Source organism: Brevundimonas sp. SL130, assembly GCF_026625805.1.
Classification (GTDB): domain Bacteria; phylum Pseudomonadota; class Alphaproteobacteria; order Caulobacterales; family Caulobacteraceae; genus Brevundimonas.
Map to the genome: position 1 here is coordinate 1 of NZ_CP113064.1, position 113415 is coordinate 113415.

The 113415-nt window shown below is 65.6% G+C and carries 100 protein-coding genes, 2 tRNA genes, 6 pseudogenes and 1 riboswitch (1 of these 109 only partly in view); of the genes and pseudogenes, 44 read left to right on the forward strand and 64 right to left on the reverse strand.

Features of this window, described 5'->3' with window-relative positions:
- The 4 genes from rfbA (OU998_RS00005) to rfbC (OU998_RS00020) form a co-directional block, all read right to left on the reverse strand.
- Window positions 1–800: glucose-1-phosphate thymidylyltransferase RfbA (rfbA, locus tag OU998_RS00005; protein WP_267514811.1), on the reverse strand; the 800-nt coding region annotated here is incomplete at its 3' end.
- Window positions 797–1699, reverse strand: coding sequence for a dTDP-4-dehydrorhamnose reductase (gene rfbD, locus OU998_RS00010; RefSeq protein WP_267514812.1), 903 nt, complete (start codon window positions 1697–1699; stop codon window positions 797–799). The genes rfbA (OU998_RS00005) and rfbD (OU998_RS00010), both read right to left, overlap by 4 nt.
- Window positions 1692–2747, reverse strand: coding sequence for a dTDP-glucose 4,6-dehydratase (gene rfbB / locus OU998_RS00015; protein WP_267514813.1), 1056 nt, complete (start codon window positions 2745–2747; stop codon window positions 1692–1694). Before rfbB (OU998_RS00015) ends, rfbD (OU998_RS00010) begins: the two co-directional genes overlap by 8 nt.
- Window positions 2748–2773: 26 nt before the next feature.
- The gene (gene rfbC / locus OU998_RS00020) at window positions 2774–3325 is read right to left on the reverse strand and encodes a dTDP-4-dehydrorhamnose 3,5-epimerase (RefSeq protein ID WP_267514814.1); all 552 of its coding nucleotides are present in this window, start codon (window positions 3323–3325) and stop codon (window positions 2774–2776) included.
- A 324-nt stretch (window positions 3326–3649) separates the two neighbouring features.
- Here rfbC (OU998_RS00020) and OU998_RS00025 point away from each other — a divergent pair, with 324 nt between their 5' ends.
- Window positions 3650–4609: an IS5 family transposase gene (locus OU998_RS00025; RefSeq protein ID WP_267514815.1), complete on the forward strand. Its 960-nt coding sequence runs from the start codon at window positions 3650–3652 to the stop codon at window positions 4607–4609.
- 73 nt (window positions 4610–4682) lie between these two features.
- Here the strand turns inward: OU998_RS00025 and OU998_RS00030 are convergent, their stop codons facing one another.
- Complete coding sequence (locus tag OU998_RS00030; protein WP_267514816.1) at window positions 4683–4835, reverse strand: hypothetical protein; 153 nt, start codon at window positions 4833–4835, stop codon at window positions 4683–4685.
- Between the two features lie 456 nt (window positions 4836–5291).
- Between OU998_RS00030 and OU998_RS00035 the strand changes: the two genes are divergently transcribed.
- Complete coding sequence (locus OU998_RS00035) at window positions 5292–6614, forward strand: UDP-glucose dehydrogenase family protein (RefSeq protein WP_267514817.1); 1323 nt, start codon at window positions 5292–5294, stop codon at window positions 6612–6614.
- Window positions 6615–6642: 28 nt separating this feature from the next.
- Here the strand turns inward: OU998_RS00035 and OU998_RS00040 are convergent, their stop codons facing one another.
- Genes OU998_RS00040 through OU998_RS00055 form a run of 4 tightly spaced genes read right to left on the reverse strand, consistent with a single transcriptional unit; the run spans window position 6643 to window position 11013 of the window.
- Complete coding sequence (locus tag OU998_RS00040) at window positions 6643–7557, reverse strand: glycosyltransferase family 2 protein (RefSeq protein ID WP_267514818.1); 915 nt, start codon at window positions 7555–7557, stop codon at window positions 6643–6645.
- Between the two features lie 16 nt (window positions 7558–7573).
- The gene (locus tag OU998_RS00045) at window positions 7574–8662 is read right to left on the reverse strand and encodes a polysaccharide pyruvyl transferase family protein (RefSeq protein ID WP_267514819.1); all 1089 of its coding nucleotides are present in this window, start codon (window positions 8660–8662) and stop codon (window positions 7574–7576) included.
- Complete coding sequence (locus OU998_RS00050) at window positions 8659–10137, reverse strand: oligosaccharide flippase family protein (RefSeq protein ID WP_324287970.1); 1479 nt, start codon at window positions 10135–10137, stop codon at window positions 8659–8661. Before OU998_RS00050 ends, OU998_RS00045 begins: the two co-directional genes overlap by 4 nt.
- A gap of 18 nt (window positions 10138–10155) precedes the next feature.
- The gene (locus tag OU998_RS00055; protein WP_267514821.1) at window positions 10156–11013 is read right to left on the reverse strand and encodes a glycosyltransferase family 2 protein; all 858 of its coding nucleotides are present in this window, start codon (window positions 11011–11013) and stop codon (window positions 10156–10158) included.
- Window positions 11014–11211: 198 nt separating this feature from the next.
- Between OU998_RS00055 and OU998_RS00060 the strand changes: the two genes are divergently transcribed.
- Together OU998_RS00060 and OU998_RS00065 are read left to right on the forward strand one after the other, a co-directional pair.
- Window positions 11212–12432, forward strand: coding sequence for a hypothetical protein (locus OU998_RS00060; RefSeq protein ID WP_267514822.1), 1221 nt, complete (start codon window positions 11212–11214; stop codon window positions 12430–12432).
- Window positions 12416–13468 carry an acyltransferase family protein gene (locus OU998_RS00065; protein WP_267514823.1) on the forward strand — a complete coding sequence of 351 codons (1053 nt, stop codon included), beginning with the start codon at window positions 12416–12418 and terminating at the stop codon, window positions 13466–13468. Before OU998_RS00060 ends, OU998_RS00065 begins: the two co-directional genes overlap by 17 nt.
- Before the next feature lie 2 nt (window positions 13469–13470).
- Here the strand turns inward: OU998_RS00065 and OU998_RS00070 are convergent, their stop codons facing one another.
- From OU998_RS00070 to rfbC (OU998_RS00095), 6 genes are read right to left on the reverse strand one after another with little or no spacing between them, the layout of a single operon-like run.
- Window positions 13471–14316: a glycosyltransferase family 2 protein gene (locus tag OU998_RS00070; RefSeq protein WP_267514824.1), complete on the reverse strand. Its 846-nt coding sequence runs from the start codon at window positions 14314–14316 to the stop codon at window positions 13471–13473.
- Between the two features lie 25 nt (window positions 14317–14341).
- A complete protein-coding gene (locus OU998_RS00075; RefSeq protein ID WP_267514825.1) occupies window positions 14342–15349 on the reverse strand; it encodes a glycosyltransferase family 4 protein in 1008 nt (335 codons plus the stop codon).
- Between the two features lie 7 nt (window positions 15350–15356).
- Entirely contained in the window at window positions 15357–16250 is an 894-nt protein-coding gene (gene rfbA, locus OU998_RS00080) for a glucose-1-phosphate thymidylyltransferase RfbA (RefSeq protein WP_267514826.1), read from the reverse strand.
- Window positions 16247–17149 (reverse strand): dTDP-4-dehydrorhamnose reductase, encoded by a 903-nt coding sequence (rfbD, locus tag OU998_RS00085; RefSeq protein ID WP_267514812.1) that lies wholly within the window; start codon window positions 17147–17149, stop codon window positions 16247–16249. The genes rfbA (OU998_RS00080) and rfbD (OU998_RS00085) overlap by 4 nt, the downstream gene beginning before the upstream one ends.
- Window positions 17142–18197 carry a dTDP-glucose 4,6-dehydratase gene (gene rfbB, locus OU998_RS00090; protein ID WP_267514813.1) on the reverse strand — a complete coding sequence of 352 codons (1056 nt, stop codon included), beginning with the start codon at window positions 18195–18197 and terminating at the stop codon, window positions 17142–17144. The genes rfbD (OU998_RS00085) and rfbB (OU998_RS00090) overlap by 8 nt, the downstream gene beginning before the upstream one ends.
- A gap of 26 nt (window positions 18198–18223) precedes the next feature.
- Window positions 18224–18814, reverse strand: coding sequence for a dTDP-4-dehydrorhamnose 3,5-epimerase (gene rfbC / locus OU998_RS00095; protein ID WP_267514827.1), 591 nt, complete (start codon window positions 18812–18814; stop codon window positions 18224–18226).
- Window positions 18815–19697: 883 nt separating this feature from the next.
- Here rfbC (OU998_RS00095) and OU998_RS00100 point away from each other — a divergent pair.
- A protein-coding gene (locus OU998_RS00100; RefSeq protein WP_267513427.1) for an IS630 family transposase occupies window positions 19698–20640 on the forward strand; the annotation gives its coding sequence in 2 pieces (ribosomal slippage) (window positions 19698–20033 and window positions 20035–20640; 942 coding nt in all).
- Between the two features lie 162 nt (window positions 20641–20802).
- On the opposite strand, the pseudogene OU998_RS00105 reads toward OU998_RS00100, so the two are convergent.
- From OU998_RS00105 to OU998_RS00115, 3 genes and pseudogenes are all read right to left on the reverse strand, one after another.
- Window positions 20803–21960: pseudogene (locus tag OU998_RS00105) on the reverse strand (IS3 family transposase).
- Window positions 21961–22034: 74 nt separating this feature from the next.
- Window positions 22035–22370 (reverse strand): annotated as a pseudogene (locus OU998_RS00110) (IS5 family transposase); the annotation flags it as partial.
- An 81-nt stretch (window positions 22371–22451) separates the two neighbouring features.
- On the reverse strand, window positions 22452–23417 hold the full coding sequence (locus OU998_RS00115) for an IS481 family transposase (RefSeq protein WP_267514828.1): 966 nt from the start codon (window positions 23415–23417) through the stop codon (window positions 22452–22454).
- A gap of 65 nt (window positions 23418–23482) precedes the next feature.
- Between OU998_RS00115 and OU998_RS00120 the strand changes: the two genes are divergently transcribed.
- Together OU998_RS00120 and OU998_RS00125 are read left to right on the forward strand one after the other, a co-directional pair.
- Window positions 23483–23752, forward strand: coding sequence for a hypothetical protein (locus OU998_RS00120; RefSeq protein ID WP_267514829.1), 270 nt, complete (start codon window positions 23483–23485; stop codon window positions 23750–23752).
- Window positions 23736–24773, forward strand: coding sequence for a tyrosine-type recombinase/integrase (locus OU998_RS00125; protein WP_267514830.1), 1038 nt, complete (start codon window positions 23736–23738; stop codon window positions 24771–24773). The genes OU998_RS00120 and OU998_RS00125 overlap by 17 nt, the downstream gene beginning before the upstream one ends.
- A 26-nt stretch (window positions 24774–24799) precedes the next feature.
- Here OU998_RS00125 and OU998_RS00130 read toward each other — a convergent pair.
- Window positions 24800–24876, reverse strand: a tRNA-Arg gene (locus OU998_RS00130).
- A gap of 147 nt (window positions 24877–25023) precedes the next feature.
- Here OU998_RS00130 and OU998_RS00135 point away from each other — a divergent pair.
- Window positions 25024–26763 (forward strand): gamma-glutamyltransferase family protein, encoded by a 1740-nt coding sequence (locus OU998_RS00135; RefSeq protein WP_267514831.1) that lies wholly within the window; start codon window positions 25024–25026, stop codon window positions 26761–26763.
- Window positions 26764–26787: 24 nt separating this feature from the next.
- Here OU998_RS00135 and OU998_RS00140 read toward each other — a convergent pair whose 3' ends face one another.
- Window positions 26788–27651, reverse strand: coding sequence for a lipid A-modifier LpxR family protein (locus OU998_RS00140; RefSeq protein ID WP_267514832.1), 864 nt, complete (start codon window positions 27649–27651; stop codon window positions 26788–26790).
- Window positions 27652–27823: 172 nt separating this feature from the next.
- A complete protein-coding gene (locus tag OU998_RS00145; protein WP_267514833.1) occupies window positions 27824–29713 on the reverse strand; it encodes a ribonucleoside-diphosphate reductase subunit alpha in 1890 nt (629 codons plus the stop codon).
- 337 nt (window positions 29714–30050) lie between these two features.
- Between OU998_RS00145 and OU998_RS00150 the strand changes: the two genes are divergently transcribed.
- The 6 genes and pseudogenes from OU998_RS00150 to OU998_RS00170 all read left to right on the forward strand — a co-directional run bounded on the left by OU998_RS00150 (window position 30051) and on the right by OU998_RS00170 (window position 35468).
- Window positions 30051–30785, forward strand: coding sequence for a phosphatase PAP2 family protein (locus OU998_RS00150; RefSeq protein WP_267514834.1), 735 nt, complete (start codon window positions 30051–30053; stop codon window positions 30783–30785).
- A gap of 86 nt (window positions 30786–30871) precedes the next feature.
- A pseudogene (locus OU998_RS16975) lies at window positions 30872–31381 on the forward strand (4-hydroxybutyrate--acetyl-CoA CoA transferase); the annotation flags it as partial.
- 442 nt (window positions 31382–31823) lie between these two features.
- Window positions 31824–32198 (forward strand): acetyl-CoA hydrolase/transferase C-terminal domain-containing protein, encoded by a 375-nt coding sequence (locus OU998_RS16980; protein WP_324287993.1) that lies wholly within the window; start codon window positions 31824–31826, stop codon window positions 32196–32198.
- Between the two features lie 71 nt (window positions 32199–32269).
- Window positions 32270–32412, forward strand: a riboswitch (yybP-ykoY riboswitch).
- Between the two features lie 70 nt (window positions 32413–32482).
- Window positions 32483–33046, forward strand: a complete 564-nt coding sequence (locus OU998_RS00160) for a TMEM165/GDT1 family protein (RefSeq protein WP_267514835.1) — start codon at window positions 32483–32485, stop codon at window positions 33044–33046.
- Window positions 33047–33096: 50 nt separating this feature from the next.
- The gene (locus OU998_RS00165; RefSeq protein WP_267514836.1) at window positions 33097–34431 is read left to right on the forward strand and encodes a PQQ-dependent sugar dehydrogenase; all 1335 of its coding nucleotides are present in this window, start codon (window positions 33097–33099) and stop codon (window positions 34429–34431) included.
- 90 nt (window positions 34432–34521) lie between these two features.
- Window positions 34522–35468 (forward strand): IS630 family transposase gene (locus tag OU998_RS00170; RefSeq protein WP_267514837.1). Its coding sequence is split into 2 segments (ribosomal slippage): window positions 34522–34858 and window positions 34858–35468, totalling 948 coding nucleotides; the frame shifts between segments, so codons are not numbered across the junction.
- A 29-nt stretch (window positions 35469–35497) separates the two neighbouring features.
- Here OU998_RS00170 and OU998_RS00175 read toward each other — a convergent pair.
- Together OU998_RS00175 and OU998_RS00180 are read right to left on the reverse strand one after the other, a co-directional pair.
- Entirely contained in the window at window positions 35498–36079 is a 582-nt protein-coding gene (locus OU998_RS00175) for an NUDIX domain-containing protein (RefSeq protein WP_267514838.1), read from the reverse strand.
- A 23-nt stretch (window positions 36080–36102) separates the two neighbouring features.
- Window positions 36103–37341, reverse strand: a complete 1239-nt coding sequence (locus OU998_RS00180; protein ID WP_267514839.1) for an argininosuccinate synthase — start codon at window positions 37339–37341, stop codon at window positions 36103–36105.
- Window positions 37342–37778: 437 nt separating this feature from the next.
- Here OU998_RS00180 and OU998_RS17020 point away from each other — a divergent pair.
- A pseudogene (locus tag OU998_RS17020) lies at window positions 37779–40385 on the forward strand (insulinase family protein); the annotation flags it as partial.
- A gap of 126 nt (window positions 40386–40511) precedes the next feature.
- Here OU998_RS17020 and OU998_RS00195 read toward each other — a convergent pair.
- The 5 genes from OU998_RS00195 to rpmH form a co-directional block, all read right to left on the reverse strand.
- Complete coding sequence (locus OU998_RS00195) at window positions 40512–41447, reverse strand: IS110 family transposase (protein WP_267514702.1); 936 nt, start codon at window positions 41445–41447, stop codon at window positions 40512–40514.
- Window positions 41448–41737: 290 nt separating this feature from the next.
- On the reverse strand, window positions 41738–42391 hold the full coding sequence (yihA, locus tag OU998_RS00200) for a ribosome biogenesis GTP-binding protein YihA/YsxC (RefSeq protein WP_267514841.1): 654 nt from the start codon (window positions 42389–42391) through the stop codon (window positions 41738–41740).
- Entirely contained in the window at window positions 42388–44187 is a 1800-nt protein-coding gene (yidC, locus tag OU998_RS00205; RefSeq protein ID WP_267514842.1) for a membrane protein insertase YidC, read from the reverse strand. The genes yihA and yidC overlap by 4 nt, the downstream gene beginning before the upstream one ends.
- Window positions 44184–44588, reverse strand: a complete 405-nt coding sequence (gene rnpA, locus OU998_RS00210; RefSeq protein ID WP_267514843.1) for a ribonuclease P protein component — start codon at window positions 44586–44588, stop codon at window positions 44184–44186. Before rnpA ends, yidC begins: the two co-directional genes overlap by 4 nt.
- A 28-nt stretch (window positions 44589–44616) precedes the next feature.
- On the reverse strand, window positions 44617–44751 hold the full coding sequence (gene rpmH, locus OU998_RS00215; RefSeq protein WP_003164000.1) for a 50S ribosomal protein L34: 135 nt from the start codon (window positions 44749–44751) through the stop codon (window positions 44617–44619).
- A 126-nt stretch (window positions 44752–44877) separates the two neighbouring features.
- Here rpmH and OU998_RS00220 point away from each other — a divergent pair, with 126 nt between their 5' ends.
- A complete protein-coding gene (locus OU998_RS00220; RefSeq protein ID WP_267514844.1) occupies window positions 44878–45627 on the forward strand; it encodes a TVP38/TMEM64 family protein in 750 nt (249 codons plus the stop codon).
- On the forward strand, window positions 45624–47096 hold the full coding sequence (locus tag OU998_RS00225) for a sensor histidine kinase (RefSeq protein ID WP_267514845.1): 1473 nt from the start codon (window positions 45624–45626) through the stop codon (window positions 47094–47096). The genes OU998_RS00220 and OU998_RS00225 overlap by 4 nt, the downstream gene beginning before the upstream one ends.
- Window positions 47097–47099: 3 nt before the next feature.
- Here the strand turns inward: OU998_RS00225 and OU998_RS00230 are convergent, their stop codons facing one another.
- From OU998_RS00230 to OU998_RS00240, 3 genes are all read right to left on the reverse strand, one after another.
- Window positions 47100–47363, reverse strand: a complete 264-nt coding sequence (locus OU998_RS00230) for a hypothetical protein (RefSeq protein ID WP_267514846.1) — start codon at window positions 47361–47363, stop codon at window positions 47100–47102.
- A 124-nt stretch (window positions 47364–47487) separates the two neighbouring features.
- Entirely contained in the window at window positions 47488–48537 is a 1050-nt protein-coding gene (locus tag OU998_RS00235; protein WP_267514847.1) for a ribonucleotide-diphosphate reductase subunit beta, read from the reverse strand.
- A 244-nt stretch (window positions 48538–48781) separates the two neighbouring features.
- Entirely contained in the window at window positions 48782–49363 is a 582-nt protein-coding gene (locus OU998_RS00240) for a hypothetical protein (protein WP_267514848.1), read from the reverse strand.
- 1848 nt (window positions 49364–51211) lie between these two features.
- On the opposite strand from OU998_RS00240, the gene OU998_RS00245 reads away from it, so the two are divergent.
- Entirely contained in the window at window positions 51212–53587 is a 2376-nt protein-coding gene (locus tag OU998_RS00245) for a TonB-dependent receptor plug domain-containing protein (protein ID WP_267514849.1), read from the forward strand.
- 36 nt (window positions 53588–53623) lie between these two features.
- Here the strand turns inward: OU998_RS00245 and OU998_RS00250 are convergent, their stop codons facing one another.
- Window positions 53624–55744, reverse strand: coding sequence for a response regulator (locus OU998_RS00250; protein ID WP_267514850.1), 2121 nt, complete (start codon window positions 55742–55744; stop codon window positions 53624–53626).
- Window positions 55745–55920: 176 nt separating this feature from the next.
- Between OU998_RS00250 and OU998_RS00255 the strand changes: the two genes are divergently transcribed.
- From OU998_RS00255 to OU998_RS00270, 4 genes are all read left to right on the forward strand, one after another.
- Window positions 55921–56349 carry a translation initiation factor IF-2 gene (locus OU998_RS00255; RefSeq protein WP_267514851.1) on the forward strand — a complete coding sequence of 143 codons (429 nt, stop codon included), beginning with the start codon at window positions 55921–55923 and terminating at the stop codon, window positions 56347–56349.
- A 74-nt stretch (window positions 56350–56423) separates the two neighbouring features.
- Entirely contained in the window at window positions 56424–57005 is a 582-nt protein-coding gene (locus OU998_RS00260) for a hypothetical protein (protein ID WP_267514852.1), read from the forward strand.
- Window positions 57006–57621: 616 nt separating this feature from the next.
- The gene (locus OU998_RS00265) at window positions 57622–58272 is read left to right on the forward strand and encodes a LysE family translocator (protein ID WP_267514853.1); all 651 of its coding nucleotides are present in this window, start codon (window positions 57622–57624) and stop codon (window positions 58270–58272) included.
- A gap of 99 nt (window positions 58273–58371) precedes the next feature.
- On the forward strand, window positions 58372–58938 hold the full coding sequence (locus tag OU998_RS00270) for a CC0125/CC1285 family lipoprotein (protein ID WP_267514854.1): 567 nt from the start codon (window positions 58372–58374) through the stop codon (window positions 58936–58938).
- A 123-nt stretch (window positions 58939–59061) separates the two neighbouring features.
- Here the strand turns inward: OU998_RS00270 and infB are convergent, their stop codons facing one another.
- From infB to OU998_RS00315, 9 genes are all read right to left on the reverse strand, one after another.
- On the reverse strand, window positions 59062–62151 hold the full coding sequence (gene infB, locus OU998_RS00275) for a translation initiation factor IF-2 (RefSeq protein ID WP_267514855.1): 3090 nt from the start codon (window positions 62149–62151) through the stop codon (window positions 59062–59064).
- A gap of 105 nt (window positions 62152–62256) precedes the next feature.
- Window positions 62257–62931: an RNA-binding protein gene (locus tag OU998_RS00280; protein ID WP_267514856.1), complete on the reverse strand. Its 675-nt coding sequence runs from the start codon at window positions 62929–62931 to the stop codon at window positions 62257–62259.
- Window positions 62932–62949: 18 nt separating this feature from the next.
- Entirely contained in the window at window positions 62950–64713 is a 1764-nt protein-coding gene (gene nusA, locus OU998_RS00285; RefSeq protein WP_267514857.1) for a transcription termination factor NusA, read from the reverse strand.
- Complete coding sequence (rimP, locus tag OU998_RS00290) at window positions 64713–65324, reverse strand: ribosome maturation factor RimP (RefSeq protein WP_267514858.1); 612 nt, start codon at window positions 65322–65324, stop codon at window positions 64713–64715. Before rimP ends, nusA begins: the two co-directional genes overlap by 1 nt.
- Before the next feature lie 134 nt (window positions 65325–65458).
- Entirely contained in the window at window positions 65459–65737 is a 279-nt protein-coding gene (locus OU998_RS00295; protein WP_267514859.1) for a BrnA antitoxin family protein, read from the reverse strand.
- A gap of 58 nt (window positions 65738–65795) precedes the next feature.
- Entirely contained in the window at window positions 65796–66299 is a 504-nt protein-coding gene (locus tag OU998_RS00300) for a DUF1993 domain-containing protein (RefSeq protein WP_267514860.1), read from the reverse strand.
- A gap of 83 nt (window positions 66300–66382) precedes the next feature.
- Window positions 66383–68365 carry a methyl-accepting chemotaxis protein gene (locus OU998_RS00305; protein ID WP_267514861.1) on the reverse strand — a complete coding sequence of 661 codons (1983 nt, stop codon included), beginning with the start codon at window positions 68363–68365 and terminating at the stop codon, window positions 66383–66385.
- A 238-nt stretch (window positions 68366–68603) separates the two neighbouring features.
- Complete coding sequence (gene trmB / locus OU998_RS00310) at window positions 68604–69305, reverse strand: tRNA (guanosine(46)-N7)-methyltransferase TrmB (protein ID WP_267514862.1); 702 nt, start codon at window positions 69303–69305, stop codon at window positions 68604–68606.
- A gap of 114 nt (window positions 69306–69419) precedes the next feature.
- Window positions 69420–69782, reverse strand: coding sequence for an endonuclease domain-containing protein (locus tag OU998_RS00315; protein ID WP_267514863.1), 363 nt, complete (start codon window positions 69780–69782; stop codon window positions 69420–69422).
- Window positions 69783–69972: 190 nt separating this feature from the next.
- On the opposite strand from OU998_RS00315, the gene OU998_RS00320 reads away from it, so the two are divergent.
- Together OU998_RS00320 and OU998_RS00325 are read left to right on the forward strand one after the other, a co-directional pair.
- A complete protein-coding gene (locus OU998_RS00320; protein ID WP_267514864.1) occupies window positions 69973–71445 on the forward strand; it encodes an amidohydrolase in 1473 nt (490 codons plus the stop codon).
- Entirely contained in the window at window positions 71445–72785 is a 1341-nt protein-coding gene (locus tag OU998_RS00325) for an amidohydrolase family protein (RefSeq protein ID WP_267514865.1), read from the forward strand. The genes OU998_RS00320 and OU998_RS00325 overlap by 1 nt, the downstream gene beginning before the upstream one ends.
- 62 nt (window positions 72786–72847) lie before the next feature.
- On the opposite strand, the gene OU998_RS00330 is transcribed toward OU998_RS00325, so the two are convergent.
- The gene (locus OU998_RS00330; protein WP_267514866.1) at window positions 72848–74254 is read right to left on the reverse strand and encodes a coniferyl aldehyde dehydrogenase; all 1407 of its coding nucleotides are present in this window, start codon (window positions 74252–74254) and stop codon (window positions 72848–72850) included.
- Window positions 74255–74480: 226 nt separating this feature from the next.
- On the opposite strand from OU998_RS00330, the gene OU998_RS00335 reads away from it, so the two are divergent.
- The 5 genes from OU998_RS00335 (at window position 74481) to arfB (ending at window position 77722) form a co-directional block, all read left to right on the forward strand.
- Complete coding sequence (locus tag OU998_RS00335; protein WP_267514867.1) at window positions 74481–74666, forward strand: hypothetical protein; 186 nt, start codon at window positions 74481–74483, stop codon at window positions 74664–74666.
- A 31-nt stretch (window positions 74667–74697) separates the two neighbouring features.
- Window positions 74698–75186 (forward strand): hypothetical protein, encoded by a 489-nt coding sequence (locus OU998_RS00340; RefSeq protein WP_267514868.1) that lies wholly within the window; start codon window positions 74698–74700, stop codon window positions 75184–75186.
- A 289-nt stretch (window positions 75187–75475) separates the two neighbouring features.
- On the forward strand, window positions 75476–76759 hold the full coding sequence (locus OU998_RS00345) for a S41 family peptidase (protein WP_267514869.1): 1284 nt from the start codon (window positions 75476–75478) through the stop codon (window positions 76757–76759).
- A gap of 103 nt (window positions 76760–76862) precedes the next feature.
- The gene (locus tag OU998_RS00350; RefSeq protein WP_267514870.1) at window positions 76863–77321 is read left to right on the forward strand and encodes a YaiI/YqxD family protein; all 459 of its coding nucleotides are present in this window, start codon (window positions 76863–76865) and stop codon (window positions 77319–77321) included.
- Window positions 77318–77722, forward strand: a complete 405-nt coding sequence (gene arfB / locus OU998_RS00355; protein WP_267514871.1) for an alternative ribosome rescue aminoacyl-tRNA hydrolase ArfB — start codon at window positions 77318–77320, stop codon at window positions 77720–77722. Before OU998_RS00350 ends, arfB begins: the two co-directional genes overlap by 4 nt.
- Before the next feature lie 24 nt (window positions 77723–77746).
- Here arfB and OU998_RS00360 read toward each other — a convergent pair whose 3' ends face one another.
- The 5 genes from OU998_RS00360 to OU998_RS00380 form a co-directional block, all read right to left on the reverse strand.
- Window positions 77747–78559: a hypothetical protein gene (locus OU998_RS00360; RefSeq protein ID WP_267514872.1), complete on the reverse strand. Its 813-nt coding sequence runs from the start codon at window positions 78557–78559 to the stop codon at window positions 77747–77749.
- 98 nt (window positions 78560–78657) lie between these two features.
- Window positions 78658–79125: a hypothetical protein gene (locus OU998_RS00365; RefSeq protein ID WP_267514873.1), complete on the reverse strand. Its 468-nt coding sequence runs from the start codon at window positions 79123–79125 to the stop codon at window positions 78658–78660.
- Between the two features lie 13 nt (window positions 79126–79138).
- A complete protein-coding gene (ubiB, locus tag OU998_RS00370) occupies window positions 79139–80716 on the reverse strand; it encodes a 2-polyprenylphenol 6-hydroxylase (RefSeq protein WP_267514874.1) in 1578 nt (525 codons plus the stop codon).
- Complete coding sequence (locus OU998_RS00375; protein ID WP_267514875.1) at window positions 80704–81492, reverse strand: class I SAM-dependent methyltransferase; 789 nt, start codon at window positions 81490–81492, stop codon at window positions 80704–80706. The genes ubiB and OU998_RS00375 overlap by 13 nt, the downstream gene beginning before the upstream one ends.
- 9 nt (window positions 81493–81501) lie before the next feature.
- Complete coding sequence (locus OU998_RS00380) at window positions 81502–82233, reverse strand: Crp/Fnr family transcriptional regulator (RefSeq protein ID WP_267514876.1); 732 nt, start codon at window positions 82231–82233, stop codon at window positions 81502–81504.
- Between the two features lie 169 nt (window positions 82234–82402).
- On the opposite strand from OU998_RS00380, the gene OU998_RS00385 reads away from it, so the two are divergent.
- The 6 genes from OU998_RS00385 to OU998_RS00410 all read left to right on the forward strand — a co-directional run bounded on the left by OU998_RS00385 (window position 82403) and on the right by OU998_RS00410 (window position 88739).
- Window positions 82403–82714 carry a 4a-hydroxytetrahydrobiopterin dehydratase gene (locus OU998_RS00385; RefSeq protein ID WP_267514877.1) on the forward strand — a complete coding sequence of 104 codons (312 nt, stop codon included), beginning with the start codon at window positions 82403–82405 and terminating at the stop codon, window positions 82712–82714.
- Window positions 82714–83514, forward strand: coding sequence for an SDR family oxidoreductase (locus tag OU998_RS00390; protein ID WP_267514878.1), 801 nt, complete (start codon window positions 82714–82716; stop codon window positions 83512–83514). The genes OU998_RS00385 and OU998_RS00390 overlap by 1 nt, the downstream gene beginning before the upstream one ends.
- A gap of 165 nt (window positions 83515–83679) precedes the next feature.
- Window positions 83680–83756, forward strand: a tRNA-Arg gene (locus OU998_RS00395).
- A gap of 258 nt (window positions 83757–84014) precedes the next feature.
- Window positions 84015–85130 (forward strand): hypothetical protein, encoded by a 1116-nt coding sequence (locus OU998_RS00400; protein ID WP_267514879.1) that lies wholly within the window; start codon window positions 84015–84017, stop codon window positions 85128–85130.
- Window positions 85127–86104, forward strand: coding sequence for a class I SAM-dependent methyltransferase (locus OU998_RS00405; protein WP_267514880.1), 978 nt, complete (start codon window positions 85127–85129; stop codon window positions 86102–86104). Before OU998_RS00400 ends, OU998_RS00405 begins: the two co-directional genes overlap by 4 nt.
- Before the next feature lie 193 nt (window positions 86105–86297).
- Entirely contained in the window at window positions 86298–88739 is a 2442-nt protein-coding gene (locus OU998_RS00410; RefSeq protein WP_267514881.1) for an HAD family hydrolase, read from the forward strand.
- Window positions 88740–88793: 54 nt separating this feature from the next.
- Here the strand turns inward: OU998_RS00410 and OU998_RS00415 are convergent, their stop codons facing one another.
- From OU998_RS00415 to OU998_RS00430, 4 genes are all read right to left on the reverse strand, one after another.
- Window positions 88794–89993 carry an alkaline phosphatase gene (locus tag OU998_RS00415; RefSeq protein WP_267514882.1) on the reverse strand — a complete coding sequence of 400 codons (1200 nt, stop codon included), beginning with the start codon at window positions 89991–89993 and terminating at the stop codon, window positions 88794–88796.
- Between the two features lie 109 nt (window positions 89994–90102).
- Window positions 90103–90399 carry a DUF167 domain-containing protein gene (locus OU998_RS00420; protein ID WP_267514883.1) on the reverse strand — a complete coding sequence of 99 codons (297 nt, stop codon included), beginning with the start codon at window positions 90397–90399 and terminating at the stop codon, window positions 90103–90105.
- A 102-nt stretch (window positions 90400–90501) separates the two neighbouring features.
- Entirely contained in the window at window positions 90502–91431 is a 930-nt protein-coding gene (locus OU998_RS00425; protein WP_267514884.1) for an electron transfer flavoprotein subunit alpha/FixB family protein, read from the reverse strand.
- A 1-nt stretch (window position 91432) separates the two neighbouring features.
- Complete coding sequence (locus OU998_RS00430; protein ID WP_267514885.1) at window positions 91433–92197, reverse strand: electron transfer flavoprotein subunit beta/FixA family protein; 765 nt, start codon at window positions 92195–92197, stop codon at window positions 91433–91435.
- A gap of 115 nt (window positions 92198–92312) precedes the next feature.
- Here OU998_RS00430 and OU998_RS00435 point away from each other — a divergent pair, with 115 nt between their 5' ends.
- Together OU998_RS00435 and OU998_RS00440 are read left to right on the forward strand one after the other, a co-directional pair.
- On the forward strand, window positions 92313–92657 hold the full coding sequence (locus tag OU998_RS00435) for a hypothetical protein (protein ID WP_267514886.1): 345 nt from the start codon (window positions 92313–92315) through the stop codon (window positions 92655–92657).
- Between the two features lie 546 nt (window positions 92658–93203).
- A complete protein-coding gene (locus tag OU998_RS00440) occupies window positions 93204–94751 on the forward strand; it encodes a S41 family peptidase (RefSeq protein WP_267514887.1) in 1548 nt (515 codons plus the stop codon).
- A gap of 372 nt (window positions 94752–95123) precedes the next feature.
- Here OU998_RS00440 and OU998_RS00445 read toward each other — a convergent pair whose 3' ends face one another.
- Both OU998_RS00445 and OU998_RS00450 read right to left on the reverse strand, forming a co-directional pair.
- Window positions 95124–95696, reverse strand: coding sequence for a cob(I)yrinic acid a,c-diamide adenosyltransferase (locus tag OU998_RS00445; protein WP_267514888.1), 573 nt, complete (start codon window positions 95694–95696; stop codon window positions 95124–95126).
- A gap of 3 nt (window positions 95697–95699) precedes the next feature.
- Window positions 95700–95903, reverse strand: a complete 204-nt coding sequence (locus OU998_RS00450; protein WP_267514889.1) for a twin transmembrane helix small protein — start codon at window positions 95901–95903, stop codon at window positions 95700–95702.
- Between the two features lie 101 nt (window positions 95904–96004).
- On the opposite strand from OU998_RS00450, the gene OU998_RS00455 reads away from it, so the two are divergent.
- Window positions 96005–97159, forward strand: a complete 1155-nt coding sequence (locus OU998_RS00455; protein ID WP_267514890.1) for a hypothetical protein — start codon at window positions 96005–96007, stop codon at window positions 97157–97159.
- Window position 97160: 1 nt separating this feature from the next.
- Here OU998_RS00455 and OU998_RS00460 read toward each other — a convergent pair whose 3' ends face one another.
- The 4 genes and pseudogenes from OU998_RS00460 to OU998_RS00470 all read right to left on the reverse strand — a co-directional run bounded on the left by OU998_RS00460 (window position 97161) and on the right by OU998_RS00470 (window position 100741).
- Window positions 97161–97781: a hypothetical protein gene (locus OU998_RS00460; protein WP_267514891.1), complete on the reverse strand. Its 621-nt coding sequence runs from the start codon at window positions 97779–97781 to the stop codon at window positions 97161–97163.
- Between the two features lie 21 nt (window positions 97782–97802).
- Window positions 97803–98042, reverse strand: a pseudogene (locus OU998_RS16990) (DNA-packaging protein); the annotation flags it as partial.
- A gap of 95 nt (window positions 98043–98137) precedes the next feature.
- Window positions 98138–99250: pseudogene (locus OU998_RS00465) on the reverse strand (terminase large subunit domain-containing protein); the annotation flags it as partial.
- A gap of 516 nt (window positions 99251–99766) precedes the next feature.
- A complete protein-coding gene (locus OU998_RS00470) occupies window positions 99767–100741 on the reverse strand; it encodes a hypothetical protein (RefSeq protein WP_267514893.1) in 975 nt (324 codons plus the stop codon).
- A gap of 132 nt (window positions 100742–100873) precedes the next feature.
- Here OU998_RS00470 and OU998_RS00475 point away from each other — a divergent pair, with 132 nt between their 5' ends.
- Window positions 100874–102130 carry an AAA family ATPase gene (locus tag OU998_RS00475; protein ID WP_267514894.1) on the forward strand — a complete coding sequence of 419 codons (1257 nt, stop codon included), beginning with the start codon at window positions 100874–100876 and terminating at the stop codon, window positions 102128–102130.
- Between the two features lie 88 nt (window positions 102131–102218).
- Here the strand turns inward: OU998_RS00475 and polA are convergent, their stop codons facing one another.
- The 4 genes from polA to OU998_RS00495 all read right to left on the reverse strand — a co-directional run bounded on the left by polA (window position 102219) and on the right by OU998_RS00495 (window position 106563).
- Window positions 102219–105131 (reverse strand): DNA polymerase I, encoded by a 2913-nt coding sequence (gene polA, locus OU998_RS00480; protein WP_267514895.1) that lies wholly within the window; start codon window positions 105129–105131, stop codon window positions 102219–102221.
- Window positions 105132–105169: 38 nt separating this feature from the next.
- Complete coding sequence (locus OU998_RS00485) at window positions 105170–105796, reverse strand: DUF6655 family protein (protein ID WP_267514896.1); 627 nt, start codon at window positions 105794–105796, stop codon at window positions 105170–105172.
- A complete protein-coding gene (locus OU998_RS00490) occupies window positions 105796–106236 on the reverse strand; it encodes a VOC family protein (RefSeq protein WP_267514897.1) in 441 nt (146 codons plus the stop codon). The genes OU998_RS00485 and OU998_RS00490 overlap by 1 nt, the downstream gene beginning before the upstream one ends.
- 87 nt (window positions 106237–106323) lie before the next feature.
- Window positions 106324–106563 carry a zinc-finger domain-containing protein gene (locus OU998_RS00495; RefSeq protein ID WP_267514898.1) on the reverse strand — a complete coding sequence of 80 codons (240 nt, stop codon included), beginning with the start codon at window positions 106561–106563 and terminating at the stop codon, window positions 106324–106326.
- A gap of 108 nt (window positions 106564–106671) precedes the next feature.
- Here OU998_RS00495 and OU998_RS00500 point away from each other — a divergent pair, with 108 nt between their 5' ends.
- The gene (locus tag OU998_RS00500; protein ID WP_267514899.1) at window positions 106672–107646 is read left to right on the forward strand and encodes an ABC transporter ATP-binding protein; all 975 of its coding nucleotides are present in this window, start codon (window positions 106672–106674) and stop codon (window positions 107644–107646) included.
- On the opposite strand, the gene OU998_RS00505 is transcribed toward OU998_RS00500, so the two are convergent.
- The 3 genes from OU998_RS00505 to OU998_RS00515 form a co-directional block, all read right to left on the reverse strand.
- Window positions 107643–108524 carry an alpha/beta fold hydrolase gene (locus tag OU998_RS00505; protein ID WP_267514900.1) on the reverse strand — a complete coding sequence of 294 codons (882 nt, stop codon included), beginning with the start codon at window positions 108522–108524 and terminating at the stop codon, window positions 107643–107645. The genes OU998_RS00500 and OU998_RS00505 overlap by 4 nt on opposite strands.
- 62 nt (window positions 108525–108586) lie before the next feature.
- The gene (locus tag OU998_RS00510; protein ID WP_267514901.1) at window positions 108587–109096 is read right to left on the reverse strand and encodes a D-glycero-alpha-D-manno-heptose-1,7-bisphosphate 7-phosphatase; all 510 of its coding nucleotides are present in this window, start codon (window positions 109094–109096) and stop codon (window positions 108587–108589) included.
- Window positions 109093–110181, reverse strand: a complete 1089-nt coding sequence (locus OU998_RS00515) for an AGE family epimerase/isomerase (RefSeq protein ID WP_267514902.1) — start codon at window positions 110179–110181, stop codon at window positions 109093–109095. The genes OU998_RS00510 and OU998_RS00515 overlap by 4 nt, the downstream gene beginning before the upstream one ends.
- Before the next feature lie 173 nt (window positions 110182–110354).
- Here OU998_RS00515 and OU998_RS00520 point away from each other — a divergent pair, with 173 nt between their 5' ends.
- The 4 genes from OU998_RS00520 to rbfA form a co-directional block, all read left to right on the forward strand.
- Complete coding sequence (locus OU998_RS00520; protein ID WP_267514903.1) at window positions 110355–111518, forward strand: DegT/DnrJ/EryC1/StrS family aminotransferase; 1164 nt, start codon at window positions 110355–110357, stop codon at window positions 111516–111518.
- A 151-nt stretch (window positions 111519–111669) separates the two neighbouring features.
- Window positions 111670–112602 carry a Gfo/Idh/MocA family protein gene (locus OU998_RS00525; protein WP_267514904.1) on the forward strand — a complete coding sequence of 311 codons (933 nt, stop codon included), beginning with the start codon at window positions 111670–111672 and terminating at the stop codon, window positions 112600–112602.
- A 47-nt stretch (window positions 112603–112649) separates the two neighbouring features.
- A complete protein-coding gene (locus OU998_RS00530) occupies window positions 112650–113159 on the forward strand; it encodes a hypothetical protein (RefSeq protein ID WP_267514905.1) in 510 nt (169 codons plus the stop codon).
- A gap of 123 nt (window positions 113160–113282) precedes the next feature.
- On the forward strand, window positions 113283–113415 hold the 5' portion of the coding sequence (gene rbfA / locus OU998_RS00535; protein ID WP_267514906.1) for a 30S ribosome-binding factor RbfA. 338 nt of this gene lie beyond the right edge of the window; the window shows 133 of its 471 coding nt (coding positions 1–133); its start codon is at window positions 113283–113285; its stop codon lies off the right edge, out of view.

Consider the following 113415-nt stretch of genomic DNA (forward strand, 5'->3'; position numbering starts at 1 on the left):
TCGAGCTTGGCGGCATCGATGAAGCCCTTCTGGAAAGCCACCTCTTCAGGGCAGGCGATCTTGAAGCCCTGGCGCTTTTCGAGCACGCGCACGAACTCAGCCGCCTCGATCAGGCTGTCCGGTGTCCCGGTGTCCAGCCAGGCGTAGCCCCGGCCCATGATCTCGACCGACAGCTTGCCGCGCTCCAGATAGATGCGGTTGACGTCGGTGATCTCCAGTTCGCCGCGGGCGGAGGGCTTCAGGTCGCGAGCGATCTCCACGACGTCCTTGTCGTAGAAGTACAGGCCGGTGACGGCCCAGCTCGACTGGGGCTGGGCCGGCTTCTCCTCGATCGACAGGGCGCGCATGTCCTGGTCGAAGGCGACCACGCCGTACCGTTCCGGATCATTGACGTGATAGGCGAACACCGTCGCCCCCTCGGGCCGGCTCATGGCGCTGGTGAACAGGTCGGTGATGCCGTGGCCGTAGTAGATGTTGTCGCCCAGGATCAGGGCCGACGGATTGTCGCCCACGAAGTCCGCGCCGATGACGTAGGCCTGGGCCAGGCCGTCGGGGCTGGGCTGGACCGCGTACTGGATCTCCATGCCCCACTGCGAACCGTCGCCCAGCAGGGCCTGGAAGCTGGGCACATCGCGCGGGGTGGAGATGATCAGCACCTCACGGATGCCGGCCAGCATCAGGGTCGACAGCGGATAATAGATCATCGGCTTGTCGTAGACCGGCATCAGCTGCTTCGAAGTGACCAGGGTCATCGGATGCAGGCGGGTGCCCGATCCTCCGGCCAGGATGATGCCCTTCATGGGTGGGTCCTTTCGGCGTGGAGTTCGTGGACGATCTCGGCGACGGCGGCCTGCCAGGGGCGGGGCGCAATCCCGTAGTCTCGGGTCAATTTCTCGGTCGACAGGCGTGAGTTCGACGGGCGCTTGGCCGGGGTCGGGTACTGGGACGCGGGGATGGCCTCGACCGAGGCGGACGGACCACCTGCGGCGGCGCTGAGGGCGAAGATCTCGCTCGCCAGTCCGGCCCAGGTGGTCTCGCCGGCGTTGACGAACTGATAGACGCCGGTCGGGGCGTCCGCGTCGGCGATCATCTTGAGCGTGATGGTCTTGAGCGTTTGGGCGATGTCGCGCGCCGAGGTCGGGCAGCCGTGCTGGTCGCCCACCACCCGCAGGGCCGGCCGGTCGGCGGCGAGCCGCAGCATGGTCTTGAGGAAGTTGGCGCGGTGGACGCTCAGCACCCAGGCCGTCCTCAGCACGACCGAGCGCGGATTGCCGGCGCGCACCGCCAGTTCGCCCGCCAGTTTGGAGGCGCCATAGACGCCTAGCGGCCCGACCGGATCGGTCTCGACATAGAAACCGTCCTTGGACCCGTCGAACACATAGTCGGTCGAGACCTGGATCAGCGGGATGCCAGCTTCGCGCGTCGCGTCGGCCAGAACCGCCGGCCCCATGGCGTTGGCGGCGAAGGCGGCGGCGACCTCCGTCTCGGCCTTGTCCACCGCCGTATGGGCGCCGGAGTTGATCACGGCGGCGAAGGGGGTGGCGGCGAAGGCGGCCCGGACCGAGGCGGCGTCGCCCAGGTCCAGCTCGGCCCGCGTCGGGGCGTGCAACACGACGCCCTCGGGCCAGGCGGCGGCCTGGAGCTCCAGTCCCACCTGACCGGCCCCGCCCGTGATCAGGATGTGGACGGGATCAGCCATTGGCCACGCCCAGGCGCTGGGTCGAATAGCGGGCGTCCAGAATGTCCTGCCACCAGGACTGGTTCTCCAGATACCAGGTCACCGTCTGTTCAATGCCCTGTTCGAAGGTCACCGACGGGGTCCAGTCCAGGTCGGAACGGATCTTGGAGGCGTCGATGGCGTAGCGATGGTCGTGGCCCGGCCGGTCGGTCACATAGGTGATCTGGTCGGCGTAATGCCCCTCGGCCTTGGGCCGCAACCGGTCCAGGATCGAACAGATGGCGGTGACCACCTCAATGTTCTTCTTCTCGGCATTGCCCCCGACGTTGTAGGTCTCGCCGGGCGTGCCGGTCTCGAACACGGCCTGAAGCGCGCGGGCATGGTCGTCGACGAACAGCCAGTCGCGCACATTCGATCCGTCGCCATAGACCGGCAGGGGCTCGCCGTTCAGGGCCCGGATGATGATCAGCGGGATCAACTTTTCGGGGAAGTGATAAGGGCCGTAGTTGTTGGAGCAGTTGGTCACCAGCACCGGCAAGCCATAGGTATGGCCCCAGGCCCGCACCAGATGGTCCGACCCCGCCTTGGACGCCGAATAGGGCGAGCGGGGATCATAGGGGGTGGTCTCGGTGAAGAAGCCGTCCTCGCCCAGCGAGCCGAACACTTCGTCGGTCGAGATATGGTGGAAGCGGAAGTTTTCTTTGGCGACGTCATCCAGCCCGCGCCAGTAGCCCAGGGTCTGGTTCAGCATGACGAAGGTGCCGACCATATTGGTCTGGATGAACTCGCCCGGCCCGTCGATCGACCGATCGACATGGCTCTCAGCCGCCAGGTGGGCGACCACGTCAGGCTTGAACTCCCGCAGGGCCTTGGACACGGCCTCGGCGTCGCAGATGTCAGCCTGGACGAAGGAATAGCGGTTTCTGGAGGCCACCGGTTCAAGCGAGCTCAGCACGCCCGCATAGGTCAGCTTGTCATAGACCAGGACCTCATGGTCCGTATGCTCGATCAGCCGCCGCACCAGGGCCGAGCCGATGAAACCGGCGCCGCCGGTGACCAGGATACGCATCGGTTGTCTCTCAGTCAGGGTTCAGGTCAGAGCGTAGGCAGGGGTTCGAGCGGCCGGCCATCATACTCGAACGGGCTGTCGAATTCGGCCAGGGTCGGCAGGACCTTATCCTTGTCGGACAGGACCGCGCCAGTTTCCGGGAGGGGCCAGTCGATACCGATGGTGGAGTCGTTCCAGACGATGCCGCCGTCGCAGTCCGGGGCATAGACGTCGGTCACCTTGTAGGCGACCTCGACGTCCGGCTCGAGGGTGATGAAGGCGTGGGCGAAACCGACCGGCACGAACAACTGCTCGCCGCCCTCGGCGGTCAGCTTGGCCGCCACATGGTGGCCATAGGTCGGCGATCCCCGCCGGATATCCACCGCATAGTCCATGATCGATCCGCGCACGCACCGCACCAGCTTGGCCTGGGCATGCGGCGGCCGCTGATAGTGAAGCCCCCGGACCGTGCCCTCAAAGGCCGAGAATGACTGGTTGTCCTGCACAAACCGCGCGTCGATGCCCGCCGCCAGCGCAGAAGCCTCCGAATAGGTCTCCATGAACCAGCCACGCGCGTCGCCAAAACGGCGAGGACGCATTAGAATCGAAAGCGCAGCCAATTTGGTCCGTTCCCCTTGAACAACGATCTCATTTCTAGTCGTGAACTAGAGCGTCTAGCAAGGACCTCACGCCAGGCCAACCACTACAGGTTCATCGAGAAGCTGATGCCACAAACCCATGACAAACAGTTTCTTGATATGCTCCTGAGAATTTCCTCCAAGCGGAGCTAGCCTCAAGACTCATTGATATGAGGCATTGTATCTGAATTCAGGCTCCTGAGGCGTCTGGATATGAGCGACCCGTATTGGGACCGTTGCATTATTCGCGGATCGTGATTCCCTGTTCTCGACGGAGGGATTACGATGTCGGTGAAGCGGACGGGCCAGTTGGGATTTGGCGAGGTTGGGCTGGCTCGGCGTAGTGGCAGCGCGGCCCTGGAGCGGGTGTCGGCTCTGGTCGATTGGACCGGGTTCGAGCGAACGCTGGCGGGTCTTCGCGAGGAGGGGCCGGGCCGACCCGGCTATCGGCCTCTGCTGTTGTTCAAGGCCCTGCTTCTTCAGGCCTGGTATGGGCTGTCGGACGCCGAGCTGGAGTTCCGGCTGGGCGACAGCCTGGCGTTCGGGCGGTTCGTCGGGCTGAGCCTGGAGGACGAGGTTCCCGACCACACGACCCTGTGCCGGTTCCGTAACCGGCTGGTGCGGGATCGGCTGCTGGAGCGTCTGTTCGCAGAGCTGGATGGTCAGTTGGAGGGTGCGGGCGTGGTCCTCAAGCAGGGCACGATGCTGGACGCCACCCTGATCGAGACGCAGGCCGCAGGACGGCGCGGCCCCGGCGAGGCCAGGGTCGATCCCGACGCCGCCTACGCCCGCCGCTCTGGCAAGCCGGGCTCGACCCACGGCTACAAGGCCCACGTCGGCGTCGATCAGGGCTCGGGCCTGATCCGGTCGATCCTGACCACTCCGGCCAACGTCAACGACACCACTCCCGCCGACGCTCTGGTCCGGGGCGATGAGAGGGCCGTGCTGGGCGATGCGGCCTATCACACCCATGCTCGGCAGGCCGCGCTCAAGGCTCAGGGCATCAAGCCGCGCCTGATGCGACGGCCCAACAAACATCCCCCGACACTGCCGCCCCGTCTGGCCCGGCTCAACCGCCTGATCGCTCGCCGGCGCGCCGCCGTGGAGACCACCTTCGCCACCTGGAAGCGCCGCATGGGCCTGACCGGCATCCGCTACATCGGCCTGACCAAGGCGTCCGGCCAGATGCTGATGGTCGCCATGGCCTTTAATCTGCGCCGCTGGGCCGCCCTGCAACCCGCCTGACCAAGCCCGGAATCCGTCCAAAACCCGCCGAGCCGACCCGAAACAACCCAATCTCACCAGCATGAGCGCTGCCTTATCGCGCCAAGCCAAAAGCGGGACCGTAACGCAATGGTCCCGAAACGGCGTAGAGGTGCATCTCGCCAGCGACGTGCGAAAACAGCGCGAACGTCACGCCGATAAAGCGAAGACAGTCCAGCATGTAGATGCGTGACAGCGCAGTGTTCATGTCTATATCCCCTCGATTTTTGACGTAGCAGATGCGGAGCTAAAAGCTACATCAGAGATCGGCGCCCCATCGCCTCCCATTATCTGTGCCACATGATAGGCGATGTAGGCGGGCGTTTGACACACGCGGGCATGGCTTGATGAGGATAAAGCCGCGAACTCGGGGCGCTGCTGGATTAATGCTCCGCAGCAGAGACCACGGTGACCCAGGCTCACATTCCGTCTCAGAACACCACCTTCGGCGGTCGAGCGAACCTTGTAGATTTCAGCCTCGCATGGTGCACAAGCAGACTCATTACGCCGGACCAAATCCCGCCCCCAATTCGCAGGCCGGGAACCTTCTGATTCAGCCTTGTCGCCTCATGATTGAAAGAAGCGAGCCTTCCCACATTCACGACCATTGCCATGCTGCGTCGCAACAAGATATGACACAGTCTAGCCACCTGGGGACTTTTAAATGCGCGTAGCGATGATCGGAACCGGCTATGTCGGCTTGGTGTCTGGCGCCTGTTTCGCCGACTTCGGCCATATGGTCACCTGCATCGACAAAGATCCGTCGAAGATCGAGCGGCTGGAGAAGGGTGAGATCCCGATCTTCGAACCTGGCCTGGACGATCTGGTCGCGACCAACGTAAAGGAAGGCCGCCTATTCTTCACGCTCGAGGGCGCCGAAGCGATCCGTAACGCCGACGCCGTCTTCATCGCCGTCGGCACGCCGACCCGTCGTGGCGACGGTCATGCGGACCTCTCCTACGTCTATGCGGCGGCCGAAGAAATCGCCGGTCTCATCGAAGGCTTCACCGTGGTGGTGACAAAGTCCACCGTGCCCGTCGGCACCGGCGACGAGGTCGAGGCCATCATTCGCAAAGCCAATCCGAACGCCGACTTCGCCGTCGTTTCCAATCCCGAATTCCTGCGCGAAGGCGCGGCCATCGGCGACTTCAAACGCCCTGACCGGGTGGTGATCGGCGTAAACGATGTCGACGGCGATGCCGGTTCGCGCGCCAAGGCGGTCATGAGCGAACTCTATCGTCCGCTGAACCTGAACGAGAGCCCGCTTCAGTTCGTTGGCCGCCGCACCTCGGAACTGATCAAATACGCCGCCAACGCCTTCCTGGCGATGAAGATCACCTTCATCAACGAGATGGCGGACTTGTGCGAAGCCGTCGGCGCTGACGTGCAGCAGGTCGCGCGCGGCATCGGCCTGGACAAGCGGATCGGGTCCAAGTTCCTGCACGCCGGCCCCGGCTACGGGGGCTCCTGCTTCCCCAAGGACACCATCGCCCTGGTCCGCACAGCTCAGCAGTACAAGTCGCCCGTGCGCCTGATCGAGACCACGGTCGAGGTCAACGACGCGCGCAAGAAGGCCATGGCCGGGCGAGTCGAGACCGCCTTGGGCGAGAGCGTCGCCGGCAAGACCGTCGCCCTGCTGGGCCTGACCTTCAAGCCCAATACCGACGACATGCGCGACGCCCCCTCGCTGGACATCGCCCTCGCCCTTATCGCCGCTGGCGCAAAAGTTCAGGCCTTCGATCCGGAAGGCATGCACGAGGCGGCAAAACTGCTGCCTGGCGTGGAGATGAAGGCCAACGCCTATGAGGCCGTGACGGGCGCGGACGCCGCGGTCATCATCACCGAGTGGGATCAGTTCCGCGCGCTGGATCTGGATCGGGTCAAGGCGGCAATGAACCAAGCCGTGCTGATCGACCTCAGAAACGTGTACCGCGACCACGAAATGGCGCGACGCGGGTTCAAATATTCCGGTATCGGCCGGGGATAATCTGGAGGTTCACCCCTCCAGATTTCTTTCAGGCTCGCCGAAATTTCCGGATAACCCGCTTTAGGGGCTGAGTGACGGGCGGCGGAAGCAGTTCGAGGCTCGCACGAAGCAGGCGCCGAGGCTCGACGACACCGTTTCCTATCGCCTTCAGGATAAGGCCGGCCGCACCCCAAAAATCACGGCCCGCGATTCTAGGAACAATTACGTCGAGGCCGATAATCGAACGGTGGCGCGCGGTCAGAATATCCCCAGCCCAATCCATCCAGTCCAAAGTCGCGCTGACATTGGCATTTCGCGAGACACTCTCGCTGTCCGACATACGGTACAGTACAAGCGGAAGGTCAATATAGACGAAATGCATACCTTCCCGCTCGGCCCGCAAGACAAAATCCCAATCCTGGTGCCGCCGAAGTCGTTCGTCGAATAGGATCGAGACGGCAGTCTGTTTGTACATATACAGAGAGGAGGTCTGCACCGCCTGTCCCTCCGCAATCATATAATCGGCCAGAGGCTCTCCATTCCTAAGAGGGCGAAGGTTCCAGTACGGACGCCCCGCGTCGCCTCCGAAAAACTCCAAGTTTGAGTAGCAGATCGCATCCCGTGCATTCTCTATCGCCCGTGACTGAAGCTCCAGTTTGTCGGCGCGCCATAGATCATCCGAGTCCAGAAGGGCGACCCAGTCCCCCTTAGCAGCAAGGATCCCGGCATTCCGAGCCGCTCCGCCCCCCATGTTTTTCGGCTGTGATATCAGCACCACGCGTGAATCACTGTAGGCTCGCACACGTTCGACAGTAGCATCGGTCGAACAATCGTCGACAACAATGACTTCTATGGGCGCAAGAGTTTGATCAAGCGCCGTCTTGATGGCGTCAACGATTGTGTCCTGCCGGTTAAAAGTCGGAATGACGACTGAAATTCTAGCATCCACAACTCGGCCCTTCATTTAAGTAATATAACACTCAGAGATCAAGAAGAAGTCTGTCTACCGATTCGATCTCTTTTCGAGCGCGTTTCACCGCAGCCTCCAACTCCGCCCCACGGTTCACATTATTGTGGCAAAGCGCGGCGATCTCGACGCTGGAAAGACCGGACACCTGAATGCTGACGTCAGCATAATTCACGGCATCCATGTGCCTACCAATCTTGCTCTCGCTATGTTCGCTTATGCACAAGGGTGGTGCGCCTTCTGTCATGGCGACGATGAGCACATGCAATCTGTCACTCAAAACCAATGCTGTCTGGCGATAGATTTCTCGCAGATTGTTCTCATGCCGGCGGGGATTTTGCCCGTCCCAAGGCAGCTGATCCGCTCCCAGAGCATCCGCAAGCCAGTCCGAACGGGGCTGGTCGCGAACCACTTGGGTAACGACATAGGGCTTCAAGCCCGCAGCGGCGCAGAACATCTTAACGCCGTCGATCCACTCCGCCGAAGGCAGGGGGCGATCCACTCTCTGCGATATCACGAACAGGTTGCGCGCATCATTCGCTGTCATAGCGACCCGCTCGGGACCAATGTCGGCAAATCCCCAGTCCGGCATTACGGACCCAATGCCGAAAGTGTCGCGAGAAATCGGATCACGCCACCTCACGGGCTCGTGGAACATCAGCGTCGTGCGGAAGGCCAAGTTATAGATCAGCCCCCACACACCGGAGTGAGGCGACCGAATGCCCGTTCCAAATCTAACGACCCTACCTTTCCTGCGACGAACTCCGAAAAGATTTGGCATAAGCAATATCTGTTGTTTCACGAGACCCGGAGTCAGATCAACTTCTCCAGGATTGTCGGCGACAAGCACGCGTCCACGCCGACTTGCCACGTCAAGCGCCGCTCTCCAATCTTCGAGGCCCGTATAGACCACATCGGACGCGCCAAGCATGAGCCCCTCGACAAAACCGGGGGAATTCTCACCTAGCAAAACATTGATTGGTCCAAGCGGGCGCAAGGCGTCGAGAAATCTACGACGCAAAACAATGTCGCCTATATTGTCATCCTGACCACTAGAAACAGCGAATACTGCTGAAAAACTTTGCTCGGACGAAGACATCATAGAGTGCAAATCTTCCTAAGAAAAAACTTAGCCTTTTTGAATTGACCAGGGAAAGCTACTGGAAACTCGAGGACAAAATATATCATCGCTGCAACCAGGGACATTATAAACGTCTCGACCCAAGTCGCGCGCGGAAAAATCATGCGCCCGACAAACCATACGGCCACTATAGGAATCTGCATGAGCAGAAGGCGCGCAACCGCCTTTATCGCAGCCCCCCACACATTTCCGATGAGCCGATCCAGCAGAACCTGGCGCACAACATTGTTGATCAACCTGGTCACAGCGGTGGCGATCGCCACACCGACAAGCCCCCCCATTGTCGCTCCCAAGATCATCCCCGGAATCAGGAGAGCAAAGATCGACCCTGCGAGAAGAGCAAGGTCCACACCTGGACGGCCGAGCGCCTTATAGAGCGTCGACGTGTTTCCACCCGCAGCCAGCACCATGGCTGAAAGCGCCAGCCATTGCATAACGGCACCCATTTCACTCCACTCCGGACCAATGAAATGAACGGCCAGTTGGGGACCAAAACAGATCAAGGCCGTCATGACTGGAAAAATTATACGACAGTTCCAAACAAGCGCAGAGATCAATGCCTGCCTTAAATATGACAAATCATACTTATTTATAGAATAGTGAACAAATGTAACCCTGTTTGTTATTGACGTAAGAGCCTGTCTAATAGTGTCCGTCACGTAAACGGCAAGCGAATACAGGCCTGCGTCGCCCGCTCCGATCAAACGCCCCACGATAAAGACGCCGGAGTTGGCGCTCAGCGCGATGATGAGATCATTCGCCAAGACGAAACTACTGAAGCCGAAAATTTCCTTCAAATGAGCTCGCTCGAGCGCCAGCCGAAACGACCATCCCGCCGTCATGGTCAACCCGACCGCGACGATAAGCGCAGAAACCACCGCCTGACAGACGACGACCCATGGCCCCGGATGAATCAACAAAACGACCAGCGCCGCCAGGACCGCCGTCACGGCGCATACGATCTTATTGATCGCCACGGCACGGAAACGGCGTGCACGAAACAACATCGCGGACGAGACGGTCGTAAAGGCGGATGGCAGAAGATTGACCGCCAGCACCATCAACAGGGGGGCCAAAGCCGGCTCATTATAGAATCGCGCCGCCAGCGGGGCCACCACAAAGGCTGTCACAGCAGCCATACAGACGGAGATGATCAGCGATGCGGTAAAGGTCGTATTGACCAGCTTGGGCGTCACCCGCGCTTCGTCCTTCTGGATAAGCGTCGCTGTAAGTCCGAAATCACTGGCCACCTGCAACACCGCGATCACAGACAGAGCAATAGCGGCCACACCGAAATCATGCGGAGCCAGAACACGCGCAATGACCAGGCGAAACGCGAACGCGAGCCCTGCCGATAGGAAGATGTCCAGAGCCGTCCATATGGCATCTCGCCTGATCGACACGGCTACCCTTTCTGTCGTCGCTGCACTTTTCACCAAGCCCGTTGAACGGATTTAAAGCGGGTCCATGAAACCGCGTAGACGGTTCACGGCCGTAATCGTTCTATACTTCGCCAACGGAAGCTGCCCCTTCAACATGGCAACTCCAATGCCGACAGCCGGTCTCGCGACCATGTAGCCGACAAACCAGGGCGGAAAGCGATGAAGACGCAGCACGCGCCCGACCCCGCGGTTATACTTCCGCCCCCGCGAGTAGGCGCCCTCGTCATAAACGGCCAGGGGCTCGGGATGAAACACGCGGAATGTCGGATCGTATACAGCACGAGCACCGGTCGCGAGAGCCCGCAGAAGAAGATCGGTCTCCTCGCCAGCCCCCCAGGGCGTCGATCCGCCGACCCCCAGGGTTTCGTCAAATCCGCCCAAAGGCTTGAACACGCTTGTGCGGTAGTAGGTCGTGTAGCTGGTCTGTGACGTCCAGACGCTTCGCTTGTCGACAACCACCCGCTCCGTCCCCCACCGTCCCTGCGACGGCACGCCGGCTTCGGACATGCTGGCGCCGGTGAATACGCCGAGGTCCGCGTCCTTCTCGAACTCGGCGACGGCCCGCGCGATAGTGTCGTCAGGGTACCAGCAATCGTCATCAGGGAAGGCGACGATATCGCCGCTGATCAGATCGTGGACCACGTTGCGCGCGCACGAAAGCCCTCTCGCCTCCCGGTGGAAATAGGTGAGCGGCAAGCGGGTCGCATAGCGCTCGACCACGTCGCGTGTCAGGTCGTCTCGGCTTTGATCGACAACGAAGATCTGGTCCGCGCGAACGGTCTGGCGTTCGAGCGTCTGAAAAAGATGTTCCAGTTGAGTCGGCCTATTCATCGTCGCAACGACGAGGGATATGCTAAGTTTTTTCATCATCACTCGGAAATCAAGCCTCCCCACAACTTCGACATGCGCTTATCGTGCCTTGACTAGGGCTCACACTCTAGAAAATCCTCCGGACATTATGTGCCTAAAGGAGCATGTACACAAACGATCTACGAACGGCCTACGAACGATCTTGCACTCAGCCGGAGCCTCGCATAGCATTTAAACGCTCCCACTCAGGAACCACCCATGCCACATTATCAACTGGTGTCGAGCGTGCACGCACTACCCCCCGCTCAAAAATATTCATCATCGTTTGCGTGGGTCCACCTTCTATTTCTATTCGGACTGATCTGCGCTTCCCTTCAGTTCGTTCAGATCGGCCCGGCCAAACCAATTCAAATTTGGCTCATATGCGCGATCAGCGCCTTAGCTTTCTCGAAAAAAATTTCAGTCTCCCTCAGTGAGGCTTATGCATTTGCGATATTTTTCCTAGTGTCCTCCGCCGCAACGTTTTTCCAAGACTTTGGAAGAATCAAAGAAACCGATCAATTAGTAAAATTTCTCTTCATATATCCAGGATTTTACGTCGTTGGGAAAAGCCTCGGAAAGATTTACTACAATAAAAACCTCCCTTATGGATTTCTGTTTCTATTTATATTTCTCGGAATTCAATTCGTCATACAACAGGTTCAGCCACCTATAATATATCAGACATTGAGTTTTGGCCAAGGAGCCCTACACGGTACATTTAGGGAGAGAAACTGGATATCTGTATTCTTTTTTGGCTTCAGCTACATTCTTTGGATTAAAAATAAAAGCACTAGTAACACAGCGTTATTTATAGCCCTGACTATTTCGGTCACTCTTTTGTCAGGATCGAAATCAATGATGGTGGCCGCCGGAATTGCATTCTTAGCTCACGCGAAGCTTCCCGTTTGGGCGAGGTCAGCAGTCATAATCGTCGGAATCATGCTGTACATTTATTTGTTTTCCGATTCCCTATCAGGAGATAAGCTTGAAGTTCGACTTAAAACAGAACGAGGTTTAGCCTATGAGCAATCTATACTATTAATTTCGGACAACATATTGGGATATGGTTTCGGTTTTGTTGAGTATCATTTCTCAAATATATCCACAATCATACGAGGATTGGGGTTAGGCACGAACTCTGTATTTTCATCACCTATTGATCTTATGATTATAGCTGGATTTACGGGGCTTGCCTTTTGGATGGTATTTTTCCTCGGCATCGGCTTGGGATCAACAAAGTGGGTCGCCCCTGTTGCGGCCTGGTCTGTGATTAATCCACTACATCAATCGGAAACTGTATACTTGCTGCTAGGCATCCTTACGGCACTCTCATTGGCAGAAAGAAATCAAGCCAAGCGAGCTAAGGCCAAGAAAATGTCCTTGCGACGCCCCATCGCTCCTATCAGCGGCCAAACAAAAAATGACAACCATACCTAAAAAAACAAACCTCACAGCTATAAAGACAATACTAGCCATTTTTGTCTTTACATCTCACGCGCACATTCTTGCCGGGATCGACTACTTGGATTTCTTGAACTCAATTGATATTGAAACAAGAGTTCAGAGTTTTTTTGTCATAAGCGGTTTTTTTGTTTTCCTAAGCTACGACAATCGGAAATCCGTAAAACAATTTTTACGCCGTCGCTTCGAGCGACTTTACCCGCCTTATGCGGTAGCAGTCATATTCTGCACGTTAATTGGCATTGCCTTCACAACTGCCCATAGAGATTTCCAGCTCTACCAGGACGCAGGAAAATACCTCATAGCAAACATAACGACATTAAATTTTATCCACCCGTCAATACTTGGCGCATTCGCAGATAACAAAATATCTGCGATAAATGGCGCACTATGGACGATGAAGATAGAATTTATGTTCTACCTTTCAGTACCCTTGATATATTTAATGGGAAAAAAAATTGGTCACATTCGCTCCCTTGTATTACTCTTAATTGCATCCGCAATTTACGCGTACATATGTTCGTACTTATATATCTCTACAGAAAATGAATTATTCACGCTGCTTCGAAGACAATTACCTGGGCAAATTCAATTTTTCGCGGCCGGCGCGATTCTATACAGACTAATGATAGGCGAAAATTTTGAATACGTGAAAGGCGATATTGCGTTAATAATCGTTGCATCAGTATGCACCATAGTGACATTAAATAAACTCCCGGTGATTTACCCCATATCTCTATCGATAGCAGTTGTTGGGCTTATTTTTTCAAAATCGCTCGGGTCATGGAATAAGTTTGGCGACCTATCCTTCGGAATATACCTATACCACTTCCCAATCATACAGTCGTTTGTACAATTTGGGTGGTTTGAAAAAAATCCAACTATAGGACTAGCGGCAGCTGGTGCCTCTACATTGGCGGCAGCCCTTTTATCCTGCCACTTCGTTGAAAATTCGCCTTGGAAAATTATAAACCCGTCAAAGCAGAAGATGGGAAAAATAACGAACGCATAGCTTTACCACCCCCCTCTTCGTTGAGCATGGATCACTCGGTTTATTCCTGGCGGACGAAGGAAAGGCAGGGCGAACTTCTTCCTGAACCGCAAAAGACTGTGCATGTGCGCCCGTCCGGCCCGACTCAAAGGGCTTGCCGCGCTTGACCTTTGATGGTCGTGCACGAGCTGCGCGCCAGGGGCGCACACCACGCGATAACCTGCTCGCCAAACCCGGGCACACAGATCCACATCCTCCATATAGAGGAAATAGGCCTCATCCATGCCCCCAACCTCTTCGTAGACCGCGCGCGGGATCAAAAACCCCGTCCCCATGACCCACTCAGCATCGAACGGCTCGCTCGAAACCCACGCGCTACGCATCAGGTGCCGATCAACCACCCTGGTGAACGGCCACACAGTTCCAACACCCAATCGTCGAGCCACGATATCAAGCACGCTGTAGAAACGGCGCGAAGAATACTGACGAGTATGATCGGGATAAACCAAATCCAATCCTAAAAGCCCAATCTTTGGATCTGCTTCAATGAGCGCCAAAGCGGGGGTGACGCTGTCCATCTCGAAATAAGTGTCGGGGTTCAAAATCAATAGGACGTCGCCGTCGCTCTCTCGAACTCCAATGTTCACCCCCGCCCCAAAGCCCGCATTAGTGTCAGAAGCGACAAGCGATATATTCGGCAGAGCCTGAGAAATCACAGCAACTGAGTCGTCGGGGCTAAGGTTATCGACCACGGTGATTTGCTGAGACGTAGCGATGCCATGCTGAATAATTGATTCAACACAACGGATCGTCAGATCCGCCGTACGGTAGTTGACGATGACGACGCCTAATTGCTTATCGCGGCTCATGTCGCCCGCCTCGGTTGAATCCACATCATGACTTGACCCCGCTGACGATATTCCACACATCCGCCGCGCTCCGATTCCAATCGAAATCTTCAAGCCTCTTAAGGCCAGCGACCGACAATCGCCCCCTCAACTCCGTATCTGTCACAATCCGATCCAGTCCATGTGCGATCGCTTCGACATTGAGTGGATCCACCAAAACCGCCGCCTCTCCTGCTACTTCCGGCATGGCGGATACGTTGGACGTGAGCACCGGCGTTTCCGACGCCATCCCCTCTATGATGGGAAGCCCGAACCCTTCGTATAGAGACACATAGGCTATCGCTTCCGCCGCTCGATACAAAGCCGGCACATCGGCCTGCTCAATGAAACCGAGTGCATGGACTTTGTCTGCGACCCCCAGTTCTAGCGCCAAGGCGTCCACTTCGGGGTTGGGACGCCCCGTCATCGCGAGGTGAACACCCATATTGGGCAGAGCGGAGATCGCGTACGCCCTGATCAAGCGCTGCAAATTCTTGTATGATCTATGGTTACCCGGATAGAGAACAAACGGATAACCGAGATCCAACGCCCTTCTATTTGCTGCAAACGCTGGATCCGAGCCGTTGTGTACCGTGTGAACGAGAGATGGATCCATCCCAGACCATTCGAGAAACTCACAACGCGTGAATTCAGACACACAGATAACGGCCTTCATACGCTTATACAGCGGACGAAATACCGTTTGATAATATAACTTCTTGGCAGGTCCATAATAGTGCAGATGTGTCAAATCGTGAACGGTCACAACCGATGGAATATTACACCATGCCGGCGGAACAAAACCCGCACTCCAGAACACGTCGCCCGTATTTTGCTTAGCCGCAGCAACAGAGAGACGGATCGGAGATAATGGACTTCCGATAGAGCCTTGAATGTCTAGAGCGTAAATATCGACGTTGTTTGGTTTTCTGCTAACCACTGCGTCCATGACAAGACCAATACCGGTCGCCGCCGGCCAGCGCATATCCGAAACGACGGTTGTATGGTTCGACACGGTATGCCTACGGCCGCTGAGACGAGGGCGCGCACTGCCGGAGCACCACGTCTTTCAGATAAGCGCCATATGTGCTCTTTCCGAGCTTGGCCGCGAGTTCTTCGAGCTTGGCGGCATCGATGAAGCCCTTCTGGAAAGCCACCTCTTCAGGGCAGGCGATCTTGAAGCCCTGGCGCTTTTCGAGCACGCGCACGAACTCAGCCGCCTCGATCAGGCTGTCCGGTGTCCCGGTGTCCAACCAGGCGTAGCCCCGGCCCATGATCTCAACCGACAGCTTGCCGCGCTCCAGGTAGATGCGGTTGACGTCGGTGATCTCCAGCTCGCCGCGGGCCGACGGCTTCAGGTCGCGAGCGATTTCGACCACGTCCTTGTCGTAGAAGTACAGGCCCGTAACGGCCCAGTTCGACTGGGGCTGGGCCGGCTTCTCCTCGATCGACAGGGCGCGCATGTCCTGGCCGAAGGCGACCACGCCGTACCGTTCCGGATCGTTGACATGATAGGCGAAGACCGTCGCCCCCTCGGGCCGGCTCATGGCCGAGGTGAAAAGAGCGGTGATGCCGTGGCCGTAGTAGATGTTGTCGCCCAGGATCAGGGCCGACGGATTGTCGCCCACGAAGTCCGCGCCGATGACGTAGGCCTGGGCCAGGCCGTCGGGGCTGGGCTGGACCGCGTACTGGATCTCCATGCCCCACTGCGAACCGTCGCCCAGCAGGGCCTGGAAGCTGGGCACATCGCGCGGGGTGGAGATGATCAGCACCTCACGGATGCCGGCCAGCATCAGGGTCGACAGCGGATAATAGATCATCGGCTTGTCGTAGACCGGCATCAGCTGCTTCGAAGTGACCAGGGTCATCGGATGCAGGCGGGTGCCCGATCCTCCGGCCAGGATGATGCCCTTCATGGGTGGGTCCTTTCGGCGTGGAGTTCGTGGACGATCTCGGCGACGGCGGCCTGCCAGGGGCGGGGCGCAATCCCGTAGTCTCGGGTCAATTTCTCGGTCGACAGGCGTGAGTTCGACGGGCGCTTGGCCGGGGTCGGGTACTGGGACGCGGGGATGGCCTCGACCGAGGCGGACGGACCACCTGCGGCGGCGCTGAGGGCGAAGATCTCGCTCGCCAGTCCGGCCCAGGTGGTCTCGCCGGCGTTGACGAACTGATAGACGCCGGTCGGGGCGTCCGCGTCGGCGATCATCTTGAGCGTGATGGTCTTGAGCGTTTGGGCGATGTCGCGCGCCGAGGTCGGGCAGCCGTGCTGGTCGCCCACCACCCGCAGGGCCGGCCGGTCGGCGGCGAGCCGCAGCATGGTCTTGAGGAAGTTGGCGCGGTGGACGCTCAGCACCCAGGCCGTCCTCAGCACGACCGAGCGCGGATTGCCGGCGCGCACCGCCAGTTCGCCCGCCAGTTTGGAGGCGCCATAGACGCCTAGCGGCCCGACCGGATCGGTCTCGACATAGAAACCGTCCTTGGACCCGTCGAACACATAGTCGGTCGAGACCTGGATCAGCGGGATGCCAGCTTCGCGCGTCGCGTCGGCCAGAACCGCCGGCCCCATGGCGTTGGCGGCGAAGGCGGCGGCGACCTCCGTCTCGGCCTTGTCCACCGCCGTATGGGCGCCGGAGTTGATCACGGCGGCGAAGGGGGTGGCGGCGAAGGCGGCCCGGACCGAGGCGGCGTCGCCCAGGTCCAGCTCGGCCCGCGTCGGGGCGTGCAACACGACGCCCTCGGGCCAGGCGGCGGCCTGGAGCTCCAGTCCCACCTGACCGGCCCCGCCCGTGATCAGGATGTGGACGGGATCAGCCATTGGCCACGCCCAGGCGCTGGGTCGAATAGCGGGCGTCCAGAATGTCCTGCCACCAGGACTGGTTCTCCAGATACCAGGTCACCGTCTGTTCAATGCCCTGTTCGAAGGTCACCGACGGGGTCCAGTCCAGGTCGGAACGAATCTTGGAGGCGTCGATGGCGTAGCGATGGTCGTGGCCCGGCCGGTCGGTCACATAGGTGATCTGGTCGGCGTAATGCCCCTCGGCCTTGGGCCGCAACCGGTCCAGGATCGAACAGATGGCGGTGACCACCTCAATGTTCTTCTTCTCGGCATTGCCCCCGACGTTGTAGGTCTCGCCGGGCGTGCCGGTCTCGAACACGGCCTGAAGCGCGCGGGCATGGTCGTCGACGAACAGCCAGTCGCGCACATTCGATCCGTCGCCATAGACCGGCAGGGGCTCGCCGTTCAGGGCCCGGATGATGATCAGCGGGATCAACTTTTCGGGGAAGTGATAAGGGCCGTAGTTGTTGGAGCAGTTGGTCACCAGCACCGGCAAGCCATAGGTATGGCCCCAGGCCCGCACCAGATGGTCCGACCCCGCCTTGGACGCCGAATAGGGCGAGCGGGGATCATAGGGGGTGGTCTCGGTGAAGAAGCCGTCCTCGCCCAGCGAGCCGAACACTTCGTCGGTCGAGATATGGTGGAAGCGGAAGTTTTCTTTGGCGACGTCATCCAGCCCGCGCCAGTAGCCCAGGGTCTGGTTCAGCATGACGAAGGTGCCGACCATATTGGTCTGGATGAACTCGCCCGGCCCGTCGATCGACCGATCGACATGGCTCTCAGCCGCCAGGTGGGCGACCACGTCAGGCTTGAACTCCCGCAGGGCCTTGGACACGGCCTCGGCGTCGCAGATGTCAGCCTGGACGAAGGAATAGCGGTTTCTGGAGGCCACCGGTTCAAGCGAGCTCAGCACGCCCGCATAGGTCAGCTTGTCATAGACCAGGACCTCATGGTCCGTATGCTCGATCAGCCGCCGCACCAGGGCCGAGCCGATGAAACCGGCGCCGCCGGTGACCAGGATACGCATCGGTTGTCTCTCAGTCAGGGTTCAGGTCAGAGCGTAGGCAGGGGTTCGAGCGGCCGGCCATCATACTCGAACGGGCTGTCGAATTCGGCCAGGGTCGGCAGGACCTTATCCTTGTCGGACAGGACCGCGCCAGTTTCCGGGAGGGGCCAGTCGATACCGATGGTGGAGTCGTTCCAGACGATGCCGCCGTCGCAGTCCGGGGCATAGACGTCGGTCACCTTGTAGGCGACCTCGACGTCCGGCTCGAGGGTGATGAAGGCGTGGGCGAAACCGACCGGCACGAACAACTGCTCGCCGCCCTCGGCGGTCAGCTTGGCCGCCACATGGTGGCCATAGGTCGGCGATCCCCGCCGGATATCCACCGCATAGTCCATGATCGATCCGCGCACGCACCGCACCAGCTTGGCCTGGGCATGCGGCGGCCGCTGATAGTGAAGCCCCCGGACCGTGCCCTCAAAGGCCGAGAATGACTGGTTGTCCTGCACAAACCGCGCGTCGATGCCCGCCGCCAGCGCAGAAGCCTCCGAATAGGTCTCCATGAACCAGCCACGCGCGTCGCCAAAACGGCGAGGGCGGAGCAAGGTCACGCCGCAACCTCGGTCACCCGACACAATCATCTGAAAGCCCCCTGATGTCTTAGACACCGCGATCTGCATAGCACCGATCACGATTCATCCTCCAGCGTTTTGCTGCGCTGCACAAACAATCTCCAGGAGCGCCGAGTAAAATTCAGTTCAGCACGGCAGCGGCCGGATGGAACGAAGCGCCGTATCCATGATCGCGTCCCCCAGAACGGTTCGGTTAGAAGCAAACGGGGCAGAGTTTCCGCGATTGCTGATGATCGAGCGCTTTTCGCTGGCCCGCTTGGCGCATTCTGGGCGCCGCATGCGCGGTCCAGGACGTTATCCAGACCGTTTGGCCGCGCGCAGTGGACACATTTCGATCAGTGCCGGAGCATGGTGCCGAAATCCTAGAGACAGCATGCCCGAAATGGGCCGCAAGGCCCTCACGAAGCGGGGAGACGGTTGGCCGTAAGCCATGTGGCTCACGTCCTAGAGGCGACGCCCTTCCCTCCTTCGCCCCTCATCGTCGTTCCTTGATGAGGGGCGTTCAACTTGAGACGTGGTCGCGCCGACACGAACCAGCGGTTCGAAATGAGCCACATTCTCTCGGCCGAAAGGCCGCCCCGAGAGGCGTCGAGCGCCCTACCGCGTGCCGAATAAACCCAGATCGTTATGCTCGGAGCGCCTGGTCGGCGCGCTCTGTGAAACAGCCCTAAGGCTGGCACACACTACGCACACCTGCGATTTGCCGTAAGTCGTTGTTTCGCAAAGTGAAACATTCCCCCCTTGGGTGACTCGTCGCACACTTTTTGACTTAAATAATATTTTCAATAATTTAGGCTGGGTGACTAGAGCATGGCTCGCTTTGACGGAATCGGGATTCCCAAGTTTGCGGTGATCTGATTCAACATTCGTGCTGGATGGGAGGCCAGCCCGGATGACGGCTCCTTATTCGATGGATCTTCGTGAGCGAGCGTTGGCGCGTAAGGCGGAGGGCGAGACACACCGGGAGATCGCGGCGGCGCTTCGGATCAGTCCGTCTTGCGTGTCCAAGTGGACGAAGCGAGTTGGAGAGACAGGTTCGGTGGCGCCGGGCCAGGTCGGCGGCCACAAGCCTCGCACGCTATCAGGAGACTGCGCCGAATGGCTGCGCACCCGCATCGCCTCAGGGCCGTTCACGCTCAGAGGACTGACGGCCGAACTTGCCGCGCGCGGGATCAAGACCGGCCCGCGAGCGGTGTGGGTGTTCGTGCACGCTGAAGGACTGAGCTTCAAAAAAAACACTGCTGCCTGAGGAGCAGGCCCGGCCTGACGTCGCGCGCCGCCGCGCACGCTGGAAGGCGCATCAGGGGCGGATCGACCCGTCGCGACTGGTGTTCCTGGATGAGACCTGGGTCAAGACCAACATGGCGCCCTTGCGCGGCTGGGGGCCGAGGGGGCGACGCTTGAAGGGCCACTCGCCCTTCGGTCACTGGAAAACCCTGACCTTCATCGCCGCCCTGCGCCATGACCGGATCGACGCGCCCTGGGTTATCGATGGTCCGATCAACGGCGCGATCTTCCTCGTCTACATCGAGAAAATACTGGCGCCGACCCTGTCGCCTGGCGACGTCGTCGTCCTCGACAACCTCGGCAGTCACAAGGGCAAGGCCGCCCGCGCCGCTGTCAGGGCCAAGGGCGCACACATGATCTTCCTGCCCCCTTACTCCCCCGACCTGAACCCCATCGAACAGGTCTTCGCCAAGCTCAAACACCTCATGCGCAACGCCCAGCCCAGAACCTTTGAAGCCACATGGCGAAAGGCCGGAGAGATCATCAATCTCTTCAGCCCCGCCGAATGTGCGAACTACCTCGTCAACTCAGGATACGGTTCCGTGTGAAGGAAGCACGCTCTAGTCACACGCTCTTGGACAGTCCCCAAAAAAACTGACTGTGAACTTCTCGAATTTCCCCCACCTGACGTGACCCCCGTTTCTCATCCAGCGATAACGAGAGTCCTTTGGTGATCTGAACTGGGGTTTGTGGTGTTGGCAAGAGGCCGGTCAGCGCAGCCTCCAACCCGCGCAGCGGACCGGCCGATCTGTCCGTTGAGCGCATCTGCGTAAGCCTGCGGCGTAAGCCTGCGGCGTCAGCCATCCCAGCTTCGAGTGCGGCCGGGTTTCGTTGTAGTCGCGCCGCCAAGTTTCGAGCACCGAACGGGCGTGCGATAGTGATCGGAACAGCGTTTCGTTCAGCAGTTCGTCACGCAGGCGGCCGTTGAAGCTCTCGTTGAAGCCGTTCTGCTGAGGCTTGCCTGGCGCGATGTAATGCCAGCCGACGCCGGCCTCGTCCGCCCAGGCCAGAATGGCGTTGGACGTATATTCCGTGCCGTTGTGGCTGCGCCGACCTTCGGTTCGCTGGTGATCGTGTCCGGGCGTCCCCGCCGCAGGATGATGGCGTCCAACTCGCGCGCCACCCGTCGCCCTGACAGCGAGGTGTCGGCGACGAGCCCGAGGCATTCGCGGGTGCAGTTGTCGATCACCGTCAGGATGCGGAAGCGCCGCCCATCGGTCATCTGATCGGAGACGAAGTCCAGCGACCAGCGCTGGTTGGCGACCAGGGGAATCTCCAGTGGACGCCGGGCGCCCATGGCGCGTTTGCGCCCGCCGCGCCGGCGCACCGTCAGCTTCTCCTCGCGATAGATCCGCTGGACCCGCTTCTTGTTGACCGCATGCCCCTCGCGCCGAAGCAGGACGTGCAGGCGACGATAACCGAACCGCCGACGCTCCTGAGCCAGAGCCTTCAGCCGATCGCGCAGGACGCCGTCGTCGTCCGGGCGTGTCGCCTGGTAGCGCACGCTCGTCCGATCCACGCCCAGCACCCGGCAGGCCCGCCGCTCGCTCATCTCGTAGGCCGACTGCAGGTGCGCCGCCGCCTCTCGATGCGCAGCGGGCGTCACCACTTTTTCCCAGCAGATCCTTCAGCGCGACGTTGTCCAGCATCGAGTCCGCCAGCATACGCTTCAGCTTGGCGTTCTCCTCTTCCAGCGCCTTCAGACGCCGGGCCTCCGACACGTCCATGCCGCCATACTTGGCTTTCCACTTGTAGAAGGTCGGCGAGCTCAGCCCGTGCTTCCTGCACAGATCCGCCACCGGAACACCGGCCTCCTGCTCGCGCAGGATCCCGATGATCTGTTCTTCCGTGAACCGTGATCTCTTCATTCTGTCCGTCCTCTCGAGGGGCGGACTCTAGCTATTCCTGGAGGAGTTTCAGGGGGTCACGTCACCGCCCAGAGGCCCCGGCCGGTCGTCGCCTGCTGGTGAGCTCGCACCAGGGTCGAGTCCAACATCAGATACTGGTTGTCCCGATCCTCGACGAGATCGGCGAAGACCTTCTCCCACACCCCCGCCGCCGCCCATCGGCTGAAGCGTTTGTGCGCCGTCTTCCATTTGCCGTAGCGCTCAGGGAGGTCCTGCCAGTGGGCGCCGGACCGCAGCACCCAGAGCACCCAGAGCACCCCGTTCACGAACAGCCGGTTGTCGGACCCCGTCCGACCGGGATCCGACGCCTTGCCCGGCAGCAAAGGCGCGATCCGGGACCACTGCGCCTCATCCAGTTCGTAACGCTTCACGCCCATCACAGACCTCCGCCAAAGCGGAGACCTATGAATCACGCATCAGGCAGCGTGTGAATCCCTGAATGTCGATTGGACCTAGGTGTTTGGTCCCAGGCTTTGATGGATCGGATTGATCCTGAATCGGTCGGGCTCTTTTGTCCAGATTTTGCAGATGAACTCGAAGGGCGTGAGGCCCTTGAGGGTCTTGAGGCGTCGGCCGTAGTTGTAGGCGTCGATGAAGAGGTTGAGGTGGGCTTCGAGTTGCTGGTGGCTGTCGTAGTGGTAGCGTTTGACGGTGGCTTCCTTGATGGTCCGGTTCATCCGTTCGACCTGACCGTTGGTCCAGGGATGCTTCACTTTCGTGAGCCGGTGCTCGATGCCGTGTTCTTGGCAGCGCATGTCGAACATGTGCGTCATGAAGCGTGCGGTCGGACCTTCAGCGTAGCGCGGCGGGAAGGTGAACTGGATGCCGTTGTCGGTCAGCACCGTGTGGATCTTGTACGGGATCGCCTCGATCACCCTTTCCAGGAATGCGGACGCCGAAGTTCTCCCGGTCTTGCTGACCAGTTGAACGACGGTGAATTTGCTCGTGCGATCAATGGCGACATAGAGGTAGAGCTTGCCTTCGGCGGTTTGCACCTCGGCAATGTCGATGTGGACGTAGCCGATCGGATAGGCCTTGAACTTCTTCTTGGCGGGCGTGTCGCCCTCCACTTCCGGCAGCCTGGATATGCCGTGACGGGCCAGGCAGCGATGCAGTGAAGACCGTGTCAGATGCGGGATCGTGGCCTGCAATGCATAGAGGCAGTCGTCCAGCGGCAGCAGCGTATGCCGGCGAAAGGCGACGATGATCGCCTCGTCCTCGAGCGACAGCACGGTCGATCTGGGCGCGGTCGGCCCCGTCGGCAAGTCGGCGACCGAGGTCCGATTCTTCCACTTGGCGACGGTCTTCTGGTTGATCCCATGGCGCTTGGCCAGAGCCCTCAGGCTCTCTTGACTATGCTGTATCGCTCGACGGACTGCCTCTGTCGTGCGGGCGCTTGCGTGGAGTACCTGGCCCATAGCGCTTCCTTCCATCCAGCGGAAAAGATTGCACCATCAAAGCCTGGGACCAAACAACCCTAGGGATGCCCAAACCTCGATTTGAACTGCCCGCGAACATTACCCGCCGCGGCCTCACCCTGGCTCAGGCGGCGGAGTTGGCTGGCCTCAGCGAAGGTCGTTTCGCCGTGGCCCGCGCCAAAGGCGAATACCCCAAGCCCACCCTCCCCGGCGGCCGGATAGACCGCGTCCTGCTGGAAAAGACGATGGACCGGTTGAGCGGCATCGTCTCCGCTGAGGAAGAACAGGACCCCCTGGCCGCCTGGGAGCGCAAGCGCCATGCGCGTCAAGCTTAAGGGCGTCAACACCGTCAAGAAGCGGCTCAGCGATGGCAGCGTCGCCCGCTATCATTATTTCCGCGCCACCGGCGCCAAGCTGGAGGGCGAGCCGGGGACGCCGGAGTTTCTGGCCTCCTATGCACGGGCCGAACAGCAGATTCGCGACGGCAACACGCGCGGCTTCATTGCCGGCCTGGTGCGCGACTACATGAGGTCGCCGGAGTTTCGCACCCAGCTCGCGCAGACCACCCAGCGAGAATACAAGCGCAAGCTCTGGGCCATCGAGGAAGAGTTCGGCGACATGCCGGTCGCGGCGCTGAACAATCCCCGCGTCCGCGCGCCCTTCATGGAATGGCGCAACCGGGTCGCCGAGGAGTCGGGTCTGCGTGAGGCGGACTACCGCCTGTCCGTCACGTCCGCGATGTTGAGCTGGGCCGTGCAAAACGGCCAGATCGACATGAACTACATCAAGGGCTTCAAGCGCCTCTACCGCTCGGACCGGGCGGATGTGATCTGGCAAGCCGCCGACATAGAGGCCTTCATGGCGAACGCGCCGCTGGAGATGCAACGCGCCCTGATCCTGGCCCTCCACACCGGCCTCCGGCAGGGCGACATCCTGAAACTGTGCTGGACCAATTACGACGGCGAGAGCCTGACGCTTAGCATCGGCAAGAACGGACGCGGCGGCGTCAAAGCGCGCCCGGTCGCCATTCCCTGCACCCAGTCCCTGCGGACCATGCTGGACGGGATGGAGCGCACCCAGGCGGTAATCCTGACGACGACGACGGGCCGCCCCTACACCAAGCGCCATTTCGGGAGCCAGTGGCGGCAAGCGATGAAGGCGGCGGGGATGGAGGGTTCGCCGCTGCACTTCCATGACCTGCGCGGCACGGCGATCACCATGCTGGCCGAGGCCGGGTGCAGCATCCCCCAGATCGTCTCCATCGCCCGCTTCGAGAACGCCTCGGCAACCAATTCTGCAAACCGGCTGCAAACCGCCGCGCCAAAACGCGCCAGCGGCCATTCACCCCAAGGATGAACCGTAATGATTTCAATGAGAAGAGATGGCGCACCCGGAGCGATTCGAACGCCCGACCCCCAGATTCGTAGTCTGGTGCTCTATCCAGCTGAGCTACGGGTGCGGCTGCCTTGCGGCGAGGGCGGGTCTTTAGCTGTAGAAATCGGCGGGCGCAAGCGGGGGAGTGCAGTTTATGCGCGGCGGGCGGTTGGCGCGGGGGCCGGGAGGGCCTAGGTCGGGAGGCGACGCCCTCCCTCGTCCGGACCACGCCATGTATTTTCCACGCCGTCGCCTCGCCGCCCTGCTCATTCCGGTCCTGATCGCCGGGTGCCAGACCGGCTCCTTATCGGGGCGAAGCGGGGCAGAGGCGATCCCGCGAACTCAGACACAGGCGGCGGCCCCTGCGCGCGGGCCCTTCGTGGCGGCGGCCAATCCGCTGGCGGTCGAGGCGGGGATGAAGGTGCTGCGGCGCGGTGGCTCGGCGGTGGATGCGGCGGTCGCCGTGCAGGCGGTGCTGGGCCTGGTGGAGCCGCAGTCGTCGGGCCTGGGCGGCGGGGCCTTCCTGATGAGCTATGAGGCGGCCACGGGGCATGTGACGGCCTATGACGGCCGCGAGACGGCGCCGGCCTCGGCCACGCCGGAGCTGTTTTACGAGAACGGCAAGCCGTTGAGCTTCGTCGACGCCCTGCTGTCGGGACGGTCGACCGGGGCGCCGGGCGCGGTGGCCATGCTGGCCATGGCGCAGAAGGATCACGGCAAACTGGCGTGGCGTGATCTGTTCGGCGAGGCCGAGCGGCTGGCGCGGGACGGTTTCGAGGTCAGCCCGCGCCTGGCCGGCATGATCAACGGCCCCGTGCCCCAGACCCGCAGCCGCTGGGCCCAGGCCTATTTCACCCGGCCGGACGGCGGGCGCTATCAGGCCGGCGACGTCCTGAAGAACCCAGCCTACGCCCGGACAGTGGCGGCCCTGGCCGACGAAGGCCCCGGCCTATTCTACGGCGGTCGTATCGGTGACGAGATCGCCCGGACAGTGGCCGAGGGGCCGCGTCCCGGCGGCCTGACGACGGCGGACATCGCCGCCTATCGGCCCTTGCGCCGCGACGCCCTGTGCCGACCCTATAGGATCTATGTCGTCTGCGTGCCCCCGCCGCCGTCCAGCGGCGTGGCCCTGTTGCAGTTTCTGGAGATGGCCGAACAGACCCCGGACCTTCAGAAGGGGCCCGACAGCCCGGCGGCCTGGGTTGCCTTCGGCCGGTTGCAGCGTCTGATGTACGCCGATCGGGACCGCTATGTCGGGGATGCGGACTTTGTCGGGGTGCCGGTCGCCGGCCTGCTGGATCCGGACTATGTCGCGTCGCGAGCGGCCCTGGCGGCGAGCCTGAACGGTCCTGCGACGGCCGGCGCGCCCACGGGCTCGCCCCCGCGCGGCGAGGACCAGACGGCCGAGCCGGGCGGCACCTCGCACATGGTCATCATCGACGCCGAGGGGAACGCCGTCAGCATGACGACCACGGTCGAGAGCATTTTCGGCAACGGCCGGATGGTCGAGGGCTTCTTCCTGAACAACCAGCTGACCGACTTCTCCTTCACGCCGCTGGAGGACGGCCATCCGGCGGCCAATGCGGTGGCGGCGGGCAAGCGGCCACGCTCGTCGATGACGCCGGTGCTGATCCTGGATCGTGAGGGGCGTCTGGTGGGCGCCATCGGCTCGCCGGGCGGGTCCAGCATCCTGGCCTATGTGGCCAAGGCCCTGGTCGGGATCATCGATTGGGATCTGCCGGTGCAGACGGCGATCGCCCTGCCCAATCTGGTGGTGCGCGGCGATATGGTGGGGGCGGACACCGCCCGGATCGCACCGGACATCAGCCAAGCCCTGGCGAGCGCCGGGATCGGCCTGCGGCCCAATGCGACCGAGACCTCGGGCCTGCACGGGGCGATGTGGCGCGACGGTCGGTGGGACGGCGGCGCGGATCCAAGGCGAGAGGGCGTGGCGGTGTCGGAGGTTCAATGACGGCCGGCGCCGCGGCCATGCGGATCAGCGGCGGGGTTTGATCGACAGCTGGAAGGCGATCAGGCCTTCATCCACGTCGGTGTCCAGGCCGTTCATGCCGCGCAGGCCCTTGCCGGCGTCGATCTCGCGATAGACCAGACCGACCGAGGTCTGGACGTCGCCCCGGCGATAGGCCACGCCGACCGAGGCGTCGCCGAGGAAGCCGCCGCGATCCTGGGTATAGCCGGAGCGGGCGTAGTCGCCGTCGCGGGTGCGGGCGAAATTATAGCCCACCGCCCGACCGGAACCGGCGGCGTACAGATACCACCGGGGGCGTTCGCCGAAGCGCGCGCCGCCGTCAGGCGCGAGACGATCCAGGCCCTCGCCGATCTTCAGCGTGGCGCCGGCCTCGGCCGATCCACCGTCGCTGCCGACGCCGAAGCCGGCGTGCGGGGTCAGGCTGACTTCCAGGCCGGACGCGGTATGCCTCACCGCACCGCGGAAGCCGCGAACATAGCGGAAATCATAACCCTCGGCCTCCAGCTCGGCCCGGTCGACCGGCGTGACCGGCAGGGGCGAGCCGTCGGCGCGACGCAGCCGCCCGGCGGTTTCCAGAGTGACACGATCGGTAAAGGCGTTGCGGTCGATCCAGATGTCGTTGCGGCTGGTGGCGGCCAAACCCTGGGTCTCAGCCGGCCGCAGGGGCGCGCTGATTTCGATTTCGGATCCAAACCGGGCGTCGGGAGCGACGCGGAAACCACCCGGCTCATTGAGGCGCGCGGTCAAAGTCTGAGGTGTTTCAGGGGCTTCGTCGAAGGCGTTCGGCACCGTCGCCTGGGCGCGCGCGTCGGCGACGCCGGCTGTCGCCAGGACGATCCCTACTCCAACGCTCCACACCACAACACGCATTCGGTCTCCCACCGTCCGCTGATCTCCAGCTTGCACCAGGTACAACCAGACTCCAACAGACATTTTCACGACACTGTTTCGTCCCTTTTGAAACGACGGCGCCACGCGGGGGTTCCAGACGTGAAAAAGGGCCCCGCTGAGCGGAGCCCTTTAAGGTCTGACATCCGACCGCCTATTGGCAGGCGAGGCACTCGTCGTAGTCAGTCTTGGGGATCGAGAAGAGGTCGGGCTGGTTCGGATCGATGACCGCCTCCACCTTGTCCTCGGCGCCGGCGAAGGCGGCGCGCTGCACCGACTTGGAGCGCAGATAATACAGCGACTTCACGCCGCGTTCCCAGGCGGACCAGTGCAGCATGTGCAGGTCCCATTTGTTGACGTCGCCGGGGATGAACAGGTTCAGCGATTGCGCCTGGCAGATTTCCGGCGCGCGGTCGGCGGCCAGTTCCACCACCCAGCGCTGGTCCAGTTCGAAGGCGGTCTTGTAGATGCCCTTCTCGTCCTCGTTCAGGGCGTCCAGGTGCTGGACCGAGCCCTCGTGTTCGAGGATCGAGTTCCAGACCGACTCGGTGTTGATCCCCTTCTCGTCGAGCAGACGCTCCAGATAGGGGTTCTTGACCGCGAACGAGCCCGACAGGGTCTTGTGGGTGTAGATATTGGCCGGGATCGGCTCGATGCCCGCCGAGGTGCCGCCGCAAATGATCGAGATCGAGGCGGTCGGGGCGATGGCCAGCTTGTGGCTGAACCGCTCCATCACGCCGCGTTCGGCGGCGTCCAGGCAAGGGCCCTTTTCTTCAGCCAGGACGCGGCTGGCCTTGTCGGCCTCGCGACGCAGGTGCTTGAACAGGCGCATGTTCCACGACTTGGCCATGGCGCTTTCGAAGGCGACGCCCTGGCCTTGCAGGAAGGAGTGGAAGCCCATCAGGCCCAGACCGACCGAACGTTCGCGCTTGGCCGAATAGACGGCGGCCTTCATTTCCTCCGGGGCGCGGCGGATGAAGTCCTCCAGCACATTGTCCAGGAAGCGCATGATGTCTTCGATGAACTTGGGCTCTTCGCGCCACTCCAGGAAGGTCTCGGCATTGACCGACGACAGGCAGCAGACGGCGGTCCGGTCCACGCCCAGGTGATCGCGGCCGGTGTGCAGCATGATTTCGGCGCACAGGTTCGACTGTTTGACCTTCAGGCCCAGCTCACGCTGGTGCGGCGCCATCTGGCGGTTCACCGTGTCGGAGAAGATCATATAGGGCTCGCCGGTCTGCATCCGGATGTCGAGCAGCTTGGTCCACAGCGAGCGGGCGTCGACGGTCTTGATGACCGCACCGTCCTTGGGCGACTTCAGGTCGAAGCTGTCGCCGGCCTTCACCGCCTCCATGAATTCGTCGGTGACGTTGACGCCGTGGTGCAGGTTCAGGGACTTGCGATTGAAGTCGCCCGAAGGTTTGCGGATCTCGAGGAACTCCTCGATCTCGGGATGGTGGATGTCCAGATAGACGGCGGCCGAGCCGCGGCGCAGCGAGCCCTGGCTGATCGCCAGGGTCAGGCTGTCCATCACGCGGATGAAGGGGATGATGCCCGAGGTCTTGCCCGCGCCCTTGACCTTCTCGCCGATGGAGCGGACGCCGCCCCAGTAGGTGCCGATGCCGCCGCCGTTCGAGGCCAGGGCCACGTTCTCGTTCCAGACGCTCTGGATGCCGTCCAGGCTGTCGCCGACCGCGTTCAGGAAGCAGGAGATCGGCAGGCCGCGATCCGCGCCGCCGTTCGACAGGACCGGGGTCGCCGGCATGAACCACAGGCGGCTCATATAGTCGTACAGACGCTGGGCATGATCGGCGTCGTCCGAGAAGGCGGTCGAGACGCGGGCGAACATGTCCTGGTAGCTCTCGCCCGCCAGCAGGTAGCGGTCTTCCAGGGTCTTCTTGCCGAAGTCGGTCAGCAGGGCGTCGCGCGAACGATCCACCTGGACCGATTTCACGACAGTCAGATGCGGCTTCTCAGGGGTCGCGTTCGTCACAACACCTTGGAATTCCGTCGTCTTCAAAGCCTCGCCGCCAGCCATGGTCATCTGCGTCCTGAACAATAAACAGCCTAGAGCCACCTGCGTCGCAACCACATCATCTAGTGGCTTCAACGCTCCCCGAGCCCACATATAGGGCGCACATGCCTAATAACCCGTCAACGTCTTGACGCTCGCTTTGTCGGCGAATCGGTCGGACAAGTCGTCCACGCCTGGGGAAAATCCAGCGAGCAAGCCAGCGAACCCATCGGGAGCCTTCGCAGCTGCAGTATCACGAACGCGTGATCGGAACCTCAGTCGAGCGTGGCCGTTTCGGCGCCCCATGGCTGTTTTAAATATCCGTCCCGTTTTGATACGCATCCTGACAATCGCGCGCACGGAGATCGTGGCTTTGACGGCGCTTTTCGTCACCGCCATCAGCGTCACGAGCTTCATCGAGATCGCCGACGCCATGACCGAGGCCGACGGCCAGGCCTTCGATCATCAAGTGCTGGCCCTGCTGCGCCCCTATGCCGACGATCCCGGCCGCCCCTGGGGGCCGGGGTGGCTGAAGGAGGCGGCGGCCGACATCACCTCCCTGGGCGGTATAGCGGTGCTGGGCCTGTTCGCCCTGATCGTCATCGTCTTCCTGCTGAGTCAGAGGAAATGGCTGTCGTCCCTGCTGCTGGCCCTGGGCCTGGCGGGCGGGGTGATGCTGAGCGAAGGGCTGAAGGCGGTGTTCGAGCGCGAGCGCCCGCCCCAGCTCATGCAGGCGGTCGAAACCACCAACGCCAGCTTCCCCTCCGGCCACGCCCTGCTGGCGACCGTCTTCTATCTGAGCGTCGCCGTCATGCTGACGCGGGCCTTTCCGCGTCCAGGGTTCAAGATCTTTGTCCTGGGCGTCGGCATGGTCATGGCCCTGCTGGTCGGGCTGACCCGCATCTATCTGGGGGCGCACTGGGCGACGGACGTCTTCGCCGGCTGGGCTGCGGGCTCGGCCTGGGCCATGGCCCTGTGGCTGGCGGCCTATGGGATCGCGCGCTGGCAGAAGCGTCGCCGCGCGCCCCTACAGGACGAGCCGTCGCCGATCGAGCCCGAAACGCCAGAGCCCCCGAGCATAGACGATCCGACCAAAGTCTAGACCCGTCCTCGCGTTGGACGCAGGGTAGTCTGCCCTACGACGCCGCCTCGATCTGAACAGGGCGGCGCGCAGACGGGAGAGACGCCATGGACCATGCCGCCCTCTATGCCGAACGGCTGAAGACCCCGGACCAGGCCGCCGCCCTGATCGTATCGGGCGCCAAGGTGGCCATGGGCCTGGGCGTGTCGCAACCCCCGGCCCTGCTGAAGGCCCTGGCCGAACGGGCCGAGCGGGGCGAGGTCGAGGATGTGAACCTCTATTATCTGCTCTCCACCTCGATCGCCGGCGACACCGTGCTGCGCTATGAGCTGATGGACCGGATCCGGCCGTGGAGCCTGTTCCACAGCGCCGTCGAACGCCGGCTGGAGCAACGCGCCTTCGAAGAAGGGCGGCCCAATCCGGTCCAGTTCATCCCGACCGGCTTCCAGCAGTCGCCCCGGCTGCTGTGCGACGAGGTCGGGGTGGATGCGCTGGTCTGCACCGTCTCGCCGATGGACGCCGACGGATTCTTTTCCTTCGGGACCAATACCGACTACGCCAAGCCGGTGTCGGAGACGGCCCGGACCATCGTGGTCGAGGTCAATCCGCACATGCCGCGCGTGTTTGGCGACTGCACCGTCCATGTGTCCAGGGTCGCGGGGATCGTCGAACACGCCGCCCCGCTGCTGGTCGTGCCCAGGGCCGAGCCCCAGCCGGCCGACCTCGCCATCGGTCGGCTGGGGATCATCGCCGGTCTGGTCGAGGACGGGGCGACGCTGCAAATGGGGATCGGCGCCCTGCCCAACGCCGTCTGCGACGCCTTGAAGCACCACCGCGACCTGGGGGTCCATACCGAGATGCTGACGCCGGGCCTGGTCGAGCTGATGCAGGCCGGGGTGGCCAATCACGCCCGCAAGACCCTGCACCCTGGCGTCGGGGTCTTCGCCTTCTCGATGGGCGACCAGAACACCTATGACTTCCTGGACGGCAATCGCGGGCTTGAGGCCCCGTCCGGTCTCTTATGTGAACGATCCGGCGGTGATCGCGCGCAACGCCAAGATGGTCTCGGTCAACGCCACGCTTCAGATCGACCTGAGCGGCGCCTGTTGTTCGGAGTTCCTGAACGGGCGCCAGTTCACCGCCTCGGGCGGACAGCTGGACTTTGTGCGCGGCGCCTATGGGTCCGAAGGCGGCAAGTCGATCATCGCCTGCCATGCGACGGCGGCCAAGGGGACCTGTTCGCGCATCGTCGCCCGGCTGGACGGCCCGGTCACCACGCCCCGCAACGACGTCCACATCATCGTCACCGAGCACGGCTGGACGAACCTGAAGGGCAAATCGACCCGCGAGCGGGCGCGTGCCCTGATCGCCCTGGCCGCGCCCCAGTTCCGCGACGAACTGACGGCGGAGGCGGGACGGCAGGGATTGATCTGACCCCAGCCCTTCTGACCCCAAGCTTGCGAGTCGTTATCGACTTTTCATTTCCGACGTCGCGGCCTAAACCCCGCATCGTCATCGGGGAGTAGCCGCCCGCAACGATTAGCGGGGCTCGCGTCAACATACTTCCTCTCCCGGAGAGGATGGTGCGGGAACGGTCCAGGTCATTTGTGATCCGGATCACGGCAAGACCGGCGGCTTTCGCAGGGATGTCCACGCGGGGCCCGGCTGCGAACGCCACAGGTCCGTCCGCCGAGGCTCCCGCGCACACAGGTTCCTTCTTGGAAGCCTTTCTGATCTCGACCGGCCTGGTCTCCATCGCGGAGATCGGGGACAAGACGATGTTGCTGTCCATCGTGATGGCGGCGACCTGGCGACGACCGACGCCCATCATCCTGGGCATTCTCGCCGCCACCCTGCTGAACCACGCCTTTGCGGCCCTGGCCGGCACGGTGCTGGCCCATTTCATCACCGGCGAATGGATGCGCTGGATCGTCGGCGTCGCCTTCCTGGGCTTCGCCGCCTGGGCCCTGATCCCCGATACGCTGGACGAGCAGAAGGGCGAGGTTCAGCGCGGCTTCTGGGCCATCTTCTGGACCACCGCCTCGGCCTTCTTCCTGATCGAGATGGGCGACAAGACCCAGGTCGCCACCGCCATGCTGGCCGCCCGGTTCGAGAACCTGCCCCTGGTCGTGGCCGGATCGACCCTGGGCATGATGCTGGTCAACGGGCCCGCCGTCCTGCTGGGGGAAAAGGCGGCGAAGACCTTGCCGCTGAAATGGATCCGCCTGGCCGCCGCCGTCGGCTTTGCGGGCACAGGGTTGTGGATTCTGTTCGCGCCGTAAGCCCTGTCCCGGCCCTCGCCATCCGCCCGGCCGGGCCTTACCAAGGACGGATGCGCCTTCCGCTTCGATCCCTCATCTCGCTGGCTGTCCTCACACTGATGGGGCCGCTGGGCTTGCCGGCCAGCGCAAAGCCGGCCGCGCCCGCCTATGCCGTGGACGGCGACTGCGGCGGTCGGCCCGCGACCACGGTGCGGATGGCGCCCGGCTACTGTCTGGGTCTGGTCTGGCAGGGAGCAGGCGCCGACGGACCGCGCATGCCGCGCGGCCTTATGACCCTGTCCGGCGGCGACTGGCTGGTCACCGATCTGGGCGGGTGGGAGCCGGGACGCGGCGCGGTCTGGCGGCTGTCGTTCGATACCGACGGCGCGGCGCGCTGGCGACGACTGGCCCAGGGGCTCAGCATGCCCCACACGGTGGCGCGGGGACCGGACGGACGGATCTATGTGTCCGAGATGAACCGCATCCTGACGCTGGACCCGGACGCGGCCGACCCGTCCGCGACGGTGCGGACCGTGATCGGCGACCTGCCGGACAACCGGCTGCACGACAATCGCCACCCCCTGTCCAGTTTCGTCTTCGACGGCGACGGCGCCCTGCTGGTCAATGTGGGGGCGCCCAGCGACCGGTGTCTGGACGTTCGGGGTCGGCCACGCACCGACGGCTCAGGCGGATGCGCCGACAGCGTCGAAACGGCCCAGGTGCGACGCCACGCCTATCTGGGCGACGGTCGGTGGGCGCAGGACAGCACGGTCTTCGCCTCGGGCCTGCGCAACTCCATCGCCCTGGTGCGGCATCCGTCGGGCACGATCCTGCAAGGCGAGAACTCGGTCGATCTGACCAAGCCCGACCATCCCTATGACGAGATCAATGTCCTGCGTCAGGGCGGCCATTACGGCTGGCCCTATTGTGTGGACCTGACCACGCCCCTGCCCGGTTGGAGCGCAGGCCAGGCGCGGTGTGGCCAGAGGGACAAGCCGGTCGCCCTGCTGCCGCCGCACGCCGCGCCGCTGGACCTGATCTATTACGAAGGGGCGATGTTCCCCGAACTGCGCGGCCGGCTGCTGATGAGCTGGCACGGCTATCGTCGCGCGGGCGGTCGGATCGTGGCGGCCGAGACGGACGCGCAAGGCCGGCCCCTGACCGACATCGGCGGACGCTACGCCATCTATCCGCGCGGCTCCCTGCCCTATCCGGCCGGTGCGCCCAGCGTGCGCGGCAAGGTGCTGACGCCGGGCTGGGACAGGGTGGCGGGCCGACAGCCGCGCGGCGCGCCGGTGGTCATGGCGGTCGCCGCCGACGGGTCGATCTGGGTGGCGGACGATCGCAACCGGGCCATCCTGAGGATCGCCCAGTCAGAGGTGGCCCAGTCAGAGGTCGCTCACTAGAGCATTTGGCGACCTGATTGAATCGTTTGGGATTCCCAAGGGGTCCGGGTTCTGATTCAACCTTCGTGCTGGAGGCGGAGGCCAGCATGAATGAGCAAGGCGCTATCGGTAGATTTGCGTGATCGTGTGATCGCGGCGATTGAGGGCGGGATGTCGTGCCGTCAGGCGGCGGCCCGGTTCGGGGTCAGCGCGGCCAGCGCGATCCGCTGGCGCTCGCGGGTCCGCAGGCAGGGCGACGTGCGGCCGGGGCCTCTGGGCGGAGATCGGCGCTCTGGGCGGATTGAAGGCCATGCCGACCTGATCCTGGGCCTGGTCGAGCGCAAGAGCGACATCACCCTGGCGGAGCTTCAGACGGCTCTGGCCGAACAGGGCGTGGGGACCAGCCTGTCGAGCTTGTGGCGGTTCTTCGTGCGCCGCCGGATCTCGCTCCAAAAAAGTCGGCGCACGCGGACGAACAGAGCCGCCCCGACGTCCTGAGCCGGCGTCAGGCCTGGTTCGACAGCCAGCTCGACCTCGATCCCGAGCGGCTCGTCTTCATCGATGAGACGGGAGCCTCGACCAAGATGGCCCGCCGCCACGGACGTGCGCCGCGCGGGCAGCGGCTGAGGTGCAGCGTGCCGCACGGTCACTGGAAGACGACCACCTTCGTCGGAGCCTTGAGGCTGACGGGCATGACCGCCCCGATGGTGCTCGACGGCCCGATGAACGGCGCCTGGTTCCTGGCCTATGTCGAACAGGTGCTGGCCCCGACCCTGAAGCCCGGCGACGTGGTGATCATGGACAATCTCGCCGCCCACAAGAGCACGCCCATCAGGGACGCCATCGAGGCTGTCGGCGCACGGCTGCTCTTCCTGCCGCCCTACAGTCCCGACCTCAACCCGATCGAGAACGCCTTCGCCAAGCTCAAGGCCCTGCTGAGAAAGGCCGCCGCTCGGACAATCGACCAACTCTGGGACGCCATCGCCCGCATCATCCAGACCTACTCTCCCCAAGAATGCGCCAACTACTTCGCCGCCGCCGGCTATGATGCAGACTGATCGGAAAATGCTCTAGGCGGACGGCGCGCCTAGGTCCGGAGCGTCAGAGCCAGGTGCTGCAACAACATAATGGTCTTGGCGTCGCGGATGCGGCCGTCGGCGATCATGGCCAGGGCTTCGTCCAGCGTGGGCTCCAGCACCTCGATGTCCTCACCCTCGTCCGGATGGCCGCCGCCGTCGCCGATCCGCATCGAGGGGTCGTACTCGGCGACGAAGAAGTGCAGGATTTCGGTGACGGAGCCGGGGCTCATGAAGGCCTCGAACACCTTGCGCACCGCGCCGAGGCGATAGCCCAGCTCTTCCTCGACCTCGGCGCGGATCCGCACCTCGGGTTCGGCGTCGTCCAGCAGACCGGCCGCCGCCTCGATCAGCAGATCGTCATAGCCGTTCAGATAGGCCGGCAACCGGAACTGGCGCACCAGCAACACCGTGCCCGCCGCCGGATTATAGGGCAGCAGCACCGCCCCATTGCCCCGGTCGTAATGTTCCCGGTCCTGGGTCTGCCAGACACCGTCGCGCCGCTTCCAGTCGAAACGGGTCGTCTTCAGCACATACCAGTTGTCCGAGAGAAGCCGGGTCTCGTGGATCCTGAGGCGGTCCTTGACGGTCATCGGCTTCCCTCGGCGGTCTATCGCTAGGCCTTGCGGGCGTCGCGCTTGGCCAGGACGCGCAGGCGCAGGGCGTTCAGCTTGATGAAGCCGGCGGCGTCCTTGTGGTCATAGGCCTGGACGCCCTCTTCGAAGGTCACCAGATCCTGGTCGTAAAGGCTGTGGGGGCTCTCGCGGCCGATGACCGAGACATTACCCTTGTACAGCTTGACCTTGACCACGCCCGAGACCTTTTCCTGGCTCAGGTCGATGGCGGCCTGGAGCATCTCGCGCTCGGGCGAGAACCAGAAGCCGTTGTAGATCAGCTCGGCGTATTTCGGCATCAGCTGGTCCTTCAGGTGCATGGAGCCGCCGTCCAGGGTGATGCTTTCGATGCCGCGGTGGGCCGCGATCAGGATCGTGCCGCCAGGGGTCTCATAGACGCCGCGCGACTTCATGCCGACGAAGCGGTTCTCGACCAGATCCAGACGGCCGATGCCGTTGTCGTGGCCGTACTGGTTCAGGGCGGTCAGGATCGTGGCCGGCGACATGGCCTCGCCGTTGATCGAGACGGCGTCGCCCTTCTCGAAACCGATCTCGATGACCGTCGCCACATCCGGCGCGTCCTCGGGCGAGATGGTGCGCTGGTGGACGAACTCGGGCGCCTCGACCGCCGGGTCTTCCAGCACCTTGCCCTCGGAGGACGAGTGCAGAAGGTTGGCGTCAACCGAGAAGGGCGCCTCGCCGCGCTTGTCCTTGGAGATCGGGATCTGGTTCTTCTCGGCGAAGTCCAGCAGGGCCTCGCGGCTGCGGAACTCCCACTCGCGCCAGGGGGCGATGACGCGGATGTCGGGCTCCAGGGCGTAATAGCCCAGCTCGAACCGGACCTGATCATTACCCTTGCCGGTCGCGCCGTGACAGACGGCGTCGGCGCCGACCTGACGCGCGATCTCGATCTGGCGCTTGGAGATCAGCGGGCGGGCGATGGAGGTGCCCAGCAGATAGTCGCCCTCATATTGCGCATTGGCGCGGAACATGGGGAAGACGAAGTCGCGCACGAACTCTTCGCGCAGGTCGTCGATGAAGATGTTCTCGGGCTTGATGCCCAGCTTCAGCGCCTTCTCGCGTGCGGGGCCAAGCTCCTCGCCCTGGCCCAGGTCGGCGGTGAAGGTCACGACCTCGGCGTTATATTCGGTCTGCAGCCATTTCAGGATGATCGAGGTGTCCAGACCGCCCGAATAGGCGAGGACGACCTTCTTGATGGGCTTGTCGGCGGGGGCGGACATGGCGGCTCTTTCTACAGGCTTGGGCAGCAGTCTTCGGGGAGTTGACGCGCGCATAAGACCGGGGGTCCGGCGATGCAACCTTTTCCGGGGCGAAGGCGCGCGAAGATGAAGCTTTGTTCATGTTCAATGGGTCGCGTTGCCAGCGCATCGACCGTCGTTATGGTCCGGTCCAACTGTAACCCAAGGATGTCATTCGATGCGCCGTACCGGTTCCCTCGTCGCCGCAGCCGCCCTTCTGGCGGTCACCACTCCGGTCTGGGCCTCGGCGCCCGCGGCGCCGGCTCAGGCGTCCGCGCCTGCGGTCCAGGCCGCGCCGGTGTCCGAACTGGTCGCCGAAGTCGATATTCCATACACCCGGTTCACTCTGGACAACGGCCTGACCGTGCTGGTGCACGAGGACCACAAGGCCCCGGTCGTGGCCCTGTCGGTCTGGTATAATGTCGGATCCAAGGACGAGCCGGCCGGCAAGACCGGCTTCGCCCACCTGTTCGAACACCTGATGTTCGGCGGGTCCGAGAATGCGCCGGGCAGCTATTTCACCCCGATGCGCAACATGGGCGCGACGGATATGAACGGCACCACCTGGTTCGACCGCACCAACTATTTCGAGACCGTCCCGACCCCGGCGCTGGAACAGGCCCTGTTCATGGAAAGCGACCGCATGGGCTATATGCTGGGCGCCATCACCCAGGAGACGCTCGATCTACAGCGCGGCGTCGTCCAGAACGAGAAACGTCAGGGCGACAATCAGCCCTACGGCCTGAACCAGTACAAGCAGCTGGAGGCCCTGTTCCCCGAAGGCCACCCCTATCGCCACTCGACCATCGGCTCGATGGCCGATCTGGACGCGGCCTCGATGGAGACGGTGCGCGACTGGTTCCGCTCCAACTATGGCCCGAATAACTCGGTCCTGGTCCTGGCCGGCGACATCACGCCCGCCAAGGCGCGTGAACTGACCCAGAAATATTTCGGCCCCATCCCCCCGCGGACCGGTCAACACCCCGGCCCAAGCGCCCGTCCCCACCCTGCCCGCCCCGATCAGCGAAACCACCCGTGACCGGGTCTCCAACGCCCGGGTCGAGATCAGCTGGGCCGTGCCCGGCATGCTGGATGACGATTCCGTGCCCCTCAGCGTCGGCGCCTCGGTGCTGGGCGGCCTGGCCAGCTCGCGCCTGGACAACGCCCTGGTGCGCGGCGAGCAGAGCGCCGTCTCGGTCAGCGCCTCCAACGGCGCCTATCATCGCGTCGGCATGTTCGAGATCACCATCGACGTCAAACCGGGCCAGGATCCGGCCGCCGTAGAGGCCCGCACCCGCGAGCTCCTGAACGGTCTGATCGCCGACGGTCCGACGGCGGCCGAGGTGGAACGGGTCAAGACCCAGTATGTCTCGCGCACCGTCCAGGGCCTTGAACAGGTCGGCGGTTTCGGCGGCAAGGCCGTGGCTTTGGCCGAAGGCCAGCTCTACGCCGGCGATCCGGACCACTACAAGAAAGAGCTCCAGGCCTATGCGGCCGTGACCCCGGCCCAGGTCCAGGCCGCCATGCAGAAGTGGCTGACCCGTCCGGCCTATACGCTGACGACCCTGCCGGGCGAACGCGAAGCCTATGCAGAGGCGGCCGAGGCGCCGTCGGGCGCCAACCACACCCCGGCCCCGCCGATCGAGCGCGTCGCCCGCATGCCCAAGCCCGAGATCGGTCAGGTCGCCAATGTCGACTTCCCGTCGGTCCAGCGCACCCGCCTGTCGAACCGCATGGAGGTGGTCTACGCCCAGCGCGACGCGGTGCCCGCGACCAAGATCGCCATCGACTTTGACGCCGGCCTGGCGGCGGACGACGCGTCGAAACTGGGTCTGCAAAGCCTGATGCTGGACCTGATGGACGAGGGCACCCGCACCCGGAATGCGACCCAGCTGGCCGAGGCCCAGGAAACCCTGGGCGCCAGCATCTCGACCGGCGCCTCGATGGACCGTTCGGTGGTCCAGCTGTCCGCCGTGACCCCGAACCTTGAGCCCTCGGTCGCCCTGCTGGCCGATGTGGTCAAGAACCCGGCCTTCGCCGCCTCCGAGCTGGAGCGGCTGCGCGCCACCCGCCTGGCCCGTATCGCCGCCGAGCGGACCCAGCCGGCCGCACTGGCCAGCCGCGCCCTGCCGGAACTGATCTATGGCGCGGCCAGCCCCTATGGCCGTCCCTTCAGCGGCAACGGCGACGAAACCAGCGTCAAGGCGATCAGCGAGGCCGATATCCGCGCCGACTACGCCGAGTGGATCCGGCCCGACAACGCCAAGATCTTCGTGGTCTCGGACAAACCCCTGTCGGAGATCACACCCGTGCTGGAGGCCCAGTTCGGCCGCTGGACCGCTCCGGCGGTGGCCAAGGGCGTGAAGGACTTCTCCGGCTCGATCCCGGCCACCACGTCCCGGATCGTGCTGATCGACCGGCCGCAGTCGCCCCAGTCCTATATCCTGGGCGGCGACGTCCTGGCGGCGCGCGGCACGGATGATCTGCTGGTGTTCAACGCGGCCAACAATGTGCTGGGCAACGACTTCCTGTCGCGCATCAACTCGGACCTGCGTGAAACCAAGGGCTGGTCCTACGGGGTCAACGCCTCGGCCGCCGGCTTCGCCGGACGCGTCCCCTATCTGGTCACCGCCCCGGTTCAGGCCGACCAGACCGGCCCGGCCATCGCGGCCCTGAACACCCAGTTCAACGACTTCCTGAAGGGCGGCAAGGGCGTGACCCCGGCCGAACTGGAGCGCACCGTCAACGGCAACACCCGCCGTCTGGCCGGCAGCTACGAGACCTCGGGCGCGGTTCTGGGCGCCATGCGGACCAACGACATGCTGGGCCGTCCGGACGACTACCCCGAGACGGTCGCCGCCCGCACCAATGCTCTGACGGCGGCGCAGATGGACGCGGCGGCCAAGGCCGCCCTGGACCCGTCGCGCTTCATCTGGGTCGTCGTCGGCGACGCCGCGGTGGTCAAGCCGCAGCTCGACGCCCTGGGCCTGCCGGTCGAGGTCCGCTCGGCGGCGCCGGCCGCCAAGTAGGGCGGGCCACAGGCTGAAACGAAGAAGGCCCGGAGAGCGATCTCCGGGCCTTTTTTGTGCGATCTTGCTTTCGTCATCCTCCGGCAAGCTGCGGCTTCGCGGCGCAGACCGGGGCAACTGTGTTTATGCCTTGAACGGCGTTTGAGTTCTGGCGATTGCGTTGAGTGTTGTGAGTAGCTTTCGGGCGACGGCGACGAGGGCGACCTTCGGGGGCTTTCCGGCGTCCCGCAGCCGGCTGTAGAAGGTCGAGAATACGGTGTTCGAGCGGGCGGCGGTGACGGCGCTCATGTAGAGGGCGTCGCGGACGCGCTTTCGTCCGCCGCGGATCGCACGATGTCCTCTTCGGGCGCCGCTGTCGGCGTTGAAGGGCGCGAGTCCGACGAGAGCGGCGATGGCCTTTGGAGAACGCCGACCCAGCTCGGGAACCCGAGCCAGTAACGTGGCGGCGGCGACGGGGCCAACGCCGGGAACCGACCTCAGATGTTGCTCGGCTTGGCGCAGTTCGAGGTCCGCCGCGATCAGGCGTCGGATGCGGGCGTCGAGGTCGCGGACCTGGGCGTCGAGCCAGTCCAGGTGCTGATCCAGACTGGCCTGGATATCCGGGTCGTCGCGGTGTTCGGCGCGTCTGTTGCGCTCCTGGGCGCGCATGGCGACGAGTTGGTCGCGGCGGGCATTCAGTCCGGCTAGGCGTTCGCGAGCCGGGGCGACGACCTCCTCAAGACGCGGCTGCAGGGCCTGGCCCATGGCCGCCAGCATCCGGGCGTCGACGGCGTCGGTCTTGGCCAGGAAGCCAGCCGCGCGGGCGAAGGCGCGGGCGCGGCTCGGATCTACGCGACTGAAGCCGACGCCGGCGCTTTCCAGGGCGCGTCGCAGGATCCGGTCATAGACGCCGGTGGCCTCGAACACCGCCCGATCGCCAGATGCGGCCAGGCGAAGCGCCAGGACCTGGATCTCCGGCTCGGTGTTGGCCACCCGCTCTGGCCGGCCGATCCGAGGGTCGAAAACGTCAAGAAATCGCTTGGAGATATCGATCCCCACGATGCCAGGGGCTATGTTCATGAGCCTGTCCCTGTGATGCGAGGTCCGTGGCTGCGGCCTCGTGCAACTGTTCAGGTGGATACCAAAGCGGGCGGGAACCCAACCCCGATACGGTCTGCAAGGACCTGGGACCCAACGGTTTCCCGCCCGCACACAGTCTGACACACCTGCAACACACAGGGACCCAGCGGCGCGCGTGAGCGCGAACCTGTCGCTGAAACCACCTTCAAGGATCATTAGGCGGAAACATCGCCTGCGGCGCCGCTGGGTCCCCCGGTCTCGCTACGCTCGCCGGAGGATGACGAAAGATATCAATCAATCGTCGCGCCGGTCGTGCGCATGATCTCGGCGCGCAGTTCGGGCAGGCCCAGCCCCTTCTCGGACGAGGTCAGGGCCACCACCGGGAAGGCGGCGGGGCGTTTGGAGATGGCCTTAAGCGTCGCTTCCTGCACCGCCTCGCCTTCGCCCTTCTTCAGCTTGTCGGCCTTGGTCAGGACGATCTGATAGCTGACGGCGGCGAGGTCCAGCGCGTCCAGCGCCTCCTTGTCCACGCTCTTCAGCCCATGACGGCTGTCGATCAGCAGATAGACCCGTTTCAGCGTCACCCGGCCGCGCAGATAGTCGCGGCCCAGGTCCTGGAACTTCTTGACCGTGGTCTTGGACGCCTTGGCCCAGCCGTAGCCCGGCAGGTCGACCAGACGCATCCGGCCGTCCAGGTCGAAGAAATTGACCTCGCGCGTCCGACCCGGCTCGTTCGAGGCGCGGGCCAGCTTGTGCATGCCGACCAGGCCGTTGATCAGGCTGGACTTGCCGACGTTCGACCGGCCGGCGAAGGCGATCTCGGGCAGGTCGGGATCGGGCAATTGCTCGATCTTGGCGGCGCCCATGATGAAGGTCGCCGGCCGCGCGAACAGAATCCGCGCAGCCTCGATGTCCTCAGGGGTGAACTCGGTTTCGTCGATCACGCGGCCTTCGTCTTCCGGATGCGCGCGATGAAGTCGTCGATCGGGTTCTCCGCCTTGTAGCGGTGCATGATGTAGTACTGCTGGAGGATGGTCAGGATGTTCGACCAGGCCCAGTAGACCAGCAGGCCCGCCGCGAACGGGGCCATGATGAAGGTGAAGACCAGCGGCATGAACTGGAAGATCTGGCGCTGGACCGGATCGGCCGCCGGCGGGTTCATCGCCGTCTGCAGCCACATGGTCAGACCATAGGCCACCGCCAGCAGGCCGATGCCCAGAGGTCCGACCAGCAGGGCGCCCAGCAGGGGCAGGGTCGCCGGATCCCAGGGGATCAGGCCGAACAGGTTCCACACCACCGACGGGTCGCGCGCCGACAGGTCGTTGATGAAGCCCAGGAAGGGCTGGTGGCGCATTTCGATGGTGACGGTCAGCACCTTGTACAGGGCGTAGAAGACCGGGATCTGGAGCAGAAGCGGAAGACAGCCGGCGACCGGATTGATCTTCTCCTTCTGGTACAGGGCCATCGTCTCCTGCTGCTGCTTCTGCGGGTCGTCTTTGAACTTCTTCTTGATCTCCTCCATCTTGGGCTGGAGGTTCCGCATCTTGGACATGCTGGCGTAGGCGTTGTTGGCCAGCGGGAACATGATCAGCTTGACGATGACGGTCAGGGCCAGAATGGCGACGCCGAAGCTGCCGACCAGGCCGTAGACGTTCTCCAGGATCCAGAAGATCGGGCGCGTCAGGAACCAGAACATGCCCCAGTCGATCGCATAGACGAAGCGCGGCAGACCCAGATTCTCCTCATAGGTCTTCAGCACCTCGGCCCGCTTGACCCCGGCGAACAGGCGCTGGGTCTCGGTCGCGGTCGCGCCCGGCTGGATGGTGCGGCTCGCGCCCAGGATATTGGCTTCCAGCTGCTGGCCGCCGTTGACGTCGCGGACGCGGAATTCGGTTTCGACCGCCTCGTTCTGCTGGGGCAGCAGGGCCGCCAGCCAGTATTTGTCGGTGATGCCCAGCCAGCCGCCGGTCGAGGCGTTCTCGATCCGGGGCTCCTTCAGCCAGTCCTTGTACTTCTTCTGCTCGGTCCGGTACTCGCCCGGCTTGCCGAAGGTGCCGATGGCCCCCTCGTGGACGATGTGGGACGATCCGGCCAGCGGCGGCACGCCCTGGCGCTGGACGCTGCCATAGGGGGCGATGGTGATGGCCTGGGTTCCCAGGTTCTGGACCGTGTCCTTGACCGAGAAGACATAGCGGTCATCGACCGACACGACGCGGGTGAAGCGCAGGCCCTGGCCATTGTCCCAGGTCAGGGTGATCGGGCTGGTCGGGGTCAGGGTCGAACCGGCGGTCAGGCGCCAGACGGTGTTCGGTCCCGGCACGCCGCCGACCACATTGGGGCCGGTCCAGCCGAACTGGGCGAAATAGGCGTTCTCCATGCCCTGCGGCCGGAACAGTTCGACCGGCTCGGGCTTGTCCTGTGTTTCCTTGTAGTCGGTCAGGAACAGGTCATCGATCCGGCCGCCCTGAAGCGACAGGGACCCCTTCAGGGTGCCCGACTGGATCGGCACGCGCGCGGCGGTGCTCAGCGCCTGGCTGCGATCGGTGACGAAGGTCAGCCCCTGCGGGCTCAAGGCCGTGCGGGCGGCGTTCTCGGCCGTCTGCGACTGTTCGGCCTGGGCCTGCTGCTGGACGGCGCGGCGCTCGGCCTGCGGACGCAGCACGGTGAACCAGTAAATTCCCAGGATCAGGGCCGAGCACACGATGAAGATGATCGTGTTGCGCGAGTTCTCGTTTTTCATGGATTCGGGCGGTCCTGGCCGGATGGGGCGCGGGCGGGCGAAGGCCGGTCGGCCTTCGGTGTCGCCAGCCTTGTAAGCGTCGATTTCACGTCGTCAAGCAGACGGTCCCACGCACGCTCGGTCGTGCCCATTCGGGCGATGAAGACATAGTCGCTGCCGGGCACGCCGTGGACGGACAACATGGCCCGCGCAGCCTCGCGCAGACGGCGTTTGGCCCGATTGCGCACCACGGCGCCGCCGATCTTGCGAGTGGCGGTGAAGCCCAGGCCGATGTGCGGCGATCCGTCGCCGCGCTCCAGCCTCTGGATCACCACGCCGCCGCGCGCCTCGGAAACGCCTTTGGCGGCCGCCAGGAACTGGGGCCGCCGCAACAGACGTTTGATCTGTAAAGGGTCGCTCATGCGTCCAAGGTCCGGACGCGCAAGCCGCTTACGCCGTCAGGCGCTTGCGGCCCTTGGCGCGACGGCGTGCCACAATCTTCTGGCCGTTCTTGGTGGCCATCCGGCTGCGGAAACCGTGACGGCGCTTGCGCACGAGTCGCGACGGCTGATAGGTCCGCTTCACGGTCGGCTCCTGACGTTAAATGGTTGGGCGGCGGAACAAGAGGCGTCCGTCGCAGGAAGGGCGGGCGTATAAGTCGCATGTCCGCGTGAGTCAACGCTCGGACGGCATTTCGGGAATGAAGAGCGTATGGCGAAACGAACGGCGAAGGAATGGGGCCTGCGACTGCTGCCGCTGGCGGTCATCGCCGGCCTGGTGGTCGTTTTCTTCGCCCTGGGCTGGAACCGCTATCTGTCGATGGATCTGATCCGCGAGCACGGGCTGAACCTTCAGGCCTACGCCCAGGCCCACTGGTGGACCGCCCTGGTCGCCTTCATCGCCGTCTACGCCCTGGCCACCGCCTCCACCATTCCCGGCCCCGTCTTTCTGACGCTGCTGGGCGGGATGATGTTCGGCCCCTATGTCGGCGCCCTGGCCCAGGCCAGCGGGGCCACCATCGGCTCAGTCGTCATCTATTCTGTCTATCGCACCTCGATCGGGACCTGGCTGCGGGCCAAGTTCGAGGCCGACGCCGGCTTCATGGACCGGGTGGCCAAGGGGATCGACCGCAACGCCTTCACCACCCTGTTCACCCTGCGTGTCATCCCCAGCGTGCCCTTCGTCCTGGTCAACGCTACGGCGGGGATGATGGCGGTGCCGCTGCGGCCCTATGTGATCGCCACCTTTATCGGCCTGCTGCCCTCCACCTTCATCTACACCTGGATCGGATCGCAGCTGGGCGACCTGCTGCGGGCCGGAGTGCGGCCGGACCTGCCGATGCTGCTGCGCCAGTTCTTCTGGCCGCTGATGGGGGTGGTCTTCCTGTCCCTGCTGCTGCCCATCGGCATCAAACTGGTCCAGATGGTCCGCGCCCGACGCGCGGAGGCCGCCCCGGCATGAGCCCCCTGTTCGACAAGGCGGCGGCGGCGCTGAAACTGTCGCCCGAGGCGGTGGAGACCTGGCGCGAGCGTTTGCGGCCCCGCGCGCCCGACGGCCTGTCGGCGCGGCTGCTGCTGCTGACCGTGGCCTTCACCCTGGCGGTCGAGGCCCTGATCATGGGGCCGAACCTGGCCGCCTTCCACGAGCGCTGGCTGCGCGACCGGCTGCAAGCGGCCGAACTGGCCTCGGTCGGGGTCGAGGCCCTGCCCTATAGCGCGGTCGAGGACGATACGGCGGCTGAGCTGATGCGGATCGGCGGGGTCCAGGCCGTGGCCCTGACGGAACAGGGGGTGCGCCGGCTGCTGTTGCAGGCGCCCAATCTGCCCCGCGCGCCCGAGCTGATCGACCTGCGCCAGCAGAACAGCTGGGCGCGACTGACCGACCCCTGGCGCACCCTGTTCGGCCACCCGGACCGGTCGCTGCGGGTCCAGGCCAAGCCGCGCTATCGCTCGGGCGACTTCATCGAGATCGTCACCCCGGCCCAGCCGCTGAAGCTCGAACTGAAGGCCTTCCTGTTGAATAGCCTTCTGGTGTCCCTGGTGGTGTCCCTGACGGCGGGCGCCCTGCTGTACGGCGGTCTGGCCCTGCTGGTGCTACAGCCCCTGCGGCGCGTCACCCGGTCGATGGAGCGGTTCGCCGCCGATCCCGAGAGCGAGGCCGAGGCGCCGTCCGACCGGCATGACGAAATCGGCCGGGTCGAACGCGAACTGTCGCGGATGCAGGAGGAGGTCCGTCAATCCTTGCGCTCGCGCGCCCGGCTGGTCGCCCTGGGCGAGGCGGTGGCCAAGATCAACCACGACCTGCGCAACATGCTGACCTCGGCCCAGATGGCCTCCGAGCGGCTGGCGACCTCGGCCGACCCGCAGGTGGCCAAGGCCCTGCCGCGGCTGGAACGGGCGCTGAGCCGGGCCGCAAGCCTGTCGCGCAATGTGCTGGAGTATGGCCGCAGCGAGGAGCCGGCGCCCCAGAAGACCCGCGTGGTCCTGACCAAGGCCCTGACCCTGGCGGCCGAGGATGCGGGGCTGGAGCCGGAGGGGGTGCGGCTGGTCAAGCAACTGCCGGCCCGGTTCGCGGTCGAGGCCGATCCGGATCAGCTGTATCGCATCCTGGTCAATCTGATGAGGAACGCGCGGCAAGCCATCGAGGCGGACGCCGGGCGTCCGGCCGAACGGCGCGGCAAGGGGGCGATCACGGTCAGCGCCTTTGGGGAAGACCGGCTGTGCGTCATCCGCATCGCCGACGACGGGCCGGGCATTCCGCCGCGCCTGGCCGAGCGGCTGTTCGAACCCTTCGTCAGTTCCAAGAGCTCGGACGGGTCGGGCCTGGGCCTGACCATATCGCGCGAGCTGGCGGCCCTGCACGGCGGCGAGCTGAGACTGGTCCCCAGCGAAGGCGGCGGGGCTGTGTTCGAGCTGCGGCTGCCGGCCTGATCCCTATTCCAGCCCGTCGTCGGAGACGACGAAGGGCTGGTTGGCGGCCTTGGCCCGGGCGGCCAGTTCGTCCTGGACCAGATGCCAGCGGCGCAGCCGTTCATAGTTGATGGCGTGTTCGGGCGAGGCGTCCAGCCAGTGGCGGAAGTCCTCGATCTGCAGCTTGGCGTTGGGGGCTGCGGGATCGGGCAGGGGCGGGACGTTGGGCAGTTGACGCGCCACTTCGGCGGGGATGGGGAAGTCTCCGGACGAGGTGCTCAGGATCATGGGGCGGCTCGGTGGCGGGGTTGGCGTCAGAGAGGACCTGGACCATGGCCCGAAGCTGGGTCGGGCGCCACCTTTTCGTCACGAAGGACTCAGGCGACGCTCGCACCCCGCCCGGCCGACGGGATCACCCCGCGACCAGGCTCATGTCGCGGCGGGCCATCATGCGGTCGAACTCGGTCCAGACGCCGTTGGCGCCGTGCCAGTCGCCCTGGGTGGCGGCCTTGGAATATTCGGTGGCGCGGGCTTCGAAGAAGTTGGCGTGTTCGACGCCCGACAGCAGGGATTGCAGCCAGGGCAGCGGGTTTTCCGTCACCCCGAACACCTCGGGCAGCTTCAGCTGACGCAGGCGCCAGTCGGCGATGAAGCGGATATATTGTTTGATGTCGTCGGGGGTCATGCCGTCGACCGCGCCGGTTTCGAAGGCCAGGTCGATGAACTTGTCCTCCATCTTCACCACCGTCTTGCAGCAGTCGACGATGTCGTCGGCCACGCTCTTGGTGACGGCCCCCGTCTCCTGGTTGAAGGCGTGGTAGAGTTTGATGATGCCCTCGCAGTGCAGGCTTTCGTCGCGCACCGACCAGGACACGATCTGGCCCATGCCCTTCATCTTGTTCATGCGCGGGAAGTTCATCAGCATGGCGAAGGAGGCGAACAGCTGAACCCCCTCCGAGAAGCCGCCGAACATGGCCAGGGTCCGGCAGATGTCGGCGTCTGAATCCACGCCGAACTGGCCCATATAGTCGTGCTTGTCCCGCATGGCCTCATATTCCATGAAGGCGCCGAACTCGCTCTCGGGCATGCCGATGGTCTCGAGCAGCAGGGCGTAGGCCGCGATATGGATGGTCTCCATATTGCCGAAGGCGGCCAGCATCATCTTGACCTCGGTCGGTTTGAACACCCGACCGTAGCGTTCCATATAGTTGTCCTGAACCTCGATGTCCGCCTGGGTGAAGAAGCGGAAGATCTGGGTCAGCAGGCTGCGTTCATTGTCGTTCAGGGTCGAGGCCCAGTCCTTGACGTCCTCGCCCAGCGGCACCTCTTCCGGCATCCAGTGGACCTGCTGCTGCTTCTTCCACATGTCGAACGCCCACGGATAGCGGAACGGCTTGTAGGCGGCGGACGGGGTCAGAAGACCGGCGCGGTCGGGGCGGATGATCGGGGTGATGGCGTTCATCGAACTGGACCTGAAAACTGGGATTCCGGAGAGGGGTTCACCATGCGACTCCGCACGCCCGGCGCCAAGTCGGAAATCATCTATGTGGTGATCAAAATTGTCCTACCCGCTACATCTTGTGGTTTGGATTGAGGAAACTGGGGACGGGCCTGGGGATGGTCCGCCGACCGTTCCTGCCGGCGCATGCAGCGGCGTGTCGTAAAAACAGGGTGACAAACCGCCAAACCGCCAAATCCATGCAGTCTCATGGCGCATCCTCCTGAGGCCCTGAGACGCCGGACGCCCGTTCGGCCGTCGCGGCCACCAGGGCGTCGACCGCCTCCACCGCCTTGGTGGCTTCCAGGAAGGCGGCGAGGATATGGTCGGTGTCGCGGAACGGCCCGGCCTCCTGCTCCAGGGTCCGGCCGGTGCGCTGGCTGAGCACGACCAGCCGCATCCAGCTCGCCGCCTCGGCCGGTCGCCGCATGGCCGCCGCCTCGCAGGCCTGTTTGAAGGCGTAGCGGCGCAGCTCGGCGGGCTGGGGGTCCACCAGCAGGGTGAAGAGGTCCTTCTCATGCGCCAGCCGGGCCTTTTCCAGCTCCGTGTCGCCCGGCGGAAGCGAGAAGTCCGGCACGACGCCGCGGCGGACCAGGCGTTCGCGCGCCGGACCGCGCCCCGGATCGCGTCTCTGGTCCTGACGTCGCCATCCCCCGGCGGCGGCATGGCGTTGCACGGAGCGCTCCGACACCCCGTAGCGTTCGGCCACGACGGCGGCAGCGTCGCCCGACTGAAAGTCGCGGCGGACGAGGCGCCAGAGATCGGATTGGGTCTTGGGTTCATCGGTCATGGGCGTGAGTGTAAGCCCGGTTCAGAACGCGGATATTTAGAGGGCGGTTTTTGGGGTTAAGGCACTGAAATTTATGCCACCGGACCGGTAGCCATAAAATCATGCCCGACATTTAGGAGGGATCGGACGAGTTTCACCGTCTATGGCGCCGCCGGGTCCGGATCGGCGCCGGTCGAGGCGGGGTGATCGAAGATCGCGCTCACCTCCCCGTCGGCGAAGGCCGACGGGGAGGACAGGCGGGAGCGTCAGCGAACGCCAGGTGGGGGCAAGGCGGTGTTTGACGCTGGCGTGGTCGTCACGACTGTCGGAGTCGCCCCCTCCTGGTCGCTTCGCGACCTATCCTCCCCACGCGCCTTCGCGCGCGGGGAGGTGACGCCAGCACACATTCACCTCCCCGTCGGCGAAGGCCGGCGGGGAGGACAGGCGGGAGCGTCAGCGAACGCCAGGAGGGGGCGAGGCGGTGTCAGACGCTGGCGTGGTCGTCACGACTGTCGGAGTCGCCCCCTCCTGGTCGCTAGCGCGACCTGTCCTCCCCGCGCGCCTTCGCGCGCAGGGAGGTGACGCCAGCACACACTCACCTCCCCGTCGGCGAAGGCCGGCGGGGAGGACAGGCGGGAGCGTCAGCGAACGCCAGGTGGGGGCGAGGGGGTGTTTGACGCTGGCGTGGTCGCCTTCACCGTCGGAGTCGCCCCCGCCTGGTCGCTTCGCGACCTGTCCTCCCCGCGCGCCTTCGCGCGCAGGGAGGTGACGCCAGCACACATTCACCTCCCCGTCGGCGAAGGCCGACGGGGAGGACAGGCGGGAGCGTCAGCGAACGCCAGGTGGGGGCAAGGCGGTGTTTGACGCTGGCGTGGTCGTCACGACTGTCGGAGTCGCCCCCTCCTGGTCGCTAGCGCGACCTGTCCTCCCCGCGCGCCTTCGCGCGCGGGGAGGTGATGCCGGCACACATTCACCTCCCCGTCGGCGAAGGCCGACGGGGAGGACAGGCGGGAGCGTCAGCGAGCGCCAGGTGGGGGCGAGGCGGTGTTTGACGCTGGCGTGGTCGTCACGACTGTCGGAGTCGCAACCAGACCCTCTCCCGCTTGCGGGAGAGGTGGCCCGGCGTCCGCGCAGCGGACCAGGGTCGGAGAGGGGAGTCCTGTTTGAACAAGAAGACTTCCCCCATCGTCAGCCGTCTCGCTTCGCTCGACGAGCTGACACTTCCCCCGCAAGCGGGGGAAGGTCTGTTGAGAGGCGACGCCGGCCCATAGCGTTCGTCATCGGGCCTGTAGATTTTCTACGGCCTACCCCCAGCAAACATGGCCCCTCCCGCGCATTGACCCGCCGCATCTTCGCCCTGATATGGCCATGACCGCGAGGCGCTCCCCGGACCGCGCGGTCGGAGACGGCCATGTTCAAAATCTTGACATATCCCAGCCCTTATCGGGCCGGCGGACGATGTAGCGGCTGAGACCGCACGCCAGACCCGTTGCGGCTATCGCAGGGGTCGGATCGTCGAAAACGCCGGTTCCGCTCGGTTCGACGGCGCAGAGATCAGGCCTGTGCTTGAAGATTTTCTGCGCGCCGCACCAGGCCGATCTGTTGCCGTTCTGCATTGATCGGCCCGATCCTCGCCCCGATGCCGCCTTTATCGCAATGCGTCATTCCCTGGCTGCGCAGCCTGAACCGACGGTGTCCCTAGTCCGGACGCAAGCTGACCCCTCTCCGGGCCAGTGGACGGTGTTGCGACCGAGGCCGCACGCCAGACCCCGTCAGATTCAGTCGCTTTCGCCGGCCGTGGACGGTTCACCGCGCCGGCGCCGCCTCCCTCAAAAAAAATCGCCAAAAACAATGATCAGGAATCTCTCAATGCACTCCCCCCTGCGGACGACCTCCCCCGTCTTGCTCGTCACCGTCTCCGCCTTCGCCCTGCTGAGCGCCGCCCCCGCCTTCGCCCAGGAGAAGGCGGCCTCCGATGAGGCCGCCAACGTGGACGAGATCGTCGTCACCGGCACCCGCGTGGCCAATCGCTCGCGTCTCGACACCCTGGCGCCGGTCGATGTGGTCACGGCCCAGAGCCTGCAAAACCGGGGCACGACCGAGTTCGCCACGGCCCTGGCCCAGTCGGTGCCGTCGCTGACCTTCCCGCGCCCCTCGGCCAATGACGGCAGCGACTCGATCCGGCCGGCGACCCTGCGCGGCCTGTCGCCGGATCAGACCCTGGTCCTGGTCAACGGCACGCGCCGCCATGCCTCGGCCCTGGTCAATGTCAACGGCACGGTCGGACGCGGCTCGGCCGCCGTGGACCTGAACGCCATTCCGACCAGCGCCCTGGACCGGGTCGAGGTGCTGCGTGACGGGGCCTCGGCCCAGTACGGCTCGGACGCCATCGCCGGGGTGGTGAACCTGCGGCTGAAGGAGGCCTCGAGCGGCGGCGGCGCCAGCGTCACCTATGGCCAGTATCTGACCACGGTGAAGACCGCGCGCGGCGAGCGTGACGAACAGGACGGGGCCACCACCACCGCCTCGGCCTGGCAGGGGTTCGCCCTGGGCGAGGACGGCTTTTTGACCCTGTCGGCGGAATATATGAACCGCGAATCGACCAACCGCTCCGACTATGACCCCCGCACCGCCGCCAATGGCGCCATCACCGCCCGGTACGGCGACCCGGACGTCGAGCAGTGGACCGTCTTCGCCAACGCCGGCAAGGGACTGGGCAAGGGATGGGAGGCCTATGGCTGGGCCGGCTATCAGGACCGCGAAAGCTCCAGCGCCGCCTTCCCGCGCCTGTCGGACAATGTGAACAATGTCACGGCCATCTATCCGAACGGCTTCCTGCCCAAGATCGCCGTCCATTCGAAGGACGCCTCCCTGGCCGGCGGCCTGCGCGGGGTCATCGCCGGATGGGACGCGGACTTCAGCCTGGTCTATGGCCGCAACGCCCTGGATTTCCGCACCGAGGACACGCTGAACTCGACCTATGGCGCCGACTCCCTGACCAGTTTCGATTCCGGCAGCCTGATCTATGACCAGCTGGTGCTGGGCGCAGACTTCAACCGTCAGTTCGAAGCCGGTCTGGAAGGCGGGCCGCTGAACCTGGCCTGGGGCCTGGAGCAGCGCTGGGAGAATTATAAGATCGAGGCGGGCCAGGCCGAGAGCTACAACCGCGGGCCGCTCGGCTCCAACACCGCCCTGACCAGCGGCGCCCAGGGCTTCCCCGGCTTCCAGCCGTCGAACGAGGTGGACGTCGATCGCGATAATTTCGCCGCCTATGCCGATATCGAACTGCCGATCACCGAGAAGCTGACGGTCGCCGGGGCCGTGCGGTTCGAGAACTATTCCGACTTCGGCGACACCCAGACGGGCAAGCTGTCGGCCCGCTACGACTTCACGTCCCACTTCGCCCTGCGCGGCTCGGTCTCGACCGGCTTCCGCGCCCCGTCGCTGCAACAGTCCTATTTCACCTCGACCTCGTCGGTGATTCAGGACGGAGCGGTGGTGGAGACCGGCACCTTCCCCTCCACCAGCGTCGTGGGGACGGCCCTGGGCGGCAAGCCGCTGAAGCCCGAGACCTCGACCAACTATTCGCTGGGCGCCGTGGTGCGTCTGGGCGCCTTCGACCTGACGGTGGACGCCTACAAGATCGATATCGAGGACCAGATCGTCCTGTCGGAGCTGCTTCGCGACTCCGCCCTGCTGACCCCGCTGGGGGTTCAGGCGGCGCGCTTCTTCCTGAACGGGGTCTCGACCTCGACGGAGGGTGTGGACGTGGTCGGCCGCTATCGCCTGCCGACCGAGCGCGTCGGCGACTTCGACTTCACCGTGGCCGCCAACTTCAACGACGTCTCGCTGGACACCGACCTGTCGACCACCCTGTTCGGCCGCTCGCGCATCCTGACCATCGAAGAGGGGACGCCGGACACGAAGGTCTCGGCCGGCGCCGACTGGCGACTGCAGAAGTGGGCCGCCACCCTGCGGGCCACCTATTACGGCGACGTGCTGCAGCCGGGCTCGGTCGCGGCCAACGACTATCACACGGGTGAGAAGACGGTGGTCGATCTGGAGGGCCGGTATCAGCTGACCGACCGGGTCGGGCTGGCGGTCGGGGCGGACAATCTGTTCGACGAATATCCCGAGGCGACGCCGGCCTCGCTGAACTCGAACGGGGTGGTGGGCTATTCCTACAGCTCGCCGTTCGGCTTCAACGGGCGGTTCGTCTATGCGCGGGTCAACCTGACCTGGTAGGCGGCCTCAGGCGGGCCCCTATTAAGCGGCCACCAATTAAGCGGCCTGGACGTTGTCGATCCTGTTTTCGGCGGCGTCCATGGCCTGGTCCATGGCCGCATAGAGCCGGGCCTGGGTGATGGGCTTGGCGACATGGGCGTCCATCCCGGCGCTCAGGCAGCGGGCCACGTCCTCGGGCATGGCCTCGGCGGTGACGGCCAGGATGGCGATCTCGGCCGCCGGCCCGTCCAGGGCGCGGATGGCGCGGGTGGCGGCGACGCCGTCCATCACCGGCATGCGCACATCCATCAGCACCAGGTCGAAGGCGCCGGCCTGAACGGCCTCGACCGCCTCGCGGCCGTCGCTGGCCTCGGCGGTCTCGCAGTCGGCGGCCTCCAGCATGATCCGCATCAGGTCGCGGTTGGACGGATGGTCGTCGACGATCAGCACCCGCATCCGCCGGTCCTGCACCGCAAGAGCCTCGGCCGTCGCGGGGACTTCGACGGCGGGGGCCGGGATTTCGACGGTGAAGGTCGTGCCCATCGCCGGCGTGCTCTCGACCCAGACAGAGCCGCCCATCCGGTCGATATGGGTCTTGGCCAGGGCCAGGCCCACGCCGGCGCCTTCATGCGCGCGGCGGGTGGTGGCGTCGGCCTGTTCGAACAGGCTGAAGATCCCGGCCAGGACGTCTTTGGTCATACCGCAGCCGGTGTCGTGGATCTCGAAGCGCAGCCGGTCGTCGCGCCGCTCCACCTGGATGCGCACCCCGCCCCGACCGGTGAATTTGACGGCGTTGCTCCCCAGATGGTGCAGGATCTGACGCAGGCGCCGGCCGTCGGTCAGGGCCGCGCCCTCGGCGCCGGGCACATAGTCGATGACGAAATTCAGGCCGCGCACGGTCGCCCATTCGCGCGCCGGGCCCATGGCCTCCTCGACCAGGGCCGGGATGTCGACGGGCTTTGACGCCAGCTCGCCGCCGCCGCTGGACACCTCCAGCAGGTCTTCGATCAGCCGCAGCATCGCCTCGCCGCACTGGCGCACAGCCTCGACCTGGCGGCGGCCCTCGAGGTCCAGCTCGGGATGGCGCGACAGCAGGTCGGCATAGCCGGTGATCCCGGTCAGGGGGGTGCGCATCTCGTGACTCATCATGGCCAGGAAGCGGGACTTGGCGGCGTCGGCCTTCTCGGCGCGCTGAAGGGCGGCGAGCGCCGTCTCGGTCCGGTCGTGCAGACGGGCGAACAGGCGTCGGCGCTCGCTCGACAGGGTGGTGATGGGCAGGACCGTCGCCACCAGGGCCAGCAGGAAGACGTGAAGCACGTTCATCTGGCGCATGATCGCAGGAATGGACGCCAGGGCGGGATCCTGGGTCAGCCGGGTCAGGCCGATGGGGCCGATCCCGTTGAGGGTCGCGCCCGCGGCGACCAGCGTGACGATCAGAAGGGCGGCGGCGGTCCAGGGCGGCGACAGCCGGAAGGCGAGCAGGATCAAGGGCGGGAAGATGAGAAACATGATGGGCGCGACGCTCTGGCCGAAGACGCCGAGGGCGGTGACGCCGACCAGGCCGATCAGGGCCACGACCTCCAGCGGCGAGGCCTGGGCGTCATTGCGGAACCGATGGGTGCGCGCCACCAGCAGCAGGGCCGGGGTGACGATCATCATCGCCAGCAGCTCCATGTCGAACAGGTGGTGCAGACGGAAGTTGATGAGCTCAAGCGGCAGCCGGCGCGTGGCGATGACGACCACCCCGGCCAGAACCGTGGTCAGGGCCACGGCCGGGATGACGGCGCCGATGGCGAAACGGAACAGCCGCTTGGGCCGCCGCATGTCCAGGGCCGCGCCGCACAGGCGCCGGGCCAGCAGGGTCGCGACCACCACCTGCAACAGGTTCAGGGCGACATTGAGCACGGCGAAGACCGTCGGATCGCCCCGGACGATATTATTGGCCAGGTTGAGCAGGACGCCGCCGATCAGAACGCCCCGGGCCTTGTCGCGGGGCAGTTGCAGCACAGCCGCCAACAGGACGGCGTTGGCGGGCCAGACGACGGTGACGTTCAGGGCCGCCACGCTCCACTGACCCAGGGCCAGGGCGGCGATGAACAGCAGGACATAGAGCCAGGGCGGAGGCCCCGCCTCGCGACCGGCGTCGTGCCGGAAGAATCTCCAGCGCCCCCGTCTCAAGGTCTTTCCGCTCCCGTCCATGGGCTTCAATTGGCGGAGATTGCTTAAGAATCCCGTTCTCCCAGAACTAGGTAGAATTCCGCATGAGCGGTTCGCCTTGCTCAGCCCGGCCGATGCCCCCTACGATGAGACCACGGATTTGGCGGCGACCGGCCGCGCTTTTGGAGTGTCCGCCCATGCGTGTTCTGTCTTGCGTCGCCGCCGCCCTGATCCTGGTCGCAGCCCCCAGTTTCGCCGCCGCCCAGACCGCGCCCGCCGCCCCGGCGACGCCGACGCCGGCCCCCGATGAGGCCGCCTTCGAGGCGCACGCCGAGGCCTTCGGCAAGACCATTCAGACGATGACGACCGAGATGCAGGCCGCTGCGGCCCAGACGGACAAGGCCAAGGCCAAGACCGACCTCGACGCCCTTCAGGCCCGCTATCAGCCCCAGGCCGACGCCTTCGCCGCCGATGTTCTGGCCTTCGCGAGCACCCAGGGGGCGCCGGCGGATCAACTCGCGGCGGCGGAGACGCAGATCAAGGCGATCCCCGCCATGCTCCGCGCCCAGGCCGAGGCCGAGGCCGCTGCGCCGGCGCCGGCGCCGGCGCCCGCCACGCCGCAATAGTCTTACCGCGATTTCACTTGAGGCCGGGCGGCCTTGGGCGGAGTTTGAGCGGGTCGTCAACGGGGAAGCCACCCATGATCCGCGCTCTCAGCCTGACCGCCGCCCTGGCGCTCCTGCCCCTGTCCTCCGCCCTGGCGCAGGACGGCAAAACCTCGCCCGCCGCCGCCAACCCCGAGTCCGCCGAGGCCCGGCTGGACTCCGCCGCCGACGCCTTCGAGAAGCGGATGGAGGCCTTCGGCAAACGCGCCGAGGCCATTTCCGAAGACGCGAGCCTGAGCGAGAGCGAGCGCGGCCAGCGGATCGCCGCCCTATGGTCCGACTATGCCCCCGACGTCGCCGCCTTCACCGCCGAGGCCACGCAACACGCCTCTGAACTGGCCGCCGAGGCCCTGAAGGACATCGACGTCAACGCCCTGGTCGAACAGGCCCTGAACGATCCCGAGGTTCAGCAGGCGATGGAGGAAGGGCTTCAGAAAGGCATAGCCGCCGGAACCGGCATCGCCCGCAACAGCGCCTGGACCAATCCCGACCCGGAGCAGATGGAGACCTATGGCCTGATCGCCCAGTACGCCCTGGATCAGGCGAGCGACTCCCTCGAGGACGAGGCGGTCGAAGCGCCCGAAGCCCCGGAACCGCCCGAGGCGCCGGCGCCCTGACACTGCTTCCTGGGAGTCACCTCTCCGCGCGCGAAGGCGCGGGGGGAGGACAGGTCGCGCTTGCGACCAGGAGGGGGCGACTCCGACGGTGGGGGTGACCGACCCAGCTTCAAACACCGAGTCGCCCCCACCTGGCGTTCGCTGACGCTCCCGCCTGTCCTCCCCGTTCGCCTTCGCGAACGGGGCGGTGAGTGAGGCGGCGGCGTCACCTCTCCGCGCGCGAAGGCGCGGGGGGAGGACAGGTCGCGCTTGCGACCAGGCGGGGGCGACTCTGACGGCGGTGATGACCGGACCAGCGTCAAACATCGAGTCGCCCCCTCCTGGCGCTCGCTGACGCTCTCGCCTGTCCTCCCCGTCGGCCTTCGCCGACGGGGAGGTGAGTGAGGCGGCGGCGTCACCTCTCCGCGCGCGAAGGCGCGGGGGGAGGACAGGTCGCGCTTGCGACCAGGCGGGGGCGACTCCGACGATGGGGATGACCGACCCAGCTTCAAACACCGAGTCGCCCCCTCCTGGCGTTCGCTGACGCTCCCGCCTGTCCTCCCCGCCGGCCTTCGCCGACGGGGCGGTGAGAGACCTCTTCTTGACCGCGCCCGCGATCACAGCGACAGGACGCCGCATGACCGCCCTTCCCGTCGATCCGCACCTCTATTCGACCTTCCTGGGCGTGATGGTGGTGATGGCCATCACGCCGGGGCCCGCCAATCTGTTCGCGGTCGCGACCGGGGTGGAAAAGGGCCGGGCCTCGGCCCTGGTCGGGGTGGTGGGCATGAACTGCGCCACCCTGGTCTGGTTCGCCGCCGCCGCCCTGGGCCTGGGCGCCCTGGTCAAGGCCTTTCCCGACGCCTTTCACCTGATCGCCATAGGGGGCGCCCTCTATGTGGCCTGGCTGGGGATCAAGGCCCTGCGCGGCGCCTGGCGCGACGCCGCCCCGACCGACCCCCAGCAGCCCGACCACGCCGTCGCGGTGCGAAAGGGCCGCAGCGCCTTCGTTGACGGTTTCGCGGTCCAGATCGCCAATCCCAAGGCCATCCTCTTCTTCACCGCCGTCCTGCCGCCGTTTCTGGACATCCAACGGCCCGTCGCGCCGCAGCTGGCCCTGTTCGCCCTGGCCGTGATCGGCATGGATATGATGTCGATGAGCGCCTACGCCCTGTCCGGCGCCGCCCTGTCGCAGCGCATGCAACAGCCCCGGTTCCGGCGCGGCTTCGGCCTGTTCGTCGGGATCCTTTTGCTGACGGCGGCCGTACTGATTGTATTAAGGCTCTAGACGCGGTCCGGCTTCGTCCTAGATTGAGAGGGAACATGGCCCGTTCATGCGCCGTTCAGCCGCCAGCGCGCCCGAATGGGCGATCAAGGAGTTGATTTCATGAAAGCCCTTCCCAGAAACAGGTCGGCGCTCAGGGCTCTGGCCCTGACGACGGTCGCGGCCCTGGCCCTGGCCGCCTGCGCCACCGCCACCCCCTATCAGCCCGCCGGCCTGAACGGCCAGCGCGGCGGCTATGCCGAACAGCGGGTCGAGTCCAACCGCTTCCGCGTCAGCTTCGCCGGCAATTCGGTGACCTCGCGCGAACAGGTCGAGATGGGCCTGCTGCTGCGCTCGGCCGAACTGACGGTCGAGAGCGGCTATGACTGGTTCGCCACCGTCAACCGCGCGACCGACCGCGACACCCGCTACGTCAGGACGCCAGATCCCTACTACAACAGCTTCTACGGCCCCTACTGGGGTCCGTCCTGGCGCTATTACCGCGGCGGTTTCTGGAGCCCGTGGGACCGTTGGGGCGACGATTTCGACACCCGCCAGATCGACCGCTACGAAGCCAATGCCGAGATCATCATGGGCCGCGGCCCCAAGCCCGCCGACGACGCCAACGCCTTCGACGCCCGCGAAGTCGTCCAGAACCTGGCCTCGCGCGTCACCCGACCGGCGCCCTGAGGCTTCTGCGCAGGCGTAAAAAAGGGAAAGGCCCGGAACTGCGGTTCCGGGCCTTTTTCGTTTCGGCGAAAGCTTCGGCCTCCGCCGGACCCGCATGGCGAGACCGGCGGAAACAACCCGGACCTAGTCCAGGGTGCGCTTGATCTCTTCGACCGTGAAGCACTCGATGTAGTCGCCTTCCTTGATGTCCTGGAAGCCCTGGAACTGCATGCCGCATTCCTGGCCGGCCGTGACTTCGTTGACCTCGTCCTTGAAGCGTTTGAGCGTATTGAGCGTGCCCAGTTCGAGCACGACCACGTCGTCGCGGACGATACGGACGCGGGCGCCCTTGCGGACCACGCCTTCCGACACCCGGCAACCGGCGATCTTGCCGATCTTGGAGATGTCGAACACTTGCAGGACGGCGGCGTTGCCCAGGAAGGTTTCCCGTTGCAGCGGCGCCAGCATGCCGGACAGCACGCCCTTAATATCGTCCAGCAGGTCGTAGATGATCGAATAGTAGCGGATCTCGACGCCCTCGCGGTCGGCCAGATCGCGCGCCTGTTTCGACGCACGGACGTTGAAGCCGAGGATGGGCGCACCCGCGCTCTTGGCCAGGTTGACGTCGCTCTCGGTGATGCCGCCGGCGCCGGAATAGACCGTGCGGGCGCGCACCTCGTCGGTGCTCATCTTGTCCAGCGAACCCATGATGGCTTCGGCGGAGCCCTGGACGTCGGCCTTGATGATGACCGGCAGTTCCGAGGCCTTCTTGGAGCCCAGCTTGGCCATCATGTCGACCAGCGAGACCGAGCCGCCCGAAACCTGGGCCTTTTCGCGCTTCACCCGCTGGCGGTATTCGGTCAGCTCGCGGGCGCGGGCTTCGGATTCCACCACGGCGAAGACGTCGCCCGGAGACGGAGCCTCGTCCAGACCCAGGATCTCGACCGGGACGGACGGACCGGCTTCGGTCAGCTGCTCATTGCGTTCGTTCAGCAGGGCGCGAACCTTGCCCCACGATCCGCCGGCCACGACGATGTCGCCGCGCTTCAGCGTGCCGCGCTTGACCAGGACGGTGCCGACGGGGCCGCGGCCCTTGTCCAGCTTGGCCTCGATGACCACGCCCTCGGCCGAGCGATCGGCGTTGGCGCGCAGGTCCATGACCTCGGCCTGGACCAGGATGGCTTCCAGCAGGCCGTCGAGGTTCATCCGCTCCTTGGCCGAGACCTCGATGATCTGGGTCTCGCCGCCCAGGCTTTCGGCGATGACTTCGTATTGCAGCAACTCGTTGACGACCTTGAGCGACGTCGCCCCCGGCTTGTCCATCTTGTTGACCGCGACGATCAGCGGGGCGCCGGCCGCCTTGGCGTGCTGGATGGCCTCGATGGTCTGGGGCATGACGCCGTCGTCGGCGGCCACGACCAGCACCACGATGTCGGTCACATTGGCGCCGCGCGCCCGCATGGCCGAGAAGGCGGCGTGGCCCGGGGTGTCCAGGAAGGTGACCTTCTGGTCGTCTTCCAGCCGCACCTGATAGGCGCCGATATGCTGGGTGATGCCGCCGGCTTCGCCGCCTGCGACGTCGGTGGTGCGCAGGGCGTCCAGCAGCGAGGTCTTGCCGTGGTCGACGTGGCCCATGATGGCCACGACGGGGGCGCGCATATCCGCCGCCTCGGCGTCGTCGGCGTCGCCGATGAAGCCGAATTCGATGTCGGACTCGGACACCCGCTTGACGGCCATGCCGAACTCTTCGGCCACCAGTTCGGCGGTGTCGGAATCGATCACGTCGTTGATCTTCATCATCAGGCCCTGTTTCATCAGGAACTTGATGATGTCGACGCCGCGCACGGCCATCCGGTTGGACAGCTCCTGCACGGTGATGACGTCAGGAATGACCACTTCGCGCGGACGGTTGGGCGCATCGGTCGAGCCGCCCTTGCGCTTTTCCTTCTCGCGTTCGCGGGCGCGGCGGACCGAGGCCAGCGAGCGCATGCGCTCGGCGGCGTCGCCGTCGCCGACCACGGACTGGATGGTCATCCGGCCTTCGCGGCGCTTGGGCTCGCCGCGCGTGCGGCTGACCGCCTTGCCGGCGTCGGAGAAACGCTTCTCGCGATCGTCGTCGCGGCCGACCGGACGGCCGAAGCCGGCGCCGGGCGCACGGGCCGGGCGCAGAACATTGGCCTCGGCCGGGGGTGCGTTCGGGGTCGGACGACCGCCGGGGCCGGTACGCGGACCGCCGGGACGGGCGGCGCCGGGGGCCGGACGCGGGTTCAGGGCCGAATAGCGGACCGGCTCGGCCGGCTTGGCGCCTTGCGGACGGCCGGCGCCGCCGGGGCCCGGACGGGCGCCCTGGGGCCGATCACCCTGGGGACGGTCGGCTTGCGGACGATCGGTCTGCGGACGATCCGTATAGGACCGCTCGCCGCCGCCCATCGCCTGTTCGCGGGCCGAACGGCCGCCGAAGGCGGGACGCTCGGGCGCCGCGCGCTGGGGATTGCCGGGCTTGGGCACGCGCTGGCCGAAGTTGACGACCGGACGGGCCGGAGCCGCCGGACGGGCCGGAGCGGCGGGCGCAGGGGTCGGCGCCGGAGCAGCGGCGACCGGAGCGGCCGGAGCGACCGGAGCCGGAGCCGGCGTCGGCGCAGCGGCGACAGGCGCGGCCGGCTTGGGCGCCGGCTTGGCCGGGGCGGCGGGCGCGGCGGCGGTCAGCTTGGCGGCTTCGGCGCGCGCAGCCTCGGCGGCGGCCTGAGCGGCGGCGGCCTGAGCCGCAGCGGCCTGGGCGGCGCGTTCGGTGGCGGCGGCCTGTTCGCGCGCAGCGGCTTCGGCGGCGGCCTTGGCGGCGGCGGCGGCGTCAGCCTTGGCGGCGTTGGCCTGGGTGGCCATGGCGATGGCGCGGCGACGCGCTTCCTGCTCTTCGGCCGACAGGGCGCCGCCGGCCGGTTGCGACGACCGCTGGCCCTGGGGCCTGTTCTGCGAGGCGGCCTGTTGCGGGCGCGCGACGTCGAAGCCCTGCGGGCGTTGCGGCCCGCCGGCGCCCGGTCGGCGCTTGGTCTCGACCACCACCGTCTTGGACCGCCCGTGGCTGAAGCTCTGTTTGACGGTGCCGGTCGGCACCGATCCCACAACGCGCGGCTTCAGGCTCAGCGGAGCGCGCGGCCCCGTCTGGGACGGCGCGCCGCCCGGAGTGCCCTGGCCCGAACCCTGGCCTTGGTTGGTCTTGTCGTTTTCGTCGCTCATACGGTCGCTTTAATAGGGCGGAAAATCCCGCCGTCGTCTCAATGCACATGAACGACCGTGAGCCCGTCTCCGCCCTTGGAGACAGGCCCTCGGCCGCCAAAATCCTCAGCTCGCCCCACCTTCATCAAGGTCAGTCGGGGTTGCTCCCGCCGGTCCGTCCCCGTCCCTGGGAAGATCCCAGTGAGAGGGGCGAAGCGGCCGAAATCCAGCCAATCGTTCGACCTCCATGGTCCAACGCTCGGCCCGTCCGCCCGCAAGCAGGACGGCGTGTATCGCATTTTCCAGCCCAAGGGCCAAACTCAAATCGTCCACAGTGAACGCGCCGCAGATTTTCGCGGTCTGATGGCGCGCCAGGGCGAGAATTTTGCCACGCCCGTCGGCCGAGCCGTCGGCGGCCTCGACCACCCAGGCGACCTTGCCGGCGCGCAGATTGGCGGCGGATTTCTCGAAGCCAGAGATAAGCACGCCTTCGCGCCGGGCAAGACCCAGCTGGTCGAGACAGCGCCGGAACAGCAGCCGTTCGACGACATCGGCCAAGTCGGCCGGGGCGATCAGCTTGGTCTTGGCCGAGCGGGTGAAGCCGTTCTTCTTGACCGCCGTCTCGATCGAGGCGCGGCTGGCTTCGACCCACAGGCCGCGGCCGGGCAGTTTCCTGCCCAGGTCGGGAACCACCTGGCCATCGGGCCCGGCGACGAAACGGATCAGGCGAGATTCGTCCATGACCTCGTGAGAGACGAGGTCCCGGCGTTCCCGATCAATCGTTGCGTCGCGCAAGCTCATATGTGGCCAGGTCTCCCATCACGCGTTCGACGGTTCGGAGGCGTCCTCGGCGAGGACCTCCGTATCGTCGGAAGCATCGTCGGAACCGTCGGCGTCCGCTTCGGTTTCAGCGGGCGCGTCGCCGAACACCTGGTCCGGGTCGTATTCGCCGTCGGCGAAGTCTTCCTCGGCCTCTTCCGGCGCAGGCTGCGGCAGTTCCGAGGCGTCGATCCAGCCGGCGGCCACACGGGCCTGGAGGATCAGCATTTCGGCGTCTTCCTGGGCCAGGTTGAAGCTTTCCAGCACGCCCGGGACCTTGACCCGTTCGCCGTTCTTCACTTCGTAGCCGCCGCGGATTTCGTCGGTGGCCAGGTCGGCCAGATCCTCGACGGTCTTGACCCCGCCCTGACCCAGGGCGACGGCCATGGCCAGGGTCACGCCCGGCACCTGCAACACGCCGTCCTCGACGCCCAGTTCGACGCGCTTGGCGTCCAGCTCGGCGGCCTTGCGGTCCAGGAAGTCACGGGCGCGGGCCTGCAACTCTTCGGCGGTCTCCTCGTCGAAGCCTTCGATTTCCGAAACTTCATAGGGGTCGACATAGGCCAGGTCTTCCACCGTGGCGAAGCCTTCGGTGACCAGCAGCTGGGCGATGACCTCGTCCACGTCCAGGGCTTCCTGGAACAGGCCGGTGCGCTCGCTGAACTCGCGCTGGCGACGCTCAGAATCCTGGGACTCGGTGATGATGTCGATCTGCCAGCCGGTCAGCTGGCTGGCCAGGCGCACGTTCTGGCCGCGACGGCCGATGGCCAGCGACAGCTGTTCATCGGGCACGACCACTTCCACGCGGCCGGCTTCTTCGTCGAGCACGACCTTGGAGACTTCGGCCGGGGCCAGGGCGTTGACGATGAAGGTGGGCTCGTCCGGGTTCCACTGGATGATGTCGATCTTCTCGCCTTGCAGTTCGGCGACGACCGCCTGAACCCGCGAGCCGCGCATGCCGACGCAGGCGCCGACGGGATCGATGGAGCTGTCGTTCGACAGGACGGCCATCTTGGCGCGCGAGCCCGAGTCACGCGCAGCGGCGCGGATCTCGATCACGCCGTCATAGACTTCCGGCACTTCCTGGGCGAACAGCTTGGCCATGAAGCCGGGGTGGGCGCGCGACAGCATGACCTGCGGGCCCTTGGCCTCGGGCCGGACGTCGTAGATGTAGGTGCGGATCCGGTCGCCGATGTTGAACACTTCGCGCGGGATGGACTGGTCGCGGCGCATGACGCCCTCGCCCCGGCCCAGGTCGACGATGGTGTTGCCGTATTCGACGCGCTTGACCGTGCCGTTGACGATCTCGCCGACGCGATCCTTGAACTCTTCGTACTGGTTGGCGCGCTCGGCCTCGCGGACCTTGCCGGTCACGACCTGGCGGGCCATCTGGGTCTGGACGCGGCCGAACTCGAACGGCGGCAGGGTCTCGACATATTCCTTGCCGACGACGGCTTCCGGATCGCGCTTGGAGGCGTCGGTCAGGCGCACCATGGCGCTGTCGTTGAACTCTTCCAGCTCGTCTTCCGGCTGCCAGTCGTCCTCGACGATGGTGACGTGACGGGTCAGGGCCAGTTCGCCGGTCTTGTGGTCGATCTTGGCGCGGATGTCGTGATGGGCGCCGTAACGCGACTTGGCGCCCTTCTGGATCGCTTCTTCAATCGCCTCGATGACGACTTCGCGCTCGATGTTCTTTTCGCGGGCCACGGCCTCGGCGATCTGCAGCAGTTCGAGGCGGTTGGCGGAAATACCGGTGACGGCCATCAGGCGTTGTCCTCAGAAGGGGTCGTGGTGTCGGTTGTGTCTTCGGCGGCCCCGTCCTCGGGAGTGCCTTCGGGCAGGCCGTCGTCTTCAGGTTCGCCCCGCGCGGCGCGAATGGCGGCGCCCCGTTTCATCAGGGCGTCGGTCAGGACCAGTTTCGCATCGCTCAACCAGTCGAAAGGGATCAGTGCGGTCTCTTCTTCGCCGTCCAGGTCGACCAGGACGTTTCCGTCCTCATAGCCAGCCAGCACGCCCTTGAACCGCTTGCGGCCCTCGATCATCCGGTCCGTCTCCAGCCGCGCCTCCTCGCCCTCGAACAGATCGAAGTCGATGGGACGGGTCAGGGGCCGGTCGATGCCGGGCGACGAGACTTCCAGCATATATTCGCCGGCGATGGGGTCGGCGGCGTCGAACACCTCCGACACGGCGCGGCTCAGCTTGGCGCACTGCTCGACCGAGATGTCGCGGTCGGACGGGCGTTCGGCCATGATTTGCAGACGCTGGCGCTTGGAGCCGGTCATCAGGCGGACGCGCACGATCTCGAGACCGAGCGACTCCGCGATGGGGTCGATCAGCTCCAGCAGTTGGCGGTCCTGGGCGGTTCTTGCGCGCAAGCGGCGATTATCCAAAACAAAAGCGGCGGTCCGTCCGGGCCGCCGCTTGGAACGACGCCGTTGGACGCCGGTCTAACGATGTGGAGGGCCGTATAGGCGTTTCACATTCGCTTGTCAGCCCTTTTCGCAGAAGGTCATGCGTCGACGGCCTTTCGCAGCAGCTCATTGATCCGCGCCTGCCAGCCGGGACCGGAGGCGCGCCACCGGTCCAGCACGTCGCGATCCAGCCTCAGGGACACATGCGCCTTGGTCACGTCCGACTTCGGACGGCCCCGCGTCAGCGTGCCCGTCGCGGGGCGCACGACCTTGTCGCACTTGCTGATTTCAGCCCGCGCAAACACCTCGGGCGACCAGGGCGGCGCCTCATCGGGATCGTCCCAGTTCGGCGAGGTAGAAATCTCTTTCCGGGCCATTGCACTTCCTCATGGAGATGATGTGGCGTCGAGCAGGTCCATCCTGCCGGGGAGCGCCTCAGATCAGCGCCAGCCGCCCCAGATAATCCATCTTGTTCAACGGCACGCCTTCCTGGCGCAGGATGGCGTAGGCGGTCGTGACGTGGAAATGGAAATTGGGCAGGACGAAGCTGGTCAGATAGCCCAGGCCGTCGAAATTCATCTCGCGGCTGGGCGTCTTCAGCGTGACCGGCCGGGTCTCGGCCCCGGCGAAGGCGGCGGGGTCCACGCTGTCGATGAAGGCCAGGGTGCGGGCGATCCGGTCCTTCAGTTCGGCGAAGGTCGTCTCCGTATCCGCCATGGCCGGGTTGTCCACGCCCGCCAGCCGCGCCACGGCGCCCTTGGCCGTGTCCGACGCCAGCTGGATCTGGGCGGGCAGAGGCCGCATGTCCTCATGGAGCCGGGCCTGGATCAGGACGGCTTCGTCAAAGCCCTCCGCCGACGCCTTGTCCAGAAAGCCGGACAGATTGGTCAGGCCGCGCACGAGGATGGGGGCGGCGACGTCGTAGATCGAGAGGGTCATGCCAGGGTTCCGGCCAGGGCTTTGGTGAAGAGACCTTAGCTGGGCGGTTCATCGCCGCCGCGCCAGCCCCCGCCCTTGCGAATTCAGAACTCTTCCCATCCGTCGGCCGCCGGCCCCGTCTGGGGCGCCGTCTGGTGCCCCGTCTGGTGCCCCGTCTGGTGCGCTGCCTGGGGCGCCGCCCCGCCGCGACCGACGGTCTTCATGGCGGCGGCTGTCGGGCTTGAACGAACCGTCGAGGACGCCGCCCCAGATGACGGATGGGACTCGGCGCGGGCGGGCGTCGCGGGGGCCGTGTCGCCGACCTTGAACTGGGCCACCGAGGCCTGAAGCGACTGGGCGTCCTGGGCCAGGGCATGGCTGGCGGCGGTCGATTGCTCGACCATGGCCGCATTCTGCTGGGTCACCTGGTCCATCTGGCTGACCGCCGTATTGACCTGGGCCAGGCCGATGGCCTGATCCTGGGCCGAGGCGGCGATATCGGCCACCAGACCGTCGATCTCGGCGACCCGGTCCACGATCCGTTGCAAGGCGTCGCCGGTCTGGCCGACCAGTTTGACGCCCGACCCCACCTGGGTCGTCGAGGTCGAGATCAGGGTCTTGATCTCCTTGGCCGCATCGGCCGACCGCTGGGCCAGGGCCCGAACTTCGGAGGCGACGACCGCGAAGCCGCGACCGGCTTCGCCCGCCCGCGCCGCCTCGACCCCGGCGTTCAGGGCCAGCAGATTGGTCTGGAAGGCGATTTCGTCGATCACCCCGATGATCTGGCTGATCTCGTTGGACGAGCCCTCGATGGCCCGCATGGCCTCGACCGCATCCCGCACGATGACGCCCGAGGTCTCGGCGTCGCCCTTGGCCGCCTGGACCACGTCCGAGGCCTGGCGGGCGCCCGAGGCGGTCTTGTTGACGTTGATCGTAATCTCGTCCAGCGCGGCGGCGGTTTCTTCCAGGGATGCGGCCTGTTGCTCGGTGCGGCGCGCCAGATCGTCCGAGGCCTGGGTGATTTCGCCCGCCCCGGAGCGGAGGCCGGCCACATTGCCCAGCACCACGCCGATGGCCTCCTGCAACTGGTCCATGGCCCGATTGAAGTCGTCGCGCAGCTGGGCGTACTCCGGCGGCAGGTCGCAACAGATGCGATAGGTCAGCTCCCCGTCCGCCAGCCTGGACAGGCCGACGCCGAAGGACCGCACCACCAGCGTCTGTTGTTCCCGCTCGACCACCTCGCCGGCGGCCTGACGTTCCCGCTCCGCTGTAGCCCGCGCGTCGATCAGATCGGCGTCGGCCTTGCGCTTGGCCTCCGCGGCGTCGCGGAACACCACCAGGGCGGCGGCCATCTCGCCCAGTTCGTCGCGGCGGCCCGCGCCCGGAATCTCGATCTGCAGTTCGCCCGCCGCCAGGCGGCGCATCGTACGCGTCATCGCGTCCAGCGGCGCCGTGACGCCTGTCAGCACGAAACGGGTCGCCGAAATCAGCGTCAGGATCGCCAGCAGACTGATCACCCCCATGGCGATCAGCGACAGGCGGGAGGCGTGCTGGGCCGCCACCGCCTCCTCGCGCGCCAGCCGGGCCTCCAGATCGACCAGGGCGCCGATCGCGGCGGTCAGGGGGTCGATAGCCGGATACAGGGTGTTGTCAGCGAAGTACGCCAGGGCGTCCCGGTCGCCCGACGCCAGTATGGCCTCGAGTTGCGCCGTCACGGCCTCGGCGCGGGGCAGATTGGCGTTGGCCGTGTCGATCAGGACCTGTTCTTCGGGGGACACGCCGCGACGGGCCTCGAACTCGGCCCAGTTGGCATGGATCAGATCCTTGGCCTGTTTGACGCTGTCGATCGCCTGTTGCTGGGTAAAGGCGCCCGAGCGCGCCTTGTGCACCGCGTCGACGATGTTCACGGCGTACATGTCGCTGACCACCTTCAGCGCCTGGATGGGGGCGACCCGGTCGACGATGATGGTCTGGATGCGCCCCCCGGCCGCCGTGGCGGACAACCAGCTGACCGCCGCGATGAGGCACAGCGCCGCGCCCATGGCGGCGAGGCCGGCCAGCAAGCGGTTCCTGACAGTGATCTTCATCCGGCGGCCCCAATGTTTAGGAGCCTCAGGGGTCACGACCCCGTCTGCACGATGCGACCCTACGCCCCGCCCAAGGGGCGTCGCTCAAAGAGCGGGGAGAGAGGTTCCACTGCGCGAACAGGCGACGCCTGAAGCTGGAGCCAATTTATGGTTTCCAAATCGCGACGAAGTGTAAACCGCGAGGTACGGCACACTACATACCAACGTTCTTCCGAAGCGCCCGCCGCAACCGATTACGTCAGTCTGTTCGCCGGAATTCCAGGAAGATCGGCACGGTGTCGCCCAGCCGCTTCTCTTCATAGCGGGTGATCACATGATCGGCCGGCGGAACGAACCAGTCCTGGTCCGCCGCCCCGATCCGCGCCAGCCCCGGCGTGCGCGCCAGCCGCTCCAGTGCCCATTCGGCATAGTCGCGCCAGTCGGTGACGAACCGCAGCGTGCCGCCGGGCTTCAGGATGCGGGCGAAGGCCTGGGCCGTCTCGTCCTGCAACAGGCGGCGTTTGTTGTGCCGCGCCTTGTGCCAGGGATCGGGAAACAGGATCAGCACCCGGTCCACCGAGGCGTCCGGCAGGGCGTCGACCAGGTCGCGCGCATCGTCGGCGTGGATGCGGACATTCTTCAGCCCGGCCTCCTCGACGTGACGCAGGGCCGAGGCGACCCCGTTCAGAAAGGGCTCGCAGCCGATCACCAGAGCGTCGGGCCGCGTCGCCGCCTGGGCCGCCATATGTTCGCCGCCGCCGAAACCGATCTCCAGCCACACCTCGGCCGCCTCGGGCATCATCGCCTTGGGGTCCAGCGGACCGGCCTTGGGATCGGGCACGGCGATCTGGGGCAGCAGGGTCTCCATCAGCGCCGCCTGCCGCGGCTTGATCGGCCGCGCCTTGATCCGGCCGAACGACCGCAGGGGCCGGTCGAGATGGGGGTTTTCGTCGTCGCTCATGCGCGTGCCGTTAGCGGTCAGGGAAACGCGCGTCCAGAACATCTCACCTCCCCGTTCGCGAAGGCGAATGGGGAGGACAGGTCGCGCCAGCGACCAGGAGGGGGCGACTCCGCCCTATCCCGCGTCTCGTCGCGCGCGCACCACCGTCAGAATGAAGCCAAGTACCCCCTCGAGTTCGTCTTTCACATGGATCGCTCGCACGCGGACAACCTTCACGCCGCGCTCGCCCAGCCACGCCGTCCGTCGCTGGTCGTGAGCGGCCTGTTCCGGCTGATCATGAACCGCGCCGTCCACCTCGACCGCCAGTTTCGCCTCGGCGCAGTAAAAATCGAGAATATACGGACCGATCGGATGCTGCCGACGGAACTTGCAGCCGTTCAGGCGTCCAGCTCGCAACGCATTCCAAAGCCGGGCTTCCGGCGGAGTCATTAAACGGCGAAAAGCCTTCGCCCGTTTGAAGCTCAGACCGTCAGCCACCGTCTCGCCCCCTCCTGACCGCTGCGCGGTCTGTCCTCCCCATTCGCCTTCGCGAACGGGGAGGTGATGATCCTATCGCGCCGCCCCCTTGAAAGAACATCGAAATCTTTTGACGCCTCCGCCGGATGCCCCTCCTATGACGGTCGCAAGACACGTCGGGCTGGCGTGTCAGTGGGGAAAAGGGGATCTGATGATCGGACATCATCTGCGGGGCGTCAGCCTCGCGGCCATAGGCTTTGCTGTGCTGGGCTTGTCGGCCTGCGCCACCACGGGCGCGGATTCGAAGGCCGCAGCGCCGGCCAAGGACAAGAGCCTGGCCGCCGGCCTGGATCCGGCGACCACCCTGAACCCCTATCCCTCCACCTATCAGCCCCTGCCGCGCGAGAATTTCGCCGTGGTCGGCGCCACCGTCCTGACCGGGACGGATCGCAAGATCGACAATGGGGTGGTCGTGGTCACGGACGGCAAGATCGCCGCCGTCGGCGACGCCTCGACCCCCGTCCCCGCCGGCTATCGCGTCATCGAGGCGCGCGGCCGCTATGTCACCCCCGGCGTCATCGACGTCCACAGCCACCTGGGCGTCTATCCGTCGCCCGGCGTGCAGGGCATGAGCGACGGCAACGAGGCCACCAGCCCGAACACCGCCCAGGTCTGGGCCGAACATTCGCTGTGGCCCCAGGATCCGGGCTTCAACACCGCCCGCGCCGGCGGCGTCACGACCATGCACATCCTGCCCGGCTCGGCCAATCTGTTCGGCGGGCGGGGCGTGACCATCCGCAATACGCCGTCCATCACCATGCAGGGCATGAAGTTCCCGGACGCCCCCTATACGGTCAAGATGGCCTGCGGCGAGAACCCGTCGCGCGTCTATGGCGGCCGTAACCAGAGCCCGGCCACCGGCATGGGCAATATGGCCGGCTATCGCGCCGCCTTCATCGCCGCGCGCGACTACAAGGCCAAGTGGGACAAGTGGCGCGAGGACGGCGAGGGTTCGCCCCCGACCCGCAACTTGCAGAACGAGACCCTGGTCGGGGTGCTGGACGGGTCGATCCTGATCCAGAACCACTGCTATCGCGCGGACGAGATGGCGCTGATGATGGATATGGCCAAGGAGTTCGGCTACCGCATCACCACCTTCCACCACGCCACCGAGGCCTACAAGCTGGCGCCGCAACTGGCCGCCAACGGCATCTGCGCCGCCATGTGGACCGGCTGGTGGGGCTTCAAGATGGAGGCGCTCGACGCCATCGAGGAGAACGCCGCCCTGGTGGACGCCCAACAGGGTTCGTGCGCCGTCATCCACTCCGACGACGCCGAACTGACCCAGCGCCTGAACCAGGAAGCCGCCGCCGCCCTGTCGGCCGGTCGCCGCGCCGGGCTGAACATTTCGGAAGAACACGCCATCGGCTGGATCACCTCCAACGCCGCCAAGGCCATCGGCATCGCCGACCAGACCGGCTCGCTGGAGGCCGGCAAGCGCGCCGATGTGGTGATCTGGAGCGCCGATCCCTTCTCGATCTACGCCCGCGCCGACCAGGTCTTCATCGACGGCGCCCTGACCTTCGACCGGACCAACCCCGCCTATCAGCCGACCAGCGATTTCGAGCTGGGCCAGCCGGGCTATGGCCTGACCGCCGCCAACGTCGCCGAAGGAGCCCGCTGATGCGTCTGTCTCACATCCTCGCGGGCGCCGCCGCCGCCCTGTCTCTCGCCGCCCCCGCCCTCGCCCAGGACACCGTAGCGATTGTCGGCGGCCGCGTCCTGACCGGAACCACCGTCATCGAGCGCGGCACGGTGGTGATCCGTGACGGCAAGATCGTCTCGGTCGGGACCGGGGCCGCCCCGTCCGGCGCCCGCGTCATCGACGCGACCGGCAAGGTGGTCGCCCCCGGCTTCGTCGCCGTCGATTCCGGTTTAGCCGGGACCGAGGTCGGCGCCGTCAGCGGCACCAACGAACTGCGCAACAGCGCCAACACCCTCAGCGCCGCCTTCGACATCTCCTACGGCCTGGACCCCTGGTCCTTCACCCTGCCGGTGGCGCGTCTGGGCGGCATCACCCGCGCCGTGGTCGTGCCCCAGCACCCCGGCTCGTCCGGCGGTCATGTGCATGAGGACGAAACGGCCGGCGCCGGCGAGGGCGGCTATCAGACGCCGGGCCTGTTCGCGGGCCAGGCGGCCATTATCGACCTGGGTCAGGACGCCAACATCCTGGTCAAGCCGCGCGTGGCCATGGTCGCCCCGTTCGGCGAGGCCGGCGCCGACATCGCCGGCGGCGCCCGCGGGGCCCAGTTCGTCCTGTTCAAGGAGACCATGGCCGAGGTCCGCCTCTACGCCCGCAACAAGTCGGCCTATGAGCGGGCCGGCCTGCGCGACCTCAGCCTGTCGCGCGCCGACCTGGAGGCCCTGATCCCGGTCGCCAACGGCTCCATGCCCCTGATCGTCAGCGTCCACCGGGCGTCGGACATCCAGCAGGTGCTGCGTCTGGCGCGCGAGGAAGGGATCAAGCTGATCCTGGACGGCGCCGAAGAGGGCTGGCTGGTCGCCGGCGACATCGCTTCAGCCGGCGTGCCGGTCCTGCTGAACCCCATCTCCAACCTGCCCGCCGACTTCGAGATGCGGGCGGCGCGGATGGAGAATGCGGCGGCCCTGAACGCGGCCGGCGTGGTGATCGCCATCAAGGGCAATGAGGGTTCGACCCACCGCGCCCGCGAGGCCCGCTACAACGCCGGCAACGCCGTCTCGCACGGCCTGCCCTATGGCGCCGCCATCGCCGCCCTGACGGTCAATCCGGCCAAGATCTTCGGCATGGCCGGACAGTTCGGCCAGATCGCGCCGGGCGCCGCCGCCGACGTGGTGGTCTGGTCCGGCGACCCGCTGGAGCCGCTCAGCCAGGCCTCGGCCGTCTTCATCGACGGGGTCGAACAACCCCTGACCAGCCGCGCCCTGCTGCTGCGCGACCGTTATCGTCAACAGACGCCGATGCCGCCGGCCTATCGCAACTGACGGCCTTTACGGTCTGAAGGGAAAGGGCGGGACCGCAGGGTTCCGCCCTTTTTCGTCTCCGCCTACCGGGCCAGAAAACGCAGAACCGTGCGCGCCAGCCGGCCCGCCGCCCCGTCCCACGGCGGCCCCAGACGCTCAAAGGCGTTCACCGGCCCCGCGTCATAGACCGCCCGCGCGTGGCTGAAGCGTTTGAAGCCCTCAGGCCCGTGATAGGCGCCCAGGCCGCTGGGGCCGACCCCGCCGAACGGCAGGTCGTTCTGGGCGATATGGAGCATGGTCCCGTTCAGGGTCACCCCGCCCGACAGGCCGGCGCCCAGGATCCGGTCGCGCGTCCGCGCCTGGTTGGTGAAACCGTACAGGGCCAGGGGCCGGGGCCGGGCGGCCACGAAGGCCAGGGCCTGGTCCAGGGTCTCATAGCCGACCACCGGCAGGACCGGGCCGAAGATCTCCTCCTGCATCAGCAGGCCGTCGGTCGGCGGGTTCAGCACCAGGGTCGGGGCGATCTTGCCCCCCTCTGCGGCCGCATCCGGGTGTTCCAGCACCTCGGCCCCCGCCGCCCGCGCCGCCGCCACCGCCTCGCGCAGCCGCACCCGGTGGCCTTCGCTGATCACCCCGCTGTAGTCGGGATTGTCCTGAAGGGTCGGATAGGCCCGGCGCGCCTGATCCAGCACCGCCTCGGCGAAGGCCCGGACCTGCCCGGCCGGAACCAGGGCGTAGTCGGGGGCGATACAGGTCTGGCCCGCGTTCAGGAATTTGCCGAAGGCGATCGACCGCGCCGCCTTGTCCAGCGGATAGTCGGGCGCCACCACGGCCGGCGACTTGCCCCCCAGCTCCAGCGTCACCGGGGTCAGGTTCTCCGCCGCCGCCCGCATCACCTCGCGCCCCACCCGCGTCGATCCGGTGAAGACCAGATGGTCGAAGGCCAGACCCGAAAAGGCCTGGGCCACATCGACCCCGCCGTTGACCGCGGTCAGGACCGCCGGATCGAACCGCTCGGCCACAGCGGCCTCCAGCAGGGCGCCGAAGGCGGGCGTCAGTTCGGACGGCTTGATCATCACCCGATTGCCCGCCGCCAGGGCGTCCACCGTCGGCCCCAGGGCCAGCAGCAGCGGATAGTTCCACGGCGCGATTACCCCGACGACGCCCAGGGGCTCATGCCGGATCCAGGCCCGCGACGGCTGGAACATCAGGTCCACCGGCCGCCGCTCGTCGCGCATCCACCGCCCCAGATGGGCGCGCGCATGGTCCAGGCTGCGGATCAGGGGCGTGACCTCCAGCAGCCCCGTCTCCACCGCCGACCGCGCCCCGAAATCCGCATCTATGGCCCGCGCAAAGGCCTCGCGCCGCTCCAGCACCAGGGCCTTCAGCGCCCCCAGCCGGTCGCGCCGCACCTGCGCCGACGCAGCCCCCTCCGCCCGCGACGCCGCGTGCTGAAGCCCGAACCGGTCCGAGAGCCCGTGGTGTGTCATCTTATCCAGACCCTTCGCCGCGCCGGCCGAAAACCGCCCGACCGCCCCCGCTTCTCAGACCCGCCCCGGCCGGGGTCAAGCCCCGACTCCTCCCCTTCTGGGGGAGGGGGCGCGGCGCGTCTTCCGCGCCGTGACGGAGAGGGTGCGTCCGCAACACAGGCGCCCTCTTGCGGACCGCTGCGATGCGGGTCCAAATGGGTGGCTGACGACTGCGGGAGGGCAGACGATGTCGAAACTGAAGATTGCCTTATGGGCAGCCGTCGCCGCCTTCGTTCACGGGACTTTCCGAACCAGTTTTCCGCCTGAATGGGGCGGACAGCCCGGCCTGTTCGCCCTGGTCGTCGTGGCCATCCCGACGCTCGCCTGGACCATCGAATATGTTCGTCGGCAGCGGCTCCAGAGCCGCGCTTAGGCGATAGACGTCAGAGCCAGACCGGCCACGCATGCGACTATTCCGAAACCCCTGGCTACAGGCCGTGCTCCTGGGCGCAGGCCTGTTCGTCCTCTCCCTGCTCATCAGAGCGGCGGCCAACATGGTCGTCGGCAGCTTCACCGCCGGCCCCAGTGCGCCGGACGCCATGGTCGCAGCCCAGGATACCGTCTCGCGGCTGGCCTATGGGTTTCTTCTGGGCGTGTTTCTGCCTGCAGTCATCGAGACGCCGTTTGTCGTCTGGGCCGTTCGGCGCGCCCGCGACGACGCCCCAAGCCTCGCGCTCGCCGTCATCATCGCGATCATTTCGGCGCTCGCCTGGCTGTTGCACGGCATGAGCCCCGGCTCGCTCGGCCAGGCGACAGCCTTCGCCGTCATGGCCTACGCCGCCTGGGCCTGGGGCCGACGGCTAGGACGACTTCGCGCCTACGCCCTGCCGACCCTGTCGCACGCCGTCTGGAACGGCATCGGCCTGGCCCTCTTTATGGCCAACCCAAGCTGAGCCCAGGCCGCCGACCGACCCGCCCCACACCCGCCACCTCCCCCTCTGGGGGAGGTGGCGCGGCGCGTCTTCCGCGCCGTGACGGAGGGGGCGCATCCGCACGACCGACGCCCCTGCGGCGTCCAGAGCCCCTCCGCCCCGCGAGGCGGGGAGGAGACGGGAGGCGCGCCAAGGTCTGCTTTCCGATCAGACGCGGATTTCACAAATCGACCCAGAGCAGACGTTGCCAACTTTTGATTGAGGCGTCATTTTCGATACACCTCAACATTCCTCCTTTAGTCGGGCCATCATGCATTTCAAATGGTCGCGGCGCATACTGTGGACCATGGCGGTTGTCGTCGTCGTTTTGGTCGGGTCAGCCAGCAGTGTGGTCAGGAACAATCAAAATCAGCAACCGCCCACAGCGAAAACCGAAGAAGAACGACGAGAACTGAACAGAATAGTATTTGATGCGGTGTGGGATCGACTTAGCCGGAGCTATTATGATCAATCGTACGGCGGAGTGGATGTAGCAAAGGCGCGCCAGAAATATCGCGATTCTGCGTTAGAGGCGGGCTCTGGTGCCGAGCTATATCTAGAAGCGCTTACACCGATGTTGGCTGAATTCAACCGCTCGCACTTATCGGCTATCCCGCCCCGAGGTGAAGTCCTTCCTGGCGGCGTAAGACTAAACATCCCGATAGTCCGGCGAGGAGTTAACCCTTGGCCGATGAGCCCCGACGACCAAGCCGGGCACGGCATGTCCATCGCATGGGACGGTCAAACTGCTGTCGTCGATGCCGTGAGGATGGGATCGCCTGCGGAAAAGCACGACATAGAGCCGGGTTCTCGTATCCGCCTGATAGAGATGAGGGGAACCACAAGAGACCGGCCTGACGGCGAAAGAAAGGGCATCTTCGTCGTCCAATCCGGCGCCCATCAACCACGTCGAGTTTCAATGACTTGGGGCCGAAGTCAGCCGCCCGCACAACGCAACTCGCAGTCCTTGCCTGACGGGGTGACCTTGATCCGCTTCGACAGCTTCACGCGCGAGAACATTGATTGGGCGCTGGCAACGATTGCAACCGCTGGCGCAAGCGGTGTCATCATTGATCTTCGCAGCAACGTCGGGGGACGGGTAGCTGAGCTTGATCGCTTCCTGGAGGCTATCCTAGCGCCCGGCGCAGCCACTGGAATCCGCGTAAAAGGTCACAGTCGTCGCATAGTACGAACATCCGCCAACAGCCGACCCTACACGGGTCCGGTTGCTGTCCTAATAGGTTTGAGGTCCGCCAGCGCGGCTGAGGCGACTGCCGTAGCAATACAAGTTAATCAGCGGGGCGTGATTTTGGGGCGGCGAAGTGCAGGAGCCCTTCTGACGTCCAATAGGTTCGATTTACCCGATGGTGGGCGCTTGATAGTGCCAGTTGAGGACTTCCGCTCACCCGATGGACGCCAGATCGAAGGTGTAGGCGTCACGCCGGACATCGAAGTTCAGGAAACACTGGCGTCTGTGCGCGCTGGCGATGATCTAGCGATCAATAAGGCCCGCGAGGTATTACGCGATGATCGCCGGAGGCAACGGACCAACTAGTATGTGGGACGTCTGCTACCCCCCTCTACGGACACCCCCAACGTCCGCTCGGCTTCATACCCCACTCTCGACGACCCGCCCCCGTCCGCGCTAGGTCAGGCCCATGCCGACCGCCCTCTACATCGACGCCGACGCCTGCCCGGTGAAGGAGGAGGTCTATCGCGTGGCGCGGCGCTATGGGCTGAAGACCTATGTGGTCTCCAACGGCTGGATGCAGGTCCCGCGCGAGGCCTTGATCGAACAGGTGGTGGTGGACGCCGGGCCGGACGTGGCCGACGACTGGATCGCCGAACGGGCGGGCGTGGGCGATGTGGTCATAACCGCCGACATCCCCCTGGCCGACCGCTGCCTGAAGTCGGGCGCCCAGGCGCTGAAGTCCAACGGACAGGCCTTCACCCCGGACTCGATCGGCTCGGCCCTGGCCGGGCGGATGGTGGGCGAGCATCTGCGGTCGATGGGGGTGGCGACGTCCGGCCCGCCGCCGTTTTCGGCCGCCGACCGGTCGCGGTTTCTTCAGGCCCTGGACCAGGCCGTGGTCAAGGCGCGCAGGGTCGCGACATGACGACCGTCATTCCCGAGGACGAGCTGGAGTTCCACTTCTACCGCGCCGGCGGACCGGGCGGCCAGAACGTCAACAAGGTCTCGACCGCCGTCCAGATGCGGTTCGACGTGAAGAACTCCCCCAGCCTGACCGAACCGGTCAAGGCGCGGCTGATGAAGCTGGCCGGCAGTCGGCTGACGCTGGAGGGGGTGATCCTGATCACCGCCGTCCGCCACCGCACCCAGGAGCGCAACCGCGCCGACGCGATGGAACGGTTGCAGGCCCTGGTAGACGAGGCCTCGATCCGCCCCGTCTTCCGCGTCCCGACCCGGCCCACCAAGGCCTCCAAGGAGCGCCGGCTGAAGGCCAAGACCAGCCGCGCCTCGATCAAGTCGGGACGCGGCCGCCCGACCTTGGATTAAAGACCCTGGATTAGCGGCCCTGGATCAACGGCGCGGCGGACGTCCGCCCCGACCGCCCCGCCCTTGGCCCGCCCCGCCCTGCACCGCCGTCTTGGGCAGGGTTTCGAGGGTCAGCACCCCGTCGTGGTCCTGGTCCAGCAGGGCGAACCAGCGCTCGCCCGCCGCCGTCCATTCCTCGGGCGTGATCTTCTGGTCGGCGTTGCGGTCGGCCGCCCGCACCGGCTGGGGCACGGACAGCAGTCCGGCGCGGGCCAGACGCTCGGTCCCGCCGCGATAGGGCTGGGCGCGCGGCTTGGCGCCGGACCCGCCGCCTTCCTGGCCGCCCATGCCGCCCATGCCGCCGCCCATCGGCCCGCCCATGCCGCCGTCCTGCTGGTCGCCGTTCAGGTTCATCTGGCCGCCGCCGGGGGGCCCGCCCCGACCAGAGCCCCGACCGCCACTCATCCCGCCGCCGGGGCCTCCGCCGGGCCCGCCGCCCATTCCCCCGCCCATGGCGGTGAAGGTGGCGTCGACCAGCCGCTCATAGGCGAAGATCTCGCCCGGGCCGACCAGGCCGTCGCCGTCCTGATCCAGGGTTGCGAACCAGCGCTGACCATCGGCGGCGAACTCTTCGGCGGTCAGCCGACCGTCGCTGTCGGCGTCGGCGTCGGCGAACCAGGCCGCCACCGGATAGGGCTCGCCGGGCTGGGAGACGAACAGCTCGCCATAGGGGCTGACGAAGATCTCCGACCGCTGCGGCGGCGGACCGCCTTCGGGGCCGCCGGGGCCTCCGCCCGGACCGCTCGCACAGGCGGAAAGCAGGGCCATCATGCCGAGGCCGGCGACGGAATATTTCATGTCTGAAACCCCAGAGGACGGAAAAAGCGCCGTCATTCCAGGGCTTAGCGCATCAGCTTGGCCTTAGGATGGCCCCCAGGCCTTGGTCGCCCAGCGCCCTAGCCTTCGACGGGTCGGAACCTCAGGGCGGCGATGCGGTCTTCGGGGTCGAACAGGATCATCCACTCGGTCACCTTGTTGTCGAAGGTGATGCGGAACAGCTGGGCGTCGCCCTCGGCCTTCTGGAACTCGACCGTGCGCACGGCGCCGAAGCTCTTGATCAGGGGGCTGATCTCGGGCGACAGCTGGCGCATCCGGGTCGCCAGATCGGGGGTGAAGACCGAATAGTCGAAGCCCGCGCCCTGAACCGCCGCGATCACGCTGCGCAGGGCCGCCTCGGCCCGGGCGATGTCCGGCGCCTGGCCCTCCACCGATGCGGGGGCCGGAGCGGGCGCAGGGGCAGGGGTTGCGAAGGCGTTGGGCACCGAGCCCGCCGAGGCCTGGGCCAGGGCCGCCGAGGGCGCCGCAAAGAGGGGCGCCGCAAACAGGGCGGCGGCGAGAACCGTCTTGATCAGTTGGGTCTTCATGCGAAGCCTCCGGTCAGTGCAGATAGGGCCAGATCGACAGACCCAGGGCCGTCAGGGCCGCGACCACCGCGACCGTGATTGAAGCCGTCACCCAAGCGGGAGTTCCCGACTTTTCGATGACCACCGTCGCCGGACGCGGCGGGTCCTGCACCAGACGCGAAATGGCCCGCGCCGCCGCGATCATCTCGTTCAGGGCGTCGCGCGCCTGGGCCTGGGGCCCCAGCTCGCGACGGATCCAGCGTTCGACCACCGGCTGGGCGGCCTTCCACAGGTCGTGGTCGGGTTGAAGGCGACGCGCCACCCCCTCGACCGAGACCATCGTCTTCTGAAGCAGGATCAGCTCGGGCCTCAACCGCATGTCGAACAGGGCGGTGATCTCGAACAGCTGGCCCAGCAGCCGGCCCATCGACACCTGGCTGGCGGCCCGGCCGATCACCGGCTCGCCGACCGCGCGCAGGGCCTGGGCGAAGGTCTCGACCGAATGATGGGCGGGCACATAGCCGGCTTCGAAATGGACGCGGGCGATCCGGTCATAGTCGCGGCTGATGAAGCCCCACAGGATCTCGGCCAGATAGCGCCGCTCGGCCGGACCCAGCCGCCCGACGATGCCGAAGTCGATGGCGGTCAGATGGGCCGGGGCGCTGGCGAACAGATTGCCCTCGTGCAGGTCGGCGTGGAACACCCCGTGGTCCAGGGCCTGGACCAGGAAGGCGCGCACCACATTGTCGGCCAGCAGATCGACATCCAGACCCGGCAGGTCCGCCAGGGCCGGATCGGTCATGGGCACGCCCTTGGCCCACTCCAGCGTCAGCACCCGCTTGCCCACCCCATCCCAGATGACGGCGGGGGCGGACATATAGCCGTCCTTGGCCAGGACGTCGGCCATCTCGCTGGCGGCGGCCGCCTCCAGCCGCATGTCCAGCTCCAGATCCATGGAGTTGGCGATGGTCTCGACGAAGGCCTGGGGTTCCAGCCGGCGCGACAGGGGAACCAGCCGGTACACCAGGGCGGCGCCCAGCCGCATGGCGTCCAGACCGTCGGCGACCCGGCGCTCGACCCCCGGCCGCAGCACCTTGACCGCCACGGCCCGACCGTCGGCCAGGGTCGCCCGGTGCGCCTGGGCCAAAGACGCGGCGGCCACCGGCGGCCCCAGGTCGATAAACAGGCTCTCGACCGGCCGACCCAGCGACTTCTCGATCTCCCGCCGCGCCTCCTCTTCGGAGAAGGGCGGCAGGGCGTCCTTCAACCGGCCCAGGTCGCGCGCGAACTGAATGCCGAAGATGTCGGCCCGCGTGGCCAAAACCTGGCCCAGCTTGATCGCCACCGGCCCCAGATGTTCGAACGCCTTGCCCAGCCTCTGGCCCGGCCGGCCCTGACGCCCGTCGCGACCGGACAGCATCTGCACCGCGCGGGCAAGGGGTCTGGCCCAGACGGGCAGCAGGGGATTGGCCTCGCGCGGGATCAGGGCGTCATGGCGCGCCAGCACCCACAGCCAGCCCAGCAGGCGCAGAAAGGCCCCCACCGGGTTCTGCACCGCGACCGTGGCGGGCGGCGGCGGGGCCGTGCGGTAGACCCGGGTCAGATCGCCCACCCGTGATGGATGGCGGCGATCCCGCCCGACAGATTGGTCACCGAGACGCGGCTGAACCCGGCATCCTCGATCAGGGTCTTGAACGCCGCCTGGTCGGGGAAGCGGCGGATGCTCTCGACCAGATACTGATAGGAGTCGCGATCCTTGGCCACCCAGCCGCCGATGCGCGGAATGGCGTGGAAGGACCAGGCGTCATAGGCCGCGCGGATCGGCCCGGTCGTGGGGCGCGAAAACTCCAGGCACAGGAACCGGCCGCCGGGCTTCAGCACGCGCCGCGCCTCGGCCAGGGCCTTGTCGATATGGGCCACGTTGCGGATGCCGAAACTGATCGAATAGGCGTCGACCGAGGCGTCCGGCAGGGGCAGGTTCATCGCATCCCCGACCGACCAGCTCATCTCCGGCTCGCCGCCCTTGTGGACCCCGGCCAGGATCATCTCGGCGTTATAGTCCAGCACGATCACCGAAGCGTCTTCGCCCCCGCGCCGCTCCTGGGCCGCGCGCGCCATCTTGGCGTAGCGCCGCGCCATGTCGCCGGTGCCGCCGGCCACGTCCAGGATGGTCTCGCCGGGCCGGGGGTTCAGCTTGGCCGCCGCCGCGTCCTTCCACAGCCGGTGGACGCCGACGCTCATCAGGTCGTTCATCACATCATAGCTGGAGGCGACGGAATCAAAGACCCCGCGCACCATCTTGACCTTCTCGCGCGCATCGACGTCGCGGAAGCCGAAGGAGGAACGGTCGCCCGACGAATGCGGGCCATGGGAGGAGGCGTCGGTCATGCGCGCGGTCTAGCGCGTCACAGCCCTTCCGTCACCCTCGGAGCCCGCTTCCGGCTGAGGCAGCTCCAGATCCTTCATCACCTCGCGCATCAGGCCGTAACAGCCGCAGGAGGCGGCCTCCAGCCCGTCGCGGTCCAGCACCCGGACCCAGCCCCGCCCGCGCTGGATCAGCGTCTTGCCCTCCAGCAGCGTCCCGACCTCGGACACGGTGGCGCGGCGCACGCCCAGCATGCCGGCGATGTCGGCCTGGGTCAGATCGACGCGGTCGTCCTCGGCCCGGTCGTGCAGCATCAGCAGCCAGCGCGCCAGCCGCTCGTCCAGCCGGTGCTGGGCGTTGCAGGCGGCGGCCTGCTGCACCTGGGCCATCAGGCCTTCGGTGAAGCGCGACAGGGCCAGGCGCAGGGTCTCGCTTTCGTCCAGCGCCGCACCGAACGCCTCGGCCGAGCAACAGGCGGCGACGCCGTCGCCCTGGGATATGGCGCGGCTGGCGGCGCGGGCGTTGAACGGTCCGCAGGTCACGCCGACCAGGCCCTCGCGGCCGATGGCGGCGGTCTCGACCATCTTGTCGTCGGGCAGGACGGTCATCAGCGACACCACCCCCTTGATCGGGAACCAGACCTGATCGACCGCCTCGCCGGCGTCGTACAACATCTGGCCGCGCGCCACTTCGCGCGTCTCCAGATGGGGCTCGATCCGCTTGCGGTCGGCGGGCTCAAGGGCCGCGATCCACAGATTGTCCATCCTCGTCTCCTGGGCCACATCCACCGCGCGTCGATCAGGCCAGGGCCCACGGTCGCGCTCAACGGCACGCTCAACGCCCAAGCTTGCGCCTGTGTTCCCGACCCTTGCCGCGCGCCTGCGGGCGCCTTACGCCAGGATCAATCGACAGAGATCGGGCAGGAGACGCGCAATGGACGGCAATATCGGAGCCCGGGCGGCCTGCGCCGCGCTGAACGGCTGGAAGCCGAGCGAGGACGGGCGCGACGCCATCGTCAAGGCCATCCTGTTCCACGACTTCAGCGCCGCCTTCGCCTTCATGACGCGCGTGGCCATGCAGGCCGAGGCCATGGGCCATCATCCCGAATGGTTCAACGTCTACAATCGCGTGGAAATCCTGCTGACGACCCACGACGCCGACGGGGTCACCGACCTCGATGTGCAAATGGCCCAGTTCATCGACTCCCTCACCGGCGATCTGACGCCCGGCAACGGACACGACTGATGACCGCCCCCCACGCCCGCCCCGGCCGCGTCGCCGGCAAGACCGCCCTGATCACCGGCGCCGCCGGCGGCCTGGGCGAGGCCATGGCCTTCATGATGGCCCGCGAAGGCGCCCGCCTGGCCCTGACCGACATCGACGGCGACCGCGCCGCCGCCCTGGCCGCCCGGATCAACGCCGAAATCCCCGGCGCCGCCTTCGCCTACGCCCACGACGTGGCCAGCGAAGCCCAGTGGGACCAGGTGATCGCCGCCGCCGTGGCCGACCTGGGCGGCCTGTCGGTCCTGGTCAACAACGCCGGCGTCGGCGGCCCCCTGGCCTTCGTCGAACAGGACACGGTCGACAACTGGCAGCGTCAGTACGAGATCAATCTGCGCTCGATCATGCTGGGCGCCAAATACGCCATGCCCCACCTGCGCGCCGCCGCCCCGGCCTCCATCGTCAACATCTCGTCCATCGCCGGCATGGTCGCCGCCCCCGGCATGGGCGCCTATAACGCCACCAAGGCCGCCGTCTGGATGTACACCAAGACCCTGGCGCTCGAGGCGGCCAAGGCCGACTGGAACGTGCGCTGCAACTCGGTCCATCCGGTCTTCATCAAGACCCCGATCCTGGACCCCTTCATCGCCATGGCCGGCGGCGACGAGGCCAAGGCCCACGAACGTCTGACCCGCGGCATCCCGCTGAAGCGGATCGGCGAACCCGACGACGTCGCCTACTGCGTCCTCTACCTCGCCTCCGACGAGTCCAAATTCGTCACCGGCTCCGAGTTCAAGATCGACGGCGGCATGACCGCGCAATAGGGCGCGCGCGCCCTATTGCTTTCTTAGGGGGCCTACCGCGCTTCGCGCTGCTTGAGGCCGGGGGAGCGCTCGCTTTGCGCGCTCATCCGACCGTCTTGCGCTTATTCGGGATTGAGACCGCCCGCCGCTTGCTGTAAGCGGCCTCTTCGGCGTCACGCCGACCACGCACCCGTAGCTCAGCTGGATAGAGTACTGCCCTCCGAAGGCAGGGGTCACAGGTTCGAATCCTGTCGGGTGCGCCACTCTTTTCAAATCGTTACGCCGTTAGATCGACCCGGCAGCCGTGCGCGGGTCATCACAGGGTCGGCGCCGTGGCGACGATCACACGGCGCGCGGCCAAGCCCAGCCCCAGATGCAGATCATCGGCCGGACCAGTCCGCCGCTTCTCGCTCTCGTTTCACAACGGCCCGCCGAACGCGAACCGCCCCATTTGCTGCGGCGACCGCGTTTAACATTGGACGCCCCATTAACCCGTGAATCTCCCCTTACCGACAGCAGTCATGACTCCCTTTAAGCGCGTTGTTATTACAGGCGATGTCTTGCGCCCTGCGGCTGACGGGCATGGCGGATGGTCGAGTGCGACCTGGCGTAACATCCGCTGGCTATGGTCGATGATTGCGCCCTCGCTGGAGCAATGCGGCTATCCTGTCGCCATGATGGCGTGGGATGAGCGCCTGCTGTCGCCGAAGGGCGTCGCTTTCGATACGCCGTTATTCTACCGCCGCTGCGGGGTGGAGCTGTCCCTCGCCGGTTGGGGCGAGCTTGCCGTATCGCGTGACTGGCCGCAAGACGCGCGCCGCATGCTGACCGATCCGCTACAGGATGCGCTGGTGATCGGCTATGAATTGCCTGAATCGACCACGCATGTCCTGGCCGAGGCCGGTATTCCCTTTATCGATTTCGCCTTGCATCCGGTGCGTTTTCTGGACGATCTGGTTTTTGCACTTAGAACAAACTTACCAGCCCTGCATGATGTCCTTGTACAGCATCGTTTGCCGGATGATGTTATTCACCAGCAAGCCGCCTGGATTAAAGCCAAGTCCGCGTGGATGCGCCAGCCCATGCCCCTCCCCCCCGGCACGGTCCTGATCCTCGGACAGGTGGAACATGATCGGGCGATGCTGCGCGAAGATGGCGGGTTTCACAGCTTGCAGGATCACGCCGGCCGCATTCACCAGCTGTGCTGCGACTACCCTCTGGTGCTGTTCAAGCCCCATCCGTACGACGCCGCGGGCAGCGCCTCGCAACAGGCGATCCGCCGCTTCGGCTCCATCCAATGGGTCAAGCCCAGCTTCTATCAGCTGTTGTGCCAACCGGAGCTGGAGCGCGTCGTGGCGCTGAATTCCAGCGGGCTGACGGAAGCGGCGTATTTTGGCGTCGAGGCTGAAGCCCTGCTGCCGCCCCTCTATGCGTTCGGCGATACGCCGCCGGTCGGCGATGGATCCTCGGGCGCATTGGTGGCGCAAAATCAGGACTGGCTGGGCGTTCATTTCTGGCGCCGGCTATTCGGCCTGGCGTCCGATCATCCGCCGTCCGTCTCCCACCCGCCCAACCGCATCCGCCGCAGCATGAATGCGGACTGGGGATACAGCGCGATCGAAAAGGTCGTCGCATGAGCAAGGCCGCAATGCGCGAACTTCCCCAGGATGCGATTGATTCCGCCCTTGCCCTGCTGGGCGAGGACAGGTTCGCTGAGACGCTACAGCTTCTGAGCCGCGTCGCCGCAGATTTTCCGGCCGAGCCGATTCTGCATATCTTGCAGGGTGTAGCGGCGCAGGCGGGTGGACACAGACGCGAGGGGATGGAGCATTTCTGGCGGGCGCTCGCCATTGCCCCGCAAGAAGCCGGGGCGCGCCTGGCGATCGCCGAAGCCACGGTTTCGCAACCCACGGCGCCGACCTCCAAGGACTTCTCGCTGGCCAGCGGCGAGCGGCAAATCGCCGGCAAGATCGCCGACATCCGCGCCGATCACCGCGCACGCTATGCCGCGGTGGCGCGCTGGTTGCGTGAACATATGCCGCCCGCGCGACTGCGCCTGGGGCTCGATGTGTTCTGCGGCAATGGATACGGCAGCCGGATGATCGCCGACAGGGCGGGCGGGCGCGTGGTCGGCATTGACGGCTCGCCCGAAGCCGTCGCCATGGCCGAACAATATTTCGGCAATCACCGCACGCTCTTCACCCAGGCGATCTTTCCTTTCACGCTCACGGAACGGCTGTTCGATTTCGCCGTCAGCCTGGAGTCGGTGGAACACGTCGATGATCCGGTGGGCTTTCTACGGCAAATCGCGCAGGCCACCGATGGACCGCTCTTCATCTCGGTGCCGCGTGAAGAAACCCTGCCCTATCAGACCAACCGCGATCTATTCGCCCACCACACCCGCCATTTCACCCGCGATGAAATTTACGCCGTCCTCGCTGAAATAGGCCGGCCGGTCATTGCCGCCGAATGGGGCCAAACCGTCTATCGGCTGAAAAAGCAAAGATTGGACGGCTTGCTGCCGGCGGAAATGATGGGGCTGACTCCCCTGGAGCCCGACAGCCAGTTCCTCATCGCGGTCGCCTGTCCGGCGGGATGGACGTCGCCATGAGCCGGCTCCAGGTCACACCGAAGGACGAACGCCGTCAGGCCGGTTTTTCGGGCGTCGTCCGGCGACTAACCGGTACGGATAGAGAAGCGTGGCCCCTCAATATCATAGCCACAAACCCAACATTTTAAGATGATCCGCGCCCCAGATTGAGGCGTGACTGTGCGTAACGTACAAAACAGAGAAAAGACTCGCCATGCATCCTCAAAGCCTGGAGCTCGCCAGAAACACCATCAAAACAAACCGGATCGAATACTTTTCATTCGATATTTTCGACACCTTCCTACTGCGGCGCACCAGCGCGCCGGACGGGGTGTTCGAGCAAGCGTTCAAGAACGCGCCCATACCGGGCTCGCACCGTCATATGATGGAAAGCTTCGTCCAGCATCGCACGATGGCGGAGCATAAGGCGCGCCGGAAACGGATGGAGAATAGGCAGCCTCCGGAAGTGACGATTGCAGAGATTTACGCGCATTTTCCGCTACAGGCCTACGGCATGCTGGAATCGCAGCGGCCGGCGCTTTCTGAAGCCGAATTTCAGGCCGAGCTGGACCTGTGCTTCTGTAATCCCGACATCCATGCATTGCTTCAGGACGCGAGATCGCAAGGCCTGAAGGTTGGTTTTCTTTCCGATACCTATTGGTCGTCCGACCAGTTGCGCCTCCTGCTAAAACACGCCTGCCCGACGCTTGAATTCGACTTCCTCTACGCCTCTTGCGATCACGGATACTCCAAGGCCGATCGTTTATTCGACGTCTACCTGAAGGGCGAAGAGATCGACCCCGCGCATGCGGCGCATATCGGAGACAATGAGGGGGCGGACGTCGCCAAGCCCAGGTCACTCGGTTTGCACGCCGTCTATTATCCGCAGGCGCCCAAGGCTTTCGCCCCCATGTTCACGCGCGAAGCCAGCCTGCTCCAGCTCATTCAAGGCCAGTCTGAGGGCGTCGAGAAGCGGCTGGACGGCGGCTTGCGCGTCTTGCGCCGCCAGGCCGCCTCCGCCTTGAGCCAAGACGCCGGCCTGCCCGCGCTGGTCGGCGCGACCGTTGTCGGCCCGGTGCTGGCCGCCTTCCATCGGTTCATCGAGCAGCGCGCGGCGCAATTGCGCGGGCCGGACCGGAAGGTGAAGATCTTTTTCCTCGCCCGCGACGGCTATCTTCCCAAGCAATTCTGGGATCAGGCGGGGTTAGACGATGGCGCCTATCTGGAGATCAACCGCCGCATCGTGCTGATCGGCAATACGGGCGACCTGGAACCGGTGCAGGAGATGTTCCGTCGCCTTGATAAGGTTGATGAAGCCGGCATCCGTGAGTTCTTCAACACCACAGTGCCTTCCATCAGCAAGTTTTTCCGCAACCAGCCGGGCGGCGTCGTGAGCGGCGAGGCCTTCGCCGAAGCCCTGCCCCAGCTCATCGGCGGCGACGATTTAGGTCGCGCCGCCGGCGCGCTGCGCAAGCGGCTGCTGGCCTATATTCGCGACCTTGTGCCGGATTTCGACAACTGTACGGATATCGTGCTGGCGGATCTCGGTTACAGTGGCACGATTCAGCGCACCTTGCGGGGGCTGTTGGATCAGGAAGGCCTAAGCCATGTCCGCCTGCATGGCGTCTATATTGGGATTTTCGATCATGCCTTCGTCAATCTGCCGGAGGGCGACAGCGGCGTCGGCCTGATCGACAGCAGTGTGGCGACGCCACTGGCCATGAGACATATTCTGCGGAATATCTCGCTGTTGGAGCAGTTCTGCTCGGCCCCCACCGGCCCGGTGAAGGACTATCAGGGCAGCGCGCCGGTACGCGAAGACGATCATAGGCCGCAGGAACAGCTGGCGGTTTGCGAAGACGTGCGTCGCGCCGCTTTGCGCTTTTTCGACCATTACTGCGAGGCCAAGACCGCACAAGGCCTGGACCCGTTTGAAAATCTTCGACTGTCCCGGCTATGGACAACGGCGATACTGGCGCGACTGCTTTTGTTGCCGACGCAGGAAGAAGTCGCATTATTCGGCGGCTTCAATCACCATATGCTCGGCAGCAAAATACATGAGGACATGGTGAACACGGACACCATGGCCCCCTTTGTCGGGGCGCTTTCCTTTGGTCAGCTCTGCGCGCTGAGCAGTTCCCTGATGTGGTTTGCCGGCAATATGCACAGCCTCTCTCCCATGGCGGGCCATATGTACGCCATGTCGGGCTTTGGACTGATGCAAGGCGATCTGCTGGCCGATACCGCGCAAAGCCAACTGACGCTCACGCTCATCAAGAATAATGCGCCCAAGCTTATTCCCGCCAGCCTCTCGCTGACCACATTCGGTGAGTTGCGGCTTCGCGTACCGGTGCAGCAACAGGATACGGGATCAGTGCTCGCCATACCGCTGGAGCAGCTTGGCGAGCACGGCATGATCCGTTCGGTCGTTTTCAATAGCGGCGAAAACAGTAAAAAGGCCATGCTTGGGCAACGGGTCGAGCCGCTCCCGGCGTCAGCAATCCGCAGCCTGCAGGCGTATTGCGACGGGTACCGCTTTTATAAAACCGGCGAAGATCCGCACCTACTGTTCGATATTCCGCACACTGATGAAGCGGCGTCCATCCTTACGCTGACGATCGTCCCCTTGCCGCCCTTGACGGCTCCGGCAGGTTAGGCGGCGCGTCCTGAACGCCGCCCTCAACCCGCGTAGCCGGCCGGCGGCCGAGGCTCAGTCGCCGCCGCTGGACGACGGCGTCCAGCCGAACGCCTTCATCATCACATCGAACAGATGGGTGTTGGGGAAATAGCCCCGCACCTGATCGGCGCCGGCGCCGACGGCCAGGGTCGCGACCTCCTCGGCCGTATGGGTGCGATTGACCAGCACATGGTCCAGCCGGATCACATGGTCGTCGGCGCCCCTGGCCTTCCAGGCCTCATAGCCCTCCAGCAGGTTCTGGCCCCGGCGCCCGCCGTCGACCTGGAGGCCGAACGAGTGGTCGGCGGTGAACAGCATCAGGGTGTCGTCCAGATCGACCCGGGTTTCGACCTCGGCGATCAGCCGATCCAAGTCGGCGATGTTTTGCAGGCCCTGGCGCGGGTCGTCGGTATGGGCGTCCCATTCCACCACCAGGAGATAGCCCCCGCCCCCCGCCTGAAGCAGGTCCAGGGCCCGCAGGGTCGCGGCCCGCACGTCGATCTGGTCGGCGACGACGACAGGCCGCCTGTCGCCGGTGGGCGCCGCCTCCAGCGACGCATAGATCGGACGGTCGTGCGCCTGGGACAGGCTGTCGTAGCTGATCCCGTCTTTCGCCATCTGTTCGGCGATCTCCGCCCGGCCCGCGCCGATCAGCACGTCCACCCCGTCGCCAAAGCGCGGCGCAAAGGCCTGAGGGAAGATTTCGCCCCATTTGCTGCGGTCGTTGGCATGGGCGTAGGTCGCCGCCGGGGTCGCGTCGGTGATCGGTTGATTGGTCACGACCCCCGTCAGCAGCCCGTGCTCTTCGGCATATTCCAGCACCGTCTTGGTCGGCGTCCCGTCGCGCCGACCGCGCTCGGCGTCGGGCCCCTGGCTGATCACCCCGTTGCGCGTCTTGACCCCGGTGACGATGGAACTCATGCCGTTGGCCGAGTCCGAGACGAAGTCGTCGACCGGCGAGGTCTCGCTGAGCCCCAGGTTCGGCCACTGCTGGATATGCAGTTTCAGCGGTTCGCCATAGGCCATCAGGCTCGCGGCGTTGACCGAGGCCACGCCGCCGGCGTCGGCCAGAAACAGGATCACATTCTTGGCCGGCCCCTCAGCCGGGGCGACTTCAGCTGGGACGGCGGACGGGGCGGCGGACTGGACGGCGGACTGGGCCAAAGCCCCCGAGGCGCAAAGACCGATCGCAAGCGCGAGGGCGGAAACCAGGCGGAGAGAGACAGGGGTCATGGGGAGGGATCCAGCACGTCAGACAGGCCGTCCGCGTCCGCCAAAGGACCACAGCCTGTCTACCGCAAACCTGTGACAGTCCACGCGCCTCGGCGAAGTTCCGCGCCCCTCAAGCCGCGTCGCCGCCGACCAGGGCCTCGATCCGCGCCTTGACCTCGGCCTCGTCCAGCCCCTCGACGGCGATCATCTTCAGCCGCGACTGCCCGCCCCGCTCCAGCGCGACCGAGGATTTCGACACCCCCAGGCTCTTGGCCAGGAACTTCACCAGGGCGGCGTTGGCCTCGCCGTCCACCGGCCGGGCGCGCAGCCGCACCTTCAGCACGGGCCGCCCCTCGGCGTCGACGTCCCAGCCGTCGATCCGGTCGCTCGAGGCGCCGGGTTGTAGCTTGATGGGCAGTCGGGCCATTCGGTCCCCGCAGAATGCAGAAAGGGCGCGACGTCCGGCGTCGCGCCCTCCCCTTATCGGATAATCGTCTCGGCGATCAGCCCAGAGCCTCAGCCCAGAATCTCAACCCAGGGCGGCCATCAGCTCCGGCACGACGGTCTTGTAGTCGCCGACCAGGCCATAGTCCGCGACCTGGAAGATCGGGGCGTCGGGGTCCTTGTTGATGGCGACGATGGTCTTGGAGTCCTTCATCCCCGCCAGGTGCTGGATCGCGCCCGAGATGCCGATGGCGACATAGAGGGCCGGGGCCACCACCTTGCCGGTCTGGCCGACCTGATAGTCGTTCGGCGCATAGCCGGCGTCCACCGCCGCGCGCGAGGCGCCGATGGCGGCGCCCAGCTTGTCGGCCAGGGGCTCCATCACGGCGTGGAACTCCTCGGCCGAGCCCAGGGCGCGACCGCCCGAGACCACGATCTTGGCGGCGCCCAGTTCGGGGCGGTCCGACTTGACCATTTCTTCCGAGATGAAGGCCGTCTTGGGCGCCTCGGCGCCGGCGACGCTCTCGACCGGGGCGGAGCCGCCCTCAGCGGCGGCGGCGAAGGCCGTCGGGCGCACGGTGATCACCTTCTTGGCGTCGCCCGACTGGATCGTCTCCAGGGCGTTGCCGGCGTAGATCGGCCGCACGAAGGTGTCGGCCGACACCACCTCGATGATGTCCGAGATCGGGGCGACGTCCAGCTTGGCGGCGATCCGGGGGGCGAAATTCTTCCCGTCCGTCGAGGCGGGCGTCAGGATGGCGTCGTAGCCGGCGGCCAGCGGGACCACGGTCGCCGCGACCGCCTCGGCCAGGCCGTGGCCCAGGCCGCCGCTCTCGGCCAGCAGCACCTTGCGGACGCCGGCGATTTTCGAAGCCGCATCAGCAGCGGCCTGCGCGCCCTGGCCCACGACCAGAACATCCACGTCGGACGACAGGCCGAGCGCAGCGGTCACGGTCTTGTGGGTGGTGTCGCGAACGGTCGAACCGTCGTGATCGGCGATGACGAGGACAGCCATATTACAGCGCTCCCACGGACTTGAGTTTGGACACCAGTTCGGCCGCATCGGCCACCTTGACCCCGGCCGACCGTTTCGGCGGCTCGGTGACCTTCAGGACCTTCAGACGGTCGGCGACATCGACGCCGTAATCGGCGACCGCCTTGACGGCGATCTCCTTCTTCTTGGCCTTCATGATATTGGGCAGGGAGGCGTAGCGCGGCGTGTTCAGCCGCAGGTCCACCGTCACCACCGCCGGCAGGTCGGCGGCCAGGGTCTGCAAGCCGCCATCGACTTCGCGCGTCACCGTGGCCTTGCCGCCTTCGATGACCAGTTTCCCGGCGAAGGTCGCCTGGGGCCAGTCCAGCAGGGCGGCCAGCATCTGGCCCACGGCATTATTGTCGCCGTCGATGGACTGTTTGCCCATCAGCACCAGGTCGGGCTTTTCTTCCTCGACCACCGCCTTCAGCAGCTTGGCGACCGCCAGCGGCTCCAGGTCCGCATCCGACTGGATCAGTATGCCCCGATCCGCGCCCATGGCCAGGGCGGTGCGGATGGTTTCCTGGGCCTGGGTCACGCCGATGGAGACCACGACGATCTCGGTCGCGGTGCCGGCGGCGTGATGCTCCTTGCCTTCCTTCAGACGAACCGCCTCTTCGACGGCGATTTCGTCGAAGGGATTCATGCTCATCTTGACGTTGGCCAAGTCGACGCCGGACTGGTCAGCCTTGACGCGGGCCTTGACGTTATAGTCGATCACCCGTTTGACGGGGACGAGAACCTTCATGGGTCTATCCGTGAATTCGCCTGAATGTAGGGGCAGGACATGGAGTGGTCGCGAAGGCCTGTCAACGTAACGCGGGGTCAAGCTCCCGTGCAAAACCCGCCTAACGGATCCTGAGATGAAGCGTTTCCTGACCTTTCCCCGCCTGGCCATGATCTTCTTCGCCCTGTTCGGCGTGTCCATCGCGGGCGTTTTTGCGGTCCAGGCCTATTGGGTCGCGCCGGGCGAACGCTGCGAGGCGGCGGGCAAATGGTACGACATGGAAAACCGCATCTGCGCCCAGCCCATCTCCATCGCCGAAATCACCGGCCGCCCCAACGGCGTCTCGCGCGCCCAGGCCTCGGACGAAAAGAACCGCGAACTGATCCGCATCGAAGACCAACTCGCCGCCCAGGACCGCGCCCGCGCCGCCGAAATCACCCGCCAGAAAGCGGCGCTCAACGCGGCCAAACCGGCGACCTGATCGGATAACGTCACCTCTCCGCGCGCGTAGGCGCGGGGAACCAGACCCTCTCCCGCTTGCGGGAGAGGTGGCCCGGCGTTCGCGAAGCGAACCAGGGTCGGAGAGGGAAGTCTTTTTTCAGCAAAGCAAACGCCCCCCATCGTCAGGCGTGTCGCTTCGCGCCACGACCTGACACTTCCCCCGCAAGCGGGGGAAGATCTGTGACCACCCTTCACCTCCCCGTTCGCGAAGGCGAACGGGGAGGACCGGCGGGAGCGTCAGCGAACGCCAGGTGGGGGCGACTCGGTGTCAAAAGTCGGCCTGGTCACCCCCACCGCCGGAGTCGCCCCCGCCTGGTCGCAAGCGCGACCGGTCCTCCCCACGCGCCTTCGCGCGCGGAGAGGTGACGCCGCCCTCTCTTGTTTCGTCCTGTATGGACGGTGCGGCCCTACCGCGCCGCTCAACTAGCCCCCGCCGGACGAGCGCTCATCTTGCCCGCCCCCTGACGTCCGCCTACTCTAGGAACCGGCCCCTCCACCCGGAGGTTGCGGCCGTCGGGGGACTTCTATGCCGTCTATTCGTCGCCTTGCGCTTGTCGCGGCGGGGGTCTTGGCCCTGTCGGCCGCGCCCCTCCCCGCCGAGACCCAAGCCGCCCCCTTGCCGTCAGGATCGACGCCCCAGGACGCAGCCCCGTCCCCAGCTCAATTCCCGGCAGACAGAGACTGGGGCAAAACCCTGCGCGAGGACGCGACAGCGATCCATGACGCCATCGCGTCCAGCCATCCCGGCATGGTCAACCCCGACGACCCCCAGTTCGCGCGCATGAACGAGACCCAATACGCCCTGGCTCTGACCCGGGCCGAAGCCGCCGACAGTTTCGCCGACTACTTCTACGCCCTGCAGCACTATGTGGCGGCGTTCGATGACGGCCATCTCGGCTTCGGCGTCTACGGATCGACACCAGACAAGGGGGGCGCTTGGCCAGGGTTCATCGCCAAGGATGACGGGGCCAGAGGGCTTGTCGTCACAGTCGCCGAACCCTGGGCGGGCGTCGCTGTCGGCGACCGGATCTCATCCTGCGACGGTCGCGACGCCTTCCAGGTCGGAAATGATCGGATCGGCGCCCGCTTCGGACGTTGGGAACTGGCGTCCCAACGCCTGTCGTTCGGCGGATGGGTCATGATCGATACGGGCGACCCTTACGTCGCCCCCATCAAAAACTGCGTCTTCGAAACCCCCGCCGGCGCCCGCGCCATCGATCTGGATTGGCGACCGGCCGGACCCGACTTCTATTCCCGCTATGATGTTTTTCCGGCCCGCACGCGAGGTGCGATCGGGATGCGCCGCCTGGACGACGGTCGCTACTGGATCACGCTTCCGACCTTCAACGGCAACCCGGACAGTGAAGACGGGCGCGGTCTGGCCGCCTTGATCACGCAGATCGCCGCACAGGCCGACGCCCTGCGTTCAGCCCCGGCGGTTGTCTTCGACCTTCGCGGCAATGGCGGCGGATCATCCCTCTGGTCGCATCAGATCGCAGAAAACCTGTGGGGGCCGGGTGCGTTCCAGCACGCGCCCGAGCCTCCAATGACAGTCGTTTGGCGCGCCTCTGAAGACAACTTGCAAGCCTTGCGCGCGAATCTGGAACGGCGCGATGCGAATGGAAACCTCTCAAGCGAAGCCAGGGACTGGTATCAGAATTCCATCGCCGGGTTGGAGCAGGCGCTGGCAAGAGGCGATGATCGCTGGGTCATAAGGCCGAACCTCGATGGCGGCTCGGCCGCCGACGCTGAGGCCTTGGCCTTTCAGCCGCCTAAGGGGACCGTGTTCGTACTGACGGACGCGACCTGCATGTCGGCCTGCCTGGACGCCGTGGACCTGTGGGTTCGGCTCGGCGCAAAGCCCATTGGCCGCGAGACCGGGGCCGATGCCGTCTATATGGAAATCCGCTCCATCCGGGTTCCCAGCGGCCTCGGCGCCATGTCCCTGCCGATGAAATTCTACATCGGCCGGGAGCGCGGACATAATCAGCCCGTGTCGCCCCTCCATCGCTTTGACGGAGACATGAACGACACGGCGGCGCTTGAGGCCTGGACGGCGAGGCTTCCGCACTGATGTGGGGCGACAAGGATGCGATGCGCGCGCGAAGGCGCGTGGGGACCAGATCCTCTCCCGCTTGCGGGAGAGGTGGCCCGGCGTTCGCGAAGCGAACCAGGGTCGGAGAGGGAAGTCTTTTTCAGCAAAGCAAAACGCCCCCCATCGTCAGGCGTGTCGCTGCGCGCCCCGACCTGACACTTCCCCCGCAAGCGGGGGAAGATCTGCGAACGCCAGGTGGGGGCGACTCGGCGCCAGACGCTGACCCGGTCATCCCCGCCGCCGGAGTCGCCCCCGCCTGGTCGCAAGCGCGACCGGTCCTCCCCCCGCGCCTTCGCGCGCGGAGAGGTGACGCCGCCCTCTCTTCTTTCGTCCTGTATGGACGGTGCGCCCCTACCGCGTCGCCCCCGGCTTCCATTTCACGTCGTTGGCCCCGTTCGCATTCGCCCGCCGCCCCGCGACGAACAGATGGTCCGACAGCCGGTTCAGATACCGCACCGCCGCCCCATTGACCGCCTCCCCCGCTTCAACCAGCCGCACGGCCTCGCGCTCGGCCCGGCGGCACACGGTGCGGGCCACGTGCAGATGGGTCGACAGGGGCGAGCCGCCGGGCAGGATGAAACTGTCCAGCGGCTTCAGGCTTTCGTTCATCCAGTCGATTTCCTGCTCCAGCCGCTCGACCTGGCTGTCCAGGATCCGCAGCGCCTCCCAGGCGGGCGGCGGGTCCAGCGGGGTGGCCAGGTCGGCGCCCAGGTCGAACAGCTCGTTCTGGATCCGGGCCAGCATGGCGTCGATCCGGTCGTTCTGGCCGCTGTTCAGCCGGGCCACGCCCAGGACGGCGTTCAGTTCGTCCACCGCGCCGTAAGCCTCGACCCGGGGATCAGTCTTGGACACCGGGGCGCCCGAGGCCAGACGGGTCTGCCCGTCGTCGCCGGTGCGGGTGTAGATCTTGTTCAGCGTCACCATGGATCAGCCCCCTTGCGTCGCCTTCCACACCATGCCGCCGACCAGGATCAGCACGGCGACCGCCTGAAGCCCGACCCGCCAGCGCATCAGCCTGTTGGAATGGCTCCGGGCGTAGTCCCCGCCCCGGAACAGCGAATAGAGGCCCAGGCCCAGCGTTACGGTGACGGCGGCGATGGCGGCGATGACCAGGATGTCGAACATCTGCATGACGCCAGTCTAGGCCCGTCAGCGGCCCCGGTCGCGCAAAATTCGCCGTTCCCGCTGCGAAGCTAAGCCATTGGTCACCATTGTTGCCGCACTATGACTCCATGACAGATCGCGTCGTCCGCAACCTCGAGCATCTCCGAAGCTCGGCCTCCACCGCACGGGTGCTGAACCTGCTGCGCGTGTGGGAAGAGCATGGCGAGAGCCGCACCGACGGCGCCGTGCGCAATCCCGACTGGTCGGCGCGGCCGGTCTTCCGCACCTCGGCCCTGAACCGCAGCCTGATCATCAAGCACCGGCTGAGGCGCAACGAGATCGATCTCTTCCCCGGCCGGCGCCAGGTCGCCACCAAGATGGTCATCCCCATCGACGACGAGGATCTGAAGACCGGCGGCCGCTATGTCTTCGTCAATCAGATCGGCTTCGAGCGGATGATGGCCGAGGCCTTCGGCCTGTCCGCCGGCCACCCCGACCTCGAGACCCTGCGCCTGATCGACCGTCTGCCGTCGCTGGATCCCTTCCTGCTGCGCGAGCAGCTGCGGCGCGGCGGTCTGGACCCGGCGCCCTGCTATTTCGCCATCAGCGAGAGCGACCTGGCGCGGATGCAAAGCTTCGTCCACGCCGAGATCGAGCCCCTGGTCAGCCTCAGCCTGGGCGAGGACACCATCGCCGTGGCCTCGGAATCGGCGTCGCGGATGGCGGCCAAGATCCTGTCCAACAGCCCCGGCGACCAGCTGGAGGCCCTGCGCCACACCCTGCGTCTGGCCCCGGAACAGTATCAGGAGGGGGTCTTCTGCTGGAAGGGCTTCCTCTATTACAAATGGACCCTGTCCACCCTGCTGGGCGAGGTCGCGACCGTCGCCGAGGCCGTCCGCACCTTCAAGCCGACCGGCAAGATCGACCGCGTCGCCCGCGAGCATCTGGACCGCAGCCGCACCGTCCTGCGCGGCCGCATCATCCGCACCTGCGACGAGGTCAGCCGCACCCTGCGCATCTATGACGACGCCTACGCCCGCCTGACGCAAGAAGGCCGCCCCACCGCCTTCCGCGACTTCCTGCTGGACGCCCCGTCGATGTTCGCCAAGCTGGGCGACCAGCTGGGCGCCGTCCAGCATATCGTCAGCTACTGGCGCTTCCGCTTCCGCCCCGCCGCCCATCCCCCCGGCGTCGAGGAGCTGATGGACATCTTCATGGACTTCGAGACCGGCCTCTTGGGCCGCGGCGAGCTGCCCGACGACATCGCCGTGATGGCCGCCTAGCCTACAGCGCCCGCACCCGCGGCCCCTCGCCCCGGCCGTCCAGCATCAGGTCGGTGACGGCCCAGACCAGGGCGTCGGCCCGGTCCCAATGCCCCTCCCCCGATCCGGCAGCCTCCCCCTCCTCCTCGGCGCCCAGCTCCATCAGCTCCTCCTCCAGCGCCGCGAACGCGCCCGCATGCCGGACCCGCCCCTGTTCATACAGGGCCGCCACCGGCTCGGCCCGCGCCGCCTTGCCGCGCGAGGCCCGCACCGCCGTAAAGCCGACGCCGTCCCCATCCGCCCCGCACCCGGCCGCCTTCAGCACCGCCGCGACCATGTCCCCGCCCTGGTTGACCTCGCCGACGATGCGGACCGCGCCGAAAATCCGCGCCGTCTCCATCGCCCGCTCGGCCCATTTCTGCGGCGACAGCCCCCGCATCGAGCGGTCGGCCAGCACCCAGGCCGTCTCCCCGCGCCGCCCCACCGCCACGATGCCGCAGGCGTCCCCGCCGCGCGAACAGGTCGGGTCCAGCCCCACCACCACCCGCTCATAGACCGGCCGCCCGTCCACCGACGCCGGCGCCTCCCCCCGCGCCGCCGCCATCATCTCGGCGGTGAACAGCCCGCCCTCGGGCTCGACCACCTGGCCCTCCAGCTCCTGCGCCGCCCGCCGCGTCCCGCCGTACAGCCGCTCCAGCCCCTCCAGAAACCCCGGCGCCAGATGATCGCCATTGTCCCGCGTCGTCGCATGGGTGAGCGCACATAATTCCTCGGCGCGGAGCGCCTTGAGCGCCCTTGTCGGGCGCGGCGTGGTCGTAACCACCAGCCGGGGGCTATCGCTCGAACTTCTCGCTTGGGGGCTACCGCTCGCGACGCGGTCGCTCGCTGCTTGAGCCCCCCACACCCCACACCCTCAGGCCCCACGCCCCCCAACCTCAACCTCAACCCCATCCGCAGCAGGGCCAGCGTCTCCCCGCCGTTGCGCCAGGCGCAGAATTCGTCGGCCCAGGCGGCGGCGAACTGGGGGCCGCGCAGGCTGTCGGGGTCTTCGGCCGAGAAGACAAAGGCCTCGGCCCCGTTCGGAAACACCAGCCGCCGCCGCGACGGCTGATACTCCGGCCCCCGCCACTCCACCGCGCCATCCCCACCAATCCCCGTCCAGCGCGGCAGGCTCATCACCCCCGACGGCCCGGCGATCATCACCTCGCGCACATCGTGCAAGGTCGGCCCGATCAGCGCCAGCCGCCCGCCCGCCCCCAGCCGCTCGGCCATGTCCGCGATCCACGACGCCCCCGCCAGAGTCTTGCCCGCCCCCCGCCCGCCCAGAAACAACCAGGTCGACCACGCCCCCTCCGGCGGCCTCTGCGCCTCCCGCAGAACCAAGCCCCCGGCGCCCTGACCGCCCTCGTCGCCGCCCTCAGGCAAACCGGGGGTCTGGGGGCTCAAGCAGCCCGAAGGGCGGTAGCCCCCAGGAAAAGAAGCGCTCTTCTTCCAGAGCGCCCGCAGATCCGCCGCACTGACGCCCGCCATGACCCGCGTCCTCTGGGACCAGCGCCACAGCCGTGCGGCCTCCGGCTCGTCCCCGTCGCTCAACCGCTTCAGCACATCGGCGTGCAGCTCGCGCACCGTCCCCACCGGATCGCTCCAGTCGATCTCGATGGTCAGGGCCGGCTCCCCCCGGCCATAGTTATAGGCCCCCGCCGCCGGTCCGCGCGGCTGATACACCGCCCCCGGCGTGTCCATTTTCCGCAGCCCATAGCGTTGCGCCGCACAGCCGATGGCCCCCGTCGTGACCCCGTACTCGGCCTCCAGGACCGCACTGGTCTCGCCCGCATTCCGCCGCGCCAACAGCTCGCGCCAGCGCGCGGGCGTCATGCCCGACCGGCTCTGAGGAAAGACATGATCCGCCGGCCAGCCCTCCGCCGGCCGCCGGCGATGATCCACCGCATCCGGCGCCTGCCCCTTCATCCGCCCGCGCTTCTTCGCCTGCCAGCATATGGTCGAGATCGACACCCCATGCTCCCGCGCCAGATCCGACCGCCGCTCGCCCCGCGCATCGCGGTCGAACAACGCCCCCCATTCCTCATCGCTCAGTTTGCTCGGCTTTCCCATGCGGAGAAGCCTAACCCCGCCCGCTCCTCAGGCGCGCAAATCGCGGCTTAGTGGGGTTAAGGGGTTGTTTAGAAGAGGGTTTGTTTGCGGAATTATGCGCGCGAGGTGGGTGTTACGCCCCTAGTCGCACGTCCGGCAGGTCTGTTGGGTGTCACAGAAGGCACTGACGCGAGGTCGCTAGCAGACCAATATAAGGACGTTAACGTTAGTCGGATTGAGCTCCTCACTTGGCCCAATGGAGCCGAAGGGAGGCTCGATCAGCAACTTAGCTAATCAAGAAGTGCCGAATTTAGGTGACGTGCGCAGCACATCCCAGGGGCTGACTAAACAGCCTCTAGCGTCTTCGGGTGACGAACCCGATCCCGAGCAGCCTGGGCTTTTTGGTCTGCAAGTTGCGCAGATCGCTTGGCGATCTCTGTGGCGAGGGCAGCGGCACCACCCTTCCCTTGGTAGAGGTTGGCAGCGCGAGTTGCGAGGTCGTCGTTCATATCGAAACCACTAGCATGAACTTCCATCTTAGTCCCTCCTGCTCAAATCATTAAACGCGAGAAGCGTTGCGATTGTGTTGCCCAAGTGCCTGATGGGCTTAACGGCATCGTCCTCCGTCCCATCCTCTCTAGGTGTGAAACGGCCAGCTTGGTCACTGGTTGCCACCACGACACCAAGCGGCTCGGCATCTGCCGGCGCTCCTGCCAAAGCAATGGGGATGGCTACAATAGAGCGGTATTTTATGGCATCGCCTTCATCTGCGGCACGCTTCTCAAGGGGAGCATCGAAGAAGCCTCGAACATTGGGATCGAGAGCGTCTGAAACAATGATCGATCTCTTGTTAGAGAACGCTTTGCCCACGTGGCCTTCGCCGGAAAGCCAGTTCCTGTGCTCGCCGTCTTCATCGGCTTTTGTAGGGCGACGACAAGCGCTGCAAACAAGAGTTTTGGTATCTTTATCCCAGAGGTAAATGGAAAAGTTCCACTGCTCGTCACCCATACCAAAAAGGGTGGCCTTGGACGCCACCAACAAGTCGAGCAGCGCAATCATTTCGACTTTCAAATCGCTGGCCCTACCAACCAGCAACGCGCTGTCCACAGCCTGCCTCATAACCTCGACAGTAAGCGATGATTGTACTTGCTTGGTAAGCTCCACCTTTAGTAAATCGGCTTCATCAACCAGCGACTTGATCTCTTCGTCCTTTTTATCAACCTGATCCAGCGCATCGGTCGCATCAGCCATTATAGCGAGCGCCGATTTGTCGGTTAATAGAACAAGAATACCACAGGCCGCAGCTACGATTAGCAGAACTATTTGAACAGCAACTGCCGCCGCCTTAACCTCACCTGAGGCGCTGGTCTCTACAGCCTTTGCGATTGCTATTAAAACGGGCATCGCAACGGCAGCCGATTGCAGCGCGACTCGCACATTTTTGGCACGCGACAGGAAGTCACCCGTATGGACTTCGAAGCGCTTCCGCACAGGCAGCACCGGTTTGATCATCACGCCCCCCAAAATCCAGAGTATGGCGCGTCGGCATTTCAGTCGAGAGCCGTAGGCTCCCAAAATATTGGTTAACCAACCTCAAACCGCGTGCTACTGATAGCAGTTGGGGCCACACTTAGGACATTTGCCATGAAAGTTGTCGCTTCAAAATTGAAGCCTGAGGACGTTCCCAGCCTTCGGTTTGAAATCCAGACCCTTTTCACCCCCTCCACACCAATCAAACTGGCCGACCTATTCGCGGGAAGGCGAGGCCAGATTAGACAAATGGTCGAGGCAATAGCAGAGCCTGGTCGTCACGCGATCCTGTATGGCGAGCGCGGCGTAGGTAAGACCTCTTTGTCGCAGATCGTAGAACACTTGGTGCCGAGCGGCAGGCAACGAGTGGTCCACTCCAGAAAAGCATGCGCACCGGGGGATACGTATGAAACAATTTGGCGCAAGTTCTTTCGAGACATGTGGATCGAAGTGGGCGGCGACCCGACGATCGATCCATACCCCGGCACCATCGGTCCCGATGACGTGCTAAGAGAGCTGCGTCGATACTCACCAAATGACATACCTATATTCGTCATTGATGAGTTTAACGAGGTTGACGACAACGGACACACATCCTCTTTGATGGCCAATACCATCAAAGCCCTGTCTGATGACGGAGTTAACGCAACACTTCTGATTGTCGGCGTGGCAGACAGCGTCACCGACCTATTCAACGAGCACGGCTCCATCGGTAGATGCACCGAAGAAATCCTGATGCCGAGAATGTCTCGAGAAGAACTTGCGGAGATTATCGACAAGAGGCTTTACCAACTAGGAATGACGATTGAACCCGACGCCAAGTGGAAAATTGTCATACTAGCCAGAGGACTTCCAACCTACATTCACAGACTTGGCAAGCACTCCGCAACAAGGGCAGTAGACGAGCTAAGACGCCATATAACGGAAGAAGATGTAGACGCTTCGCTTCAAGATATATTGGCGGGATCCCTACAGTCCCTTAGGGATGCATACGAGGCAGCCACATCTAGTAACCAGCCAGGAAATCTATTTAAAGAAATACTTCTAGCTTGCGCATTAGCGCGGTCTGACGATGCGGGATATTTCGTTCCAGCCGCAGTCAGGGAACCTCTAGAGAAAATACTCGGCAAACCAATGACAATTGCTCAGTATCAAAATCATCTTGGCGATTGGCACACAGAAAAGCGAGGTCGTATTATTCAAAGAACAGGAGAAAATAGAGCATATCGTTTCCGATTCTCCGACCCAGCCATGCAGCCCTACGTTCTAATGAAGGGAATAGCGGGTGGATTGGTATCAGAAGACGCCAAAGACATTTTGCGCTTCCCTCAACAGCGCGAACTTTTCGATGCAAACCTTGTTGACGGATGATGTCGGTTTGTATTCTTCGAGGCGGGACTGGGAGTAATGTGCGCCCAACCGCTGAGCCTCCGGTCAATCCCCCGCGGCGGGTTCGCCGCTAGTGCGCGGCGTCCCAGTTGGGGGCGGCGCGGGCGTCGACGACCAGGGGGACGGTCAGGGCGACGGCGGGGTCTGAGGCGTTTTCCATCACGCGTTTGATGACGGTGATGGCGCGGTCGGCCTCGGCCTCGGGGGTTTCGAAGACCAGTTCATCGTGGACCTGCAGCAGCATGCGGGTGGTCAGCCCAGCCTCGGCCAGGGCTGTGGGCATGCGGATCATGGCGCGGCGGATGATGTCGGCGGCGGCGCCCTGGATCGGGGCGTTGATGGCGGCGCGCTCGCCGAACTGGCGTTCGGCGCCCGATTTCGAGTGGATGGCGGGGATGTGGATGCGGCGGCCGAAGACGGTGGAGACGAAGCCGGCCTGGCGGACCTCGGCCTTGGTCTTGTCCATATAGGTTCGGATGCCGGGGAAGCGGTCGAAATAGGTCTTGATATAGGCGCCGGCCTCGCCCTGATCGATGCCCAGCTGGGCGGCTAAACCAAAGGCGCTGATGCCGTAGACGATGCCGAAATTGATGGCCTTGGCGCGGCGGCGGGTCTCGGACGGCATGCCCTCGACGGGGACGCCGAACATTTCGCTGGCGGTGGCGGCGTGGATGTCGAGCCCGGCCTTGAAGGCGCGTTTCAGCTCGGGGATGTCGCCGATATGGGCCAGCAGGCGCAGTTCGATCTGGCTGTAGTCGGCGCTGATCAGCAGATGGCCGGGGGCGGCGATGAAGGCCTGGCGGATTTCGCGGCCGATCTCCGAGCGGATCGGGATGTTCTGAAGGTTCGGATCCGAGCTGGCCAGGCGGCCGGTGGTGGCGGCGGCCAGCTGGTAGCTGGTGTGGACGCGGTCGGTGGCGGGGTCGGCGGCGGCGGTCAGGGCGTCGGTATAGGTGCCCTTCAGCTTGGACAGCTGGCGCCAGTCCAGCAGGACGCGGGGCAGGGCGTGTGTGGCGGCTAAGTCTTCCAGCACGCTGGCGTCGGTGCCCCATTGGCCCGAGGCGGTCTTCTTGCCGCCGGGCAGGTTCAGCTCGCCGAACAGGATTTCGCCGATCTGGCGGGGGGAGGCGATGTTGAAGGGGCGGCCGGCGATCTCGTGGGCCTGGGCCTCCAGCTCGGCCATGCGCAGGCCGAACTCGCTGGACAGGCGTTTGAGGCGGTCGGGGTCGACGCGGACGCCGGCGGTCTCCATCTCGGCCAGGACGGCGGGCAGGGGGCGTTCCAGGGTCTCATAGACGGTGGACAGGCCCTCGCGCGCCAGCCGGGGCTTGAGGATGCGCCACAGGCGTAGGGTCACGTCAGCGTCTTCGGCGGCGTAGGTGGTGGCCGGCTTCAGGGCGACGTGTTTGAACGACTTCTGGCTCTTGCCCGTTCCGGCCACGCTCTTGAACGGGATGGGGTCATGCCCCAGATGGAGCCGCGACAGCTCATCCATCCCGTGCCCGTGGAGCCCGCCCTCGAGCACGTATGAGATCAGCATGGTGTCGTCATAGGGCGCCACCCGGATCCCCCGCCGCGCCATGACGGCAAGATCGTACTTGGAATTCTGTAAGATTTTCAATACACTAGAGTCTTCCAGCAGCCCCTTCAGCTTCGCCAAGGCCTTGGCCTTGTCCAGCTGCTGAAGCGGCTCGCGCGCCTCCCCCGGCTCCCCGAACAGTCCCCCCTCGCCCGCCTGGGGCTCATGCTCATGCGTCAACGGGATGTAACACGCCTCATTCGGCCCCACCGCCAGCGACACCCCGCACAGCCCCGCATGCGTCGCCGACAGCGACGAGGTTTCTGTGTCAAAGCCAACCCTCCCCACCTCGGTCGCGCGCGCGATCCAGCGGTCCAGCGCCTCTTCGGTCTGGACGCATTCATAGGCCTCAAGGTCGAAGCTCTGGGCCTCAGCCGGGCCTTCCACCACCTGGCCGTAGCGGGGCGTGGCGACGGGCGCGCTCAGGTTCGGGGCGCGCTTGGGCGCAAAGGCCGAGGTTTCGCTGGGCCCCGCCTTGCCGTCACCGACCCGGCGTTGCAGCGACCGGAACTCCATCTTGTCCAGAAAGGCCGACAAGGTCTCCGGATCGGGATCGCGCACGGCGAAATCCTCGATCAGCTCGGGCGCCGGGGCGTCGCAGGTCAGGCGGACGAGCTCGCGCGAAAGGCGAATCTGGTCGGCGAAATTGATCAGGGTCTCGCGGCGTTTGGGCTGTTTGATCTCGCCGGCCCGCGCCAGCAGCGTATCCAGGTCGCCGTATTCGTCCAGCAGCTGGGCCGCGGTCTTGGGGCCGATACCAGGGGCGCCGGGGACATTGTCGACGCTGTCGCCGATCAGGGCTTGAAGATCGACCATCTTCTCGGGGCCGACGCCGAACTTTTCGAACACTTCAGGCTCGGCCAGCCGCCGGTCCTTCATCGGATCCCACATGACGACGCCGCCGCCGATCAGTTGCATCAGGTCCTTGTCGGAACTGACGATCACCGCCTCGCCGCCGGCGTCGCGGGCCTTGCAGGCATAGGTGGCGATCAGGTCGTCGGCCTCGTAGCCGGACAGTTCGACGCAATGGACGCCGAAGGCGGCGGTCGCCTCGCGCACCAGCGGGAATTGCGGAACCAGATCTTCGGGCGCCGGCGGGCGGTGGGCCTTGTACTGGTCGTACAGATCGTTGCGGAAGGTCTTGTCCGAATGGTCGAAGATGGCGACCAGATGGGTCGGGCCGTCGGCGCCCTTCATGTCCTGCAGCAGCTTCCACAACATGTTGCAGTAGCCCTGGACGGCGCCTACCGGCAGGCTGTCGGACTTGCGCGTCAGCGGCGGGAGGGCGTGATAGGCGCGGAAAATATAGGCCGAGGCGTCGATCATCCACAGCCGCAGGGCGGGGCCGTCCTGGGTGAGGGGGCGGTCTTGGGATACGGCGGTGTCGGTGGCGGCGTCGGTCATGGCCGGAACATAGGCGGCCGGAGCCGCCGCGTCAGCCGTCAGAATTCGGTCCAGCTCGATCCGGGGTCGCGTTGACCCGGCTGGGCCTGCTGCTGGCCCCAGGCGACGATCATCAGAACCTTATGGCTGCGAATCCGGTACTGGCCGATCATGGGCAGGACGGCCCCCAGGGGCGCGCCGGTCTTGGCCTCATAGAGGAAGCCCGAGAACTCGGCGACACCGACCCGGTCGCGATTGCTGTAGACCGACAGCTCCGGCAACGAGACGACGTTCAGCGTCTCGTTGATCGGAATTCGCATTTCCGGAATGCCGAAGACCCGTCGCATCTGCTCAAGCGACAGGGCGCCGGCCCGGATTTCGAACACAGCGTCCGATTCGTCCTTGTTCCGCGCCAGGCGATAGCCGGCGTCGGATAGGGCCGCCCGGATGGCGCTGATGGCGTAGCGGGTTCCTTCGCCTTGGAAATAGGCGTCATCGACGAAGATGGAGGCCGCCGTCGGAAGCGGCAGGGACAGGCCCTCGACCGCCTTGTCAGCCGCGCGCGCCAGCAAAAGCTGCTCAGTCGCGGTGCGACCGGTATTGCTCTCCGTCGTCGAGGCGCAGGCGGAGACCAGCAGGGCGGCCGCCAGAAGTCCCGTCGCCGCCGCGGGTGCGAAGCGGCGCATCACCAGGCTCCGGTGTTGGGCATCGACGCCCAGGGTTCGGCCGGCGCCAGGGGCGAGCCTTCCTGCAGCAGCTCGATCGAAATCCCGTCCGGGGAGCGGACGAAGGCCATGTTGCCGTCACGCGGGGGCCGATTGATCACCACCCCGCCATCCATCAGCGTCTGGCAGGCGGCGTAGATGTCGTCGACCTTGTAGGCCAGGTGGCCGAAGTTGCGGCCGCCCTGATAGGTTTCGGGATCCCAGTTGAAGGTCAGCTCGACCTCAGGGCAACGCTCGGCCGCCGACTGTTCCAGGTTCTTGGGCGCAGCGAGGAAGACCAGGGTGAAACGCCCGGCTTCGTTCTCCACACGGCGCACCTCCTGCAGACCCAGCAGGTCGCAATAGAAGTGGAGAGAGGCGTCGAGGTCCTGAACCCGGACCATGGTGTGCAGATAGCGCAAGAGTGTCTGTCTCCGTCCGGGGAGTGGCGGGTCAGCGCCTTCTATAACCGCCCGACGTCCAAACCGCGACTCGGCCTGGGCGCAGGTTCAGTGGACCTCGGGCGCGCGCGCGGCCGGGCTCAGATATTCGCTCTCGTCATGCGGCTGGGCCGACAGAACGAAGCGACGGTCGCAATAGGGGCATTCGACGAAATCGTCCTCGCCCATGTCCATATAGACCAGCGGATGGCCCAGGGCGCCGCCGCCGCCGTCGCAGGCGACGCGTTTGGTCGAGACAATGACCTCTTCGGGCGGAGGAATGATCGCGTCGGGATGGCGGGGCGGCATTGTTCAACTCGTGGACTTGGCGAGGAGGCGTCGGGCGCATACCTATGCGGCCCGTTCGGCGGCGTCAAACCGCCGCACGACCCGATGTCTCGACCAAAGCGCTCCAAAATGACCGATGCGACGATCCTGCCTGACAACGCCATCGAGGTGCGCGGGCTGAAGAAGACCTATGCGGGCTCCAAGAAGGCCGCGCCCAAGACGGCCCTGCACGGGGTCGATCTGGTCATTCCGCGCGGCTCGGTGTTCGGGCTCCTGGGCCCCAACGGCGCCGGAAAATCGACCCTGATCAACATCCTGGCCGGCGTGGTCAAGAAGTCGGAAGGCACGGTGACCATCTGGGGCCGCGACATCGACAAGGAGCCGCGCGACGCCGCCGCCGCCCTGGGCGTCGTACCTCAGGAGATCGTCGCCGACGTCTTCTTCACCCCGCGCGAGTCGCTGGAGGTCCAGGCCGGCTTTTATGGCGTGCCCAAGAACGAACGTCGCTCGGACGAACTTTTGGCGGCGCTGGGCCTGTCGGACAAGGCCAACGCCTATGTCCGCGCCCTGTCCGGCGGCATGAAGCGGCGGCTGATGGTGGCCAAGGCCCTGGTCCACAATCCGCCGATCCTGATCCTGGACGAGCCGACGGCCGGGGTGGACGTCGAACTGCGTCGCCAGCTGTGGGCCTATGTCCGCCAGATCAACGCCGAGGGCGTGACCATCGTCCTGACCACCCACTATCTGGAAGAGGCGCAGGAGCTCTGCGACACCATCGCCATCGTCAACCGGGGCCGGGTCGTGGCCTGCGAACCGACCCCGCAGCTCCTGCGGCGCCTGGACAGTCGCAATGTGGTCGTCACGCCCGACGTTCCGCTGGACACGGCGCCCGCCCTGCCCGGCTTCGTCGTCACCGCCCGTCCGAACGGCGCCTTCGCCGTGGCCTACAAGAAGGGACAGTCGTCGGTCGAACAGGTCATCGCCGCCGTCCGCAAGGCCGGGATCACCATCGCCGACATCACCACCGAAGACCCGGACCTGGAAGACGTCTTCCTGGCCCTGACCTATGGGGACGTGAACCAGATCGATCCGACCAAGGACTAATCCAGGCCCGCCAGGAATTCGAAGATGGCCGCCTTGGCCTCGGGCTCGTCCAGCATGGGGGCGTGGCCGACATCGGGAACCTCGACATAGGCCATGGCCGGGGCGGCCTTGCGCATCTTGTCGGCGATGGCGGCGCTCAAAAGGTCGGACGCCCCTCCCCGCACCAGCAGGGTCGGCTTGGTTTTCGCCAGCCGCCGGAACATGGGCCACAGGTTGGGAACCAGGGCCTTGGCCCCCGCCGCCCGGATCGGCACGGAGATGTCCGGATCATAGTCCAGCCCGATCTCGCCGTCCGGCTGCTGACGGAAGATGCGGCGCGCGAAGGCGTCCCAGTCGGCGTCTGAATAGTCGGGAAAGGCGACGGCGTTGATCCGCTTCGCATAGGCCGCCGCGTCCGCCCACGAACCGATTTCGACCGGCTGGCCGCTGTAGGCGGCGATACGCGCCAGACCTTCCGGCGCCACCTCGGGCCCGATGTCGTTCAGGATGGCGGCGACCACCGCCTTGGGACGCAGCGCCGTCAGGGCCATGGTGATCAGCCCCCCCATAGAGGTGCCCACGAAGACAGCCCGATCTATCGCCGCCTGCTCCATCAGCGCCAGCACGTCGGCGGCATAGACGTCAGGGCGATAGGTCATCGGATCAGGCGCGTGATCCGACAGGCCGCGGCCGCGCACATCGACCGCCAGGACGCGCCGCCCGCTCTGGGCCAGAAGCGGCGCAAGGGCCCCAAAGTCGGCGCTGTTACGGGTTAATCCGTGAATGGCGATGACCGGGGGACGGGCGACGCCGGAGCCCGGCGCATAGTCGCGCGCGAACAGGTCCAGCCCGTCCGATGACTTCCAGCGACGTTCGGCATAGGCGGCGGCAGGGTTCACGGAGACGCTCCTTCAACCAGGAGGGACCAGAGTAATTCACCGCGCAAGGAATTGCGATGGCGTCAGACGCCGATCAGCTCGCGCACGAAGACATCCAGATTTCCGCCCTGGAACAGAAAACCTGACACCCCGGCGCGTTGCGCCGCCTCGATATCGCGCGGTTGGTCGCCGATCATGAAAGATCTGGCCGGGTCGATCTCGTAATCCGCGATGGCCCGCAAAAGCATGCCCGGATTGGGCTTTCGGTCCGGATGGTCGGGATGGCGATAACGCTCATCCTGCGCCTCTGGATGGAAGGGGCAGGCGTAGACCGCATTGATGACCGCCCCCTCCTGCGCCAGCCGTTTGACCAGCAGACCGTTGAAGGCGTGCATCTGATCCTCGCCGAACATGCCGCGCGCCACGCCAGACTGGTTGGTGACGATCACCGTCAGATAACCCAGCAGGTTCAATCGCCGCACCGCCGCGCCCACACCGGCAAGCAGCTTCAGATGTTCGGGCAGGTGGGGATAGCCGGAATCCTCGATCAAGACCCCGTCACGGTCCAGGAAGACAGCGGGCAGGCCGGTCATGCGTCGCGTCTCAGCAACTCGGTGAAGGCGGTCATCAGGTGATAGAGGCTCGAGGCGGGCACGGCCTTGTCGGGCGAAACCCCGTCGGCGTCATAGGAATCGACCCACAGGCCGGGAACAGCGGTGGCCAGATGGGTGTCGAAGGTCGCCGCGATCAGGTCGACGGCCTGAGCGTCGCCGAACACCAGGGCCGAACGGATCGCTTCGGTTTGACACCACAGGCGGCGACCGGCGTCGATCGGCGCGCCCTGCGTATCGACTTCGCGGATCATGAAACCGGCCTTCAGCCCCTCGGCGGCGCCGCGACGGTGCAGGGCTTCGGCGGTCTCGGCGGCATCCAACCCAGCGGCCTTGGCCTGACGCAGCAGCCACGACCACTCCTCCAGATGGCCCGGCTCGACGATATGGCCGGTCTGCGGGTCCGGCGCCCAGTCCTCGGTGAAATACTCACGAATGGCGCCGTCGATCAGGAACCGGGTCCGGCACAGGTCCAGCGAGACCCGCGCCGCCGCCTCGAACGCCGGATCGGGCGCCGTCGCCTGCCAGGCCAGCATGGCCTCGAGCAGGTGCATATGCGGGTTCTGGCGTCGCGGAAGACGCGGCGGCAGGGCCTCGTGCCAGCCGCCGTGCGGCGCTGTCATTCGCGCATTGATCTGGGCCAGGGTCTCCAGCGCCAGCGGCCGGGCGCGATCGTCGCCCAGAACCCGGTGCGCCGCCGCCAGGGAAAACATGACGAAGGCCAGGTCATACAGATCCGGCGTCTCGTCCAGCACGCCGCCGGCGTCATCGGTGGCCGCAACCCACAGGCCGTCTTCGCGGCGGCAGGTGGCGATCATGCCGTCCAGGCCTGCCCGCGCAATCGCCCGCCCGGCGTCCCAGCCCAGGTCAGCGGCTTCACAAAAGACATAGATCTGGCGCGCCTGCACCCGCGTGCGGCGACGCGCGCCCGCCACAGGCTGTCCTTCGAAATCCAGCAATTCGAAGAAGCGCCCGTCGGCGTCCACCCCGCGTGCGGCCCACAAGGGAAGGGCATGATCGAACAGCCAGGTCGAGACCCGATTCTTTGCATCCGAGAGCGTCATCATGACGTCGGCTTAAGGCGCATCCCGCGCGGCGCCAAGCGGTGACGGTTGCAAAGGGCAACGCGAAGTGACGCTGCTACGTTTGGCCCCCGCGCCTGATCTTGCTAGGAGGGCGGCCAGCCTCGCGGCCTGACCCGTCGGTCCGCCGCCCCCGAATCGCGTGGAGAGCGCCTCTCATGATCCCCTTCATCGACCTTCAGGCCCAGCGCCTGCGTCTCGCCGGCAAGATCGAGGCCGCCGTTCAGGAGGCCGTCGTCGGCGGCGCCTGGGTCATGGGGCCCCAGGTCCGCCAGTTCGAGGCCGATCTGGCCGCCTTCGGCCAGGCCCAACACGCCCTGGGCTGCGCCAACGGCACCGACGCCCTGATCCTGCCGCTGATCGCCTGGGGAATCCGCACCGGCGACGCCGTCTTCTGCCCCAGCTTCACCTTCACCGCGACGGCCGAGGTCGTGCCCTGGCTGGGCGCCTCGCCGGTCTTCGTGGACGTGGACGCGCGCACCTACAACATGGACCCGATCCGCCTGGAGGCCGCCATCGAGGCGGTCAAGGCCGAGGGGCGCCTGACGCCCAAGGTGGTCATCGCCGTCGATCTGTTCGGCCAGCCGGCCGATTACCCCGCCATCCGGGCCATCTGCGACCGCCACGGACTGAAACTGATCTCGGATTCGGCGCAGGGCTTCGGCTGCACCCTGGACGGCCATCATCCGCTGAAGTGGGCCGATGTCACGACCACCAGCTTCTTCCCGGCCAAGCCGCTGGGCTGCTACGGCGACGGCGGGGCGGTGCTGACGAACGACGAAGATCTGGCCCAGGAGATGGATTCCCTGCGCGTTCACGGCAAGGTGGTGGCCAAGGACCTCAAGGCCGGCGCGGCCGCCTTCACCCATGATCCGAAATACCTGGCCATGCGCATCGGCATGAACAGCCGGCTGGACACCATCCAGGCCGCCATCCTGATCGAGAAGCTGAAGGTGTTCGGCCAGGAGATCGAATGGCGCAACCGAATCGCCGCCCGCTACAATGAACATCTGGCGCCCCATGTGGCGGCCGTGCCCCACGTCATCGACGGCGGCGTGTCCGTCTGGGCCCAGTACACGATCGAACACGCGGACCGCGACGGCCTGGCCGCCCACCTCAAGGACCAGGGCGTGCCCACCGCCGTCTATTATCCCGTGCCTATGCACCTGCAGCCGGCCTATGGCCGTTTCCCGCACGGCGCCGGCGGCCTGCCCGTCACCGAGCGACTGAAGGACGTGGTCCTCAGCCTGCCGATGCACGCCGACCTGGACGAGGCGACCCAGGACAAGGTCATCGCCGCCGTCGCTTCGTACACGGCTTAGGACGAGCGCTTTTTCCTTCGTCATCCTAGGCCTTGTGCCTAGGATCCATAAACTCAGACCTTCGACCCGTCGCTCCGGACACACCGGGCGTATGGATCCTCGCCACAAGGGCGAGGATGACGGGTTGATAGGAAATACAAGGGTCGCAACCATGCCCAACACCCCCATCCTCAAGTTCGGCGTCGCCGGCGTCGGCGTCATGGGCCGCAACCATGCGCGCGTCGCCTCCGAAATGCGCGAGTTCGACCTGACCACCGTCTTCGACCCCGATGCGGTTGTCGCCGACGGCGTCGCAGCCGCCTTTGAGGCCACGCCGGTCACCACGGCCCAGGCCTTCATCGACGCCGGCCTGAACGCCGCTGTCGTCGCCACGCCGAACCGGTTCCATGCCGAAATCGGCGTCGCCCTGCTGGAAAAGGGCGTCCACGTCCTGGTCGAAAAGCCCATCGCCGCCACCGTGGCCGACGCCCAGCGTATGATCGACGCCGCCAAGGCCAATGACCGCGTCCTGATGGTCGGCCAGGTCGAACGGTTCAATCCGGCGGTCGAGACGGTCAAGCGCGCCGTCGCCGACGACGAGATCATCTCGATCCAGGTCACCCGCGTCGGCCCCTTCCCGCCCCGGATGGGTGATGTCGGCGTCGTCATCGACCTAGCGGTCCATGACATCGACATCATCCGCCACCTGACCGGCTCCGAGATCGTCGAGGTCCAGCCGCAACTGGCCCGCACCCGCGCCGAGCGCGAGGACACGGCCCTGCTACAGTTCCGGCTCGACAATGGGGTGATCGCCCACATCACCACCAACTGGGTCACGCCCTACAAGACCCGCACCCTGCAAGTCGCCACCAAGACCAAATTCATCGTCGCCGACCTGATCACCCGTCAGGTGACCGAATATTTCGGGCAGCAACCCGACGGCTCCTATTCGACCCGGATGCTGAACAGCTGGCCGGCCGAGCCGCTGAGGAAAGAGCTGGAAGCCTTCGCCCGCGCCATCCACACCGGCGAGACCCCGGCGGTGACGGGGGAAGACGGCCTGCGCAACCTCGAGGTCGCCCTGCGCTGCCTGGGGGAACACTGATCGGGGCGTGGCCTAAAGTCGCCGCAATGGCCGGGAAAGGAAGAGACATGCGCTCATCCCTCGCCCCCGTTCTAATTGCCTTGCTGACCGTGTCGGCGGCCGCGCCGGCGCACGCCGACACCCGCTATTTTTCCTACAACGCCACGGACCGGATCACCCAGGCCCTGACCAAGGGGATCACGCTCCAGGTCCGACGCGGCCTGTTCGGGGCGATCAGCGTCGAGCGGCTGTTCTCCACCACGGCGCGCGGCTCGGCCGATTTCACGCGCGGGGGACCGGATGCCGCGCGGCGAGTTTTGCCCGAGGGCGCGCGCGAGACGGACCTCTATGTCGTCGAACAGGCCGGCGACGGACGGGGCCTGGCCCGCGCACTTTGCCCCGGCGCGGATGAGGTCTGGCTGGTGATGAGTCGTATCCGCGCACCCCGGCCCCTGACGATGCAGGCTGTCGGCCGCTGGAGCGACGGCGCCTACCGCCACTGCGTGACCCTGAGCTACGAGTGGCGCGGCGAATGGCAGACCGCGCCGGTTTCGCCGTTGGCGGACACCGAGTCCTGAGGGTTCGACGGGCCGGTTAGACCGGCCGGAACTGGACAGGGCGGCTCCACACGCCTAGACCGCCCGACTTTCGCTTATCCGGCCGGGTCCGAGCCCCGGCGGGCGAACAAGAAGGAGCGGCCGATGGCCCAGAAACAACATACCCGCAATTCCGGCGGCGCCGGTCGCGCTGGAACTGGACCCAGTCAGCGCCAACTGCGCGCCGGCGAACTGATCCGTCACGCCCTGGTCGACATCCTGCGTGAAGAAGACATCC

What these genes read in the sequence shown, in the direction of transcription:
- OU998_RS00180 (WP_267514839.1), bottom strand. Translation starts at nt 37,341, where the DNA reads ATGTCCGCCCCCGCCGACAAGCCCATCAAGAAGGTCGTCCTCGCCTAT.
- OU998_RS00140 (WP_267514832.1), bottom strand. Translation starts at nt 27,651, where the DNA reads ATGCGTGTTGTGGTGTGGAGCGTTGGAGTAGGGATCGTCCTGGCGACA.
- OU998_RS00450 (WP_267514889.1), bottom strand. Translation starts at nt 95,903, where the DNA reads ATGCAGATGTTCGACATCCTGGTCATCGCCGCCATCGCCGCCGTCACC.
- trmB (WP_267514862.1), bottom strand. Translation starts at nt 69,305, where the DNA reads ATGAGCGACGACGAAAACCCCCATCTCGACCGGCCCCTGCGGTCGTTC.
- OU998_RS00030 (WP_267514816.1), bottom strand. Translation starts at nt 4,835, where the DNA reads ATGAACACTGCGCTGTCACGCATCTACATGCTGGACTGTCTTCGCTTT.
- OU998_RS00455 (WP_267514890.1), top strand. Translation starts at nt 96,005, where the DNA reads ATGACAGATCGCGTCGTCCGCAACCTCGAGCATCTCCGAAGCTCGGCC.
- OU998_RS00245 (WP_267514849.1), top strand. Translation starts at nt 51,212, where the DNA reads ATGCACTCCCCCCTGCGGACGACCTCCCCCGTCTTGCTCGTCACCGTC.
- OU998_RS00525 (WP_267514904.1), top strand. Translation starts at nt 111,670, where the DNA reads ATGCCCAACACCCCCATCCTCAAGTTCGGCGTCGCCGGCGTCGGCGTC.
- OU998_RS00025 (WP_267514815.1), top strand. Translation starts at nt 3,650, where the DNA reads ATGTCGGTGAAGCGGACGGGCCAGTTGGGATTTGGCGAGGTTGGGCTG.
- OU998_RS00325 (WP_267514865.1), top strand. Translation starts at nt 71,445, where the DNA reads ATGCGTCTGTCTCACATCCTCGCGGGCGCCGCCGCCGCCCTGTCTCTC.
- OU998_RS00500 (WP_267514899.1), top strand. Translation starts at nt 106,672, where the DNA reads ATGACCGATGCGACGATCCTGCCTGACAACGCCATCGAGGTGCGCGGG.
- rfbC (WP_267514814.1), bottom strand. Translation starts at nt 3,325, where the DNA reads ATGCGTCCTCGCCGTTTTGGCGACGCGCGTGGCTGGTTCATGGAGACC.
- rfbC (WP_267514827.1), bottom strand. Translation starts at nt 18,814, where the DNA reads ATGATTGTGTCGGGTGACCGAGGTTGCGGCGTGACCTTGCTCCGCCCT.
- OU998_RS00520 (WP_267514903.1), top strand. Translation starts at nt 110,355, where the DNA reads ATGATCCCCTTCATCGACCTTCAGGCCCAGCGCCTGCGTCTCGCCGGC.
- OU998_RS00400 (WP_267514879.1), top strand. Translation starts at nt 84,015, where the DNA reads ATGACTCCCTTTAAGCGCGTTGTTATTACAGGCGATGTCTTGCGCCCT.
- OU998_RS00260 (WP_267514852.1), top strand. Translation starts at nt 56,424, where the DNA reads ATGATCCGCGCTCTCAGCCTGACCGCCGCCCTGGCGCTCCTGCCCCTG.
- OU998_RS00530 (WP_267514905.1), top strand. Translation starts at nt 112,650, where the DNA reads ATGCGCTCATCCCTCGCCCCCGTTCTAATTGCCTTGCTGACCGTGTCG.
- OU998_RS00495 (WP_267514898.1), bottom strand. Translation starts at nt 106,563, where the DNA reads ATGCCGCCCCGCCATCCCGACGCGATCATTCCTCCGCCCGAAGAGGTC.
- OU998_RS00435 (WP_267514886.1), top strand. Translation starts at nt 92,313, where the DNA reads ATGAAGCGTTTCCTGACCTTTCCCCGCCTGGCCATGATCTTCTTCGCC.
- OU998_RS00375 (WP_267514875.1), bottom strand. Translation starts at nt 81,492, where the DNA reads ATGACCGACGCCTCCTCCCATGGCCCGCATTCGTCGGGCGACCGTTCC.
- polA (WP_267514895.1), bottom strand. Translation starts at nt 105,131, where the DNA reads ATGACCGACGCCGCCACCGACACCGCCGTATCCCAAGACCGCCCCCTC.
- OU998_RS00120 (WP_267514829.1), top strand. Translation starts at nt 23,483, where the DNA reads ATGCCCAAACCTCGATTTGAACTGCCCGCGAACATTACCCGCCGCGGC.
- OU998_RS00225 (WP_267514845.1), top strand. Translation starts at nt 45,624, where the DNA reads ATGAGCCCCCTGTTCGACAAGGCGGCGGCGGCGCTGAAACTGTCGCCC.
- OU998_RS00410 (WP_267514881.1), top strand. Translation starts at nt 86,298, where the DNA reads ATGCATCCTCAAAGCCTGGAGCTCGCCAGAAACACCATCAAAACAAAC.
- OU998_RS00405 (WP_267514880.1), top strand. Translation starts at nt 85,127, where the DNA reads ATGAGCAAGGCCGCAATGCGCGAACTTCCCCAGGATGCGATTGATTCC.
- OU998_RS00145 (WP_267514833.1), bottom strand. Translation starts at nt 29,713, where the DNA reads ATGACCATGGCTGGCGGCGAGGCTTTGAAGACGACGGAATTCCAAGGT.
- OU998_RS00385 (WP_267514877.1), top strand. Translation starts at nt 82,403, where the DNA reads ATGGACGGCAATATCGGAGCCCGGGCGGCCTGCGCCGCGCTGAACGGC.
- OU998_RS00060 (WP_267514822.1), top strand. Translation starts at nt 11,212, where the DNA reads ATGCCACATTATCAACTGGTGTCGAGCGTGCACGCACTACCCCCCGCT.
- OU998_RS00280 (WP_267514856.1), bottom strand. Translation starts at nt 62,931, where the DNA reads ATGAGCTTGCGCGACGCAACGATTGATCGGGAACGCCGGGACCTCGTC.
- OU998_RS00055 (WP_267514821.1), bottom strand. Translation starts at nt 11,013, where the DNA reads ATGATGAAAAAACTTAGCATATCCCTCGTCGTTGCGACGATGAATAGG.
- OU998_RS00350 (WP_267514870.1), top strand. Translation starts at nt 76,863, where the DNA reads ATGCCGACCGCCCTCTACATCGACGCCGACGCCTGCCCGGTGAAGGAG.
- OU998_RS00345 (WP_267514869.1), top strand. Translation starts at nt 75,476, where the DNA reads ATGCATTTCAAATGGTCGCGGCGCATACTGTGGACCATGGCGGTTGTC.
- OU998_RS00380 (WP_267514876.1), bottom strand. Translation starts at nt 82,233, where the DNA reads ATGGACAATCTGTGGATCGCGGCCCTTGAGCCCGCCGACCGCAAGCGG.
- OU998_RS00420 (WP_267514883.1), bottom strand. Translation starts at nt 90,399, where the DNA reads ATGGCCCGACTGCCCATCAAGCTACAACCCGGCGCCTCGAGCGACCGG.
- nusA (WP_267514857.1), bottom strand. Translation starts at nt 64,713, where the DNA reads ATGGCCGTCACCGGTATTTCCGCCAACCGCCTCGAACTGCTGCAGATC.
- OU998_RS00425 (WP_267514884.1), bottom strand. Translation starts at nt 91,431, where the DNA reads ATGGCTGTCCTCGTCATCGCCGATCACGACGGTTCGACCGTTCGCGAC.
- OU998_RS00115 (WP_267514828.1), bottom strand. Translation starts at nt 23,417, where the DNA reads ATGGGCCAGGTACTCCACGCAAGCGCCCGCACGACAGAGGCAGTCCGT.
- OU998_RS00255 (WP_267514851.1), top strand. Translation starts at nt 55,921, where the DNA reads ATGCGTGTTCTGTCTTGCGTCGCCGCCGCCCTGATCCTGGTCGCAGCC.
- OU998_RS00510 (WP_267514901.1), bottom strand. Translation starts at nt 109,096, where the DNA reads ATGACCGGCCTGCCCGCTGTCTTCCTGGACCGTGACGGGGTCTTGATC.
- OU998_RS00445 (WP_267514888.1), bottom strand. Translation starts at nt 95,696, where the DNA reads ATGGTGACGCTGAACAAGATCTACACCCGCACCGGCGACGACGGGCAG.
- OU998_RS00220 (WP_267514844.1), top strand. Translation starts at nt 44,878, where the DNA reads ATGGCGAAACGAACGGCGAAGGAATGGGGCCTGCGACTGCTGCCGCTG.
- OU998_RS00300 (WP_267514860.1), bottom strand. Translation starts at nt 66,299, where the DNA reads ATGACCCTCTCGATCTACGACGTCGCCGCCCCCATCCTCGTGCGCGGC.
- OU998_RS00065 (WP_267514823.1), top strand. Translation starts at nt 12,416, where the DNA reads ATGACAACCATACCTAAAAAAACAAACCTCACAGCTATAAAGACAATA.
- rfbD (WP_267514812.1), bottom strand. Translation starts at nt 17,149, where the DNA reads ATGGCTGATCCCGTCCACATCCTGATCACGGGCGGGGCCGGTCAGGTG.
- OU998_RS00440 (WP_267514887.1), top strand. Translation starts at nt 93,204, where the DNA reads ATGCCGTCTATTCGTCGCCTTGCGCTTGTCGCGGCGGGGGTCTTGGCC.
- OU998_RS00390 (WP_267514878.1), top strand. Translation starts at nt 82,714, where the DNA reads ATGACCGCCCCCCACGCCCGCCCCGGCCGCGTCGCCGGCAAGACCGCC.
- OU998_RS16980 (WP_324287993.1), top strand. Translation starts at nt 31,824, where the DNA reads ATGGTCTCGGTCAACGCCACGCTTCAGATCGACCTGAGCGGCGCCTGT.
- OU998_RS00305 (WP_267514861.1), bottom strand. Translation starts at nt 68,365, where the DNA reads ATGAAGATCACTGTCAGGAACCGCTTGCTGGCCGGCCTCGCCGCCATG.
- infB (WP_267514855.1), bottom strand. Translation starts at nt 62,151, where the DNA reads ATGAGCGACGAAAACGACAAGACCAACCAAGGCCAGGGTTCGGGCCAG.
- OU998_RS00515 (WP_267514902.1), bottom strand. Translation starts at nt 110,181, where the DNA reads ATGATGACGCTCTCGGATGCAAAGAATCGGGTCTCGACCTGGCTGTTC.
- OU998_RS00415 (WP_267514882.1), bottom strand. Translation starts at nt 89,993, where the DNA reads ATGACCCCTGTCTCTCTCCGCCTGGTTTCCGCCCTCGCGCTTGCGATC.
- OU998_RS00365 (WP_267514873.1), bottom strand. Translation starts at nt 79,125, where the DNA reads ATGAAGACCCAACTGATCAAGACGGTTCTCGCCGCCGCCCTGTTTGCG.
- OU998_RS00475 (WP_267514894.1), top strand. Translation starts at nt 100,874, where the DNA reads ATGAAAGTTGTCGCTTCAAAATTGAAGCCTGAGGACGTTCCCAGCCTT.
- rfbA (WP_267514826.1), bottom strand. Translation starts at nt 16,250, where the DNA reads ATGAAGGGCATCATCCTGGCCGGAGGATCGGGCACCCGCCTGCATCCG.
- OU998_RS00035 (WP_267514817.1), top strand. Translation starts at nt 5,292, where the DNA reads ATGCGCGTAGCGATGATCGGAACCGGCTATGTCGGCTTGGTGTCTGGC.
- rnpA (WP_267514843.1), bottom strand. Translation starts at nt 44,588, where the DNA reads ATGAGCGACCCTTTACAGATCAAACGTCTGTTGCGGCGGCCCCAGTTC.
- OU998_RS00330 (WP_267514866.1), bottom strand. Translation starts at nt 74,254, where the DNA reads ATGACACACCACGGGCTCTCGGACCGGTTCGGGCTTCAGCACGCGGCG.
- arfB (WP_267514871.1), top strand. Translation starts at nt 77,318, where the DNA reads ATGACGACCGTCATTCCCGAGGACGAGCTGGAGTTCCACTTCTACCGC.
- OU998_RS00335 (WP_267514867.1), top strand. Translation starts at nt 74,481, where the DNA reads ATGTCGAAACTGAAGATTGCCTTATGGGCAGCCGTCGCCGCCTTCGTT.
- OU998_RS00240 (WP_267514848.1), bottom strand. Translation starts at nt 49,363, where the DNA reads ATGACCGATGAACCCAAGACCCAATCCGATCTCTGGCGCCTCGTCCGC.
- OU998_RS00470 (WP_267514893.1), bottom strand. Translation starts at nt 100,741, where the DNA reads ATGATCAAACCGGTGCTGCCTGTGCGGAAGCGCTTCGAAGTCCATACG.
- OU998_RS00175 (WP_267514838.1), bottom strand. Translation starts at nt 36,079, where the DNA reads ATGACCGTCAAGGACCGCCTCAGGATCCACGAGACCCGGCTTCTCTCG.
- OU998_RS00360 (WP_267514872.1), bottom strand. Translation starts at nt 78,559, where the DNA reads ATGAAATATTCCGTCGCCGGCCTCGGCATGATGGCCCTGCTTTCCGCC.
- OU998_RS00125 (WP_267514830.1), top strand. Translation starts at nt 23,736, where the DNA reads ATGCGCGTCAAGCTTAAGGGCGTCAACACCGTCAAGAAGCGGCTCAGC.
- OU998_RS00485 (WP_267514896.1), bottom strand. Translation starts at nt 105,796, where the DNA reads ATGCGCCGCTTCGCACCCGCGGCGGCGACGGGACTTCTGGCGGCCGCC.
- OU998_RS00295 (WP_267514859.1), bottom strand. Translation starts at nt 65,737, where the DNA reads ATGGCCCGGAAAGAGATTTCTACCTCGCCGAACTGGGACGATCCCGAT.
- rfbB (WP_267514813.1), bottom strand. Translation starts at nt 2,747, where the DNA reads ATGCGTATCCTGGTCACCGGCGGCGCCGGTTTCATCGGCTCGGCCCTG.
- OU998_RS00270 (WP_267514854.1), top strand. Translation starts at nt 58,372, where the DNA reads ATGAAAGCCCTTCCCAGAAACAGGTCGGCGCTCAGGGCTCTGGCCCTG.
- OU998_RS00230 (WP_267514846.1), bottom strand. Translation starts at nt 47,363, where the DNA reads ATGATCCTGAGCACCTCGTCCGGAGACTTCCCCATCCCCGCCGAAGTG.
- OU998_RS00320 (WP_267514864.1), top strand. Translation starts at nt 69,973, where the DNA reads ATGATCGGACATCATCTGCGGGGCGTCAGCCTCGCGGCCATAGGCTTT.
- OU998_RS00045 (WP_267514819.1), bottom strand. Translation starts at nt 8,662, where the DNA reads ATGATGTCTTCGTCCGAGCAAAGTTTTTCAGCAGTATTCGCTGTTTCT.
- OU998_RS00040 (WP_267514818.1), bottom strand. Translation starts at nt 7,557, where the DNA reads ATGAAGGGCCGAGTTGTGGATGCTAGAATTTCAGTCGTCATTCCGACT.
- OU998_RS00265 (WP_267514853.1), top strand. Translation starts at nt 57,622, where the DNA reads ATGACCGCCCTTCCCGTCGATCCGCACCTCTATTCGACCTTCCTGGGC.
- rfbB (WP_267514813.1), bottom strand. Translation starts at nt 18,197, where the DNA reads ATGCGTATCCTGGTCACCGGCGGCGCCGGTTTCATCGGCTCGGCCCTG.
- OU998_RS00195 (WP_267514702.1), bottom strand. Translation starts at nt 41,447, where the DNA reads ATGAACATAGCCCCTGGCATCGTGGGGATCGATATCTCCAAGCGATTT.
- OU998_RS00430 (WP_267514885.1), bottom strand. Translation starts at nt 92,197, where the DNA reads ATGAAGGTTCTCGTCCCCGTCAAACGGGTGATCGACTATAACGTCAAG.
- OU998_RS00135 (WP_267514831.1), top strand. Translation starts at nt 25,024, where the DNA reads ATGTATTTTCCACGCCGTCGCCTCGCCGCCCTGCTCATTCCGGTCCTG.
- rfbD (WP_267514812.1), bottom strand. Translation starts at nt 1,699, where the DNA reads ATGGCTGATCCCGTCCACATCCTGATCACGGGCGGGGCCGGTCAGGTG.
- yidC (WP_267514842.1), bottom strand. Translation starts at nt 44,187, where the DNA reads ATGAAAAACGAGAACTCGCGCAACACGATCATCTTCATCGTGTGCTCG.
- OU998_RS00235 (WP_267514847.1), bottom strand. Translation starts at nt 48,537, where the DNA reads ATGAACGCCATCACCCCGATCATCCGCCCCGACCGCGCCGGTCTTCTG.
- OU998_RS00340 (WP_267514868.1), top strand. Translation starts at nt 74,698, where the DNA reads ATGCGACTATTCCGAAACCCCTGGCTACAGGCCGTGCTCCTGGGCGCA.
- OU998_RS00165 (WP_267514836.1), top strand. Translation starts at nt 33,097, where the DNA reads ATGCGCCTTCCGCTTCGATCCCTCATCTCGCTGGCTGTCCTCACACTG.
- OU998_RS00070 (WP_267514824.1), bottom strand. Translation starts at nt 14,316, where the DNA reads ATGAGCCGCGATAAGCAATTAGGCGTCGTCATCGTCAACTACCGTACG.